Genomic DNA, 115,343 nt, shown 5'->3' with positions numbered 1-115,343 from the left:
CGAGCCGCACACGGGCCTCGGCGAAGTCGCGGAAGAGATACGAGGTCTGGAGGCGCAGGATGTTGTACATGCACTCCGTCGTCGGCTCGTTGCGTGTGGCCACGAGGAATGCCGGCTCATCGAACTCGTCGTCGTCGAAGCGGTTCCGGCCCCGCGTGAGCCCCTTCAAGCAGCGGATCGCCTGCCGGTAGGCGAGGTGATTCAGGATCGCCCCCTCGCTCCGGACCTGCCGGCAGAAGCCCAGGCCGTCGTCCAGCTCGGCCAGGATGTGGTCGAGCTCCAGCCCCGCGGTGAATGAGTAGATGACGATCATCGTGCAACCGTAGACGGCATTCTGGAACTCGCCGTACTGCAACCCCATCTCGAAGACCTGATGGGCTCCCGACGCACAGACGGACAGCGGCTCCAACCACGCGCGGACGAAGTTGTTGTACAGCTGAAAGGCCCGAATCTCCTGCAGCCGGTCCTCGAACTTCCGCGCGAGGTCCACCGCGAGGCGGCTGAAGCCCTCGGCGGCCCGGAGCTCGCCCATGCCCAGCAACAACTGCGCATAGACGGCGTACGGCATGATCGAGTCGCTGCAGTTGCCATGCTCCAGCGTGAAGCGGACCCCCTGCGCCGTGAGCAGCAAGAGGAGCTGACGGTCCACGAACCACGCGGGGAACACCATGGCGGAGACGAGCTTCATGTAGACCCGCGCCTCTGGCCGGGTCATGAGGGGCTGGTCCACGAAGGATCCGGGCGAGCGCCCCGCCAGGAGCACGTCGATGGCCTCCCGCTGCGCGGCGATCTGCTCGGCGAACCCATCCCTCGGCCGCTCGGTCCCGAAGAAGGTGCGCATGGCCTCCCATCCCCACTGGAGCGCCGCTTCGTATTCGCCCGTCACCGTGGCGCTCGAGATCCGCAGGGCATGAAGATCCGCGGCATCGGTCATCGACCCCACATGGCGAAGGGCCTCCGCCACCAGCTTGCGGCACAGGTCGTGCTCGCCCGTCAGCGACGCGCACTCCGCCGCGTCCCGATGAAGCAGGAACGAGAGCTCGTCGTACGCGGGCCCCGAGTCCCCTGGTAGCAGCGCGAGGCCACTGCGGAAGTACGCCAGCGCCGGCCCGTACGCCGCGGAGCGCCGCGCCCTCACCCCGGCCCGGTAGTTCAGCCGCGCCAGCTCGTCCCGCTCTCGCGTCCCCGCGAGCAGCTCGCTGCCGAGGTTGAGCTGATCCACGACATCGAACAGCTTCTCGTCCAGCCGTTCGTCGCGGAAGAGCTCCAGGAAACGGCTGCCAATCCGCAGATGGTGCTGCTTGCGCTGCTCCTCGGACAACAGCGCATAGGCGGCCTGCTGGACGCGATCGTGGATGAACCGGAAGGCCGGCTCCGCCCGCTGCGCGCGCTCGTCCTCGGGCACCAGCAGCCCCTCCCGGAGCACCTCGCCAAACCGCGACGCCATCTCGTCCACGGTCCTGCCCCAGGCCGCCGCCAGCGGCTGGAGCTCCACGCGCTTGCCAATGCACGCCGCGAGCTGCAGGAGCCGCTGGGCCTCATCCGACAGCCTCCGGATCGCCGCCGTCATCAGCTCGACCACGTTCTCGGAGATCTCCACCTGCTCGATCTGGTGCAACTCCCAGAGCCAGGTCCCCCGCGTTTCATCGAAGACGAGCAGCCCTCCGCGCTGAAGCGAGCGCAGGAGCTGCCGGACGAAGAAGGGGTTGCCCGCTGTCTTGTCCTGCACGAGCTCCACGAGAGGCCTCGCCCGCTCCGGCTCGCAGCGCAGCACATCCGCGAGCAGCGCGACGAGGGCCTCCGTCTCCAGTGGGCCGACTTCCAGCCTCGTGACGGCCGTGCCCATGCTCCGGATCTCCTCGAGGGTCCGCAGCAGGGGGTGCTTGGGACCGACCTCCCGCGTCCGGAACGCACCGAGCAGCAGCACGTGTCTGCTCTCGGGATCCGCGGCCAGCGCGCGCAGGACCCGGAGCGACGCCGCGTCCGTCCATTGCAGATCATCCAGGAAGAACACGAGCGGCCGCTCCGCGGCGACCGCCCGGATGAAGGCCTGGAGCGTGACGTGGAAGCGGTTCTCCGTCTCCACCGGGCCGAGCGCGGGAATCTCGGACAGCTCACCGAACACGTCCCGAAGCTCGGGGATCAGGTCGATCAACACGCGGCCATTCGCCTGAACCGCCTCCTTCAGCCGCAGGGACTCCTCCGCCCGGCGCTCCATGGGCTCAGCGAGCAGGGCGCGTGCGAGCGCACGAAGCGCCTCCACCACCGACGCGTACGGCATGTTCGCCGCGCGCAGATCGAACTTTCCCGAGACGAACCGGGCCTCCCCCTGCGCGGCCGCGTCCCGCACGGCTCCGACCAGGGCCGTCTTGCCGGAACCCGCCTCGCCCGCCACGAGCACCAGCTCCGTCCTGTTCGCCCGGACGCGGTCAAGGGCCGCCCCCAGCACGGCGAGCTCGCGGTCGCGTCCGTACAGCCGCTCCGGAAACGGCAGCTCCCGGGCGAGATCCAACCGCCCCAGCTCGAAGGGCTCGATGGTCCCGGTGGCGAGCCATTGCCTCCGCGCCTCCCGGAGATCGGCGGCGAGGGCCTCGGCGCTCTGGTATCGCCGCTCCGGCATCTTGGTGAGCAGCCTCTGCACGATGTCGGAGAGCACCTGGGGGACGCGCGGATTCGCGACCGACGCGGCCACCGGCATCTTCGCCAGGTGCGCATGCACCAGCTCGAGCGGATCCGTGGAGCGGAAGGGCGGCGCTCCCGTGAGCATCGCGTAGAACGTGGCGCCCAGCGAATAGAGGTCCGCCCGCCAATCCACGAGCCAGTTCATCCGCCCCGTCTGCTCCGGCGACGCCCACGCCAACGCGGCCACCTGCTCGGGCTCGAGGATCCGAGCGACACTCGCGAGCTCGGCCGCGTCGATGAAGTGCACCAGGGTCACCTTCCCGTTGGTCCCGAGCACCACATGCGACGGCGCGATCGCGCGGTGGACGACCCCCTGCGCGTGGATGCGCGCGCACACGTCCGCGAGCTGGAGGGCGATGTCGAAGAAGCTCTCGACCGGGAGCGGCCCCTCGGACAGGCGTTGCTCGAGGTCCTCGCACCCGGCGTCCTCGAGGACGAGGGTCGGCGCATCCTCCGGGCCCTCGAGAGCGATCGGCCGCTCCACGCCAGGCACGTCGAGCTTGCTCAGCACGGCATACTCGTTGTGCATCAATCGCGCCCAGCGAGGCACCGGAATCTTTCCGGAGAGGGACTTGAGCACCACCGAGCCCGTCTCGGTTGCCAGCCTGCGGAGCACGAAGCGCCGGCAGCGATGAATCTCGGAAGAGTCCCCTGGAGTCACACCGCCCCTCCCTCGAACACGATGGTCCTCCATCAAGGCAGAGTTCCTTTCAAAGATGGAGGCACCCCCAATAAACAGGCGGACGCCCGGGATGAGTCTAGGGCCGCCCGCTCTGCCTGGGAGGAAGCGGGGGTGAGGGTATTCTCCACGGCATGCGGACCCTGACCCTGCTTCTGCTCGCCTTGTGTACCACCCTCTCCTCGCGCGCCCATGCCTCGGGGGCCTTCGTCTCCGGCACCCGGCTGGAGGCCGTGGCGGAACCCGACTCCACGAAGGTCGTCTTCACCGTCGAGCCGGACACGGCCTACCCCGTCATCAAGAAGGGAGGCCCCGGACGAGCATGGTGCAAGCTCAAGGGGGCCACGGGCGAGGGCTGGGTGAAGTGCGACGGCACGGCGGAGCTCCCCGAGAAGCCACGCCTCAGTGGGGAGTTCCTCGCCTCGAGGGACCGCGCCCCCGAGTCCACGCCCCTGCCCGCCAACGCCCCCCAGGCCAGCGGCTGTCCGACGCGCTGCGACAATCCGCCCCTCTTCCGCCAGGCGCCGGCGCTCACGTCCGTGGACCGCGAGGTGCTCGGGATGTGCCCGGCGCGGCCGGACGCCTCGGTGAGCCGCGGCGACGTGCAGCGCTTCGTATCCGCGCACTACGACGACCCGCGCCTCCAGCGGGCCCTGTCCGCCGCGGGGCGCCCGGGCTCGCGCCAGGCCAACATCGAGTGGCTCACCGGCCTCTGGGTGAGCACGGGGCCTCGCAACGCCTTCACCCACGTCTTCTGCGGCGATGACTGGACCACCCGGAGCATCGGCGGACTGCACTACCTGCCGCGCTACGCGCAGCTCGAGGCCGAGGGGAAGCTCTGCTTCGACGGCCCGGCAGTCGGTGGCAAGGCGCTGCGGGGCTCGCAGTACGTCCTCCGCTATCGGGGCGTGGCTCCCTGGTCCTGTGCCGAGAAGAAGCTCGGCGGCTTCATGCGGGACGCGGATCCGGTGAACATGCTCGCCATCGGCACCCGCGCCTTCGCCCGCTGCTGCACACGCGATGGGGCCAAGAAGGAGGGCGGCGTGTACTCGGCGCCGGACCTCGGCGGCACCTCCTGGCGCATCTGGTGCGGCACGCGCAATGGCACCTACGGCATCGCCTCCCTCTTCCCCACCGACGAACGGCCCTCCTGTGGCGAGTAGAGGTAGGTGGTCTCCTACATGACGCGCCAAGGAGCCACCCGAGCGACCTGCTCCACGGTGCTCCAGGGTGGGATGTATCTGGACGACTTCTTGCGTCAACCGAACGGGTCGCCCGTTGTGGAACGGAGTCTTGCAGGTAGAGAATAAGCGAGTCGAAGCGCCCCCCTCTCCCCTCTCGGCTCATGACAAAATCCGTTTGCGTTTTCTGCGGCTCCGCGCCCGGTGTGTATGAAGAGCACATGGGCGCTGCTGTGTCGCTGGGCACGACCCTGGCCTCCCGGGGAATCCAGCTCGTCTATGGAGGAGCCCGGGCGGGACTGATGGGGGCGGTCGCGGACGCGGCGCTCGCCAAGGGGGGGCGGGTCGTCGGAGTCATGCCCCAGGCGCTGGAGCGCTACGAGGTCGCGCACCGGGGCCTCACCGAGCTCATCTGGACGGCGGATCTGCACGAGCGCAAGCGGAAGATGGCGGAGCGCTCCGATGCCTTCGTCGTCCTGCCGGGTGGCTTCGGAACCCTGGAGGAGGCGCTCGAGGTCATCAGTTGGAGGCAGATGCGCATCCACGACAAGCCCATCGTGCTGGTCGACACGCGAGGCTTCTTCCAGCCGCTCGTGGCGCTCACCGAGTCGGTGGTGAAGCACGGCTTCTCGTATGCGCGCGCCGACGCACTCTTCACCGTGGTGTCCCAGGTGGAGCAGATCCTCCCCGCGTTGGGGTTCGAGCCCACGCCGCGGGCGGTGGCGGAGTGACGAACATGAAAGACCTTGTCCCCCTGAAGTACCCCCAGCTCTTCCAAGGGGTGTTCGCCCGCAAGCGCGAGAGCTTCACGCCGCTCGTCGAGGAGGCCCGGAGGGTGCTCCACTCGCTGCCGATCCCCGGAGCGCTGCGGCCCTTCTACGACACGGTGGTGCGCGACAACCCGCAGCCGTCCTTCATGCTGCTGCCGCTGATGTTCCTGACCACGGCCGAGGCCTCGGGGGGTATCCAGGCCTCGCACCGCGAGTTCCTGCCCATCTTCATGCTCAGCATGGAGGCCTGCGCCATCCTGGACGACACGGTGGATCGCACCCCCATGCGCTCGGGGCGGCCCACCTTCCCGATGCGCTTCGGCGAGGCCAGCACCACGCCCTTCGTGAGCACGCTCATCGCGCTGGTCGCCCGGGAGGCGGCGCGCGTGGATCCGCGCCTGCTCGATGCCACGATGCGCCTCTTCGTGGAGCTGCACTCGCTCCAGCTCTGGGAGCGGCACCACATCTACCCCACCGAGGACCTGTTCGAGCGGTGGCTGGAAAACCGCTACCGGGAGAACACCGTCGGTGTCGCCTTCGGGCTCGACACGGCGCTGCTGCTCAACGGACGCGAGCCCTCGCCCCTCGCGGTGCAGGAGCCCTTCGGGCGGATCTTCCAGGACGTCGATGACATCGTGAACATCCTCGAGGACCGGGGCTCCGAGGGCGAGAACGATGATGTGCTGATGGGCGCCGTGACGAGGCCGTTGCTCCTGGCGCTCGAGCGGTATCCGTCCCTGCGCGGCGACCTGTCGGCCCTGTGGGAGACCTGCCGGGCGAAGGCAGCCGGCACCTCCGTGAGGGAGCTGCACCGGGTGACGGTGCACTCGCACGCGACGCTCGAGAAGCTGCTGCGCCCCATCCGCCAGGCCATCCTCGAGGTGGGCGTCCGCGGCACCGTCGCGCAGGTGCTCTCGGACTACCGCACCTGTGTCACCGCCGCTCCGCCGGAGATCCGCCCGGCGATCCAGGAGATGACCTCCACCTGGGTGGATCGCCTCAGGCGATGTAAGGGCATCGAGCTCGTCACCGAGGAGCAGATCCGGCACGCGCTCGATGGCGTGGCCCTGGTGGCCGCATGACGGGGGCCGTCATCTTCGACCGGGACGGCGTGCTCGCCGAGTTCGACCTCGACCGGACGCGCCAGGAGCTCGGGCCGCTGCTGCCCTTCGGACTCGAGCAGCTCGGAGGCCACCTGCGGAGCTGGGCCGCACGGGGACAGGCCGTCACCGACGCCGCGAGCGAGCGGGCCTTCTGGGACGCCTTCTGGGTGAACCTATGCGGAGAGCTGGGGCTGGGCGAGGAGGTGCGCAGCCAGTTGCTGCGCTTCAATCCCCGCCAGACGCTGCGCGCCTTCCCGGACGCGCGCCCGGCACTGGAACAGGCGCGGCGCCGCGGCTACCGGGTGGGAGTGCTGTCCAACTTCACCCTGCTCGACCTGCCCGGCTCGCTGGAGGCGCTGGGCCTGGGAGAGCTGGTCGACGCCGCCCTCTCGGCGGCCATGATTGGCACCGCCAAACCCGCGCCCGAGGCCTATCAGGCCATCACGCGTGCGCTCGGCGTGGCGCCCGAGGCGTGCCTGTTCATCGATGACCGGCCGGAGTGTGTCGAGGGCGCGCGGCGGGTGGGCATGCGCGCGTGGTTGCTCGACCGGCGGGGGAAGAACACGGGAGAAGGCCTGCTGCGCGGGCTCGGCGAGCTGTTCGCGGCCTGACCTTCCCCCGTCCCGCCTGGCCGTGCGCTCAGGCGGCGGCCTTGGCGTCGAGGATGGCGCTGAGCTGCTGGGAGAGCTGGGTGAGCCGGTTGGCCGTCTGCAGCGTCTGCGTGGAGCTGACCTCGGACTGCTGGGCCGTCTGAGCCACCTCGAGGATGGCGATGTTCACCTGCTCCACCGCCGTCGTCTGCTGCTGGGTGCTCATCTCGATCTCCCGCGCCACGTCCAGGTTGGCGCGCACCAGCTCCGCGATGCGCCGGAAGTTGCCGGCCACATCGGAGAACTGCTTCGCGCTGCTCTGCACCGCCTTGGAGCCGTCCTCGGTGGCCATGATGGTGGTGTTGGAGGCGGCGCGGATTTCGTCGATGAGGACGCGGATGTCCTTGGTGGCACCGCCCACGCGGTCCGCCAGCTTGCGGATCTCCTCGGCGACCACGGCGAAGCGCTTGCCGTTCTCGCCCGCGCCGGCGCTCTCGATGGTGGCGTTGATGGCGAGGATGTTCGTCTGCTCGGCCAGCTCGTTGATGATGTCCAGGATGCCGCCGATCTCCTGCGAGCGCTTACCCAGCTCCAGCATGTGGTTGACGATGGCGTCCACCTGACGGTTCACCGTGTCGATGGCATCCTGGGCGCGCTGCACCGTCTCGTTGCCCGTGCGCGCGGCACCGGCCGTATCATCCGCCACGCGCGCCACCTGCTGCGCGCTCGAGGCGATCTGCCGCGAGGTGGACAGCAGCTCCTTGACGGTGGTGGAGATCTCCGTGGTGGCCGAGGCCTGCTCGCGAGCGCCGGTCACCTGCTGGGAGGCGGCCGAATGGAGCTCGGTCGAGGAGCCCTGCACCTGCGCGATGGCGGTCTGGAGCTTGCGCTCCAGGTTCTTGCCAATGAGCATGGCGGTCAGGAGCACGAAGACCAGGATGCCGAGCCCATCAATCCAGAAGAACTGATTGAAGGCGCGCACATCCTCCTCCTGCTGCCCGTCGCGCGTGGCGAGCAGCGTCGCCTCCTGCTGCTGCATCTCCGCGATGGACTTGCGGATGGCGTCCATCAACTGCTTGCCTTCACCGGAGTTGATGGAGGCCAGGGCCGGCTCGAAGCCCTGGGTGCGACGCACCTCGATGGTGGTCCGCAGGCTGACCATCTTCTGGTCGACGAGCTCCTTGAGCACCTCCAGGCGACGCACCTGCTCGGGGTTGTCCGCGATGAACTCGCGCAGGGCGGCGAACTCCTTGGCCAGGGCCCCGGTGGCCTGGCGGTAGGGCTCGAGATAGGCGTCGTTGCCGGTGAGGATGTAGTCGCGTTGCCCCGACTCCGCGTCCTTGACGATGGTGAGAAACCGCTCGATCTCGCTGAGGGTCTTGTGGCTCCGCGACACGAGGGTCGACGCCTCCGCGAAGGCCTGGGTGCGCTGGCGGGTCAGGAAGATAAAGATCCCGATCAACGACGTCACCAGCAGGAAGCCCACGAAGAACTGCCGCCCCACTGTCCATCTCGAAAGCATCGTCTCGTCTCCTCGGCCGGGAGGAGGAGGCGCCACGGCACCACCCCCCGGAGTCCTGGAGTCTATGTCACTCGCCGGGCTTTCGGCGCGCCTCCGGAGGGCTCCCCCTGGCCCTCCTGACGCCTGCCCGGCCGGTGTACCCCCTCCCGCCCGGAGTGAAAGGGGGGCTACCTGCCGCCCACCGTGAGCACCGCCCCCTGGGAGTACGCCGTGAACTCGGGCGCGTACAGGGATTGGACGGTGGCGGGGCCCACCCGGAACGTGCCCGCCATGTTCGCTCGCAAACGGTAGCGGAACGTGTACTCGCCGGCCGGCAGCCACTCGAAGAAGAAGTTCGTCCCCGAGTCCCTCGGCTCCTCGTACCAGACGATGCCCAGGTCATACCGGTGCTGGGACTCCGTGCGCTCCGGCTCCAGGCCCGCCGCGCGGGGATCCCTCAGGTGGACGTACTCCGCCGCGTGCTTCGTCCTCAGGGACAGCTGCACCTCCACCTCGTCCCCGGCAGCCACCCGAGTCCCCGCCTCCAGGGGCCGCAGCACCGCCTCCGTCCCCACCTGCTCGCGCAGGAAGTAGCGGCGGGACACCTGGAAGAAGTCTCCCCGCTCCTCCTCCGGCAACCGCTCCGTGGAGAAGTGCCAGGTGGCCGAGGCGAACGCGAGCCCCTTGCCCCCCTTCTCCACCACCACCGAGCTGCCCGTCTCCGGCTTCACCTCCGGCCCCGGCACCACCACCCGGTTCCCCTTCCCCGTGTACACCTCGGGCTTGAAGACGAAGGCCGTCGTCTGGCCGCCCACCGTCACCTTGGCGTCCTCACGCACTCCCAGTGCGCCCTCGCGCTCCAGGTACTGAACCAGGGCGTACACCGCCTCCGCCGTGGCCCTCGTGGACTTCCAGTGGCCCAGCTTCCGGTCCAGCAGCAGCCACTGCGCGAGCCCGTGCCGCCGAGCGTCCTTGGGGTTGAGCTCCAGCAGCGTGCGCAGCGCGAAGGCGTGCGTCTCCGTGGTGTCGTTGTACCAGAGCCAGCTCCGGTCCTCCGGCGCCCAGTACGTGCCCAGCTCCTCGCTCGTCTTCGCCGAGTCCATCACGCTGTCGAAGACGAGCCGCGCGTCCTTGTCGCGCCCCGCCCGCTTCAGCGCCAGCGCCAGGTAGCCCTTGAGGTAGGGCGAGTGCTCCTTCCAGTGCTGGAAGCCGGCGTCGCGGATGCGCGCACGCTCCTCGGCGGTGAGCGCGTCGCCCAGGTAGCTGGCGTCCGGGAAGCTCGAGGCCACGTACTCGAGGAACGTGAGGAACTCCCACGACAGGCCCTTCACCTCCCCCTTCTTCAACGGTTCCAGGTACGCCGCGCGGAAGTACCGGGAGAGGTACTCCCACGCGGACCTCGTCATGCCGCGATCCACCTCCACTCCATGGTCCGCGGCGCGCGAGAGCCCGTGCAGGATGTAGAGCGTCATGTACGGCGACGGCGGGCCGCCCGCCCACCAGGGGAAGCCTCCGTCCGACGTCTGCGCCTGGCGCAGCTTCGCCAACGCCGAGTCACGCTCGGCCTTTGCCACGTCTGGATCCAACACCTTCGCCAGCGGGTACCCCTTGTCGCTCCCGCCTCCCGCCTCCTCCAGCCAGGGCGACTCCTCCAGCGCCATCTTCCGGTTGGGGTCCGCCGCGTCCCACGGGTCGAGCCGCGTGGTGCGCGCGCTCAGCGACTTCGCCAGCTTCGCCACCTCGGGATACTTGCGGGACAGGCTGGTGACGATGCCCGTGGACACGAAGCGGTTGAGCGTCTGCTCCGTGCACTCGTACGGGTAGTCCACCAGGTACGGCATCGCCGCCAGCACCGCGTGGAAGAGCTGCGCGTCCACCGTCACCACGAGCTGCTCGTTGCGCAGGCTCGGGTCGTCCCCACGCCGCATGTCCGGGAACTCCATCACCTTGCGCTCCCCACCGCGCAGCGCCACGAAGCGCGACTGCGTCAGGTGCATGCGGCCGGGCAGCACGGGCAGCGGGCGCAGCTCCCCATCACTGAAGTCCCCGGCCCTCGCGGTGACGCGGAAGGCCACCGGCCCCAGCTCCGCCGGAGTCACCAGCGGGAAGCGCACCGTCGTCCCCTTCCCCGCCTCCACCCGGAAGGGCTGGCTCGCCGCCTTCACCCCGAAGCGCGACAGCAGGCTCGCGTTCTTCTCCGGCTCCACGATGTCCAGCGCCAGCGTGCCCTCCAGCGTGGCCTCGCCCGCGTTGTTCACCACCACCTCCAGCACCGCGCTGTCGCCCTCGCGCAGGAAGCGCGGCACGTACGGGCGCACCATCAGCTCCTTCACGCTCCGGGTCTGGCGCTGCACCGAGCCGCCCTTCAGGTCCTTCGTCAGCGCGTGCACCCAGACGTTCCACGCCGTCACCGAGTCCGGCACGGTGAACTCCAGCACCGCCGAGCCGTCCGGCCCCGTGAGCAGCTGCGGCACCCAGAAGGCCGTCTCCGCGAAGTTGCCGCGCACCGCTTCCGGTGGCACCTCGGGACTCAGCCCGGCCCGCGCCGCCTTGGCCGGCACCTCGCGGGAGTCCTCGCTCACGACCTCCTGGTTGTCGTCGTATTGCCGGGCGCTGGGAGCAGGAGCCCCGGGCACTGGAGCCCGGGAGACCGCCATCGTCATGCGCCTCATGGACTCGAACGACCTCACCGTCAGGCCCCAGGGCATGCCTCGCACTCCCGGACCACCGAGGCTGTCCCCGTCCTCGAACATGAGCTCGTCCTGCCTCGGGCGGCTCCATTCCGGCACCGTCTGGAGGCGCTGGCCATAGAGCCACCGGGAAGAGGTCTCCCTCGGGCTGGCCCCCAGCGCCACCTCCCGCGCGCGCTGCGGGTACCAGGCCGACACACTCGGGGGTGAGTGCGGCGCGAAGAGATCCAACGACTGGTCATACATGTACGCGAGCAGCTCGGCGGCCCCCGCCGCCACCCGATCTCCCCGAGGCCCCTTCACCGTCACCCGCCACGTCTCCTTCGCGCCCGGACGCAGCCGATCCCGGAAGGTGGCGAACTCCAGGTGCAGCTCCTTGTCGTCGAAGGGCACGAACACCTGCTGCACGAACCGCAGCACCTGGTAGTCCCGCACCGCCACCAGCGTCACGGTGAAGCCACCGCGCAGGGCCTCGGTGATGGGGAGCTCCAGCACCGACGGATCCTTCCCCCCAGCCAGCACGCGCCGCTGCACGAGCGTGTCTCCCTGGAGGATGTCCAGGAACAGCGGCTGCCCCTCGAAGCCGGAGAAGGCCAGCACGCGCGCCGTCTCGCCCACCTTCACCGAGGTCCGCTCGACGCGCAGCATCGCCGGCACCGCGATCGGCGCACGCTCGCCCGACACCAGCACCTCGCGCGACGTGGTGAAGCGCTCTCCGAAGGCATCCTCCGTCTCGTAGTGCACGCGGTAGATACCAGGGCGCAGCTCGGGCAGCTTCACCCGCGCGAGCCCCTGGGTGTCATGCGTCACCGAGCCCCGGGCCAACTCCTCGCCATCCGCCCAGTCCCGGAAGCTCTCCTCGGAGGGGAGGCCTTCCTCCTGCCACCGGGGCCGCAGCGAGTCCCCCGGAGTGGTGATGCGGGCCTCCGCGCCCACGCTCTCCACGGAAGCCTTCGGAACGGGCAGCTCGTCGGGCATCCGTGGCCGCGCGGGCTGCTTCACCGCCACCAGCCGCCACCGGCCCGCCCCGGACAGCGGCACGCCATCGAGGTTCGAACGCAGCAGCCGGACCTCCGACGCCACGCCCTCGCGCAGGAAGCCCTCGTCCATGTCCACGCGCCCCTCCACCGCCACCAGACCAAGACGGAAGGCACGGCTCGCCGAGCGCGTCTCCCCGCCCTCGTCCAGCACGTCCGCCTCCACCCGGTAGCGCCAGGAGACATCGCGCGAGGAGGCAGCCCGCTCGTCCGCGTCCGGCGTGAAGATGAGCTGGAAACCGCCATCCTCGCCCAGCACCGAGGAGCCGCTGGCCACCACGCGAGTCGCCAGGGGGAATCCCCCGATGCGCGACCACCAGATGGGGAAGAGGGGCTCGCGGTGGACGCGCCAGCGCACGGTGCCGCGCGTCACCGGGAGCCCGAAATAGTAGCGCGCCTCGCCCCGGAAGGTGGCCGGGCGGTTGAGGCGCAGCGCCGCATCCGGGTCCTTCAGTGTCACCTCGAACGTCGGCCGCTTGTACTCCTCCACTCGCACGCTCGCGCTGCCCACCTCCCGCTCGCCCACGCTGGCCCGCACGAGCCACGAGCCGAGCAGCCGCCCCGCGGGCACGGTGAACTCTCCCACCACCGAGCCGAAGTCATTGGTCGACACCTCGCGCTTCTCGATGACCTGTCCATTCGCGTCCACCAGCGACACCCTCAACCGCTGCCGGGACTGCGTCTGGTAGCGCGCCTGCTCTCCATTCCCGCGGAAGGCCACCACCTTCCACAGCACCTTCTGCAGCGGGCGGTACACGCTGCGATCCGTGAAGACGAGCGCCTGCGTCCCCTCCTGCCGCGGCTCACGCCCGTAGTTGTAGAACCCATCCCTGCCGAGCAAGGCCTGCCGGCCGCGGCCCACGACGACGAAGGAATTGTCCCAACCCGGCGCCTCCGGGAATACCACCTCGCCCCGAGCATCCGTCTTCAGGGTCCGCAACACGCGGTTCACGTCGCCCATCCTCAACAGGCGCACCTCCACGCCCGGCGAGGGCTGACCCGACTCGCCCTCCACCACCCGCACCGCCAGGCGCCCCCGCTCGTCCATCCGGGTGACGAAGACCCAGGGGGTCACCGTCATCAGCGTCGCGGTCACCTGGTTGTCCGCCTCCCCGAAGTCCTCGCGCGTCGAGGCGACGATGAGATAGCTGCCCGTCTCCGTCAGTGGCGGCACCACGAAGGTGCGGTGCGAGCGCAGGTCCGACGTCGCCGGCAGGGTCTCGCCCCAGGCCGCCACGGGCCGCTCGCTCTCGATGCGGCGCCTCAACTCCTTGGTGGAGGACGAGTCCCCGTCGATGCCCAGGAGCTCATCGTAGAGGGCGCCTTTGGCGAGCCTCGACTCCACGTCATACGCGTAGGCGCGGAAGTACAGCCGCGACACGTTGCGATGCGTCACCTCGATGGAGCGCTTGCGGGGACCATCGGAGTGCATGCTGGAGACCGAGAACTCCGGGGCATCGAGCTCCGCCACCAGTTGTGCGCACCGCTTGCCCCCGAGACTCTCCGGGAAGGCCGCCACACACCCCTGTGCCCTCGCGCGGGCACGCACCGGCCGATCCTCGGAGCGCTCGAGCTCCGCCAGCCACCCCTGCCCCATCGCCCACCACGGCACCTTCCGGTAGCCCTCGAGGTACGCGTCCATGTGACGGAGGATGCGGGCCTTGTCCGCCTTCTCGTTGAAGGCCTGGCTCAGCCGCTCGCCGCGCACCAGGTGCGCCTCCAGTGCCGCCTCGCGTTGGCCCGAGGCCTGGTGCCATGCCTCCAGGTCTCCCAGGATGGCGGCCAGCTTGCGCAGCGGATGCACCGACGGGTCCACCAGATCCACCCGGGGCGAGCCCTCCAGCAGCTCGCTCAGGTCCAGGCGGTGCAGCTCATCCGCCTGACCCGGCCGCCACTGGAGCTGGTCCACGAACATGCCCACCCAGAGGTACGTCACCGCGTCGCGCAGCGTGTCGCGGATGCCCGGTGGGTAGTCGTTCGGCACGAGCACGCTCGAGAGCGCCCCCACCTTCTCCTTGCCCAACCGCTCCCGCTCCGCCCACACCTCCGCGAGCGCGCGCCGGGCCTCCGTGTAGATCTGCTCGGCCGTCCACCGCTTCAGGTCCACCGGCCCGCCGGAGACCACCTGCTCGCGCTGGCTCACCTCGTGGCGATAGCGCCCCGCGTACTCGAGGAGCGCGCTGGCGTAGTAGAGGTTGAGCGCGGTGCGCGGCAACAGGCCCTTCGGCCACGGTTGCTCCCGGAGAAAGAGCACCGCCGTCTCGTACCCATGGAGCCCGGTGCGCAACTGCACCACACGGATGAGCGCCCGGGCCCACTCGTCGTCGTTGCCCTGGGTGCGGGCTTGCGCGAGGCGCGCCTCGGTGCCCTGAACGGCGGCCTCAAACTTCTGCTCCCCCACCAGCGCGTCGATGTCCTTCCACGAGGGCACGGCTTGTTGCGCCCGAGCGGAGGGGACGGCGGACAGGAAGGCGATGAGTGTCAGGAGGGTGAAGAGCGGCCGGAATCCCGGAAGTGGCGACATGCGGACACTCTAGAGAGGCCGCCAGGACTTTCGAGACAAATGCAGCAGGCGAATCCGGCTTCGAGGCCCGCGCTCCTCCTGGGATTGGAAAACGGGTGCAGTCTTTCTCACGTCCCGGGAGAAGCGCGGGGTGTTGCACGGCGGGATGGCTCAGGGCTGGAGGTTCACGCTCGCCGGGCCACGCACTCCATTCCCGGGCTCGTGCGAGGAACGGAGGGCGCCCTCGGTCTCGAACTGGAAGAGCCGGGGGGCGGGATAACCCTCGCTGTCGAGCACTCCCGGAGAGGGAGCGCTCGGCAACAGCTCGAGGGCGAAGTCCTCCGACCAGATCTGGATGGGACCGGACTCGATGAGTCCACTCGGGGTCGCGCGCAGGTTGAAGTAGACATACGAGTACCTCGAGATGGAAGCAGCGACGTGGGCCAGGAGATCGGAATGAGGCCCCCCGAACTGGACGGTGAGGGGGCCGATGGCCTGCACATTCAAGTCCCTGGAGGTCCCCCGGTTGAGCGCGGACGACTCGAAGCCGATGACGAAGGGCACGCTCTTGCCCACCAGCTCATCCAAGACGCTCGGTCCATTCCCCGGGCTCTCACGAGCGGTGAACTGCAGGGTCCCGGCAATCCACCCCCCTTGATCCACCTTGAAGCCCACGTCCGCAGCGCCACTCCCGGCGATCTTGAAGAGGAAGCGCACATCGGACAGCTGATCCTTGGTCACGTAGAACGACAGGGGATTGGGAGACAGCAATTGGGCCGGCACGACCGTCCCGGGCGCATCCGTGCGCTCCAGGTGCCAGGAGCCCGCGAGCTCGATGGTATAGGCGCCGGCCATGAGCGCCGCGTGCACCGTGTCCGGCGACGTGTCCGTGATGGTCACCGTCTGCGGTCCAGTGATGTTGAACGTCGCGCCCACCAGGCGGTAGTCCCCGTACGGCCCTGGCGAGACCAGCGGAAGCCGTAGCGTGCCCTCCGCCCCCTGCCCCTGCGTCACTGGCACGGACTCTCCACCGCAAGCCACCACCAGAAGCGCGAGCACATACGCGCCGAAATTCCAAAGTCTCATGAACATTCCTTTCAGGGAGGGGTTGGTACCCGACAAAGGCCCAGGAAAATGGGCAAACCCCAGACAGATTCTCCCCCGAGTGTCTGACATCCACACGCCACGTTGGAGGGATTGAATCGGTGTCCCGGATGCAGTTCTCGGGGCATACTGCGCGCCATGTGTGGCCGCGTCACCATCCAGACCCCCGCCCTGGCGATCGCGCGTGAGCTCTCCCTCACCGGCGTGCGCACCGCGCTCGATCGCCCCCGCTACAACCTCGCCCCCACCCAGCTGATGCCCGTGGTCATCAACGACGGCGCGCACATGCTGGACGCCTACCGCTGGGGCCTCATCCCCTCCTGGGCGAAGGAAGCCTCCATCGGCAGCAAGCTCATCAACGCCCGCGGCGAGACGGTGGCGGAGAAGCCCAGCTTCCGCTCCGCGCTCAAGCGCCGGCGCTGTCTGGTGATCGTGGATGGCTGGTTCGAGTGGAAGCAGAGCACGAAGCCCAAGACGCCCTACCTCTTCCGCCGCAAGGACGGCCGGCCCATGACCTTCGCCGGGCTGTGGGAGGAGTGGACAGCCCCGGACACCGGCGAGGTGCTGCGCACCTGCACCGTCATCACCACCGGCCCCAACGCACTGATGGCCCCCATCCACGACCGGATGCCCGTCATCCTCTCGCCCGAGACCCGGGAGCTGTGGCTGAGTCCGCAGCCGCAGGAGGCCACGGTGTTGCAGCCCCTGCTGGTGCCCAATGAGAACGAGCCCCTGGAGGCCTGGGAGGTGGCCCGCGTGGTGAACTCACCGACGAACGACGTGCCGGCCTGCATCGAGCGCGTGGCGAGCCAGTCCACGCTCCTGGCCTGACACTCGAATCACCAGAGGACGCGCCCGGGCGACGGCCGGCCCGGGCTTCCGCTAGTCGCCAAAAATCTTCCGCAGGAAGCGCACCACCGAGCTCGTCGCGCGGGTGTCGTCGGGCCGGCCCTGGGTGTCGTCCTTGAGGGAGACGGGGGGCTTGTAGGCATCGGGGTCCACCGAGAAGACGCTGAACTCGTCGTCGCCCTCGAGCGCGTTGAGGGCCTTGCGTGACGCATTGCCGCGCTTGGATTTCGGGTCTGCTGGCATGGACCTACCTCGGCTCGTGAAGGACCTGGGGAACACCCCGGCATTGCGCGGTGCGGCAGTCTAGGCGGGCACAGGCCCGGAAGCCACGGGACCCTTGCGGCGCAGCCCAATCACGTACACCTCCATGCTGGCGCCGCGAGTGGCCTCGGGACGCACCAGCTTCACGTCCTCGAAGCTGGCGCGCACCTCGTTGCGGAACTCCTCGAACTCGCCGCCCATGAAGAGCTTGGCGACGAAGCCCGAGCCAGGACGGCCCCGGGTGACGGACACCTCGAGCGCCTTGCGGGCCAGCCGCAGACTGCGCGCCTCGTCGGTGGTGCGGATGCCGCTCGTCTTGGGCGCCATGTCCGAGATGACGGCGTCGAAGGGCCCGTCGTACAGCTCGCGCAGCTTCGCGTCGAAGTCGTCGGCGAGCACGTCCAGCACCACCGTCTTCACGTTCTGCTGGCTGAAGGGCCGGATGGCCACGATGTCCACCCCGATGACCCGGCCGCTGGGGCCCACCGTGTCGGCCAATATCTGCAGGAAGCCGCCTGGCGCCGCTCCCAGGTCCAGCACCGTGCCTCCCTTCTTCAGGAACGGGAAGCGCTTGAGAATCTCGTCCACCTTGAAGGCGGAACGGGCTCTCAACCCTTCTTGCTTGGCTTTCTTGAAATAGTGGTCTTTCGGACGGTAGGGCTTGCCCATGGCGAGAGCGGTCCCTACCATCCGCTACTGTCTTCGGGAAGCCGGAGCAGTGGCGGGTGTCTTGCATCCGCGAAACGGCGGTCCGGAGGGGTCATGCGACTGTCCAGCGTGACGACGGCGGTGTGCGTGTCGCTGCTATCCGCGGCGTGTGCCGTGGGGTGCTGGTACCGCGCGGATCTGCTGCGCTCGGAGGCGAACTGGCTGATGGAGCGCGGCAAGGCGCAGGCGAGCGAGTACGCGCAGAGCTTCAACGACGCGCTGGCCACCCAGCAGCTGGAGACGTTCGCGAAGCGCCGGGCGGTGATGGAGCGGGCCCAACTGTGGCAGCGAGGCCAGGAGGTGGGAGTGCTGTTCGCGGTGGCGGCCGCGGCGTGCGCGTGGATGCTGAGCCTGCTGCGCCGGCTGAACGGGGAGCTGGACGACGCGAGCGAGGAACTGGAAACGGCGAAGGCCGCCGAGCCGGTGTCCGTGCGTGCGGCCGTCCGTCCCTCGCGCTCCTAGAGGGCTCGCGCTCCGGGTAGCCCGCTGGTATGCACCGCTTCACCCCTGAGCGGGAGGTGGAGCATGCCGGGCTGCGCGCACTGCGGAGGGAAACTCGACATCGTGGGCAACCAGGTGGGGAGGCGCGACACGTGCCCCCACTGCGACGAAGACGTGCACTCGTGCCGCAACTGCCGCCACTTCGATGTGACGGTGGCCAAGCAGTGCAAGGAGCCCTTCGCGGAGGTGCCCTCGGACAAGGATGAGGCCAACTTCTGCGAGCTCTTCCAGGTGGGCGAGGGCGGCCTGCACACGAAGCAGCCCAAGGACGACCTGCTGTCCGCCGCGGAGGCGCTCTTCAAGAAGAAGTGACGGACGAGCGCCCTGCCCCGAGCGTGGAGAGCGGCCAGGAGCACCTCCCCGGGGTGCCGCTCCATCCAGATGTTCAGAAGGGAGCGGGAGCGGCGAGGCCGTACTGCTGAGCCATCGCGGCGCCGGAATGGAACACGCGCCAGGGAGCTCCCGCCCGTGGGGGTCGCATGGTGCAGCAACCACCCGGCGAGGGCCATCCGTCTTCCGCCGCTCGAAGCGCCCAGGAGATCCACCGCGGACGCCGGTTCATCGTGTCTCGTGTGTGGAGGGAAGCCGGCGTCTCCCTGGTGCTCAAGCAGGCCCGGCAGGGCCCCCTCGCCTCCAGCAGCCTCGCGATGCTCCACCACGAGCTCGAGCTGCTGCGCGAACTGGAGGCGCTGGGCATCGCGGGCGTGGTGAGACCCCGGGCCCTGGAGGATGCGGCAGGAGTCCCAGCGCTCGTCCTCGAGGATGCCGGGCCCCATGACCTCCGGGAGTGGTTGAGACGCAACCCCGTCGAGCCCGACACCTTCCTGGAGCTGGCCCTTCAACTGGTGGAGATCCTCGGCCACCTCCACCGGCGCCACGTCCTCCACCGGGACCTCAATCCCACCAACATCATCGTGTCGGCCGGGACGCGGCGCCTGACCCTCATCGACTTCGACCTCGCCACCCGCGTCTCCGGCACCGCCCCCACCTCGAGCATCCACGGCGAGCTCGAATCGGCGCTGCCCTACATCGCTCCCGAGCTCACGGGGCGCATGGACCGGCTCGTGGACCACCGCGCGGACCTCTACTCCCTGGGCGCCACCTTCTACGAGCTGCTCACCGGCCAGCCTCCCTTCACCTCCACCGACCCCGTCGAGCTCGTCCATTCCCACCTGGCGCGGCCTCCCCTCCCTCCCGCCCTCTCCAACCCCAAGGTCCCCGCCCTCCTCTCCGACCTCGTCCTCAAGCTGCTCTCCAAGATGCCCGAGGAGCGCTACCAGAGCGCCGACTCCCTCCTGGCTGACCTTCAAGAAGCCCGGAGGCGCATGCACGCCACGGGCACGCTCGAGTCCTTCGAGCTCGGCAAGCTCGACCAGGCGCGACAGCTCCCCATCTCGGAGCACCTCTACGGGCGCGAGCGCGAGCAGGCGCAGCTCGAGGCCACCCTGGAGCGTGTCCAGGCGGGCCCGAGCGAGACGGTGGTCGTCACCGGCACCGCGGGCATCGGCAAGTCCTCGCTCGTCCAGGCTCTGAGACCACGCCTCGAGCAAGGGGGCTGGTTTCTCTCTGGCAAGTTCGACCAGCTCCGGGGCAGCGTCCCCTATGCCCCATGGGTCGACGCCTTCCAGGGCCTCATCCGCGGATTGCTCCATGAACCCGCTGACGTCCAGGATCTGTGGCGGCGCCGGTTCCAGGAGGCACTGGGCACCCGCGGCCGCGTCCTCCTCGGCATCGTCCCGGACCTGGAACAGCTCATCGGCCCGCAGCCTCCCCTGCTGGCGGAGCTCGGGCCGAAAGACGCCGAGCAGCGTTTCCACTTCACCTTCCAGACGTTCATCCGGGCCCTCGCCTCACCCGAACACCCGCTCGTGCTCTTCCTGGACGACCTTCAATGGGCCGACCCCGCCTCGCTCGCGCTCTTCCAGAGCCTCGCCTCCGACGCGGACTCCCACCATGTGCTGCTCGTGGGCTCCTACCGTCCCGAGGAAGTCGCCTCGGAGCACCCCGTCGCGCGAGCCCTCACGGACCTCCAGAAGGCGGGCGCGTCCATTCACTCCATCGAGCTACATCCCCTGGAGCTCGGTGCCCTCACGGACCTCTGCGTCGACACCCTGCACCGCGACCCCGGGCACCTCCAGACCCTGGCCCAGCTCGTGCTGCACAAGACCGCGGGCAACCCCTTCTTCGTCACCCGCTTCCTGCGCTACCTCCACCACTCCGGCCTGCTGCGCTTCGACGCCGAACGAGGCTCGTGGGAGTGGGACCTCGCCGGGACTGCCCAGGTGGATGTCACCGAGAACGTGGTCGAGCTCATGCTCGCCACCATCCGCCAGCTTCCCAGCCGTACCCAGGACGTCCTCAAGGTCGCCGCCTGCCTGGGCAACCGCATCGAGCTCCCTCTCCTCGCCGCGCTGATGAACCTGCCCGTGGGCGACACGACCGCGGCGATCTGGAGCGCCATCCAGCAGGGGCTCCTCGTCTCCGACAGCAGGGCTCCCCCGCTCTCAGTCTCCGGCGAGCAGGCCGCCGGAGAACTCCCGAGACATGAGGCCGTCTACCGTTTCGCCCACGACCGCGTACAGCAGGCCGCGTACTCCCTGCTCCCCGAGCCCCAGAAGAAACGGCTCCACCTCGAAGCAGGACGCCTGCTCGAGGGAAGCTCCCAGCGCGAACCCGACGAGCGGCTCTTCGATGTGGTCGACCAGCTCGACCTGGGCGCGGAGCTGGTGACCGATGAAGCCGAGCGGCTGGAGCTGGCCCGGCTCAACTTCCGGGCCGGAAGCAGGGCCAAGGCCTCGTCCGCTTTCCGTTCCGCCATGGAATACCTGACGCGCGGGCTCGGATTCCTCCCAGAGGAAGCGTGGCGGGAGACCTACGCGCTGACCTTCCGCCTCCACCGAGAGGCGGCCGAGTGCGCCTACCTCGCCAGTGAGCAACAACTCGCCGAGAAGCTCATCGCCTCCGCGTTGCTCCACGCCGCGTCCCGCATCGAGAAGGCGGAGCTCTACAGCTTCCGGGTGCTCGCCTGCATGGCCAGACAGGCCTACTCGGAGGCACTCCAGTGGGGACGCGAGGGGCTGCGGTTGTTCGACATCGAGGTGCCGCAGAAGCAGGACATCCCCCGGGCCCTCGCGGACGAGCTCGCCGCGGTGAAACAGAACCTGCGGGGCCGCACGCTCCAGCAAATCCTCGACGCCCCCCGGATGGAGGATCCGGAACAGCTCGCCTGCACACGGCTCACCTCGGACCTCAGCACGGCGGTCTACTTCATCACCCCGGTCCTGTTCGCCCTCCTCAACATCCGCATCGTCAACCTCACGTTGAGACATGGCAACACGATCTACGCCGCTCCGGCGTATGCCACGTATGCGATGCTGCTGGGCGTGCGCGAGGGTGATTACGCGTCGGGTTACGCCTTCGGCCACCTGGCCGTGGAGCTCTTCCAGCGTCATCCCGACACCCGGCAGGAGAGCCGAACGCTCACCACGATCGCACTGCTCGTGAATCACTGGAGGGCGCCACTCCGAACCGATCTGCTCCTCTACCACCGGTCCGTCGCCGCCGCGCTCACGAGCGGCGATCTCCAGTTCGCCGGCTACGTGGCCCCGGTGAAGATGAGCACCCTGTTCTCGATGGGCACCGAGCTCCCCCACGTCCTCTCCGAAATCGAGAGCAACCTCACCTTCCTCCGAAAGTCAGGCCTCCTGGGGATGGCCAATTCGATCCTCGGCCTGCGCCAGGCCATCCGGTGCCTGCAGGACCGGACCCGCAAGCACGCCCGCTTCGACGACGACGAGTTCCATGAGGACACCTTCCTCGCCTTGAACCGCAGTCTCCTCCCAGCGCTCTGCCGATACAGGATCCTGCGCCTCCAGGTGTCCTACCTCCTGGGCGACATCGAGGACGCTGCGGAGATGTCCCGGGAGGCAGGCCCGCACCTCGAGAACATCCGGGGGCAGTTCTTCACCGTGGATCACAACTTCTACACGTCGCTGACCCTGGCGGCGTGCTGCGACAGGAGCACTCCCGAGCAGAGGGCCGGGCTCCTGGAACAGCTCGAGGCCCACCAGCGCCAGCTCGGCATCTGGGCCGACAACTGCCCGGAGAACTTCCGCCACAAGCACCAGCTCGTCAGCGCCGAGCTCGCCCGCATCGCGGGACACCACGTGGAAGCCCTGCGGCTCTACGACCTGGCCATCGAGGGTGCCCATCGCGAGGAGTTCCTCCAGGACGAGGCCCTCGCCAACGAGCTGGCCGGCCGCTACTACCGAGCCCTCGGCGGCAAGCGATTGTCCCATGGTTACCTGCGCGCCGCGCTCGACGGCTATGCCCGCTGGGGAGCCCAGGCCAAGGTCTCCGCCCTCGAGGAGGAGTTCCCTGACCTCGTCCCCGTTGAACCTTCCCTCTGGAAGGCCCCCTCCACTGCCCCGGAGGGTGCCGGGGTGGGTGGCTCCGCGCTCGACCTCCTCACCCTCCTCAAGGCCTCCGAGACCCTCGTGAGCGAGGTCGTCCTGGAGCGTCTGCTCGAGAAGCTCATGACCGTGTGTCTGGAGGCGGCGGGTGCCCAATGCGGCGCGCTCGTGCTCGAAGAAGAAGACACCCTCATGCTTCGAGCCGTGGGCGTCCTCTCCGAGCCCGTCTCCCTGGTTCACAGTCCCTTGAAGGACTCGAGCCAGGTCCCCATCTCCGTCATCGCGCACGCCTACCAGACGGGAGAGCCCCTCGTCCTCGCCGATACCTCCCGCCAGGGCGCCTTCGTCTCCGACCCCTACGTCGCCCGGCACGCGGTGAAGTCCACCCTCACCGTCCCCATCCAACGGCCCTCCAGGACCGTGGGCGTGCTCTACCTGGAGAACAACCTCGCCACCCGCGCCTTCACCCCCGAGCGCGTCCGCGTTCTCCGGCTCCTCTCCTCCCAGATCGCCATCTCCCTGGAGAACAGCCTCCTCTTCGAACGGCTGCGCATCGAGGTGGACGAGCGCACACGTGCCGAGCAGGCCGTGCGCTTCCTGGCCGAGTGGAGCCTGATGCTGGCCGAGTCCCTGGACTTCGAGACCACCCTGGCCAAGGTCACCCGCTCCGTCGTCCCCTACCTGGCCGACTGGTGCATCGTCGATGTGGTCGAGAAGGACGGCACCATCCGCCCCGTGACGGTGGCCCATGTCGAGCCCACGAAAGAGCAGCTCCTGCGTGAGCTCATCGAGAAATATCCCCCCACCTGGGACACAGCCGAAGGGCTCATCCAGGTGCTGCGGACGGGACAGCCCCTCCTCATCCCGGAGGTCGACGAGGAGGCCCTGCGAAAGAGAAACCCCGGCCGCGATGAATCCTTCTTCGACATCCTCCGCACCATCTCCATGCGGACAGGAATGATCGTGCCGCTGGCTGCCCGGGGAAAGACGCTCGGGGCCATCATCTTCGCGTCTTCGACCGCGGGCCGCCGCTACGGACAGGCCGAGCTGCACCTGGCCCAGGAGCTGGCTCGCCGCGCCGCCGTCAGCATCGACAACGCCCGGCTCTATGGTGACTCCCAGGCCGCCATCCAACTGCGCGACGACTTCCTCTCCGTCGCCGCTCATGAGCTCTACACCCCCATCACCTCCCTGCGCCTCTCCGTCCAGGGCCTCTTGCGCCGCTCCGGCTCCGAGATTCCAGAGTCCCTCACTCGCGGCATCCGCACCGCCGAGGCACAGACCCGCAGGCTCGCGAAGCTGATTGAAGAGCTACTCGATGTCACCCGCATCCAGGCCGGGCGCCTCCACCTCCACCTGGAGCAGGTCGACCTCTCCTCCGTCGTCCGCGACGTCGTCGAGCGCCTTCACGAGCCCATCTCCCGAGCCAACAGCCCCCTCTCGCTCCGTCTTCAGGACGGCGTCACCGGCCGTTGGGATCACACCCGGCTGGAGCAGGTCGTCACCAACCTGCTCTCCAACGCCCTCAAGTTCGCCGCGGGCAAACCCATCTCCGTCTCCCTCGAGCGCCACGCGGACACCGCTCGGCTGCGCGTCAGCGACCAGGGCATCGGCATCCCTCCGGACCGTCTTCCCCATGTCTTCGAGCGCTTCGAACGTGCCGTCTCCATCGAGCACTACGGCGGCCTGGGCCTGGGCCTCCACATCGTGCGCGAGATCGTCTCCGCGCTCGGCGGCTCGGTGCGTGCCGAGAGCCAGCCCGGTGAGGGGACCACCCTGACAGTAGAGCTGCCCTGCGCCGGGCCCCCCTCTTCCGAGCCAGAAGGCCGTGAGACCGAGGCCCACCTCCCCGCTCCTGCTTCATGAGGAGTTTCCGCTGTGGGTTCTTTTGAGGGGTCGCATGCCACAACTGCCGATCAGCATGGGCTGTCAGGGCGCTCAGGAGCTCCACCGCGGACGCCGGTTCATCGTGTCTCGCGTGTGGACGAGAGAGGGCGTCTCCCTGGTGCTCAAGCAGGCCCGGCAGGGCCCCCTCGCCTCCAGCAGCCTCGCGATGCTCCACCACGAATTCAGCCTGCTGCGGGAATTGGAGGCGCTGGGCGTCGTGGGCGTAGTGAGGCCCCGGGCCCTGGAGGACGTGGCAGGAGTCCCAGCGCTCGTCCTCGAGGACGCCGGGCCCCATGACCTCCAGGAGTGGCTGAAACACAACCCCGTCGAGCCCGACACCTTCCTGGAGCTGGCCCTTCAACTGGCGGAGATCCTCTGTCACCTCCACCGGCTCCGCGTCCTCCACCGGGACCTCAACCCCACCAACATCCTCGTGGCGGCCGGGACGCGGCGCCTGACCCTCATCGACTTCGACCTCGCCACCCGGGTTGCAGCGGCCTCCCCGACCTCGAGCATCCACGGAGAGCTCGAATCGGCGCTGCCCTACATCGCTCCGGAGCTCACCGGCCGCATGGACCGCTCCGTCGACTCCCGCGCGGACCTCTACTCCCTGGGCGCCACCTTCTACGAGCTGCTCACCGGCCAGCCTCCCTTCACCTCCACCGACCCCGTCGAGCTCGTCCACTCCCACCTGGCACGGCCTCCCCTCCCTCCTGCCCTCGCCAATCCCAAGGTTCCCTCCCTCCTCTCCGACCTCGTCCTCAAGCTGCTCGCCAAGATGCCCGAGGAGCGCTACCAGAGCGCCGACTCCCTCCTGGCTGACCTCCAGGAAGCCCAGAAGCGCAAGCAGGCCTCCGGTGTCATTGAAGCGTTCGAGCTGGGCCAGCTCGATGCGGCGCGACAGCTCCCCATTCCAGAGCGGCTCTACGGGCGCGAGCGCGAACTGGCGCAGCTCGAGGCCGCGCTAGAGCGGGTCCGGGCGGGCCCGAGCGAGACGGTGTTCGTCTCCGGCCCCGCGGGCATCGGCAAGTCCTCGCTCGTCCAGGCTCTGAGACCACGCCTCGGACACGCAGGCTGGTTCCTCTCCGGCAAGTTCGACCAGCTCCAGGGCAACGTCCCCTATGCCCCATGGGTCGACGCCTTCCAGGGCTTCATCCGTGGGTTGTTGAACGAACCGGCCGACGTCCAGGCCCTGTGGCGGCACCGGCTCCTGGGGGCTCTGGGCTCCCAGGGCCGCGTCCTTCTGGGCATCGCCCCCGAGTTGGAGAAGCTCACCGGTCCGCTGCCTCCCGTGCCCGAGCTCCGGCCGCAGGATGCCGAGAACCGTCTGCGCTTCATCTTCCGGACGTTCATCCGGGCCCTCGCCTCACCCGAGCACCCGCTCGTGCTCTTCCTGGACGATCTCCAGTGGGCCGACCCCGCCTCGCTCGCGCGCTTCCAGACCCTCGCTTCCGACCCGGACTCCCACCACGTGCTGCTCGTGGGCTCCTACCGTCCCGAGGAGGTCGGGCCACAGCATCCGGTCGCACAAACTCTCACGGCCCTCCAGAAGGCGGGAGCAGCCGTCCACACCATCGAGCTCCCTCCCCTGGAGCTCGGTGCCCTCACGGCACTCTGCGCCAACACCCTGGGCCGTGAACCCGGGCACCTCCAGCCCCTGGCGGAACTCGTGCTGAAGAAGACCGCCGGCAACCCCTTCTTCGTCACCCGATTCCTGCGCTACCTCCATCAATCCGGCCTGCTGCGCTTCGACGCCGAGCACGGCTCGTGGGAGTGGGACCTCGCCGGGATTGCCCAGGTGGGCATCACCGAGAACGTGGTCGAGCTCATGCTCGCCACCATCCGCCAGCTTCCCGAGCGGGCCCAGAGCGTCCTCAAGGTCGCCGCCTGCCTGGGCAATCGCATCGAGCTCCCACTCCTCGCCTCGCTGATGAACATGTCCGAGGGCAACACGGCCGCGGCGCTCTGGAGTGCCATCCAGCAGGGGCTCCTCGTCTCCGACAGCAGGGCGCCGCCGCTCTCACGCTCCGGCGAGCAGTCCGCCGGAGAGCACCCGAGGCACGAGACCCTCTACCGGTTCGCGCACGACCGCGTACAGCAGGCCGCGTACTCCCTGCTCCCCGAGCCCGAGAAGAAACGGCTCCACCTCGAGGCGGGACGCCTGCTCAAGACAACCTCCGAGCGTGAATCCGATGAGCGGCTCTTCGACGTGGTCGACCAGCTCGACCTGGGCGCGGAGCTGGTGACCGATGAAGCCGAACGGCTGGAGCTGGCCCAGCTCAACTTCCGGGCTGGAGTCAGGGCCAAGGCCTCGTCCGCCTTCCACTCCGCGCTGAAATACCTGACGCTCGGGCTCGGCTTCCTCCCACCGCGGGCATGGCGAGAGGCCTACGCACTGACCTTCCGCCTCCATCGCGAAGCGGCCGAGTGTGCCTACCTCACGGGCGACCAGGTGTCCGCCGAGGGGCTCACCTCCTCCACCCTGGCCCATGCCGCGTCCCGCCTCGAGAAGGCGGACCTCTATACCCTCCGGGTGCTCGCCTGCATGGCCAGACAGGCCTACCCGGAGGCGCTCCCGTGGGGACGCGAGGGGTTGCGGTTGTTCGGAATGGAGCTGCCAGAGAAGCAGGACGTGCCTCGGGCTCTCGCGGACGAGCTCGCCACGGTGAAGCAGAGCCTGCAGGCTCGCACGACCCGGCAGCTCCTCGACGCACCCCGGATGGAGGATCCGGAACAGCTCGCCTGTGCACGGCTCCTCTCGGAGCTCAGCGCGGCGGTCTACTTCTTCGACCTGCGCCTGTACACCCTCCTCAACGTCCGCGCCATCAACCTCACGTTGAGACATGGCAACACGATCTACGCCGCTCCGATGTATGCCACGTATGGGATGTTGCTGGGAATGCGCGAGGGTGACTACGTGTCTGGCTATGCCTTCGGCCACCTGGGTATCGAGCTGTGCCAGCGCTACCCCGATCCACGGCAGGAGTGGAGAACGCGCACCACCGTCGCGGTGAGCGTGAACCATTGGAGAGCACCGCTGCGCACCAGTGTGCCGCTCTACCGCCGGTGTTTCGCGGCCGCGCTCGAGAGCGGAGATGTCCACTCCGCCGGCTACTCGGTCCCAGTGATGGTGCATACCCTGTTCTCGATGGGCACCGCACTGTCCCAAGTGCTCTCCGAGGCCGAAACCAGCTTCGTCTTCCTCCGCAAGTCCAGCCTCACCGAAATGCATGCCCTGCTCCTGGGCCTGCGCCAGGCCATCCGGTGCCTGCAGGGCCGGACTCGCAAGAACGCCCGCTTCGACGATGACGAGTTCGACGAGAGCGTCTTCCTCGCATCAAACCTGAAGCTCCCCCTATCGCTCGGCAGGTACAAGCTCCTGCGCCTCCAGGTGTCCTATCTCCTGGGTGACATCGAAGAAGCCCAGGAGATGTCCCGGGAAGCAGGCCTCCTGCTCGAGTCCATCCGGGGGTATTTCTTCGTCGCGGATCACAACTTCTACACGTCGCTGACCCTGGCGGCATGCTGCGACAGGAGTCCCCCCGAGCACAGGGCCGGGCTCCTGGAACAGCTCGCCACCAACCAGCGCCAGCTCGGCATCTGGGCCGACAACTGCCCGGAGAACTTCCGCCACAAGCACCAGCTCATCAGCGCCGAGCTCGCCCGTCTCGAGGAGCGTCATGTGGAAGCCCTGCGGCTCTACGAGCTGGCCATCGAGGGCGCCCACCGAGAGGAGTTCCGTCAGGACGAAGCGCTCGCCAACGAGCTGGCCGGCCGCTACTACCGCGCCCTCGGGGGCAAGCGGCTGGCCCATGGTTACCTGCGCGCTGCCCTCGACGGCTATACCCACTGGGGCGCTCGAGCCAAGGTCTCCGCTCTCGAAGAGGAGTTCCCAGACCTCGTCCCCATCGAGCCCTCCTTCGGGGTGGCCGCGAACGGCAACCCGGAGCGTGCTGAGCCGACGAGCTCCGCGCTCGATCTCCTCACCCTGCTCAAGGCCTCCGAGACGCTCGTGAGCGAAGTCGTCCTGGAGCGTCTGTTCGAGAAGCTCATGACGGTGTGTCTGGAGGCCGCCGGAGCCCAGCGCGGCGCCCTCATGCTCGAGGAGAAGGGCACCCTCATGCTTCGTGCGGTGGGCTCCGTCTCCGAGCCCATCTCACTGGTACAAGCCCCTTTGAAGGACTCGAGCCAGGTCCCCATCTCCATCATCGAGCAGGCCCGCCGGTCGGGAGAGCCCCTCGTCCTCGCCGATGCCTCCCACCAGGGCGCCTTCGTCTCCGAGCCCTACGTCGTCCGGCACGCCGTGAAGTCCGCCCTCGCCGTTCCCATCCAACGGCCCTCCAGGACCGTCGGCGTTCTCTATCTCGAGAACAACCTCGCCACCCGCGCCTTCACCCCCGAGCGCGTCCGCGTTCTGCGCCTCCTCTCCTCCCAGATCGCCATCTCCCTGGAGAACAGCCTCTTCTTCGAGCAGCTACGCATCGAGGTGGACGAACGCACGCGTGCCGAGCAGGCCGTGCGCTTCCTGGCCGAATGGAGCCTGATGCTGGCCGAGTCCCTGGACTTCGAGACCACCCTGGCCAAGGTCGCCCGCTCGGTCGTCCCCTTCCTGGCCGACTGGTGCATCGTCGACGTGGTCGAGAAAGACGGCACCATCCGCCCGGTGGCGATGGCCCACGCCGAGCCCGCCAAGGAGAAGCTCCTGCGCGAGGCCATGGAGAAATATCCTCCCTCCTGGGACTCACCCGCGACACTCGCCCGCGTGCTTCGAACGGGACAACCCGCTCTCCTCTCCGACATCGACGAGTCGGTCGTGCGGCAGCTCAACCGCAGCCGCCAGGAAGGCTTTTTCGACCTCATGCGTACCATCATGGTCCGTACGGGCATGATGGTTCCGCTGGTCGCCCGGGGAAAGACGCTCGGGGCCATCATCTTCGCGTCTTCGACCGCGGGACGCCGCTACGGACAGGCAGAGCTGCACCTGGCCCAGGAGTTGGCTCGCCGCGCCGCCGTCAGCATCGACAACGCCCGGCTCTACGGCGACTCCCAGGCCGCCATCCAACTGCGCGACGACTTCCTCTCCGTCGCCGCTCATGAGCTCTACACCCCCATCACCTCCCTGCGCCTCTCCGTCCAGGGCCTCCTGCGCCGCTCTGGTTCCGAGCTTCCCGAGTCCCTCACTCGCGGCATCCGCAGCGCCGAAGCCCAGACCCGCAGGCTCGCCAAGCTGATTGAAGAGCTGCTCGATGTCACCCGCATCCAGGCCGGCCGCCTTCACCTCCACCTGGAGCAGGTCGACCTCGCCTCCGTCGTCCGCGACGTCGTCGAGCGCCTGCACGAGCCCATCTCCCGGGCCAACAGCCCCCTCTCGCTCCAGCTCCAGGACGGCGTCACCGGCCGCTGGGATCGCACCCGGCTGGAGCAGGTCGTCACCAACCTGCTCTCCAACGCCCTCAAGTTCGCCGCCGGCAAACCCATCTCCGTCTCCCTCGAGCGCCACGCGGACACCGCTCGGCTGCGCATCAGCGACCAGGGCATCGGCATCCCTCCGGACCGCTTGCCTCATGTCTTCGAGCGCTTCGAGCGCGCCGTCTCCGTCGAGCACTATGGCGGCCTGGGCCTGGGCCTCCACATCGTGCGCGAGCTCGTCTCCGCGCTCGGCGGCTCGGTGCGCGCCGAGAGCCAGCCCGGTGAGGGGACCACCCTGACAGTGGAGCTGCCCTGCGCCGGGCCCCCCTCCTCCGAGCCAGAAAACCGTGAGGCCGAGACCCGCCTCCCCGCTCCTGCTTCGTAAGAAGCCCCCGTCATGGGTTGTCCTGGGGGGGTCGCATGCATCAACTGCCGACCAACATGGGCTATCAGGACGCTCAGGAGTTCTACCGTGGACGCCGCTATGTCGTGTCTCGCACGCGGACGGGAGAAGGCGTCTCCCTGGTGCTCAAGCAGGCCCGGCAGGGCCCCCTCGTCTCCAGCAGCCTCGCGATGCTCCACCACGAGTTCGAGCTGCTCCAGGAGTTGGAGAAGCTGGGAGCCGCGGGCGTGGTGAAGCCGCTTGCCCTGGAGGACGTGGCGGGTGTCCCAGCGCTCGTCCTCGAGGACGCCGGGCCCCATCACCTCCGGGAGTGGTTGAGACACAACCCCCTGGAGCTCGACACCTTCCTGGAGCTGGCCCTCCAGCTCGCGGAGATCCTCGGCCACCTCCACCGGTGCCATGTCATCCACCGGGACCTCAACCCCACCAACATCATCGTGGCGGCCGGGAATGGACACCTGACCGTCATCGACTTCGACCTCGCCACCCAGGTCTCCGGGACCTCGCGGGCCCCGAGCATTCTCGGGGAGCTCGAGTTGACGCTGCCCTACATCGCTCCGGAGCTCACCGGGCGCATGGACCGCCCCGTCGACTCCCGCGCGGACCTCTACTCCCTGGGCGTCACCTTCTACGAGCTGCTCACCGGCCAGCCTCCCTTCACCTCCACCGACCCCGTCGAGCTCGTCCACTCCCATCTGGCCAAGCCGCCCCTCCCTCCCGCCCTCTCCAACCCCAAGGTTCCCTCCCTCCTCTCCGAGCTCGTCCTCAAGCTGCTCGCCAAGATGCCCGAGGAGCGTTACCAGAGCGCCGACTCCCTCCTGGCCGACCTCCAGGAAGCCCAGAAGCGCAAGCGGGCCTCCGGTACGCTCGAAGCGTTCGAGCTGGGCCGGCTCGATGCGGCGCGACAGCTCCCCATCCCGGAGCACCTCTACGGGCGCGAGCGCGAGCTGGCGCAGCTCGAGGCCGCACTGGAGCGGGTCCAGGCGGGCCCGAGCGAAACAGTGGTCGTCTCCGGCCCGGCGGGCATCGGCAAGTCCGCGCTCGTCCAGGCGCTTCGCCCACACCTCGGACACGCGGGCTGGTTCCTCTCCGGCAAGTTCGACCAGCTCCAACGCAACGTGCCCTATGCCCCGTGGGTGGATGCCTTCCAGGGTCTCGTCCACGGGATGCAGAACGAGCCCGCCCATGTCCGGTACATGTGGCGGCGCCGGTTCCAGGAAGCACTGGGCACCAACGGCCGGGTCCTCCTGGGGGTCGTCCCGGAGTTGGAGCAGCTCACCGGCGAGCAACCTCCCGTGCCCGAGCTCCGGCCCGCGGAGGCCGAGAGCCGTCTCCACCTCACCTTCCTGTCCTTCGTCCGGGCCCTCGCCACACCCGAGCATCCGCTCGTGCTCTTCCTGGATGACCTCCAGTGGGCGGACCCCGCCTCGCTCAAGCTCTTCCAGGGCCTCGCGTCCGACCCGGACTCGAGGCACGTGCTGCTCCTGGGCACCTCCCGGACCGACGAGACGGGAGCGGCCTTCCAGAAGGAAGGGGCGGCCGTGCGGTCCATCGAGATGTCTCCCCTGGACCTCGACGCCCTCACGGCGCTCTGCCACGACACCCTGCGCCGCGAGCCCGGACACCTCCAACCCCTGGCGAAGCTCGTCCTGAAGAAGACCGCGGGCAACCCCTTCTTCGTCACCCGCTTCCTGCGCTACCTCCACCACTCCGGCCTGTTGCGCTTCGACGTCGAGCGCGGCACGTGGGACTGGGACCTCGCCGCACTCGAGCAGGTGGGCGTCACCGAGAACGTGGTCGAGCTGATGGTCGGGACCATCCGCCGCCTTCCCGAGCGCACCCAGGATGTCCTGAAGGTCGCCGCCTGTCTGGGCAACCGGGTGGAGCTCCCACTGCTCTCCGCGTTGATGGGCATGCCCGTGGGTGACACGGCCGCGGCGCTCTGGAGCGCCATCCACGAAGGGCTCCTCATTCCCGGGGAAACGGGCTACCGGTTCGCGCATGACCGCGTGCAGCAGGCCGCGTACTCGCTGCTGCCCGAGGAGCAGAAGAAGCGGCTCCACCTCGAGGCCGGACGTTGGCTGCGCGGGACCTCCGAGCGCGAGTTCGACGAGCGGCTCTTCGAGGCGGTTGATCAGCTCGACCTGGGCGCGGACCTGGTGACGGACGGGACGGAGAGGCTGGAGCTGGCCTGCCTCAACTTCCAGGCGGGCGGCAAGGCCCGGGCGTCCGCGGCCTTCGGCTCCGCGCTGCGCTACCTCACCCGCGGCATCTCGCTCCTCCCAGCGGACGCATGGCACTCGGTCTACGCACTGGCCTTCCGCTTCCACCAAGAAGCGGCGGAGTGCGCCTATTTCATAGGCGAGCAGCAGCTCGCCGAGGAGCTCACCGCCTCCGCGCTGACCCATGCCGTGTCGCGCCGCGAGAAGGCGGACCTCTACACCCTCCGGATGCTGGCCTGCGTGGCCCGAGGGGGTTTCTCGGAAGCACTCCAGCGGGGACTCGAGGGCCTGCGGTTGTTCGGCATGGCGCTGCCGGAGAAGCAGGAGCTCCCTCAGGCCATCGAGGCCGAGCTCGCCATGGCAAAGGAGTACCGGGGAGATCGCTCACTCGACGAGCTCCTCCACGCCCCCCCAACGGAGGACCCGGACCTGCTCGCTTGCATGCGGCTCCTGTCGGAGCTCAGCACGGTGGCCTTCTTCACCCAGCCGGCCCTGTTCAACCTCATCAACCTTCGGGTCACCAACCTCACCTTGAGGCATGGCAACTCGATCTACGCCTCCTTCTCCTATGTCGTGTACGGCGCGATTCTCGGAACACGCCTGGGCGACTACGCGTCGGGTCATGCCCTCGGCCACCTCGGTGTGGAGCTGTGCCAGCGCTATCCGGATCCCCGGCAGACGAGCAAGACGCTCGTCACGTTCACGGCGAACGTGAACCATTGGAAGGCACCGCTGCGCACCAGCGTGCCGCTCCTGCGTCAGGCCTTCGCCGCCGCGCTCGCCAGCGGCGATCTCAACCAGGCCGGCTTCACGGCCCCCTTGCTGGTCTTCACCCTGCTCTCGCTGGGCACCCCGTTCTCCCAGCTGCTCAGCGAGATCGAGAGCGACCTCGCCTGCATCCGGAAGACCAGCTTGCGCTGGAGGCTCCAGCCGATCCTGGGCGTTCGCCAGGCCATCCGGTGCCTGCAAAACCGGACCCACGAGCGGGCCCGCTTCGATGACGACGAGTTCAACGAGGCCGCCTTCCTCGAGGCGAGCCCGGGCCTGCTCACGACCCCGTGCTTATATCGGATCATGCGGCTCCAGGCGTCCTACCTCCTGGGCGACATCGAGGATGCCCAGGAGATGTCCCGGATCGCGGAACCACTCCTCGAATCCATCCGGGGTTGCTTCTTCATGGCGGAGCACAACGTCTACACCTCGTTGACGCTGGCGGCGGCCTGCGACAGGTGCACGCCCTCGGAGAGGACCGGGCTCCTGGAGCACATCGCCGCCAACCAGCGCCAGCTCGGCCTCTGGGCCGAGCACTCCTCGGAGAACCTGCGTCACAAATACCAGCTCGTCAGCGCCGAGCTCGCCCGCCTCGAGGAGCGCCACGCGGAGGCCATGAGGCTCTACGACCTGGCCATCGAGGGCGCCCATCGCGAACAGTTCCTCCAGGATGAAGCGCTCGCCAACGAGCTGGCGGGCCGCTTCTTCCGTACCCTCGGCAGCAAGCGGCTGGCCCTCGTCTATCTGCGTGCCGCCCTCGAGTGCTATGCCCGCTGGGGAGCCCAGGCCAAGGTCTCCTCTCTCGAGGAGGAGTTCGCCAACCTCCTTCCCTCCTCGCCCACGCGGTGGGACGCCTCGGCCCTCGCCTCGGATGGCGCGGAATCAGCGGGCTCCGCGCTCGATCTCCGCACCATCCTCAAGTCCGCCGAGACGCTCGTGAGCGAGGTCGTGCTGGAGCGCCTCCTCGAGAAGCTCATGGGCGTGTGTCTGGAGGCAGCGGGCGCCCAGCGCGGAGCGCTCGTGCTCGAGGAGAAGGAGACGCTCATGCTTCGGGCGGTGGGCGCCGTCTCCGAGCCCGTCTCCCTGGTCCGTACCCCGTTGAAGGACTCGAGCCAGGTTCCCATCTCCCTCATCGAGCACGCCTGCCGCACGGGAGAACCCCTCGTTCTGGCCCATGCCATCCACCAGGGAGCGTTCGCCTCCGATCCCTACGTGAGCCGGCATGCCACCAAGTCAGCCCTCGCCGTTCCCATTCAACGGCCCTCCAAGACGGTGGGCGTGCTCTACCTGGAGAACAACCTCGCCACCCGCGCCTTCACCCCCGAGCGCGTCCGCGTGCTGCGGCTGCTCTCCTCCCAGATCGCCATCTCCCTGGAGAACAGTCTTCTCTTCGAGCGGCTGCGCATCGAGGTGGACGAGCGCACGCGAGCGGAGCAGGCCGTGCGCTTCCTGGCCGAGTGGAGCCTGACGCTGTCCGAGTCGTTGGACTTCGAGACGACCCTGACGCGGGTCACCCGCACCGTCCTGCCGTACCTGGCCGACTGGTGCACGGTCACCGTCGTCGAGAAGGACGGCCGCATGCGCCAGATGGCGATCGCCCATGTGGATCCGGCCAAGGAGAGACTCCTCCGCGAGATCTGCGAGACCTATCCCCCCACCTGGGAATCATCGGAGTCGCTCGCCTGGACCCTGCGGACGGGGCAACCGATTCTCATCCCCGTGCTCGACGACGCGGCCCTGGCGGAGGACGGCCGCCGTTTCGGTGCTCGCTACGTCGAGCTCATTCTCGCGATCTCGGTCCAGACGCTCATGCTCGTTCCGCTCGTGACCCGCGGGAAGACCTTCGGGGTCATCACCTTCGCGTCGTCGACCGCGGGCCGCCGTTACGGAGAGGCCGAGCTGCACCTGGCCCAGGAGCTGGCGCGCCGCGCCGCCGTCAGCATCGACAACGCCCGGCTCTTTGGCGACTCCCAGGCCGCCATCCAGCTGCGTGACGACTTCCTCTCCGTCGCCGCCCATGAGCTCTACACTCCCATCACCTCACTCCGGCTCTCCGTTCAGGGCCTGCTGCACCGCTGCGGCTCCGAGCTTCCCGAACCCGTCTCCCGCGGCATCCGCAGCGCCGAGGCCCAGACCCGCAAGCTCGCGAAGCTGATTGAAGAGCTGCTCGACGTCTCCCGCCTCCAGGCCGGCCGCCTCCACCTCCATCTGGAGCAGGTCGACCTCTCCTCCGTCGTCCAGGACGTCGTCGAGCGCATGCATGAGCCCATCTCCCAGGCCAACAGCCCCCTCTCGCTCCAGCTCCAGGACGGCGCGGCCGGCCGCTGGGACCGTACCCGGCTGGAGCAGGTCGTCACCAACCTGCTCTCCAATGCCCTCAAGTTCGCCGCCGGCAAACCCATCTCCATCTCCCTCGAACGCCACGCGGACACCGCTCGGCTGCGTGTCAGCGACCAGGGCATTGGCATCCCTCCGGACCGCCTACCCCATGTCTTCGGGCGCTTCGAGCGCGCTGTCTCCGTCGAGCACTATGGCGGCCTGGGCCTGGGCCTCCATATCGTGCGCGAGCTCGTCTCCGCGCTCGGCGGCTCCGTGCGCGCCGAGAGCCAACCCGGCGTGGGGACCACGGTCACCGTGGAGCTGCCCTACGCCGGGCCTCCCGCCATCGAGCCAGGACACCAGGAGCTCGAGGCCAGACTCGTCGCCCCGTTCAAGTAAGCCAGCCCCCTCCCCCCGAGGGCCGATATGACGCAACTGACGACCGACCAGCGCTATCCAGCTTCACAAGAGCTCAACCGTGGGCGCCGGTATGTCGTGTCCCGCGTGTGGACGAGAGAGGGCATCTCCCGGGTGCGCAAACAGGTCCGGCGGGGTCCTCTCGCTTCCAGCAGCGCCGCCTTGCTCCGCCACGAGTTCGAGCTGCTCTGGGAGTTGAAAGAGCGGGGCGTGCCCGGGGTGGTGAGACCCATCACACTGGAGGATGACGCCGAAACGCCCGCGCTCCTTCTCGAGGACGCTGGCCCGCACGACCTCCGGGAATGGTTGAAACGCCATCCCGTCGAGCCCGGCACCTTCCTGGAGCTGGCCCTCCAGCTCACGAAGATCCTCGACGAGCTCCACCGGAGCCACGTCCTCCACCGGGACCTCAACCCCTGCAACATCGTCGTGGCGGCCGGAACACAGCGCCTGACCGTCATCGACTTCGACCTCGCCACCCGGCTCTCCGGGAGCGCCCCTCCCGCGAGCACCCTCGGGGAGCTCGAATTGACGCTGCCCTACATCGCTCCCGAGCTCACGGGGCGCATGGACCGGCCCGTCGATCACCGCGCGGACCTCTACTCCCTGGGCGCCACCTTCTACGAGCTGCTCACCGGCCAGCCTCCCTTCACCTCCACCGACCCCGTCGAGCTCGTCCACTCCCACCTGGCTCGGCCTCCCCTGCCTCCCGTCCACGCCAACCCCAAGGTCCCGCAGCTCCTCTCCGACCTCATCCTCAAGCTGCTCTCCAAGATGCCCGAGGAGCGCTACCAGAGCGCCGACTCCCTCCTGGCCGACCTCCAGGAAGCCCGGAGGCAGCTGCGGACCTCCGGCACGCTCGAGCCCTTCGAGCTCGGCAAACTCGACCTGGCGCGGCAACTCCCCATTCCGGAACAGCTCTACGGACGCGAGCGCGAGACAGCACAACTCGAGGCGGCGCTGGAGCGGGTCCGGGCGGGTCCGAGCGAGACGGTGATCGTTTCTGGCCCGGCGGGCATCGGCAAGTCCGCGCTCGTCCAGGCATTTCGCCCACGCCTCGGAAACGCGAGCGGCTTCCTCTCCGGCAAGGCCGACCAGCTCCAACGCAACGTGCCCTATGCCCCGTGGGTGGATGCCTTCCAGGGCCTCGTCCGCGGGTGGCTCGAGGAACCCGCCCACGTCCGGGACCTGTGGCGGTGCCGGCTTCTGGATGCACTGGGCACCCATGGCCGCGTCCTCCTGGGTGTCGTCCCGGAGCTGGAGAAACTCACCGGTCTGCTGCCTCCCGTGCCCGAGCTCCGCCCGGCGGAGACCGAGAGCCGGTTCCTCCTCACCTTCCAGAAGTTCATCCAGGTCCTCGCCACCTCCGAGCACCCACTCGTGCTCTTCCTGGACGACCTCCAGTGGGCGGACCCCGCCTCGCTCAAGCTCTTCCAGAGCCTCGCGTCGGACCCGGACTCACGGCACGTGCTGCTCGTGGGTTCCTACCGTCCCGAGGAAGCTGGGATGGAGGTGGGAGCGGCCGTCCATTCCATCGAGATGGCCCCATTGAACCTCGATGAGCTCACGAAGCTCTGCGGCGAGACCCTGCGAGGTGAGCCCGGGCACGTCCAACCCCTGGCCCGGCTCATCCTGAAGAAGACCGCGGGCAACCCCTTCTTCGTCACCCGCTTCCTGCGCTACCTCCACCACTCTGGCCTGCTGCGCTTCGACGCCGAGCGCGGCACCTGGGACTGGGACCTCGCCGCACTCGAGCAGGTGAGCGCCACGGAGAACGTGGTCGAGCTGATGCTCGCCACCATCCGCCGCCTCCCCGAGCGCACCCAGAACCTCCTGAAGGTCGCGGCCTGCCTGGGCAACCGGGTGGAGCTCCCGCTGCTCTCCGCACTGGTGGAGATGCCCGAGGGCGATACGGCCGCGGCGCTCCGGAGCGCCCTCCAGGAGGGGCTCCTCGTCCTCGAGGTGGAGCAGAAGGCCACCTATCGCTTCGCCCACGACCGCGTCCAGCAGGCCGCGTACTCGCTCCTTCCGGAGGAGCAGAAGAAGCGGCTCCACCTCGCGGCGGGACGCCTGCTGCGGAGCGTCTCCGGCCTCGAGTCCGATGAGCGGCTCTTCGATGGAGTCGATCAGCTCAACCTGGGCGCGGAGCTGGTGACGGACGAGGCGGAGAGGCTGGAACTGGCCCGGCTCAACTGCCAGGCGGGCAGCAAGGCCAAGGCATCGGCGGCCTTCGGCTCCGCGCTGCGCTACCTCACCCGCGGCATCTCGCTCCTCCCCGGGGATGCGTGGCGCTCGAGCTACACACTGACCTTCCGCCTTCACCGCGAGGCCGCGGAGTGTGCGTACCTCGCCGTCGATCAACGGCTCGCCGAGGAGCTCATCTCCTCCGCGCTGTCCCACTCCACCTCCCGCTTCGAGAAGGCGGATCTCTACATCCTCCGGATTCTCGCGTGCCTGATGAGAGAGGCCTTCCCGGAGGCACTCCAGTGGGGACGCGAGGGGCTGCGGCTGTTCGGTGTCGAGCTGCCCGAGAAGCAGGACATGGCCCAGGCCCTCGAGACCGAGCTCGCCGCGGTGAAGGAGAACATGCGGGGCCGCACCACCGAGCAACTCCTGGAGACTCCCCCGTCCGAGGATCCGGAGCTGCTCGCCTGTCTGCGGCTCCTGTCGGAGGTCGGCCTGGCGGTCCTGTACATCAATCCCTTCCTGCTCACCGTCATCAACACCCACATCGTGAATCTGTCGTTGAAGCACGGCAACACGATCTACTCCCTCCAGTCGTATGCCATGTACGGGTCACTGCTCGGACAACGCCAGGGGGACTACGCGTCCGGCCACGCCTTCGGACGTCTGGGCGTGGAGCTATGCCGGCGCCTTCCGGATCCCCGCCAGGTGAGCAGGACGCTCCTCACGTTCACAACGAACCTGAACCACTGGAGGGCGCCGCTGCGCACCAGTGTGCCGCTCCTGCGTCAGGCGCTCGCCTCCGCGCTCGAGCTCGGAGATGTCCTGCTGGCCAGCTACCCCATCTCCACCCTGACGAACACCCTGTTCGCACTGGGCACCGGGTTCCCCCAGCTGCTCTCGGAGCTCGAGACCGACATCGCCTTCGTCCGGAAGGCCGGCTTGCGCTGGAGGATCCAGTCACTCCTCGGACTGCGACAGGCCATCCGCCGCCTGCAGGATCGCACTCGCGAGCGGGCCCGCCTCGACGATGACACGTTCAACGAGGAAGCCTTCCTCTCCGCGAACCAGAAGCTGCCCACGGTGCGCTGCATGTACAGGATCCAGCACCTCCAGGTGTCCTATCTCCTCGGGGATCTCGAGGGCGCCTGGGAGATGTCCCGGCATGCCAGCGAGCTCCTCGAGTTCCTCCCAGGGTGGTTCCTCATCGCCGAGCACAACTTCTACACCTCGTTGACCCTGGCGGCCCGCTACGACAGAGCGGCTCCCGCGCAGAAGGCCGAGCTCCTGGAACGGATCGCCGCCAACCAGCACCAGCTCGGCATCTGGGCCGACAACTGTCCGGAGAACTTCCGCCACAAGCACCAGCTCGTCAGCGCCGAGCTCGCCCGCATCGAGGGGCGCCACCTGGAGGCCATGAAGCTCTACGAGCAGGCCATCGCGGGAGCCCATCGCGAGGAGTTCCTCCAGGACGAGGCGCTCGCCAACGAGCGGGCGGGCCGCTACTTCTGCACCGCCGGTAGCAAGCGGCTGGCCGACGTCTACCTGCGCGCCGCGCTCGATGGCTACACCCGCTGGGGCGCCCAGGCCAAGGTCTCCGCGCTCGAGGAAGAGTTCCCTGACCTCATCCCCACCCCACCTACGGTCTGGGAAGTCACGGCTCCCATTTCGGGAGGGGCCGGAGCCGCGGGCTCCGCGCTCGATCTCCTCAGCATCCTCAAGGCCGCCGAGACACTCGTGAGCGAGGTCGTCCTGGAGCGTCTGCTCGAGAAGCTCATGGGCATGTGTCTGGAGACGGCCGGAGCCCAGCGCGGCGCGCTCGTGCTCGAGCAGGGAGACTCCCTCATGCTCCGCGCCCTGGGCTCCGTCTCCGAGCCTGTCGCCCTCGTCCACCTCCCCTTGAAGGACTCGAGCCAGGTCCCCGCCTCGGTCATCCAGCACGCATTCCGGTCGGGAGAGCCCATCGTCCTCGCCGACGCCGCTCACCAGGGAGGATTTGCTTCCGACCCCTACGTGGCCCGGCATGCCGTGAAGTCCGCCCTCGCCATCCCCATCCAGCGGCCCTCCAGGACCGTGGGTGTCCTCTACCTGGAGAACAACCTCGCCACCCGCGCCTTCACCCCCGAGCGCGTCCGCGTTCTCCGGCTCCTCTCCTCCCAGATCGCCATCTCCCTGGAGAACAGCCTCCTCTTCGAACGGCTGCGCATCGAGGTGGAGGAGCGCAAGCGAGCCGAACAGGCCGTGCGCTTCCTGGCCGAGTGGAGCCTGATGCTGGCCGAGTCCCTCGACTACGAGACCACCCTGGCCAAGGTCACCCGCTCCGTCGTCCCCTTCCTGGCCGACTGGTGCATCGTCGACGTGGTCGAGAAGAACGGCACCATCCGCCCGGTGACCGTGGCCCATGTCGAGCCAGCCAAGGAGAAGCTGCTGCACGAGCTCATGGAGAAATATCCCCCCTCCTGGGAGTCACCCGAGCCGCTCGCCCACGTGCTTCGGACGGGACAACCGGTGCTTCTCGCGGAGCTCGACGAGTCGGTCGTGCGGCAGCTCAACCGCAGCCGCCAGGAAGGCTTTTTCGACCTCCTGCGTACCATCACGATCCGCACGGGCATGATCGTGCCGCTCGTCGCCCGAACCAAGACGTTGGGAGCCATCACCTTCGCGTCGTCGACCGCGGGCCGCCGCTATGGAGAGGCAGAGCTGAACCTGGCCCAGGAGCTGGCTCGCCGCGCCGCCGTCAGCATCGACAACGCCCGGCTCTATGGTGACTCCCAGGCCGCCATCCAGCTGCGCGACGACTTCCTCTCCGTCGCCGCCCATGAGCTCTACACCCCCATCACCTCCTTGCGCCTCTCCGTCCAGGGCCTCTTGCGCCGCTCCGGCTCCGAGCTTCCCGAACCCGTCTCCCGCGGCATCCGCAGCGCCGAGGCCCAGACCCGCAGGCTCGCGAAGCTGATTGAAGAGCTGCTCGACGTCTCTCGCATCCAGGCCGGCCGCCTCCACCTCCATCTGGAGCAGGTCGACCTCTCCTCCGTCGTCCAGGACGTCGTCGAGCGCATGCACGAGCCCATCTCCCGGGCCAACAGTCCCCTCTCGCTCCAGCTCCAGGACGGCACGGCCGGCCGCTGGGACCGTACCCGGCTGGAACAGGTCGTCACCAACCTGCTCTCCAACGCCCTCAAGTTCGCCGCCGGCAAACCCATCTCCATCTCCCTCGAGCGCCACGCGAACACCGCGCGGCTCATGGTTCGCGATCAGGGGATTGGCATCGCGCCGGAGCGCCTGCCCCACGTCTTCGAGCGCTTCGAGCGCGCCGTCTCCGTCGATCACTATGGCGGCCTGGGCCTGGGCCTCCACATCGTGCGGGAGATCGTCTCCGCGCTCGGCGGCTCGGTGCGCGCCGAGAGCCAGCCTGGCGAGGGAACCACGCTCACGGTGGAGTTGCCATGCGCCGGCCCTGCCTCCACGGGGTCCGAAGGGCGAGAGGCCGAGGCCGGGCTCGCTACCCCGGTTTCGTAGCCAGCCCCCTCCCCCGAGGGCCATTGCCGCATCCGAGCGCCCCTCTCGGAGAGAGGAGGGCATCCGGCAACACTTCCGCCTGAAGCACTCCAGCCAAATGTTCAGCGGGGAGCGGGAGAGCAGCCGGAGCCGGGTGGAAAGCGCGCGTCGTGGAGCCTCCCGCCATGAGAATCGCATGACGCGACAGCACGACGAGAGCCATCAGGGGCCACAGGAGATCTACCGTGGACGCCGGTATGTCGTGTCCCGCGTGTGGACCGGAGAGGGCGAGTCCCTGGTGCGCAAGCAGGCTCGTCGGGGCCCCCTCGCTTCCAGCAGCGCCGCCATGCTCCACCATGAGTTCCAACTGCTGCGGGAGCTCGCGGAATGGAACGTGCCGGGAGTGGTGAGGCCCCTCGCGTTGGAGAACGTGGAGGAGGCTCCCGCTCTCGTCCTTCAGGACGCGGGCCCACACGATCTCCGGGAATGGCTGAGGCGCAACCCCTTGGAGCTCGACACCTTCCTGGCGCTGGCCCCCCAACTGGCGGAGATCCTCTGCCACCTCCACCGGCGCCATGTCATCCACCGGGACATCAACCCCACCAACATCATCGTGGCGGCCGGGACACAGCACCTGACCCTCATCGACTTCGATCTCGCCACCCGGGCCGCCGCCGTCTCCCCCACCGCGAGCATTCTCGGCGAGCTCGAGTTGACGCTGCCCTACATCGCTCCCGAGCAGACGGGACGCATGGACCACCCCGTCGACTCCCGCGCGGACCTCTACTCCCTGGGCGCCACCTTCTACGAGCTGCTCACCGGCCAGCCTCCCTTCACCTCCACCGATCCCGTCGAGCTCGTCCACGCCCATCTGGCCAGGCATCCCCTCCCTCCTGTCCTCTCCAATCCCAAGGTTCCCACCCTCCTCTCCAACCTCGTCCTCAAGCTGCTCGCCAAGATGCCCGAGGAGCGCTACCAGAGCGCCGACTCCCTCCTGGCCGACCTCCAGGAAGCCCGGAGGCGCATGCGCTCCACGGGCACACTCGAGTCCTTCGAGCTCGGCAGACTCGACCAGGCGCGACAGCTCCCCATCCCGGAGCACCTCTACGGGCGCGAGCACGAGCTGGCACAGCTCCGGGACGCCCTGGAGCGGGTCCGGACGGGCCCGAGCGAGACGGTGCTCGTCATCGGCCCCGCGGGCATCGGCAAGTCCGCGCTCGTCCATGCGCTGCGGCCACACGCCGGACATGAGGGTGGGTTCCTCTCCGGCAAGGTCGACCAGCTCCAGCGCAACGAGCCCTATGCCCCGTGGGTGGATGCCTTTCAGGAGCTCGTCCATGGGTGGCTGAGTGAACCCGCCCAGGTCGATGTCCCATGGAGGAGCCGGCTCCTGGAGGCGCTGGGCACCAACGGCCGTGTCCTCCTGGGCATCGTCCCGAACCTGGAGCAGCTCCTCGGCCCCCTGCCTCCCATGCCCGAGCTCCAGCCGGCGGACGCCGAGAACCGTCTCCACCGCACATTCCAGGCGTTCATCCGGGCCCTCGCCTCACCCGAGCACCCGCTCGTGCTCTTCCTGGATGACCTCCACTGGGCCGACCCCGCCTCGCTCAAGCTCTTCCAGAACCTCGCCTCCGATCCGGACTCCCGCCATGTGCTGCTCGTGGGCTCCTACCGGGCCGAAGAGGTCGGGCCGCAGCATCCGGTCACACGGACTCTCCTGGCGCTCCAGGAAGCGGGAGCGGCCGTCAGCTCTCTCCAACTGGAGCCATTGGACCTCGGGGCCCTCACGGCCCTCCTCTGCGACACCCTGCGCTGCGAGCCCGAGCACGTCCAACCCCTGACCGCGCTCGTGCTGAAGAAGACAGCGGGCAATCCGCTCTTCGTCACCCGCTTCCTGCGAGACCTCCACCACTCCGGCCTGTTGCACTTCGACGCCGACCCCGGCACGTGGCAGTGGGAGCTCGCCCGCATCGACCAGGTGGAGGTGACCGAGAACGTCGCCGAGTTGATGATCGCCACCATTCGCCGCCTTCCCGAGCGAACCCAGCACGTCCTGAAAGTCGCCGCCTGCCTGGGCAACCGGGTGGAGCTCCCGCTGCTCTCCGCACTGGTGGAGATGACCCTGGGCGACACGGCCGGAGCCCTCTGGGATGCCCTCCAGGAAGGGCTCCTCATCGCCGAGGAGAAGAGCCCCCGGCACCTGCACGCCTACCGCTTCGCGCACGACCGCGTCCAGCAGGCCGCGTACTCCCTGCTCTCCGATCTCCAGAAGAAGCGGCTTCACCTCCAGGCGGGACGCCACCTGCGGGCCTCCACCTCCCGCGAGCCCGACGAGCGGCTCTTCGACGTGGTCGACCAGCTGAACCGCGGCACGGAGCTGGTCACCGACGATACGGAGCGGCTGGAGCTGGCCCGGCTCAACCTGGAGGCGGGGTGGAGGGCGAAGACCTCGTCGGCGTTCCGCTCCGCACTGGGATACCTCACCCACGGCCTCGAGCTCCTGTCCGGGGAAGCGTGGCATTCGAGCTACGAGCTGGCCTTCCGCCTCCACCGGGAGGCAGCGGAGTGTGCGTACCTCGCGGGAGAGCATCAGCTCGCCGAGGATCTCCTCGCGCCCGCGCTGGCCCACGCCTCCTCTCGTGCCGAGAAGGCGGACCTCTATGCCTTCCGGCTGCTCGCGAGCCAGGCCCGGCGCGCCTTTCCGGAGGCACTCCAATGGGGCCGCGAGGGGTTGCGGTTGTTCGGCGTCGAGCTGCCGGAGATACCGGATGCCTCGCGAGTCCTCGCGAACGAGCTCGCCGAGGTGAAGGAGAACCTGCGCGGGCGCTCCGTCGAGACGCTCCTCGAGGCGCCCACCACGGAGGATCCGGAGGTGCTCACCATCATGCGGCTCCTGGCGGAGCTCGGCACGGTCACCTTCTTCCTGGACCCGGCCCTGTTCGCCTTCGTCAATGCCCGTGCCGTCAACCTCACCTTGAAACATGGCAATTCGATCTACGCCCCGCGGGCGTATGTCTCGTACGGGTGGGAGCTCGGGGTGCGCCTGGGCGACTACACCTCGGGCCAAGCCTTCGGGCGACTGGGTGTGGAGCTGTGCCAACGGTATGCGGAGCCCCGGCTGAGCAGCAGAACGCTCGCGGCCTTCACGGCGTCCGTGAACCATTGGAAGGCACCGCTGCGCACCAGCATGCCGTTCCTCCGTCAGGCATTCGAGTCCGCGCGCGCCAGCGGCGATCTCCACCTGGCCGGCTACACGTTCCCGGTCACGGTGAACACGCTGTTCGCGATGGGCACCGTCTTTCCCCAGCTGCTCGCCGAGGTCGAGACCCATCTCGCCTTCCTCCGGAGGTCCGGGCTCCTCTGGATGTCCCCTCCGCTCCTCAGCATTCGCCAGGCCATCCGGTGCCTGCAGGACCGGACGCGCGAGCGGGCCCACTTCGACGACGACGAGTTCAATGAGGCCTCCTTTCTGGCCTCCATCCAGATACTTCCCTCGACCCTCTGCACCTACACACTCCTGCGCCTCGAGGTGTCCTATCTCCTGGGCAACCCCGAGAAGGCCCGGGAGCTATCGCGGGACAAGGCGCTCCGGTTCGGGGCCGTCCAGGGATGGTTCTTCGTCGCCGAGCACTCCTTCTATACCGCGCTGACCCTGGCGGCGTGCTGCGACAGGAGCTCCCCCGAGGAGAAGGTCCGCCTGCTGGAAGAGCTCGCGGCCCACCAGCGCCAGCTCGGCATCTGGGCCGACAACTGTCCGGAGAACTTCCGCCACAAGCACCAGCTCGTCAGCGCCGAGCTCGCCCGTATCGAGGGACGCCACCTCGACGCCGTGAAGCTCTACGACCTGGCCGTGGAGGGTGCCCATCGCGAACAGTTCCTCCAGGACGAGGCGCTCGCCAACGAGCTGGCCGGCCGCTACTTCCGCACCATCGGCGGGAGGCGGCTGGCCCACGGCTACCTGCGCGCCGCGCTCGACAGCTATGCCCGCTGGGGCGCTCAGGCCAAGGTGTCGGCACTGGAGGAGGAGTTCCCCGACCTCGTTCCCACCCAACCTACGCGCTGGGAAGCCCCGCACCTCTCCTCGGCGGAGAGCGAGCCTGCGGGCTCCGCGCTCGACCTCCTCACCCTCCTCAAGGCCACCGAGACGCTGGTGAGCGAGGTGGTATTGGAGCGGCTCCTCTCGAAACTCATGGAGGTGTGTCTCGAGGCGGCGGGAGCGCAGCGGGCCGTGCTCGTGCTCGAGGAGAAGGACACGCTCCTGGTGCGAGCGGTGGGTGACGTCTCCGAGCCCGTCTCCCTGGTTCGCACCCCCTTGAAGGAGTCGAACCAGGTTCCCGTCACCGTGGTCGAGCATGCCGCCCGGTCGGGAGACACCCTCGTCCTCGCCGATGCCTCCCGCCAGGGCGCCTTCGTCTCCGACCCCTACGTGAGCCGGCATGCCACCAGGTCCGCCCTCGCCGTCCCCATCCAACGGCCCTCCAGGACCGTGGGCGTGCTCTACCTGGAGAACAACCTCGCCACCCGCGCCTTCACCCCCGAGCGCGTTCGCGTTCTCCGGCTCCTCTCCTCCCAGATCGCCATCTCCCTGGAGAACAGCCTGCTCTTCGAGCAGCTGCGCATCGAGGTGGATGAGCGTACGCGCGCCGAGCAGGCCGTGCGCTTCCTGGCCGAGTGGAGCCTGATGTTGGCCGAGTCCCTGGACTACGAGACCACGCTGGCCAAGGTCGTCCGCTCGGTCGTGCCCTACCTGGCCGACTGGTGCATCGTCGATGTGGTCGAGAAGAACAACACCATCCGCCCGGTGGCGTTCGCCCATGAGGAGCCGGTGAAGGAGCAACTCCTGCGCGAGTTCCTCGAGAAATACCCTCCCACCTGGAATCCATCCGAGCCCGTTGCCCACGTGCTGCGGACGGAGCAACCGCTTCTCTTCACGGAGATTGATGATGCGACCATGCGGCGCTCCAGCCCGGGTCGAGAGGAACGCTATTTCGAGCTCCTCCACGCCATCAACGTCCGCACGGGCATGGTCGTGCCGCTCATCGCTCGAGGAAAGACGCTCGGGGCCATCTTCTTCGCATCCTCGGCCGCGGGACGTCATTACGGAAAGGCGGAGCTGAATCTGGCCCAGGAGCTGGCACGCCGCGCCGCCGTCAGCATCGACAACGCACGGCTTTATGGTGATTCCCAGGCCGCCATCCAGCTGCGCAATGACTTCCTGTCCGTCGCCGCGCATGAGCTCTACACCCCCATCACCACGCTCCGGATCTCCGTTCAGGGCCTGCTGCGCCGCGGCGGCGCCGAGCTTCCGGAGCCCCTCCTCCGCGGCATCCGCAGCGCCGAGGCGCAGACCCGCAAGCTCGCGAAGCTGGTGGAGCAGTTGCTCGACGTCACCCGCATCCAGGCCGGACGCATGCACCTGCACCTGGAGCAGATCGAGCTCTCCTCCGTCGTCCGGGACGTCGTCGAGCGCATGCACGAGCCGCTCTCCCGGGCCAACAGCCCGCTCACGCTCCGTCTCCAGGAGGGAGTGGTGGGCCACTGGGACCGCACCCGACTGGAGCAGGTCGTCACCAACCTGCTCTCCAATGCCCTCAAGTTCGCCGAGGACAAACCCATCGACATCGCCCTCGAGTCCCTCGCGAGCACCGCACGGCTCACGGTTCGCGATCAGGGCATTGGCATCGCGCCGGATCGCTTGCCCCATATCTTCGAGCGCTTCGAGCGGGCTGTCTCGATCGAGCACTATGGCGGCCTCGGGCTGGGTCTCCACATCGTGAGGGAGATCGTCTCCGCGCTCGGCGGCTCGGTGCGCGCAGAGAGCAAGCAAGGAGAAGGCACGACCGTGACGGTGGAGCTGCCATGCGCCCCAGCGCTTGGGCCCGGAAGCCACGAGGCCCAGGCCCACGGCACGACGGAGGACGGTTCAACGTGACGAGACGTCCGAGCACGCCGCTTCCGTGCCGAGCACGTCCATGTCGTAGTGCACGGACAGCCCGCCCGAGGCCGCCAACCGTTGGATGAAGAGCGAGCCGTAGAGCTCGACACGCTCACTCAAGGCCATGTAGGCGAGCGGGGCGTAGAAATTGCCCGCGAGCGTGCTCGCCGTGGGCACCTCGATGGGGTCCGTGCCACCCACGTAGACGCGCAGGCGCGCGGGGTAGCGGACCGAGCCCAGAGAGAGCCGCTCCACCGCGGACAGCTTGCCCGCGATGAAGAGATCCAGCTCCGCGCCCTCGAGCAGTTCCACATCGAAGCGCTGACCCACGGCCACGTCCCCGCCCACGAACAACGCGGCCCGTCCACTCACGACGAGCCGCACCGACCCTGGGCCGGAGATGCGGCTCAGATAGAAGCGCCCGCAGGGCAGCTCCAGCGTGCGGTCGCCGGAGAAACCGTCCAGTGCCGTGGGCTCGAGCCCGATGGAGGCATCGTGGTTGGCCGTGACGTGGTTCGCCACATAGGCACCAATGTCCACGCGCTCGGTGGCGGCGCACGGGCACGGCGGCACGGGCGGCTCCACCGGCTCGCGCCGCAGCTCGGACACCTGGAGCGAACCGGACACGGTGAGGTCTCGCTCCGCCGGGAGCGACAGGATGCCGCCCACCGTCAGCGCGTCGAGGGAGATATCGCCCGAGACCTGCGCATTGCCTCGGACTGAGACGGAGGCCCGGCCCATGAGCGGGCCACCGTTGCGAAGCGACTCGGCGATGGACAAGGTCGAGGTGAGCTGGATGCCCGTGCTCGCCACCCAGAGCGAGCCGCCCACCTCCATGGGGCTGTTGACGGAGAGGCCTCCATTCGTCGCGATGGACGCGCCCGGTGCACCAGGCGACCAGGAACCCTGCGAGCTCCGGAAGGCATCGGTACCGAAGGGAGCACTGGCCTCCAATCCCTCACAGGAACAGAGGGCATGGGGGAACGTCCGCGCGGCCAGGTGCCCACTGCAGGACTCCTGTCCCGTCGCGCCGTCCACCACCAGCCAGGGCGGCCCCGGCCTCGCGCAGTACGCACTCCGCTCGTCGGCGGGCGTCCCACCATCCGGCGTCCCGGCGTCCGCATCCGAGGCATTGACCTCCGGCTCGTGCAGGGAAGCCACCGGGTCGGAAACGGAACAGCCCCCGCCCCCTCCTGCGAGCAGCGCGAGAAGAAGTCCGAGGGTCCATCTCATGTCACGGCCTTTTCGAGTCACTGGGGTGTGGAGGAAAGCTGCCGCAGCCGGCGCCGGGCCTGTTCGGCGAGCAGGGAGTCCGGGTGCGCCTCGAGGAACTCCTCCAGGGCCCGGGCCTCCTTCGCCCCGTCTCCGAGCGCCCGCCAGGCCTCGACCACCCCACCGCGGGCCTCCTCGCTCAAGGAGCCCCGTGGCTGCACCCGCAGTGCCTCCTGGAACTGGCGCAGGGCCCCTTTCGCGTCTCCGAGATGCTCCAGCCGCAGGCCGCCGGACGCCACGCGCGCGACGTAGGCCGACGTCGTCCTCGGGTAGGACTGGATGACGCGCAGGTAGAGCGCCTCCGCCGCCTGCCATCTGCCCTCGGCCCGGCGCTCGTTGGCCAGGCGCAGCAGATCCTCCGGCTCGGCGGCGGGGGCTGGCCGGGTCCGGCTCACGGGCTCCGGCGGAGCGGGAACCTCCTCCACCGGGGGAGCCACCTCCATCGAGGGAGCCACCGGCGCGACGGGCGCCGCAGGGAGGGGGGTGGACTCAGCGGGCACTGTCACCACGACCACCCGCGTGGGCTCCGCCTCCGGCTCGCGCATCCACCGCCGTACACCCGGCCAGATGCCAGCGGCCGCGGCCCCCGCGAGGGCCACGCACACGCCCGTCACCCACACGCCCTTGCGCCAGCTCCAACGCCTCGGCCTCGGGGCGTCCGAGGTCTCGAGCGTGGCCAGCGCTCCCTGGACGAGCTCCGAGGCTCGCTGCCGGGAGATGCGCCGGGCCGGACCCGCGCTCTCGTCCAGTGGACCGAGCAACTCGAAAAGCTCGTCGTGCTCGTCAATCCGCTCACTCATCCCTGTCCCCCCATCCTGCTCGAATTCCGCTCGTAGTGCTCCCGGAGGTTCGCCCGTCCCAGGCGGAGCCGGCTGCGCACCGTCTCGAAGGGAATGCCCAATGTCTCGGCCATCTCCGGCACGCTCAACTCCAGCACATGGTGGAGCACCAGGGCATGCCGCTGCTCCTCGGAGAGCCGATCCAACAACTTCACCATGTCGCGCCGGAAGACATAGTCGTCCAGGGTCGCATCCTCCGAGGGCACCACCACCAGCTCCACCGGCTCCTCGGACGTCTGGTCCCGGTCGGCGCGGACCTTCTTCAGCGCGGCGAAGGTGACCCGCACCACCACACGATCCGACCAGGACTTGAACGAACCTTCCCCACGCCACGTTGGCAACCCGCGCAGGATGGCGATCAGCGCCTCCTGGGCGATGTCGTCCACGTCCTGATCCCCGCGGATCAGATAGCGCACGAGGTTGCGCACGCGAGGCAGCAGTTCCGTCAAGAGCGACTCGGCCGCGTCCCGCCGTCCTTCGATGACAGCCCGGATGCGCAGCTCCTCGGGGGAAGCCGCTGCCAGGCGTTCTCTGCTGGTCGCCGTCATTTCCCCGATGGAGGAAGACGGGGGTGATTTCGGGTCACGGGATTTCATCGGGAGCCCAGCACCACGGACAGACTGAAGCGCGGTTGAACGACCCAGAGCCGGTTGCGGACGATGAACGTCCCGTCCCGGTGGTAACCAAGGGTGGGCACCCCTGCGAGGACATCCGCCCCCACGGAGGCCTCCAGGGCCATCGGTCCTCCTCGCCAGCGAGCGGACAGTTCCGGGGCCACATAGAGGGCCGGAATGAGACGGGACGGGGAGGCCTCGACTTCGGGCTGCAAGGGCTCCGTGCTCCGCAGGAAGCCCGCGACGCCCGCGCCCAGACCGACGCCCAGCCGGAACCGCGCCGAGGACACCAGGGCCGCATCCCCCGCCACACCGGCTGCATGTCTCGACAGGGTGACCCGGGTGTACGCGTCGGAGAGACGGGCCGGCAGACTCGCCAGCAACAGCACGCGCGCTCGCAGCCCACGGCCCTCCCACCCCACGGCCACCTGTGGCCCCTGTTGACCCCGCGGGCTATGCCCATCCACAGCGGCCTGCCACCCTACGCCCAGCTGCCATCCTTCTGTAGGCGCGGGAGGCTCGGGGGGCGGCACCACTACGGGAGGAGGTGGTGGAGTCACGACCGGCTCGACCCGGGGCTCCGGCACCACCGGCTCGCCGAGCTGGCTCCCGGCCTCGAGCGCCTTCAGCGCCGAGCGCACCACGAGGGCCGCGGCCTCGGCCGACGCGGAGCGGCCCAACGTCTCACGGCGCTCGTCCGATTGGATTCGCCGGACGAACAGGCGGCGGGTGGCCGGCTCCGCGAGGTGGAGGACGATGGCTTCCGGTTCTCGGTCGAACCAGAGCACCACCCGGGCCTGGAGGCTTTCCGCCAGTTCCACGGCGGTTCGCCACTGCTCCCCGTCGTTCCCACCCAGCGAGGGCCCCGGGCTCACCCGCAGCACGACGGGGAGATCACTGACCTGCCCGAGGATGCGGCTCGCCAGGTCCTCGTCACCCGGGGAAGAGGTGCGCACCACGGCAGCCCATGGCTCGGCATGAGCCACGCCGGCGGACCCCCATGCCACGAGGGAGCAAACAAGGAGGAACCGGATCACACCAGCCAGTGCTCTGCTCAAGGCGGGCGGCACGCTAACACGCCCGTGGAAACCACCGGAACAGGGCCCCCCTTGGAAGCATGAATCCTGCTGCATGCCCGGCCCATCCTGGAGCGTCTGTAGAGCTGTTGACGCGACGAGCCGAAGGCCCGGTACGGGCGACTCGGCGCCCTGGTAACCTCCAACGAAAATGCAGGCCCACAAGGCAGCACAGCTCGAGGGGATCATGCAATGAAGTCAGGAGTCCTGACGAAATTGTTCGTCCTGCTGATGGCTTTGGCAGTGGCCAGCACCGGATGCGCCCACACGCAACAGCCAGAGTCTCGAATCTATGTCGTCGCCGAGGACACGGAGGGAGTCGGCTCCGCGCTCGGAAGTGGCGGCGCGGGTGGCCACGACTGCGACCAGGAATTCAAGCTGTGCATGAAAAGATGCTGGGACAAACGCTACCCGTGACCTCACAACAAACCGCAGAGTGGTTGGTATCACGAACGCTGTGAGCAGGACTGCAACAAGGAATACAACGAGTGCGAAGAGGAAAAGGAGAAGGAGGAAGCGGAGAGACAGAGGAAATTGAAGTTCTCACGCATGGATGAAGCCATTGACTGGCTCAGGAATCACAAGACGGAGGTGGCGCTTGGAACTGTGGTCATCGTTGCTGGCGTTGCCTTCGTTCTCACAACGGGCGGTTCTGGCGCACTGATTCTGGCTCCCCTTGCTCTCTAGTCCGGATCCAAAAATGATATACAATCCTAATTTTGACGTCGACTCCGTTCTCGATGTTCTGCGCACCGTGAACGAGAAGCACCAGGAAGGAACACCAGAAGACGAAGCACTCCGAGTCGCTGCGGTGGCGCTGCTCTACGTCCGTGAGATCCAGAAGCTCGATGATTATCGGGAGTTCTTTCGGAAGTTCTACACCCCCGCCGTTGATTACATCGTCCCCTCCCAAACGTTTGCGACAAGAAAGGAGGCGGACGAATGGCTCGCCAGTGGAAAGGCCAGAGAGGGAGAGATCGTCAAGATCGCCGACGAGGGCTTCCGCGTCATCCCTCAGCGAAACGCCAAAGGGCTGAGATTCCGCCCAACACCCCTTCCTGAAGAGCTGATGAAGATGAAGCCGCCTGATTCGGAGTAGGCGCCGTGGCACTTCGCCTCTTTTCCCGATGAGGAGCTGTCAGGAGCGCCCGCCGGTCAGCGTCATGTCGCGCGCCAACCCCTCCATGAAAGTGGGCTCCGTTGATTCCTGCCGCTTCGCTCCGCCTCCAGCTGGGTCTGTCCCTCCTTCTCTGCGCGGTGGGACCCGCCCTGCCCGCCTACGCCGGCCCCGACACGTCCGAGTCCCTCTTCGCCGGCTGTACGGCGGGCCCGCTCGGGACCGATGGGTGGAGCTACGAGTGCCGCGACTTCAATGCCATCATCTCCGACCACCCGGGTATCTCCGCCGAGATCGTGTGGAAACACAGCCGCCGCACGTTCGAGGAACAAGCCGCCGGCCGGATGAAGTTCGAGGAATCGTCGGCGACGCTCGCGGGCCGGAAGGCCCGCATCCTGCGCGCGAGCGCGAAGGGTGTTCAGGACCCGGAGAAGTCGACGTTCGCGGTCCTGACGGTGGAAGGAAAGGGAGGGCGGCGAGTCCTCTGCAAGACCCGGACGGCACCGGAACAACAGGCGCTCTGTGAGCGGGTGTTGGAGAAGCTCGCGGGCAACAGCTGGCAGGCCGATCCCGAGGCAGGAGCCACCGTGACAAAATCGGCAGCCATACTCGCGGGCCGGGAGCTCTCCACGCCCGCCGGGTGCAAGCTCCAGGCGGGAGACGGCGACGGCCGGATCGAGTGCAGTGACGGCTCACGGCTCGACTGGATCCATCTCCCCGAGACCTCCGGACTGGAGGCGTTCGTGCGCAATGGCGTGAAGACGATCAAGGACGTCGCCCTGGTTGCGTACACGGAGTCACGCATCCCGTGCGCCATCGACGGCGTCAGGACGGAGTGCACGCACCTGCGTCTGCTCGAGCCCTCCAGTCGGCGTGACGTGTATTTCGTAGGCACCGAGGTACGCGGCATGGCGGTCTACATCTCATGCATCGCGGGCAACTCCTCGCGGCAGTTGCCCCATGCCTGCCAGCAGGTGCTGAGCTTCCGCTGAGCCCCTGACGAACGCTGACGGGTCCCACTACACCTCAATGAACTTGGTGCCGGTGATGCCCTCGCTTTCTATGGCTACTTTGACGCGCTCGGAGACGATCAAGGCCACCGTCCAGCCCCACGGGCGGAAGATATTGGAGTCTCCCACTTTTGTTGGATCGATCTTCAGGCCGGCGACGTTCTGGTAGTGACCTACTCTATCGGGCTCTCCGTGTCTGGGTTCCCAGAATGTAACCTCTTCGCACCGGGCCTCATCGACGCACTTGATAAGGCGCAGCGTGTTGAGAATAAAGTACGGCTCAGCCCGGCCTTCCACGCGCGCCGGGATGAACTGCACCTCATCTTGGATACCCAAACGTTCACATAGGGACACCAGACGCTGGCTGACGAAGGTTATTCCAGCCTCCGTCAGAGTGAAATCGAGCGCACGGCCAGGGCGAGACACAGGCAGGAATGGCTCGCCGTCCAGACACACAGGCATTCCTTGGCGGAATTCCCAGGGTATGATTCGTTCCCCCTGTGCGTTCAAAGGACTTCTGACGTACCAGCGTCCCGGAACGTACATATCATCCATCATGCGGAAATACTTGATTTCTGCGCTCATTGCTCTTTTGTAACGAGTTTATTGAGTCTCGATCCGGGCTTGCAGATGTCGCTCGCGAATGCGTCAAGCGCCGCAGTGAGCTTTGCCTTACACTCCGCTTTTGTTTTGCATGTCCCGATCACATCCTGCAGTCGGTCATAGATCTCTCGGTGGTACTCTTCGGGGTGAGGGCCTTTATGACCAATGACGAAAATCCTGTTTGCTGGGTCATTGAGACTCATCCCCGCGAGCTTGAAAAGCTCCTCAAACTGTGGAGTCCAGGGTCCGCCTCTCACTTCGGCTTTGCCATTCTTGTCGGTGGCAATGTGATGTTCTGGAGCATCACCCTTGCTGTTGTCCTCCCGGCATCCTCCCGTCGTCCGGGCCGCCTTGATGGCTGCCGTGGCCGCGGACGCCTCCGTGCCCAGCAGCGCCCCCATGAGCAGGACCGTCCCATTCGCCACTGAGGTCTCCGCGGTCGCCGCCTCCCCCACAACCACCGTCACTTGCACACCGGCCCCCTGCACGACCGGTGCCCCTTGCAGCGTGACATTTCTCGTCAGGGCGTACCGGGGTGTGCCGAGCCAGCCCCACAGCCCACCTCCACCCGGAGCCTTGGGCACCTCTGGCAGTTTCCCCGCAAGCCGCCCGATGGCTATCGTCACCAGGACTCTCAGCGCCATCGCACCTACCTTCGGGCCAAAGTTCCGGGCGGCCCTGTCCAACTGCTCGAAACTCTGTGCCGCCTCGGCCTCCTCGTACAACTGTTTGACCGCCATCGCCACGTTCAGGAGCTCCGTCGCCCCATAGGTCCACATGAGCCAGAGCGTGAGGGTCGCCACGAACCCCTTGCTCAGGAAAGGCTCAGGCGCCGCGAGCGCCACGAGGTACAAAGTCATGGAAGCAGCCATGGAGACGATGAAGACGGGGGAATTGAACAGCTCCATGGCCGCCTCGCGTGCGCCCTCTCCCATGTACTGAGGGGAGAGCCTCAGCGCCTGGAAGAAGCGGCTGTTTTCCAGGTTGTCTGGCAACGCAAGATCGAACCTCCCAGTCCCGTAGAGCGCTTCATGGTCCTTGCGAATTTTCTCCTGCCACTCTGGAGCGGCAGTGCTGACAGGTTGCGTCCCCACACTCGCCACCCTCGTCCCGCTGGGGTAGCGCGGTGGAGGCAGTGGCTCCTGTTTGCCGTATTCCGCTTCGAAGGCCGCGACAATGGCCCGCCCGTCCTCCCGGGTAAGCGGCGCCTGCTCCCGATCGGGCGGCAGTCGCTTGAAGGTGAGTTGGACCCCCTTACGCCCCCAGCCGCCGTCGTACTCGCGCACGTCGACAGGCTCGAGTGCTCGGCCAGGTGGGGCACCTCGGCCAACATCGGTATCAGAACCAGACACAAGATGGGGGTGACGAGCTGACGCATGACCGGCTCCTCCTGCCCCTTGGAGCACCCATGGGGCGTGAGCCGATGATTGTCCACCCAGTCCACTCGGGCTGACTAGAAGTCAGACATCTTGGTGATGATCTCCTTCATCACCTCGGACGTGCCGCCGCCGATGGTGATGAGCCGGATGTCTCGCCAGGCCCGCGCGATGTGCGTCTCCTCGATGTAGCCCATGCCTCCGAAGAACTGCTGGACGTCGTAGGCCACCTTCTGCGCCAGGTCTCCCGCGAACAGCTTCGCCATGGAGATCTCCCGCACCGCGTTCTCCTTCCGGTCGAAGACATCCACCGCGTAGTACGTCAGCCGCTTCGCCGCCTCGATGGCCGCCATGTGCTCCACCAGCTTGTGGCGCCACACCTGGAAGCCCAGCAGCGGTCTGCCGAACGCTTGCCGCTCCTTGCCGTACTGGAGCGCGTCCTCGATCATCCGCTCCATCCCCGCCACCGCGGACAGGGCTCCCACCAGGCGCTCGCCCTGGAAGTTCGTCATGATGTGGTAGAAGCCCTCGTTCTCCTCGCCCAGCACGTAGCGGCGTGGAATGCGGCAATCCTCGAAGAAGAGGATCGCCGTGTCCGAGGACAGGTTGCCCACCTTGTCGAGCTTCTTCGACACCGAGAAGCCCTTCACATCCGTGGGAAATGTCACCAGCGACACGCCCCCATACCCCGGCCCGCCCGTGCGCACCGCCAGCGTGATGAAGTCCGCCCGCGTGCCGTTGGTAATCCACATCTTCGAGCCGTTGATGACGTAGTCATCCCCGTCCACGCGCGCCGTCGTCTGGAGGCTCGCCACGTCCGAGCCGATCGCGGGCTCGCTCACGCCCAGCGCGGCGATCTTCTCGCCCGCCAGCGCCGGCGCGAGGAACTCGCGCTTCTGCTCATCCGTGCCAATTTCATTGATGATGGGCGTGGCCATTTGGGCTTGCACCAGCAGCCCCAGGTTCACGCCGGCGTTGCGGCTGCGCGTCAGCTCCTCGGTGAAGGCCGTCACGTACCAGTAGTCCAGCCCGCTGCCGCCGTACTTCGGATCGTGGCTGATACCGAAGAAGCCCAGCTCGCCACACTTGCGGAAGAGCTCCCGGGGAAAGATGCCTGCCCGGTCCCACTCCAGGGCATGGGGCGTCAGCTCCTTCTCCACGAATGCGCGCACCGTCTTGCGGAAGGCCTCATGCTCCTCAGTGAATGGGTTCAGCATGGTCGCTGGGCTCCTCGGGTGATTGATTGGGAAGTCAATAGTACAAGGGTACTCATCGAGGACAAGGACGACCCATGGCTTCTGTCACCCTCGCGCTGTTCGCGCTGCTGACCGCCACACCTGCAACACCGGCAGCCCGTCCCTCGGCCGAGGAGGTGCTCCGCGTGCAGTGCCGGACCTGGGCCGCGGACCCCAAGAACCCCTGGGCCCTCGCTCACGGCATCGCGCTCGACGGGCGCGCCTTCAAGGCCCGCGATGGCCGCCCCGCCGCGAACGTCATCCTGTCGGACTTCCTGCGCCGCGAGGGCACCGGCCCAGACATGGACCTCCGCTTCGACACCTTTGCCCCGGATGGCACTCCGGTGGAGCCCCACCCCAACCTCCTGGTGAAGACGCTGCTGCTCGCGGGCTACGCGCCCTCGCAGTCCTTCCAGGCGAGCGGGGGGCCGGTCACCCTCGGCGCGCTCGTGGAGGATCTGAAGCGTGACTTCCGCCGCGAGTCCGCGCTCTCGCCCCATGGCGCCTGGACGCTCGATGCGCTCTCCCAGGCCCTGCCTCCCGGCGCCACCTTCACCAACGGGGCCGGAGAGACGATCCACCTCGACGCGGTGATGGACGAGGCACTCGCCCTGCTCGAGCACGAGCAGGCGGAGCTGCTGGCCGGGATGAAGGCCGGGCTGCCGCAGGTGCCCAAGCGCAAGCAGGGCATCTACGCGCACCCCTGTGGCGGGCTGCACCTCTTCCAGGCCGTCGCCAGCCACGCGCGCCATGCCGCGGTGCGCAAGGCCTGGGGCGCTCGGCTCGACGCCCAGGTGGACGTCCTCTTCTACCGGCTGGGCTCCGAGTCCCGTCAGTACGACGCCGCCCTCACCTCGGCGCCTCCCGCGTACCGGCTGCCCGTGCTCGTACAGATGGTGAAGTTCTACGGCCACTTCCTCGAGACGCTCGGCCGCTACCGTGAGGAGACGGGTTGGAAACCCACTCCCGAGCAACGTCAGTCGGTGGAGCAGGCCCGCGCGCTGCTGGATGGCGCGGTGCGTCGGCTCGAAGCCGCGGGCGCCTACCGTGACATGGAGTCTCTCAAGGCCACGCAGTACCAGCTCTACCTGGACCTCATCGGCGACTCGTGCCACGCCGCGCACGGCTGGAGCTACTGGAGGAAGTACCTCGGAGGTTGATACAAGGGTCAACCATGTCCTCCCCCCTCCGCCTCCTGGCCACGTGCGTGGCCCTGGCCGGCCTCATGCTCGCCGGCTGCAAGAAGGAGAGCTGCCTCGGCAACGAAGAAGGATGCCGGGTCGCCAGCCCCTGCGAGAAGCTGAGCTACGCCTGTGAAGCCGCCTCGGGCTCGAAGCTCGAGGTGCGCACCCTCACCGCCACAGACAAGCGCGTCGGCAGCCACTCCACCGCCTCCGGACCCGACACCGTGCCCGGTGGCATCAACGCGATCGCCTCCCAGGGCGACATCCTCCTGGGCAACGATCGGGCGGTGGCCGTCATCGCCGGCATCGGCAACACGCACCTGCTCGATCCCAGTGGCGGCGCGCTGCTCGACCTGAGCGCCCGCGACAAGAACAACGACGGCCTCAACCAGGTGCTCCAGGTGGTGGGCATCCTCCCCGGGGACGCGGCGCGCTACACGTCGCTGGAGATCATCGACGAGCGCCCCAAGCGCGTGGCGGTGCAGCTCAACGGCACGCTCGACGGCAAGCCCGAGTTCCCCATCCACACCATCTACGAGATGCGCCCGTGCGAGCCCGGCATCCGCGTGCGCACGGAGATCCTCAACACCGCGGTGGATCCGCAGCTCTGGGCGCTCTCGGACGGCTTCTACTGGAGCGGCCGCGAGGCACTGCCCTTCACGCCGTCGAAGGGGTCCGGCTACGAGCACCCGTCCTTCAGCCTCACCAGCATCGACAGCGCCTTCAAGCAGTTCCCCTACCTGACGGCGGCGCTCGCCTCGGATCCGGGCGCCAGCTACGCCCACGTGGCCTGCGGAGAGACGAACCTGCTCGAGGGATTCCAGAGCGATCAGATCTCCTCCTCGGGCCTTGGGCGCACCGTGGTGCAGCCGCGCGACTACCTCGTCTTCGAGCGCTTCCTCGCCGTGTCCGATCGCGGGGACGTGGGCTCGGCTGCGGATCTCGCGCTGGAGCTGCGGCAGAAGCTCCACGGAGAGAAGTACGTGACGCTCACCGGTCTGGTGAACCACCGGGCGCCGCTCGGCGCGGGCCGGGAGACGAGCGTGATCATCAGCGAGGGAGACCTCGCCGCCGACCCGAGCACCCGCATCCCGTGGACCCAGGTGACGCCGGACCAGGAGGGCCGCTTCCAGGCCCGCGTGCCCGCCGGCCGCAACTACGTGGTGGAGCTGCACGCCTTCGGCCGCAAGGTGGCCGACCGGCAGCTCGACAACGTGGACGCGGACACGGACGTGGGCACGCTCACCGTGCCCGCGAGCAGCCGCCTCACGGTGAAGGTGGAGGACGCGGACAACGGCCAGGGCCTCACCGCCGAGGTCTTCGTCGTCCCCGTGGACGCCGTCACCCAGAAGGACACCGAGGGCTCGCTGCACGGCCGCTTCGGCACCTGCGCGCCGTGGCTGGGTCCGCCTCCGGGCCCCTCGCCCGCGTGCAACCGATTCCTCGTCGTCAACGGCACCGCCACCGTGGACGCCCCCAAGGGCCGCTTCCACCTCTACGCCTTCAAGGGCCCCTTCTGGACGCTCGCCCGTGAGACGGTGACGCTCGACGCCGCGGACACCACGTTCACCTTCAAGCTGCGCAAGCTGCCGCTCCAGCCCTCCGGCACCGTGGGCGCGGATCTGCACGTGCACGGCGGCGCCAGCTTCGACAGCTCCATCCCCGACGAGGACCGCGTGCTGTCCTTCGCCGCCACGGACCTGGACGTCATCGTCTCCACCGACCACGACGTCATCTACAACTACGATCAGATCGTCCGCAGCCTCTACCTGCAGGACAAGATGAGCACCGTGGTGGGCCTGGAGACCACCGGCCACATCCTCTGGATGAAGCGGCCCGGCTACGACATCCCGCTCGTGGTGGGCCACTACAACTTCTGGCCGCTCGAGTACGATCCGACGAAGCCGCGCAACGGCGCCCCGTCCGATGAGCGCGTCGAGCCCGGTGAGCTCTTCGACCGCGTGAAGGCCAGCGCCCCGCCGGCCCTGCGCGACCAGCTCATCGTGCAGCTCAACCACCCGTGGGCGGACACCGAGTTCGGCCGCGACCTGGGCTACCCGCGTGCGCTCGCCCTCAACACGCTCAAGAACCTGCCCTCGAAGGACGACGGCACCAACGCTGGCATGTACGTGCGCTCGCCCAAGGGCGGCTACGCCAACAACGGTCAGAACACCCAGGAGGTGATGAACGGCACGCAGAACGACCTGCTGCTGGCCTACCGCGCCTTCTGGTTCTACACGCTCGGCCAGGGCCAGTTCGCGACGGGCACCGCCAACAGCGACTCGCACAGCCTCACCGACAACACCGTGGGCGTGCCGCGCAACATCGTCTACGCGGACACCAAGGCCGGCCCCGAGTTCAACACTGCCCGCTTCAACGCCGCCCTGAAGGCTGGCTCCTCCTTCGGCACCAACGGCCCCGTCATCGAGGCCACCATCGACACCGCGAGCGGCGGCCCCCAGCGCTACGGGCTCTCCCCGCTGGTGCCGAAGGCCGACGCGAAGCTGCACCTCAAGGTCTCCGCCGCCCCCTGGGTGCCCGTGGACGAGGTGCGCATCATCGTCAATGGCCGCGTCGTGAAGACGCTCGAGGGCTCGGCGCTCTCGCACCCCGCGGATCCGTTCAGCACCGACGGGTCCGGGCTCATGCGCTACGAGGGCGACCTCGCGCTCGCCGATCTGCTCGACCGCACGGGCGACGCGTGGCTCGTGGTGGAGGCCGGCACCCGCCTGCCTCCCGCCGCGGACTTCGGCGGCCCGGCAGGGAATGGGCCGGATGGCATCCCCGACACCGGCGACAACAACGGAGACGGTGTGGTGGACCGCAACGACATCGAGAAGGACTCCGACTACGGCCCCATGCGCACCCCCGCCCCACCCACCAGCGAGGCGGATCCGCTGTTCCACTTCTCCCAGGTGGTCACCGGCGGCTACCCGATGGCCTTCACCAACCCCTTCCTCCTCGACCGGAACGGCAACGGCCACTTCGATGCCCCCGGCGTGGTTCCGTGATTCGAGGCAGCACCGTGAACATGTCCCGACTGCTCGTCGCGCTCGTCGCCCTGCTGCTCCTGCCCGCCGCCGCTCGCGCGGAGGGCGTTTGTGAGCAGTGGATTGCCCCGGCGCTCGCCGAGGGCCCCGTCACCTTCGGCTTCCAGTCCGCCGATGTCTCCACCGGCCGCCGCGCCTGCCCCCGCACCGAGGTGGGCCTGGGCGTCCAGGGCGGCGCCATCATCGAGACGCAGAACTTCTACGGCGCCGTCACCGCCGCCGGTCTGCTCTCGGGCAGCGTCGCCGTACGCCCGGACCTGGAGGTCTTCGCCACCCTGGAGGCCCTGCGCTTCCAGTACGTCCAGAACGCAACACTCACCGGGACGAACATGTCCCTGGGGCAGCTCACCCTCGGCGGCACCTATGTGGCGCTGACGAGCGGCTCGTTCGTCCTGTCCCCGAGCGTGCGGCTGGAGCTGCCCACCTCCTTCGCCAGCCCGAGGACGCGCACCGTGGGCGGTGAGATTGGCGCCGCCGCGCTCTACCGCTCCTCCGAGCGCTTCGAAGTGCACGGGTACGCGGGTGTGGACGCGTCCCTGGGCCTGGGTGCCTCGGCCTCGCTGCCCCGGGCCGGCTTCCTGGTGAACGTGGGCGCCGAATACGCGCTCTTCAGCGGCTTCGCCGCCGTGCTCGATGCCAACGTGCACTTCGGCCGCCGCGACGTGCTCGACTACGTGGCGCCGGCCGTCGGGCTGCGCTTCCGCGCGGGCGAGCACTTCGGCGCGGAGCTGGGCGCCAGCCTGCCCCTGCTCGGCGCCGAGCGCGCCCTGGCCATCGGCGGGCTGAAGCTCACCTGGCGGATGTGACGCCGTCCGGAGGTCAGGCCTCCCCCGGGAACCGGCCTGACCTCCATTTTTGATGCGGCGGGGGGTTGGAATTTTCTCACTTTCGCATATTGTTGCGAATGAAACTTTCCACCTATGCTGTCCACCTCCCGCCCACGCGCTCCCCTGGCCCGCTCGACGCTCCTCCACATGGGCGTGCGGATCGCGGTGATCATCGCGCTGAGCACCTTCTTCAGCTACCTCCACATCCTGCACACCCTGCGGGACGAGGCGCTCGTGCGCCTGAAGCAGCACGTGTCGGAGCGCAGCCAGCGGGAAGAAGCCATCTTCGTGCTGGCCGAGGACAACCACCGCGTCCTCAAGAAGGCCCTGGAGGACAGGCTCCACACCCTGCGGCAGGAGGACGTGAGCGCCCGCTTCGACCGCCTGTTCGTCCAGTTGCCCGACGGCACGGTGCGCAACCGCGCCGAGGGGTTCGATGGCACGAGGATGCCGGGCCTCTTCGTCCCCAGGGGACTGGCGCTCGACGCGGAGCTGCGCCGGAGGATCCTCGCCTCCTACGACGTGCTGGAGCAGTACGGGCCCGCCTTCCATACGCGCTTCAAGGACACGTTCATCACGCTGCCGGAGGGGCCCCTCATCCTCTACTGGCCGGAGCGCCCCACCTGGTGCCTGGAAGCGGACCCGGGGTTCTCGCTCCTCGAGCTCGAGTTCTTCCCCGACAGCCTCCCCCAGAACAATCCGGAGAGGAAGACGGCCTGGAGCGAGACGTACCTCGATCCGGGCACGCATATCCCCATGACCACGGTCTCCACGCCGTTGGACCTGGAGGGCCGGCATGTCGCGACGCTCGCCCACGACGTGCTCCTCGAGGAGATGGTGGCCCGGACGCTCAGCGATCGCCTGCCCGGCGCCTACAACGTGATCTTCCGCGACAATGGAGACCTCATCGCCCACCCCGAGCTGGCGACGAAAGAGGCCACCGGCGTCTATAACATCCTGGGCACCCCGAAGCGGCCCGGCACGGTGCCCGTGCAGCTGGGCTCCGAGAAGCAGCGCGCCCACCTGCGCGACCTCTTCGAGCGCGTGATGAACCACCCGCCAGAAGAGACCGTGCTGGAGTTCCCGGAGCACCAAGAGTACCTCGCCATGGACCGGCTGCACGGCCCCGGCTGGAGCTTCGTCACCGTGCTCCCGGAGAGCATGGTGACGACGCCCGCCTTCCTCGCCGCCCGCTACGTCCTGCTGCTCGGCGTCGTCTCGCTCCTGGTCGAGTTGTGGATCATGGCCTGGGTGCTGAGGCATCAGATCACCCGCCCGCTGACAGCCTTCACCCAGGCCACGGACCGGGTGGCCTCCGGTGACTTCCACGTCGAGCTGAACACCTCACGCAACGACGAGCTGGGACAACTGGCCCGCTCCTTCCGGTTCATGGCCGACGAGGTGCAGCGCCGCGAGGAGGCCCTGCGTCAGGCCAACGAGAGCCTCGAGCAACGGGTCGAGGAGCGCACCCGCGAGCTGGGAGAAGTCCACACGCAACTGGTGCAGACGGCCCGCCGCGCCGGCATGGCGGAGATCGCCACCAACGTGCTGCACAACGTGGGCAACGTGCTCAACAGCGTCTACACTTCCGCTCAGCTCGCCAAGGAGCGCGTGAGCGAGATGCGCCTGGAACACGTCAGCCGTGTGGCCCACATGCTCGAGGAGCAGCGCGCTGACGTCGGCACCTTCCTCACCCAGGACGCGCGCGGCCGCAACGTGATGCCCTTCCTGAGCTCGCTGGGACAGAACCTGGTGGACGACCGTCAGGAAGTCGTCTCGCTGCTCAACGACGTGGGGCGCTACACCGAGCACATCGGCGACATCGTCAAGGTCCAGCAGAGCTATGCCCGCACTCCCCGGGTGCACGAGCAGACCCAGCTCTCCGACCTGGTGGAGGACGCCCTGCGCATCAACTCGGCCGGCCTCACCCGTCATCAGGTGAGCATCGAGCGGCGCTTGGAGCTCCTGCCTCCCGTGCTCACCGACAAGCACAAGCTGCTGATGATCCTCGTCAACCTGGTCAGCAACGCCAAGTACGCCATGGATGACGTTCCCCCGGCCGAGCGGCGCCTGTCCGTGACGATGAAGCGCTCCGGCACGGATCGCGTTCGCATCGAGGTCCGTGACAACGGAATGGGCATCGCGCCGGAGCTGCTCACCCGCATCTTCCAGTATGGCTTCACCACCCGGGAGGACGGGCATGGCTTCGGCCTGCACTCCAGCGCCCTGGCGGCGCAAGAGCTGGGTGGCGCGTTGAGTGTCCACAGCGACGGGCCAGGACTCGGAGCCTCCTTCACACTGGAGCTCCCCTACTTCCCGATCCAGGAGGAAACATGAGCAACCCCGCGGACAAGAGACGAATCCTCGTCATCGATGACTCCGAGGCCATCCATACGGACTTCCGCCGGATCCTCAGCCCGCAGCAGCGCCAGAACAAGAACGACCTGGATCAACTGGAAGAGGCCCTCTTCGGCCCGGCGCCGTCTCAAGGCAACAGCGCCACCGAGCCGGAGTTCGAAGTGGACTCGGCCTACCAGGGGCAGGAAGGGCTCGTCCGGATCCAGGAGGCCCTGACGGCTGGCCGTCCCTATGAACTGATATTCCTCGACTACCGGATGCCGCCGGGCTGGAACGGCGCCGAGACGCTCAGGCGCATGCGGGCAGTGACGCCCACCCTGCGTGTGGTGCTCTGCTCGGCCTACTCCGACTATTCGTGGGCGGAGCTGAGCCACGAGTTCGGCGAGCGCCACTCGTTGAGGGAGCTGAGAAAGCCCTTCAACGGACAGGAGGTGCGCAAGCTCGCCCTCACCCTCACCGAACAGCACAGCGCATCTCGAGGGCTGGCGTAGATTTGGCGGCAGGCATCCCCGGCGACGAGCCGAGGGCCTGAGTGCCCTCGCCGTTCCGAGAGGAATTCCCGTGACCGATTCCGCGTCAAAGGGTCACAGTCAGAGCCTGACCCGCCATTCGATGCCGCCTCCGTCCAAACCTCCAGCGCCCCTGGCCCGGTCGACGCTCATCCACATGGGTGTGCGCATCGCGGTCATCATCGCGCTGACGACCCTCTTCAGCTACCTCCACATGTTCCAGACGCTGCGCCAGGAGGCGCTCGCGCAGCTGGAGCAGCACGTCTCGGAGCGCGGTCAACGCGAGCAGGCCATCTTCCTGCTGGCCCAGGACAACCACGCCGTCCTCACGAAGGCGCTGGAGGAGAGAATCCTGGCCCTGCGGAAGGAAGACGTCAGCGAGCGCTTCGATCGCCTGTTCGTCCGGCTTCCCGACGGCACGACCCGCAACCGGCTCGAGGGCTTCGACGGCACACGGATGCCCGGGGTCCTCGTCCCTCCGGACGTGAAGCTCGACATGGAGATGCGCCGCCGGATCCTCGCCGCCTACGACGTGACCTCGTGGTACGGGCCCGCCTTCCACGCCCGCTTCACGGATACCTACGTCACGCTGGCGGAGGGGCCGCTCATCGTCTTCTGGCCCGAGCGCCCTGACTGGGCCCAGAAGGCCGAGCCCACCTACCCGGCCATCACCTCCGAGTACTACGTCATCAGCCTGCCCGAGAATGACCCGGAACGGCGAACCGTCTGGTCCAACATCTATCAGGAGGAGACCTCCAGGCGCTGGTTGGTGGCGGCCTCCACTCCGTTGGACATGGACGGGCGCCACATCGGGACGGTCCATCACGACGTCGCGCTCGAGGAGTTGATGAGCCGCACCATCAACGACCACCTGCCGGGCGCGTACAACGTCATCGTCCGCGACGATGGGCAGTTCATCGCCCACCCGGAGCTGAAGAAGGGTCCCGCCAACGGCAACCCCGGGCAGCCGGATGGCGGCTCCATGCAGGAGTCCAACGCGGAGGGGCAACAGGCCCACCTGCGCGACATTTTCGAGCGGATGAAGAATCAACCGCTCGGCAGGAGCGCGATGGAGCTCCCGAAGCACCACGAGTACCTCGCCCGGACCCAGCTCAAGGGCCCCGGCTGGAATTTCATCACCGTGCTCCCCGAGAGCAGGGTGACGACGCCCGCCTTCCTCGCCGCCCGCTACGTCCTGCTGCTCGGCATCGTCTCGCTCCTGGTCGAGCTGGGAATCATGGCCTGGGTGCTGCGCCACCAGATCACCCACCCGCTATCAGCCTTCACCCAGGCCACGAGCCGGGTGGCCGCCGGTGACTTCCACGTCGAGCTGGACACCTCACGCAACGACGAGCTGGGACAGCTCGCCCGCTCCTTCCGGCACATGGCCGACGAGGTGCAGCGCCGTGAGGAGGCCCTACGACAGGCCAATGAAGGCCTCGAGCAACGGGTCGAGGAGCGCACCCGCGAGCTGAAGGAAGTCCACACGCAATTGGTGCAAACGGCCCGCCGCGCCGGCATGGCGGAGATCGCCACCAATGTTCTTCACAACGTGGGCAACGTGCTCAACAGCGTCTACACCTCCGCCCAGCTCGCCAAGGAGCGCATCGCGGGTATGCGCCTGGAGCACGTGAGCCGCGTCGTCAGCATGCTCCAGGAGCACCAGAACGACATCAGCACCTTCCTCACCCAGGATGCGCGCGGACGCAACGTGATGCCCTTCCTGAGCTCGCTGGGACAGAACCTGATGGAAGATCGTCAGGAGGTCGTCTCGCTGCTCAACGACGTGGGGCGCTACACCGAGCACATCGGCGACATCGTCAAGGTCCAGCAGAACTACGCCCGCACGCCCCGGATGCGCGAGCAGACCCAGCTCGCCGACCTGGTGGAGGACGCCCTGCGCATCAACTCGGCCGGCCTCGTCCGCCACCAGGTGAGCATCGAGCGGCACCTGGAGCCCCTGCCGCCCGTGCTCGCCGACAAGCACAAGCTGCTGATGATCCTCGTCAACCTGGTGAGCAACGCCAAATACGCCATGGATAACATTCCCCCGGCCGAGCGGCGCCTGTCCGTGAAGCTCGAGCGCACCGACTCCAACCAGGTCCACATCCATGTGCATGACAATGGAATGGGCATCGCGCCGGAGATGCTCACCCGCATCTTCCAGTATGGCTTCACTACCCGGGAGGACGGGCATGGCTTCGGCCTGCACTCCAGCGCCCTGGCAGCGCAGGAGATGGGTGGCTCACTGACGGTCCACAGCAATGGACCCGGCAGCGGAGCCACCTTCACTTTGGAATTCCCCTATCTTCCGGTCCAGGAGGTGGCATGAGCAGCGATGTATGCAGGAGACGGATCCTCGTCATTGATGACTCCGAGGCCATTCACACCGACTTCCGCCGGATCCTCAGCCCGGAACAGCGCCGCAGCAGGGGAGAGATCGATCTGCTGGAAGAGGCCCTCTTCGGCACGGCGCCAGCTCGGAGCACCACCTCCACCGAACCAGAGTTCTTGGTGGACTCGGCCTTTCAGGGACAGGAGGGGGTCGCCAAGATTCGCGCATCCGTGGAGGCCCACCAGCCCTATGAGCTGGTATTCCTCGACTACCGGATGCCGCCGGGCTGGAACGGCGCCGAGACACTCAGGCGCCTGCGAGAGGTCGCTCCCTCGCTGCGCGTGGTCCTCTGCTCGGCCTACTCCGACTACTCGTGGGGGGAGCTGGTCCGGGAGTTCAGCGATCTCCAATTGCTGAAGGAATTGAGGAAACCCTTCAACGGCCAGGAAGTGCGCAAGCTGGCACTTGCTCTCACCGGGTGCGAAGCCGTCCCGACGTGAGCCCCCGCACGCCATCTCCATGCCTCACACTTCGAGCCCCCGCGCCCCCCTGGCCCGTACGACGCTGGTCAAGGCGGGCCTGCGCATCGCGGTGGTCATCGCGCTGGCCACCCTCTTCAGCTACCTCCACATGTTCCACACGCTGCGCACCGCCGCGCTCACGCAGCTGGAGCAATACGTCACCGAGCGCAGCCAGCGTGAGCAGTCCATCTTCGTGCTGGCCGGGGACAACCACGTCATCCTCAGGAAGGCCCTGGAGGAGCGGATCCGGGCCCTGAAGCCAGAGGACGTGAGCGCCCGCTTCGAGCAGCTCTTCGTCCAGCTCCCCGATGGCACCGTGCGCAGCCGCGCCGAGGGTTTCGATGGCACACGAATGACGGGCGTCTACGTGCCCCGAGGCGTGAAGGTCGACGCCGATCTGCGCCGGAGGATCCTCGCCTCGTACGACGTGCTCAACCAGTACGGGCCCGCCTTTCATGCCCGCTTCACGGATACCTACATCACGCTGCCCGAGGGGCCCATCCTCGTCTACTGGCCGGAGAGCCCCAACTGGGCCCTGGAGGTCAAGCCGGAGCAGTCGTTCATCGACATGGACTACTTCCGCGGCAGCCGCCCCGAGAACAACCCGGAGCGGAAGTCGGCCTGGAGCCCGGTCTTCGTCGATCCGGTTGCCAAGAACACGATGTCCTCGGTCTCCACCCCGCTGGACATGGACGGCCGCCACGTCGCGACGCTCAGCCACGACATCCTGCTCGAGGAGATGGTGGCCCGCGCCCGTGATGACAGCATGCCCGGCGCCTACAACGTGATCTTCCGCGACGACGGGCAGCTCATCGCCCATCCCGAGCTGACAGGCATCACCGACGTCTACAACATCCAGGACGACCGGAAGCAGCCGGAGGGCGCGTCCCCCCGGGCAGGCTCCGAGGAACAGTGGGCCCACCTGCGGGACATCTTCGAGCGGGTGCGCCACCGGGACTCCGGGCAGAACCTGATGAAGATCCCAGAGCATGACGAGTACCTGGCCGTGGCGCGGCTCAAGGGCCCCGGCTGGAACTTCGTCACCGTGCTCCCCGAGAACGTCGTGTCCCGGCCCGCCATCCAGGCCGCCCGCTACATCCTGCTGCTCGGCGTGGTGTCGCTGCTGCTGGAGCTGGCCATCATGGCCTGGGTGCTGCGCCGCCAGATCGCCCGCCCGTTGGAGGCCTTCACGCAGGCCACGAGCCGGGTGGCCGCCGGTGACTTCCACGTCGAGCTGGACACCTCACGCAACGACGAGCTGGGACAGCTCGCCCGCTCCTTCCGGCACATGGCCAATGAGGTGCAACGGCGCGAGGAGTCCTTGCGTCAGGCCAATGAGAGGCTGGAGCAACGGGTCGAGGAGCGTACCCGTGAGCTGAAGGACATCCACATGCAACTGGTGCAAACGGCCCGCCGCGCCGGCATGGCGGAGATCGCCACCAATGTTCTTCACAACGTGGGCAACGTGCTCAACAGCGTCTATACCTCCGCCCAGCTCGCCAAGGAGCGCATCGCGGGCATGCGCCTGGAGCACGTGAGCCGCGTCGTCGGCATGCTCCAGGAGCACCAGAACGACATCAGCACATTCCTCACCCAGGACGAGCGCGGACGCAACGTGATGCCCTTCCTGAGCTCGCTGGGGCAGAACCTGGTGGACGAGCGCCAGGAGATCGTCTCACTGCTCAACGACGTGGGACGCTACACCGAGCACATCGGCGACATCGTCAAGGTCCAGCAGAACTACGCCCGCACGCCCCGGATGCGCGAGCAGACCCAGCTCGCCGACCTGGTGGAGGACGCCCTGCGCATCAACTCGGCCGGGCTCATCCGTCACCAGGTGCAGGTCGAGCGGAACCTGACTCCGCTGCCTCCCGTGCTCACCGACAAGCACAAGACGTTGATGATCCTCGTCAACCTGATCAGCAATGCCAAATACGCCATGGATGGCATTCCACCGGCCGAGCGGTGTTTGACCCTGAAGCTGGAGCGCTCCGGCACCGACCAGATTCGCATCGAAGTCCATGACAAGGGAATGGGCATCGCGCCGGAGATGCTCACCCGCATCTTCCAGTATGGCTTCACCACCCGGGAGGACGGGCATGGCTTCGGTCTGCACTCCAGCGCCCTGGCCGCCCAGGAGCTGGGTGGCTCGTTGAATGTCCACAGCGACGGACCTGGACTCGGGGCCACCTTCACACTGGAGGTTCCCTTCGTCCCGGCCCAGCAGCAGGCAGCGTCATGAGTCACCGGTGGGCCGGGTCCCGCTCACGTCCGCGTGAGAGCCAATAGCGCTCACGCTGGAAGGGATAGGTGGGCAGGGTGACCCGGCGCCGCGAGTACGGCGCGTCGAAGGCCGCCCAGTCCACCTCCACTCCCTTCACGTACAACGCTCCCAGCGTCCTCAGCAGCCGCTTCCACTCCGCCTCTCCTGGATGGAGGGTGATGCGCTCGGATCCGTCGGCCCTGGCCGTCTCCACTCGCACCAGCGGCACCTTGCCTACCGCCAGCCTCAGCCCCTCCTCCAGGCCGAGCACTCCCGACTCCACCGCCGCGACGTACTCGCCTACGCCCTGCCCCTGCACCGCTTGCGGCACCACTCCCCACGCCCTCCACATCCGCCCCAGCGCCCACTCCACCGCGAACACCGCCGCCCTTCCGTAGGCCTCTTCCTTCAACAGCGCGGACTCCGTGCCGTACAGCACCTGCACCAGCGGCTTCTCCAGCACTCCCTTCAGGGCTTCTCCGCACTTCTCCACTGCCTCTCGGAAGGCCGGCTGTGTTTCGTACAGCTCCCGGCCCGTGTCCGAGAACCGCTCCCCTTCCCCGCCAAAGACGAAGGCCACCGCTGGCACGGTGCCGCCCACGCTCCCCGCAACCCCTCCTTCCACCTCCCGTCCCGCCTCCATCGCCAGGAGCTTCTCGCGCACCTGTTGCGCATTGCCTCCCACCACCGCCAGCCGGTGCTCGAAGTGGGCGCGTCCCGCCGCCGCCGTGAAACACATATCTCCCAGCTCCAGATGGCTCGCCGCCAGGAACCGGGCATAGCGGCCCGCGTGGGCTCTCAACGCCTCCGCGCTCCGCGCCGACAGCACCAGCACGTGCTCCGGTCTCTCGAGCTCCCGCCTCACCTCCACTGGCGCTGGCGCCTCCTCCAACACCACGTGTGCCAGGGTTCCTGTTCGCCCGTACGAGGTCACCCCCGCGATGCGCCGCCCCTGTGTCGGCTCCCATGCCGTCAGCTCCACCGGCACCTTCACGCCCATCCCCTTCCAATCAATGTAGGGATTGGGCTTCTTCAAATGCAGATGCGCTGGCAACTGTTTGTTCCGCATCGCCAGCACCACCTTCATCATCCCCACGATTCCCGAGGCCGCCTCCGGGTAGCCGATGTTTGTCTTCACCGAGCCCATCCACAGCGACTCCCCACCCTTCCTCCCCTCCTTCAACACCGACCACATCGCCTCCACCTCGATGGGGTCCCCGATCGCCGTCCCCGTCCCGTGCGCCTCCAGGTAGCTCACCTCCGCGGGTGACACGCCCGCTCCCTGCATGGCCTGGCGGATGACGGTTTGCTGCGCCACCCCATTCGGCACCGTGAACGAGCTGCTCGGGCCATCGTGCCCCACCGCCGAGCCTCGGATGACCGCGAGGATGTTCGCCCCCCGCGCCCGCGCATCCGACAGCCGCTCGAGCACCAGCGCTCCACACGCCTCGGCGCGGCTATAGCCATCCGCGGAGGCATCGAAGGTCTTGCACCGTCCGTCCGGCGACAGCGCTCCGCTACAGGAGAGATAGATGCTCGCCTCCGGCGAGAGGAGCAGGTTCACCCCCGCCGCCAGGGCCATCGAGCACTCGCCATTGCGCAGACTCTGGCTGGCCAGATGCACCGCCACCAGGGATGACGAGCACGCCGTGTCCACCACCATGCTCGGACCCTGGAAGCCAAACAGATACGACAGCCTCCCGGAGATGGCGCAGTTCGCCCGCGCCCCGATGAAGTAGGGATCAATGCCTTGCGGGCCTCCCGCGTACAGCGCGAGCTGCCCGTAGTCATTGTTCATCACCCCCACGAAGACGCCTACCCGATCGCGCCTGGCACGCACCACCGCATGCCCCGCCCGCTCCAATGCCTCCCAGCCCACCTCCAGCACCAGCCGCTGCTGCGGATCCATGCTCTCCGCCTCCCGGGGCGAGATGCCGAAGAACCGCGCGTCGAACCGGTCCACGTCCTTCAGGAAGGCTCCCCGCCGCGTGAGGATCTTCCCCGGCGCCCGCGGATCCGGATCGTACAGGGACTCGGCGTCCCACCGGTCCGGAGGAACCTCGCTGGTGGCGTCCACCCCCTTCACCTGCAAGTCCCAGAAGTCCTCCGGGCTCTCCACGCCTCCAGGCAGACGGCACGCCATGCCAACAATGGCTATCGGCTCCCGGCGCGCCGCCTCCGCCTGCTCCAGCCGCGTCTCCAGCTTGCGGATCTTCACCAACTGCTGCTGGAGCAACTGGCGATAGTTGATCTCCTCGGACATCTCGGCCCCCTCACGAATCCTTGGCGAGATCCTCGGCCACCAGCCGCGCCAGCTCGGCGTCGGACAGGGTGTCGAGGTCCTTCTCCAGCGCTTCCTCGGGCTTTCGCTCCGGGACGGACGGCGCCGCCGGTGCCTCCCCGGCTTCGAGCTTCAGCACCTCGCCCAGCAGGTGTTGCACCAGGAAGTCGATGGTCGGGTGATCCAACGCCACCGTCGCGGGTACGGACACGCCGAGCCCCTTCTGCAACACATTGCGCAGCTCGATGGCCATCAGCGAATCCATCCCGAGCTCGGCGAAACCCTGACGCCAGTCGAGCCCCGTGACGTCCAGCCGGAGGATGCGCGCGACCTCCTCTTGGAGGCTCCGCGCCAGCACGCGAGGACGCTCGTGGGGCAGTGCCGCCCGGAGCTGCTCCGCGAGCAGGTGGCGCGGTTGCGAGGGAGCCGTGGACCCACGTGGGCCAGCGCTCGCGAGCGCCTCGAAGAAGGACGAGCGCCCGAGGGTCCCGAGCGTCTCCACGTATACCGGCCATTGCACGGACATGAGGGCCAGCTGCGGCCGGCCGCTCGCGAGCGCCTCGCCGAACAGCGCGAGCGCCTGCCGTGTCGGAAGCGGCCGGATGCCCCGGCGCTCCAGTGCACGCGCCACATGCCCATCCGGCGCGCCCACCATGCCCGTCTCCGCCCACGGTCCCCAGTCGAGCGACTGTGCCGCCAGTCCGCGAGCGCGCCGCTCGTGCGCGAGCGCGTCCAGGAAGGCATTCGCCGCGGCATAGTTGCCCTGGCCCGCCGAGCCGAGCGTCGCGGAGGCCGACGAGAAGAGGACGAAGAAGTCCAGCGGCCGGTCCAGGGTGAGCCGATGCAGGTTCCACGCCCCCGCCACCTTCGGAGCCATCACCCGCTCGAAGCGCTCGAGGTTCTGCTGCGGGAGCGCCCCGTCATCCAGCACACCCGCCGCGTGGACGAGGCCGCGCAACGGGGGCGAGCCCGTGTCGAGCCGCTGGAGGAGCCCGGCCACTTCCGCCTCGCGCGAGACGTCCACGGAGGCAACGGTGACGTGGGCTCCTGCCTTCTCGAGCGCCCGCACCGACTCGGACGCCGAGGCCGAAGGCGCACGGCGCCCCACCAGCACCAGGTGACGCGCGCCCTGCTCCACCATCCACCGCGCCACCTCCAGGCCCAGCCCTCCGAGCCCTCCCGTGATGAGATAGGTCGCATCCGCATGGAGCGGGATGGAGCTGCCTCGCGAGCCCGTGTCCTTGCGCAGCACCGGGTGCAGGCGCACGCCTCCGCGGAAGGCCACCTCCCGCTCGGGAGCGCTCGCGCCGCTTCCCAGCTCCGCGTACAGGAGCCGGATGCTGCCCTCGAGGTCCTCGGGGTCCAGGTCCACGCGGGTGGTGCGCAGCCCGGTGTGCTCCAGGTCGATCACCCGTCCGAGCCCCCACAGCGGCGCCTGCGCCAGCGCGAGCGCCGGGCGGGTCTCCTTCACGGCCTGGGCGCCCCGGGTGACGAGCCACACGGGGGGTGCGTCGCTCCGGCTCGCCAGTGCCTGCACGAGGTGCAGGGCACCTCCGCTCGCCTCCAGCGCGGCCCGCTGCACCGACTCCGCGGATGCGTCGTCCTCGGCCCGCTGGTCGAGTCCCCACAGGTAGACCACTCCCGCGCAGCCGCCCGGCCCGATGGACTCGCCCCACAGGCGCGTGAAGGCCTCCGGACGGCGGGCATCGAGGTCGTCCGGACGCACGCTGACCACGGAAGCCCCGTGCTCTTCCAGCATGCGCCCGAGCCGCTCGCCCACTCCCTGTGCGTCCATGAGCAGCACCCAGGGCTTCTTGTCCGCCACGGGTGTCGGGACGGGCCGTGCCTGGGTCTCGGGCCGCCAGGTGATCTCGTAGCGAGCCTCCTCCCGCCGCGCGTGCGTGCTGAGGCGCACGGCCTCGCGGCTCGCCATCCGCCCTCGGAAACCGAGCACCTCCGCCACCAGTCCCTGCTCGTCGTAGATGTGCAGGTCGCCCCCGATGGGCGCACCCACCTCGGCCCTCCCGCCTCCTTCGATGCGGCCATGGCACCACACCGTGCCTCGCGGCCTCCGGTGGACGGTGAACCGCGAGACGCTGAACGGAATGAGCAGTGCGTCGGCCTGCTTCGCCTGGAGATCCAGCGTCCAGCTCGCGAGCACCTGGAAGCACGAGTCCACGAAGCCGGGGTAGAGCGGGTAGTCCTCCAGCTTGTCCGGCAGCGGAGGCAGCCGCATCTCCCCGAGGAGCTCATCCCCGGCACGCGCGACCGAGTGGATCCACTGGTAACCCGAGCCCAGCGTGTAGCCCTGCTCGCGCATGGCCCGGTAGAGCTCGTCGCCCGAGCGGCGCTCGTGGCAGCGGGCCCGGAGCTCCTCGAGCGAGGCCCACGGCTTCGGCTGCTCCGTGGAACCTACGCGCACTCCGCCGCTGGCGTGCAGCACCCACGCCTCCGCGCCATCGGCATCGCCGAGCGACTTCACCTCGAATGCACTGCCCTGCTCCTGGGGCGAGAGGATGACCTGGAGCGTGCGCTCCTCGTCATCCGAGAGCACCAGCGCCTGGGGGAAGGCCAGGTCCTCCAGCGTGCACGCGGGTGAACCGTAGGCGTCCTCGATGACCGAGAGCACCAGCGACACGTGCGAGGACCCCGCCGCGACGAGCATGCCGAAGAGGCGATGGTCGTTGAGGTGCGCCGGCCGGGACGGGCCATAGGTCGTCTCGTACACGAGCGCATCGAGCGCCGGAGAGCGCAGCCGCCGGCCGAAGTGCGGCGTGATGCGCTGCTCATTCCGGGGCGCAAGGACCCCATGAGACGCCGTGCCACGCCACCAGTAGCGCTGCCGCTGGAAGGGATAGGTGGGCAGAGTGACCCGGCGCCGCGAGTACGGCGCGTCGAAGGCCGCCCAGTCCACCTCCACTCCCTTCACGTACAACGCTCCCAGCGTCCTCAGCAGCCGCTTCCACTCCGCCTCTCCTGGATGGAGGGTGATGCGCTCGGATCCGTCGGCCCTGGCCGTCTCCACTCGCACCAGCGGCACCTTGCCTACCGCCAGCCTCAGCCCCTCCTCCAGGCCGAGCACTCCCGACTCCACCGCCGCGACGTACTCGCCTACGCCCTGCCCCTGCACCGCTTGCGGCACCACTCCCCACGCCCTCCACATCCGCGCCAGTGCCCACTCCACCGCGAACACCGCCGCCCTTCCGTAGGCCTCTTCCTTCAACAACGCTGACCCGGTGCCGTACAGCACCTGCACCAACGGCTTCTCCAGCACTCCCTTCAGGGCTTCTCCGCACTTCTCCACTGCCTCTCGGAAGACGGGTTGTGTTTCGTACAGCTCCCGGCCCATGTCCGCGGAGCGCTCGGCATCATCGCCAAAGACGAAGGCCACCTTCAGCGCCTGGCCCGCGGCCCGCCCCGACACCACGCCCTCCACCTCACGGCCCGACTCCACCGCTGACAGAGCCTCCCGCACCTGCCGCGTGTTACCGCCCACCACCGCCAGCCGGTGCTCGAAGTGGGTGCGTCCCACCGCCGCCGTGAAGCACACGTCTCCCAGCTCCGCGCTCCCCTCCTCCAGGGCCCGCGCGTAGTGCTCCACCTGTGCGCGCAGGGCCTCCGCGCTCCGCGCCGACAGCACCAGCACGTGCTCCGGTCTGTCGGCTTCCCGCGTCCGCACGGGCGTCGGCGGCGCCTCCTCCAGCACCACGTGGGCGTTCGTCCCGCTGAATCCGAAGGAGCTCACCCCCGCGATGCGCCGCGCCTGCGTCGGCTCCCACGCCGTCAGCTCCACCGGCACCTTCACGCCCATCCCCTTCCAGTCGATGTGCGGATTGGGTTTCTTCAGGTGCAGGTGCGCCGGCAACTGCTTGTTCCGCATCGCCAGCACCACCTTCATGATCCCGGCCACGCCCGCCGCGGACTCCAGGTGGCCGATGTTCGTCTTCACCGAGCCCATCCACAGCGACTCCCCGCCCTTCCTCCCCTCCTTCAGCACCGACCACATCGCCTCCGCCTCGATGGGGTCTCCCAGCGACGTGCCCGTGCCGTGCGCCTCCAGGTAGCTCACCTCGGCGGGCGAAACTCCCGCGCGCTCGAGCGCCTGCTGGATGACGGCCTGCTGCGCCAGTCCGTTCGGCACCGTGAGCCCGCTGCTCGGCCCGTCCTGGTTCACCGCCGTGCCGCGAATGACCGCGAGGATGTCGTCCCCGTGCGCCTGGGCCTCCGACAGCCGCTTGAGCACCAGCACGCCGCAGCCCTCGGCTCGCGCGAAGCCATTCGCCGACGCATCGAAGGTCTTGCACCGCCCGTCCGGCGAGAGCATCCGCGCCTTGCTGACCGCCATCATCGGCTCGGGCGACAGGATGAGGTTCACCCCCGCCGCCAGCGCCATCGTGGACTCGCCCGATCGCAGGCTCTGGCAGGCCAGGTGCAACGCCGTCAGCGACGACGAGCACGCCGTGTCCACCGCCATGCTCGGGCCCTGCAGTCCGAGCGTGTACGAGAGACGTCCGGCCACCACGTTCAGCGAAGTGCCCGAGGCGAACCACGCATCCACGTCCTCCGGTCGTCCCTGGAGGATGACCCGCGCGTAGTCCGCCGTGGTGATGCCCACGAAGACGCCCGTGCGGGAGTTGCGCAGCGCCGTCACGTCCTGGCCGGCCCGCTCCAGCGCTTCCCAGGCCACCTCCAGCACCAGCCGCTGCTGCGGATCCATGCTCTCTGCCTCGCGCGGCGAGATGCCGAAGAACTGCGGCTCGAACCGGTCCACCTCCCGCAGGAAGCCTCCGGCGCGCGCGTACATCTTCCCCGGCGCCTCGGGGTCCGCGTCGTACCAGGCGTTCACGTCCCAGCGATCCGCCGGAATCTCCGAGATGGCGTCCGTCCCCTCGCGCAGCAGCTTCCAGAAGGCTTCCGGCGTGTCCGCTCCGCCCGGCAGCCGGCACGCCATGCCGACGATGGCGATGGGCTCGTCCGCCCGCACGTCGCTCCGGGTCTCGGGCGAGGCGGAGCGTGGAGCCTCCGCCTCGAGCAGCGAGGAGAGATGAGCCGTGAGGGCTCTCACGCTCGGGAAGTTGAACGCCAGGGTCGCGGGCAGAGACAGCCCCAGCGACTTCTCCAGGCGGACCTTCACCTCCACCGCCATGATGGAGTCGAGCCCCATCTCGTGGAAGCCACGCTCGGCCTCGAGCGCTTGACCGGATTGCAGGCCGAGGATGCCCGACACGGTCTCATGCACCAGGGTCTGGAGCGCCTCGCGCGAAACGGGAGCCCCCGGAGCCGGAGCCCGTGGGGGTTGCGATGCCGCCTCGGTGCGGAGCTGCTCCAGCAGGGGCCTCGAGCTTCGAGCCTCGAAGATGGGCCGGAAGCGTTCCCAGCGAACACTGGCCACCACGGACTGAGGTACGCGCGCTCCCACGAGCCGCTCCATCCAGTCCAGCGCGGCCGCCCGGTCGAGCGCATCCACCCCCACGCTCTCCAGCCAGCGCAGCTCCGCGTCGGAGGCCGCGCCCCGGCCACTCCAGAGTCCCCAGTCGATGCTCGACGCTGTCAGGCCCAGCGCATGCCGATGCGCCGCGAGCGCATCCAGGAAGGCATTGGCCGCGGCGTAGTGCCCCACTCCCGCCGAGCCCCACACCGCCGAGATGGACGAGAAGAGGACGAAGAAGTCCAGCAGGTCTTCCCGCGTCAGCTCGTGGAGGATCCAGGCGCCGTCCACCTTCGGAGCCAACACGCGGCCGAGCGTCTCCACGTCCAGCTCGCGCACCCGCGCACTCGAGGACACCACCGCCGCGTGGATGATGCCGCGCAGCGGGGGCATCGAGGCCCTCACCTGCTCGAGCAGCGCCGCCATCGCGTCGCGCTGGGCCACGTCCGCCTGGGCCAGCAACACCTGGGCGCCCGCCGCCTCGAGCTCTCGCACCACGGAGATCCGCTCGGCCTGCTCACCGCCCTGTGCAACCAGTGCGTCCCACTGCGAACGCGCAGGGAAGGCCCGGCGCGCGGTGAGCACGAGATGCCTCGCGCCCCGGCGCACCAACCAGCGCGCCACCTCGAGCCCGAGCGATCCCTGTCCGCCCGTAATGAGGTACGTGGCCCGAGCCTCCACCGGTACGGGCCGGAACTCTGGAGCCTCGCGCTCCACGAGACGCGCCACGTAGCGCTGGGCGCCACGCAGGGCCACCTGGTCCTCACCCTGTGCCGAGCACAGCTCGTCCCAGAGAGGCGCCGCACCGTCCTCGGAGCCCAGGTCGATCAACCCGCCCCAGTGGCCCGGGCTCTCCAGCGCCACGGTGCGCCCCAGGCCCCAGAGCGGAGCCTGGGCGGGCACGTTCTTCATCACGTCCGAGCCCACGGCCTGGGCACTCCGGGTGACCATCCACAGCCGTCCGCCCGAGTCCGCCGAGCCCTCCATGGCGCGCAGCACCGAGGCCACACCGATGCAGGCCTCGCGGATGGCCGCGCCTTCCACGCCGGTCACATCCAGGCCCCACAGGTACACCACGCCCGCGCAGCGCGTGCCCGCGGAGAAGCGCTCGCGCCACAGCCGCTCGAGGGCCGCGGCGTCTCCCGGCGACACCGCCAGTGCCTCCGGCCGGGGCGCGGTGCCCGCGTACACCTTCACGCAGGCCATTCCCCGCTCCTCGATGCGCGCGGCGAGCTGCTCGCCCACACCACCGCGATCGCACAGCAATAGCCACGTACCGCTGGCCGGTGCGGAGGAGGACGCCGTGCGCGCCGCGGGCTGCCACTCCAGCCCGTACAGCTCGCCCCGTGCACCATCGTTGGGAGAGAGCCCCGCCGGGGCGGACGGAACGGTCTTCGCGGCCGAGGGCGCTTCTGGGATGGCCCAGTAGCGCTGGCGCTGCCACGGGTAGCGCGGCAGCACCACCTTGCGGCGTGCCGGCTCGGGGTCCACCTTGCGCCAGTCCAGAGCGTGGCCTCGGACGAAGAGGCGGCCCAGGACCCCCAGCATCTGCTCGAGGTCGTCCTTGCCCTTGCGCAGCGAGGAGCTCCATTCGGGCCCCTGCCCCTCACCCAGGCACGCCTTGCCGAGCCCCAGCAGCGTGGTGTGCGGGCCCACCTCCACGAAGGTGTCGATGCCCAGCGCGCGCAGGGACTCCATGCCCTCCTGGAAGCGCACGGCCTCACGCGCGTGGCGGCGCCAGTAGCCGGGAGCGCCCAGCTCATTCGGCCCCACCGGCCGGCCCGTCACGTTGGAGATGAGCGGCACCTTCCCGGGTGCCCGCGCCATCCGCACCGCCTTCGCCTCCAGGGCGTCGAGCATCGGCTCCAACAGCGGCGAGTGGAAGGCATGCGAGACGTTGAGCTTGCGCGTCGCGATGCCCTGGGCCTCCAGCGCCGAGGTGATGCGCTCCACCGCCTCCGCCGCGCCGGACAGGGAGAGCTGACCCGGAGCGTTGTACGCGGCGATGGATGCGCGGTCCCGGAATGGCGAGAGCAGTGGCGCCACCTGAGCCTCACTGGCGAACACCGTGGCCATGACGCCTCCCGGAGGCAGCGCCTGCATGAGCCGCCCGCGCTCGGCGATGAGGTCCAGCGCGTCCTCCATCGAGAGGATGCCGGCCACGCACGCGGCGGCGAACTCGCCCACGCTGTGGCCCATCACCGCGTCCGGCACCACGCCCCACGAGCGCCACAACTCCGCCAGCGCATACTCCAGAGCGAACAACGCCGGCTGGCTGTATGCCGTCTGATCAATGGGCGAGGGCGTTCCGTCCTTCGGGTACAGCACCGCCAGCAGATCCATCCCCGGCTTCAGCCGAGCAGCGCACCGGTCCAGCGCGTCGCGGAAGACATCAGAGGTCTCGTACAGCCGCCGGCCCATGCCGGCGAACTGCGAGCCCTGCCCGGTGAAGAGGAAGGCCACCTTGGGTGGAGTGTGTCCCGCCTTCCCCTGGACCACCTGCTCCGGCTTCGCTCCCGAGGCGAACGCCGACAGGCTCGTGGCCAGGGCCTGCGTGGAGCCCCCGGCCACGGACAGCCGGTGCGGCATGCGCGTGCGGGAGGTGTTGGTGGTGAAGCACACGTCCGCCGCGTCCAGCTCCGGGTAGGCGGCGAGGTGCTCGGCCTGGCGGCGCGCCATGGCCACCAGGGCCTCCTCGCTCCGGGCCGAGAGCGTCAGCAGGTGCGCGGGGCGCGGAGCGGGTGTGCGCGCGGGCGCGGCCGGAAGCGGAGCCTCCTCCAGGATGACGTGCGCATTCGTTCCGCTCATGCCGAACGCGCTCACTCCCGCGATGCGCGGCACCGCCGAGCGCTTCCACGGCTGGAGCTCGGTGGGGATGAAGAACGGAGTGCCCTCCAGCCGGATGCGCGGGTTGAGCCGGCTGAAGTTCAGGTGCTTGGGAATGGCCTCGTGCTGGAGCGCCAGCACCACCTTCAGGAGGCCCGCGATGCCCGCCGCCGCCTCCAGGTGGCCCATGTTCGTCTTCACCGACCCGAGCGCGCACCGCGAGCCATCCGGCCGGGGCTTGCCCATCACCTCGACGAGCGCCTCGACCTCGATCGGATCTCCGAGCGGCGTGCCGGTGCCATGCGCCTCCACGTACCCGAGGGCCGAGGGCTCCACCTTCGCGCTCGCCAGCGCCTGCCGCAGCAGGGCCTGCTGCGCGAGCATGTTAGGTGCGGTGAGGCCCTGCGAGCGGCCATCCTGGTTGACGGCCGAGCCGCGGATGATCGCGAGGATCCGGTCCCCCTGCGCCTGCGCATCCGACAGCCGCTTGAGCACCACGAGGCCGCAGCCCTCACCCCGCACGAAGCCATTGGCCCGCGCGTCGAAGGCACTGCAGCGTCCGTTGGGGGAGAGCGCCTGCATGCGCACGAGCGTCTCCGTGACGGACGGATCCAGCACGAGGTTCACGCCACCCGCGAGCGCCACGTTGCACTCGCCATTGCGCAGGCTCTGGCTGGCCAGGTGCAGCGCCACCAGCGAGGACGAGCACGCCGTGTCCACCGCCAGGCTCGGCCCCTGCAACCCGAGCGTGTACGAGACGCGCCCGGGCGGGAAGCAGTGGCCGTTGCCGGTGCCGAAGTAGGCGTCGATGCGCTCGGGATCGGACGGCAGCAGCTTCGCGTAGTCGTCGCCGGTGAGCCCCACGAAGACGCCCGTGGGAGTGTCCACCAGACGCTCCGGGTCCTGCCCCGCGTGCTCCAGCGCCTCCCAGGCCACCTCCAGCAACAGGCGCTGGCGCGGATCCAGACTGGAGGCCTCGCGCGGGGAGATACCGAAGAACTCCGCGTCGAAGCCGCTCACGTCCTCCAGGTAGCCGGCCCAGCGCGGCGCGCCCGTGTCCGGCCCCACACGGCGAGAGGACGGCTCTCGGCGGACGGCATCCTTCCCAGCCGCCAGCAGCTCCCAGTACGCCTCCGGCGTGTCCGCGCCACCCGGGAAGCGGCACCCCATGCCGATGATGGCGATGGGTTCAGTGCGGGCCCGCTCGAGCGAGTCGATACGGGCCTGCATCTTCTGCATTGCCATCACCGCGCGTGCCAGGCGCTGCTTGAGCTCGTCCTTCACTTCATCGGTCACTTCGCGTCCTCCCAAGCCGCCAGCGCGTCATCCACCATTTCGAGCAGCTTCCCTTCAGGTAGATCCGCGAGCTGGTGAGGCTCGGACTCCGCGACAGGGGACTTGGCCACCACCAGGTGCGGTGGCTCCACGGGAGCGGGGGTCACCGCCTCGTGCTGCTTGGGCGCGAACCCGAGCTGATCCAACAGGTACGTCGCCAACGCCGTCAGGGAGGAGTGGGCCCACAGCAGCGTCACCGACAGCTTCAGGTCCAGCGTGGCCTCGATGCGGTTGCGCAGCTCCAGGCTCATCAGCGAGTCGAGCCCCAGGCCTCGGAACGGCTCATGCCGGCCCACGCGCGACGGATCGATCCGCAGCACCTGGGCGAGCCGCTCCCGCAGGTACCCCTCCAGCATGCCGAGCCGCTCGCCCGCCGAGGCCCGCCGCAGATCCAGCAGGACGTCGGACCGCCCTCGCTGCCCCTCGCTGCGCTCGGCGGCCAGCTCATCCCAGATGCGCAGCGAGGCCGCGCTCGGGAAGAACTCCAGCCACTGGCGGACATCGAGCGCCACCGCACCCACGTGCACCGCGCCCTCTCCCAGCAGGCGCTCGAGCAACGAGCTGCCCTGCTTCGGGGTGAAGCTCGCCATGCCCCGGTACGCCAGCCGCTCGCCGCGGTTGGAGTGGGCGGCGGCCAGGCCCACCTCGGAGAAGGGACCCCAGTTCACGCTCAGCGCCGGCAGGCCCTGCTGACGCCGGTAGTGTGCCAGCGCATCCATGGCCGCGTTCGCCGCCGCGTAGTTGCCCTGGCCCGGCAGCCCCAGCAGTCCGGACATGGACGAGTAGAGGACGAAGAAGTCCAGCGACTCGTCCCGGGTGAGCATGTGCAGGTTCCACGCGCCCTGGATCTTCGGCGCCATCACCGAGCGGAACCGCGCCGGCTCCTGCTGCTCCAGGATGCCGTCATCGAGCACGCCCGCGCAGTGCAGCACGCCCCGCAGCTGCGGCATGTCCCCCCCACGCGTGAGCGCGAGCACCTCGGACAGGCGCCGCGCATCCGCCACGTCCGCCCGCATCACCTCCACGCGAGCCCCCTCGGCCCGGAGCGACTCCAGCTCCGGCAACATGGCCGTGGGCACGGCGCTCCGGCCCAGCAGCAGCAGGTTGCGCGCGCCATGCCCCACCAGCCAGCGGGCCGCCTCGAGACCCAGGCCGCCGAGTCCACCCGTGATGAGGTACGTCGCGTCCGCACGCACCCGGAAGCCCGGCCGCGGCGGCGCGACGCGCAGCTCCGGATCCTCCAGGGTGACGACCAGCTTGCCCACGTGCTGTCCCTGCGCCATCTCGCGGAAGGCCTCGGACACCTGCGACACGGGGAAGGCGCGGTGACGCACGGGCTTGAGCGCGCCCGACGCCATCTGCTCCACCACCTCGCGCAGCAGCCGCGAGCACAACGCCGGCCGCTGCTCCCGCAGGCCCACCAGGTCGATGGCCGCGTAGATGAGGCGGCGGCGGAACTGGGACAGATCCAGCGCCCGGCCGTCGTGGATGTCGCGGTTGCCCACCTCCAGGAAGCGCCCGTCCGGAGCCAGCACTTCCATGCTCCGGGTGATCGCATCACCGGAGAGGGAGTTGAGCACCACGTCCACACCCTCGCCGCCCGTGACGCGCATCACCTCGTCCGCGAAGGCGAGCGTGCGCGAGTCCATCACGTGCTTGATGCCCAGCGAGCGCAGCAGCTCCCGCTTCTCCGGCGTGCCCGCGGTGGCGAGCACCTCTGCGCCCAGGAACTGAGCGATCTGCACCGCCGCGAGCCCGAGCCCACCCGCCGCGGAGTGGATGAGGATGCGCTCCCCCTTTTGCAGCCGAGCCAGGTGGCTCAGCGCGTACCAGGCCGTCATGAAGACGCTGGGGATGGAGCTGGCCTCCGCGGCGCTCAGGCGCTCGGGCCGGCGCACGGCGAAGCGGGCATCCGTGACGACGTGCGAGGCCATGGCGGACGGCGCGAAGGCCACCACCGCGTCTCCCACCGCGAGGTCCGTCACCCCCTCGCCCACGGCCACCACCCGGCCCGAGCAGTCCAGTCCGAGCGGCAGGCCCTCCAGCGGCACGCCAGGGGCACGGCCCGTGTTCTTCATCACGTAGAGGCCCATGGTCTTCATCACGTCGATGAAGTTGAGGGCCGAGGCCTCGACGGCGATCTCCACCTCGCCCGGGCCGGGCCGGCGCCGCTCGGCCATGCGCACCACCACGCCGCCGAAGGAGCCCGCGGGTGGCGTCTCCACCTGGAAGGCACGTCCCGCCGCGGGCAGGAGCGGCTCCATCACCATCTCCTTCGCGCCCGAGCGCCGGACGAGCCGTGCCGCGAAGCGAGCCCCCGCCCGCAGCGCCACCTGCTCGTCATCGGCTCGCGCGGCCAGCTCGCGGCCCAGCGCCTCCACGTCCACCAGGGGCGACGACGGATCGAGGTCCACGCACGTGCAACGCAGCTCCGGGTGCTCGTGCCCCACCGCGCGCCCGAGCCCCCAGAGCGACGCCTGGAGTGCTCCCGTCACGGGCGAGCCCAGCACCGGATAGGCGCCGCGCGTCACCAGCCACAGGCGCGGAGGATCCCTCCACCCCAGCCGCAGCACCTCCTGGACGATGCGCAGCGCGCCGCCACAGGCCCGCACCGCTTCATCGAGCGCCCGATCGCCGGGCACGTCTGGCGCCGGGAGATCCAACCCCCACAGGTACGCCACGCCCGCGCACGAGGCCGCCTCCGGGAAGCACTGCTGAAGCACCGTGTGCAGTTCCTCGCGCGAGCCGGGAGTCACCGCGTAATGGCGGGCGCCCAGCCGCCGCAGGCCCGTTCCCGCCTCCAGCCGGATGCACGAGCCGCCCCACGACTCCAGCATCTCCACGAGCGCGCTGCCCACGCCGGACGCATCCTGGAAGATGAGCCAGGGTGCCTCGGGCGAGCCGGGCTCGAACACCGCGGGGAGCCCCACCCGGCGCCAGGCGAGCTCGAAGAGAGAACGATCCTGCTCGTTGCGGGCGCGGCCATAGCGCGTCGGCAGCGCGGACAGCTCCAGGCCCTCCACCTCCGCGAGGGGCATGCCCTGAGCGTCGAGCAGGATGACATTCCCCTCGATCGGTGTGCCCTTGCGCCAGGACTCCTGGGGAGGCAGGCGCGCGTGAGCCCACCGGGGCGTACCCCGGCGCAGCACCTCGAAGCGGCGCACGCGGACGGGAACGAAGGTGGTGTCACCGGACGGCACCGCCTCCAGCAGCACTTGCAGCGCCGCGTCGAGCACCGCGGGATGGAACTCGCTCGAGGGCCCGAGCGACTCGGGCACTTCGAGATGGCCCACGGCCTCGCCGTCCCTGCGCCACACCTCCTTCAGCCCCCTGAAGGTGGAGCCGTACTGGAGTCCGCGCTGCTCCATGTCCTGGTAGTGCGCCTCGCCGATGCGAACCTCGGTGCACCGCCGTTGAACCTCGTCCACCAGGGAGAGGGGCAGCGAGCCGCGCCCGTTGGAGTCCGAGGCGCGCACGCGCCCGTTGGCGTGCACCGTCCACATCTCCGCGCTGCTGCCACCCGGCGTGGGGATGAAGCTGGACACCTTGAAGGAGATGGCGCCGGTGGAACCCACGTCCACCAGCAACTCGGCCATGCGCGTGCTGTCCCCGAGCAGCGCCAGCGCCTCGTCGATGCGCATGTCCTCGAGCGCCCACGGCCCGGGTCCGAGCGCGGACTGCACCGCCGTCATCACCCAGTCCAGGTACGCCGTGGTGGGGAGGAGGATGGTGCCCTGCACCCGGTGGTCCGCCAACCAGGGCAGGCTCTGCACGCCCACCTCCACGTCCCAGAAGAAGGCGCCGGGGCGCAGCGAGGAGCGGCGCACGGAGCCCAGCAGCGAGTGGCCGCGCTGCTCGCGAGTTACCTTGGGCTCGGGGCTTGTCGCGCCTGGCTGGAACCAGCAGACCTGACGCTGCCAGGGATAGTCCGGCAGACGCACCAATCGACCGCTCTCCGGGTGCAGCGCCTTCCATTCCACCTCACGGCCGGCGGCATAGAGGCCGCCGAGCGTCTCCAGCATCACCTCGCGCTCGGGCTGCTCGCGGCGCAGGGACGGCAGCACCGTGCCCTCCATGCGCAGGTGGGAGATGGTCTGCTCGATGGAGGGCAGCAGCACCGGGTGCGGGCTCACCTCCACGAAGAGCGAGTGCCCGTTGGTGGCCAGCCGCTCCACCACGGGGGCCAGCAGCACGGGCTCGCGCAGGTTGCGGACCCAGTAGGACGGCTCCAGGTCCGCGCCGTCCGTCACCTCGCCCGTCACGGTCGAGTACAGCGGCACCTCGCCGCGCCGGGGCGCGAGGCCCTCCAGCGCGCGGAGCAGATCCTCCCGCAGCGGCTCCATCTGCGGGCTGTGCGAGGCCACATCCACCTTCACCCGGCGGCAGAAGACCTGGCGCGCCTCCAGCTTCTCCAGCACCTGGGAGAGCGCGTGCGGCTCACCGGAGAGCACGGTGGAGCGGGGGCTGTTGCTGGCCGCCACGGACAGCCAGTCCTCCAGGCCGCGGATGGCGACGCGAGCCTCGTCCAGCGTCAGCTCCACCATCGCCATGCCACCCTGACCGCTCACGCGGCGCAGCAGCAGACTGCGGCGGCAGATGATGCGGGCCGCGTCCACCAGGTCCAACGCCCCGGCCACGTGCGCCGCCGCCACCTCGCCCATGCTGTGGCCCACCACCATGTCGGGGACCACGCCCCACGCGCGCCACAACCGCGCCAGCGCCACCTGGACGGAGAAGAGCGCGGGCTGCACCTGATCGATGCGCTCCATCCACCCCGGCTCGTCCGAGGTCAGCAGCTCCATCAGCGACCAGTCCACGAAGCGGCGCAGCGCCGCGTCACACTGCTCGAGCGCCGAGCGGAACACGGGCTCCTCGGCCATCAGCCGGCGCCCCATGCCAATCCACTGGGAGCCCTGGCCCGGGAAGACGAACACCACGGGCTGGTGCCGGCCATCGGCGTGGCGGGTGACGGACAGCCCCGAGCGGACCTCTCCGCGCAGGAAGGCCGTCAGACCATCACGGGCCTCGGCGGGAGTGCGGGCCAGCAGCGCCAGGCGGTAGTTCAGGTGGCTGCGGTGCACGGAGGCCGAGTAGCTGACGTCGTGCAGCGACAGCGGACGCGCCTCCAGACGCGCGAGCAGCGAACGCGCGGCCTCGGAGAGCGCCTCGGGCGTCTGGGCGGACAGGGGCAGCAGCTCCGCACGTCCCGGAGCGGGCACGGGCCGCTTCGAGGAGGGCAGCTCGACCACCGGAATTTCCGGCTGAGGCAGCGACTCCCAGCGCACCTGGACGCCCCGCGCGTGCAGGGCTCCGAGCGACTCCAGCAGGGCACCGCGGGCCTCGTCGCGCCGCAGCGAGCCCACCACCACGCCCGTCTTCCCGGCCTTGCGCAGTAGCTGCTCCACCGGACGGCACAGCACCGGGTGGGGGCTGAGCTCCACGAAACAGTCGGCGCCCTCGGACACCATCCGCTCCGCGGCCTGGGCGAAGCGCACCGGCTGGCGCAGGGTGCGGCAGCGCGCATCCCCCGTGCGCCCATCCGGCCCCAGCTCGCGCGCCACGGTGGACACCCAGCGCATGCCGCCCTCGCGCGCCCACAACCGCTCCTGGGCCGCCTCCAGCTCGTCGCGCAGCGGCTCCCACTGCCGCAGGCGGCTGGCGCGGTACACCTTCCAGACCGCGTCCGCGGCGTCCATCCCACCGGCGATGCACGCGGCGGCCACCTCGCCCACGCCGTGGCCCACCACCACCTCGGGCTCCACGCCCCAGGAGCGCCACAGCGCCGCGAGCCCCACCTGCACCGCGAGCGTCAGCGGCTCAGCGGCGTCCTCGTCCGACAGCACCCGCGAGTGCGGCTCCCGCATGGCCTCCACCAGGGACCAGCCGGCCAGCGGCATGAAGGTGGTGTCCAGCGCCTCCACCCGGGCGCGGAACACCGGCTCCGTGGCCAGCAGCTCGCGTCCCATGGCGGGCCACTGCGAGCCCTGGGGCGAGCACATGAAGGCCATGCGCGCCGGCTCACCGGGCTCTCCCGTGAAGAGACCGGAACGGCGCCGCCCCTGCCGGAAGGACTTCAGCAGCCCGGTCAGCTCCGCGCGAGTACGGAAGGTGAAGGCCGCGCGGTGGCCGCCCGTCCCCGCGTACGGGGCCCAGGTACGGCACAGGTCGCGCACGCACGCCGGAGACTCCTCGTGCAGCAGCAGTTCCTCGGCCTTCGCCGCCTGGGCGAGCAGCTCCTCCGCGGTGTCCGCCGCCAGAGGCAGCAGCTCCTCGCGCCCCACCGGCGACTCCTCCATCACCACGTGGGCGTTGGTGCCGCCCCAGCCGAACGCGCTCACGCCCGCCGTCGCGGGCTCGTCCTCGCTCGGCCACGGCGTCAGCCGCTGGGGCAGGTTCAGCCTCAGCTCGCCGAACGGAATACGGGGGCTGGCCTCGCCGTGCAGCATGTGCGGCGGCACCAGCCGGCGCGACAGGGAGAGCGCCACCTTGATGAGGCCGGCAATCCCCGCGGCGCCCTCCAGGTGCCCGATGTTGGCCTTCACCGAGCCGATCAGCAGCGGCCGATCAATGGCCCGTCCCTCGCCGAGCGCGGCGCCCAGCGCGCTCGCCTCGGTGGGGTCTCCCAGCGCGGTGCCCGTGCCGTGCGTCTCCACGTAGTGCACGCGGTTGGTGGGCACGCCGGCCCGCGCGTACGCCTCGCGCAGCAGCGCCGCCTGTCCGGGCACGCTGGGCGCGGTGAGCCCGTTGCCGGTGCCGTTGTTGTTCACCGCGCTGCCGCGAATGATGCAGTAGATGCGCGCGCCCGAGGCGAGCGCGGCCGACAGCGGCTGGAGCACCACCAGTCCCGCGCCCTCGCCACGGCCGAACCCATCCGCTCCCGCCGCGAACGCCTTGCTGCGGCCATCCGGCGACAGCCCGCCGAACTTCGACAGCAGCACGTTGGCCTCGGGCGAGAACATCAGGTTGACGCCCCCCACCAGCGCCAGCCGGGACTCCCCCGAGCGCAGGCTCTGGCAGGCCAGGTGCACCGCCACCAGCGACGAGGAGCACGCCGTGTCCACCGTGAGGCTCGGCCCCTTCAGTCCCAACACGTAGGACAAGCGGTTGGCCACGATGTTGAGGGATTGTCCCGTGGCGCTGTGCAGCGTCACCGCCGCGCGCTCGCTCAGGTGCCGGTCCGCGTAGTCATGCCAGATGGCGCCCATGAACACGCCCGTGCGCGAGCCCTTCAGGCCCGACGCCGGCACGCCCGCGTCCTCCAACGCCTCCCACATCACCTCCAGCATCAACCGCTGCTGCGGATCCATCTCCGCGGCCTCGCGCGGCGAGATGCCGAAGAAGAGCGGATCAAACCCGCTCACCCCTTCCAGGAAATATCCGTGGCGGGTGTTCATCTTCCCCGGGGCCTGGGGATCCGCGTCGTACCAGGTGCCGTTGTCCCAGCGATCCTCCGGCACCTCCTGGAGCAGATCCTTCCGCTCGCACAACAACCGCCAGAAGGCTTCCGCGTCGGGCGCTCCCGGAAAGCGACACGCCAGCCCCACCACGGCGATGGGTTCCGTCTCCCGGCCCCCCTGTGTGGCTCCGGCCTCGACGCTCCCCAGCTCCTGCTCCGCCTTGGTGGCTGAACCGGCGCCAGGCCCCAGCTGGCTCTCGCTTTCCGTCATGTGATGCCTTCCCTGTGTCCGTCAAAGGTCCACTGCGCCGTCGGCGAGTGTCAACCGCCCGACTGTCAATGAATTACGTCCCTCACGGGGTTCACGTGTTTTGGCGTGCCCGGCACGTTGCTTCCTCTCACGGATGCCATTCCCCCCGGGTTGCGTCCGGACGTCACTGGCAGAGAAATGCCACGCCCCGGCTCGGCAGCTCCCAAAATCGCATGTCTCTATTTGCGTGGGGAGCGGGTAAAGACAGACCCCCATCTTTTACGGGAGATCCGGGATTCCTGACGCCCCAGATCTCTCATCCCCGCCTGCCCGCCAATTCCTGGCAGAACTCAGTTGACCAGTCTTTCAATTTCTTCAGGGCTGAAGCCTGCCTCTGAAAGAATTTTACGTGAGTGCTGTCCCAGAGTGGGCGGGGAGTTCAGGGGTGTCTCGCCCATCCGCAGCGGCGTGAGGAGGTGGGTCACCTTCCTCCCACGTAGGGTGTCCTCGGACTCCACGAAGAGGCCGCGAGCGCGAAGCTGGGCATCCGCGAGCACCTCATCACCTTCGAGTACTGGATCGACACACACATCCGTACCCGCGAAGCGCTCCATCCAATAGGCGAGCGGGTGCTCGGCGAAGAGGCGAGACAACTCAGCCTTCACACGCTCGCCCGCATCCCCCGTGTCATACGCATCCGCGAGCAGCTCCGGCCGGCCGAGGACCTCGCACACGCCGGCGAAGAACTTGGGCTCCAGCGCGCCCACGGCCAGGTAGCGCTCGTCGCGGGTGCGGTACAATCCGTAGCAGGCATAGCCGCCGTTGAGGGCTTCACGGCCGCGCCGCAGGGGCTGGCCGAGCTCGCCCATGGCCAGACGCGCCGCCAGGTGCATGTGAAGGAAGGCCAGGGCGCCATCCGTCATGGACACATCCACGAAGCGGCCCTGTCCGGTGCGCTCGCGCTCGTGGAGCGCCGCGAGCACGCCCACCAGCGCGAAGAGGCTGCCGCCGCCAATGTCACCCAGTTGCACGCCGGGGAAGGCCGGCGCTCCATCCGCCCGCCCGCCGTAGCCGAGCACGCCCGCGCGAGCCGCGTAGTTGATGTCATGTCCCGCCTTCAGCCGGTCCGGCCCCGTCTGCCCATAGCCGGAGATGGCGCAGTAGATGAGCCGCGGGTTCTGCTCGTGCAGCACGCTCCAGCCCACGCCCAGCTTGTCCATGACGCCGGGGCGGAAGCTCTCCACCAGCACGTCGTAGCCGCGCACCAGCCGCTTGAGGGCGTCGCGTCCCTCGGGAGACTTGAGGTTGAGCACCAGCGAGCGCTTGTTGCGGTTGAGCCCGTAGAAGAGCGCGCTCTCGTCCTCGCGCAGGGGCGGCATCTGACGGATGTAGTCGCCACCTCCGGGGTCCTCGACCTTGTCCACCGTGGCGCCCAGGTCTGCGAGCACCAGCGTGGCGTAGGGGCCCGGCAGCAGGCGGGAGAGATCCAGGACCTTGAGTCCAGTCAGGGGGAGCGTGTTCATGGGGGTGGGGGCGGGGGGTGGACAAAAAAGAAGCGGCGCGGCCCCGGAGAGGGGCACACGCCGCTCGAGGAGCCACGCGCCCGAGGGCGCGGCTCCAGCGATTCTAGCCGAGCAACTTCGCCAACTTCATGGCGAGGCCCATGTCCATCGGCTTGAACTTGAGCTTGCCCTGCATGGCGGCCATCTGGGCGTTGAGCTGCTTGGCGCGGATCTTCACGAAGTCGTCGTTGCTGACGGTGACGGTCATCTTCGGGGTGCCCTCGGCGCCCTTCGTCACCCAGTTGGCCGACTTCGTACAGTCCAGCGTCCAGGTGCCACCGTTGTCACCGGTGATGGTGAAGTGGATGACCGAGTTGATGTCCTTGGCCAGCTCCGGCTTCTGCTGCAGCACGGTCGGGATGTCCTGCTCGAGAATCTCCTGCGCGGTCGCCATGACTCTCTCCTTTGAGGGATTGATTGATGAATCAACGCCGGTTGCGACCGTAATGATGGCGCCCGGGCCGGTCAAGCCATCAGAAGCACCTCAGCGCCCCGCACTGGCCTGGGCCTGACCCAACGAGCGCCGGACCATGTCCAGCAGATCATTGAGCTCGAAGGGCTTGGCCAGGTGACCCACCGCGCCGATGTCCGTGGCCTTGCTGCCCACATTGCGGTCCGCGCTCAGGACGATGAGGGGGATGTTGGCCACGGCGGGCTTCTGCCGCATCCGCTGGGCGAACTCCCACCCGTCCATGACGGGCATCATCAGGTCCAGGAGGATGAGCTGGGGGGGATCCGGCTCGAGCCGGTCCAAGGCTTCCTTGCCATTGCGTGCGCGGCGGATCTCGAAGCCCTCGGCCTCGAGAATCTCGGAGAGGGCCTCGAGGATGTCGGGATCGTCGTCGACCACGAGCACGACGTTGGATCCCGGGTGCTGAAGGTTGGCGGAAGACAGGTTCTTCTCCTGAGGTTGCACGCGCACTCGATTTTCTCTCAAGGGGCGGGAAGGTGCGGAAGAAATCAACCAGCTCGTAGGGCAACGAGGCAGGCTCGTTGCAAAATCGACAATGCCTGCCCACCGTTCTCCTAACCCATGGACGAGGAGGCGGCAGGCGTGAGGCACGAGGGGGAACAGCGGGATGCGTCCGGGGAAGAGATGCCCGGGTTCGCCCTCCTCTCGCGGCGGGGCCACTTGAGAGAGGTGGATGGACGGCTGCGCACCCACCTGGGGGTGGAGCGGCTCCCCGAGACCGTGGACTCGGTGACGCAGCTGCTGGAGGGGGTGGGCTTCCGCCGGAGACCGGGCTCGAACCTCTGGGAGCGCGAGGGGCGGCTGCTGCAGGCGGACGAGAGTCCACTGGAGGACGGGGCGCGCCTGGTGTGGACGAGGCCCGTGGTGGGAGACGAGGAGCTCATCCGCCGCCGGGTCCGCTATCTGGGTCTGGCTTCTCATGACTTGCGGGGCTCCCTCGCCAATGTGCGCTCCTACGCGGCCCTGCTGCTCAATGGCCGCATCCCGCTCGAGCCGAAGGCGAAACGCGGGTTGGAGACCATTCTTCGGAACACGGACAAGGCCCTCGCCTTTGCCCAGGACTTCTTCGACGCGAGCCGAGCCGACCTGGGCATGTTGGCGTGCGAGCGGGAGCGGCTGGCGCTCGAGCCCCTGCTCGCCCACGCGGTGGAGCACAACCTGGAGGCCGCGGGCACGGCGAGCGTGGCGCTGAGCCTGGAGCTGCCCAATGGCCCCCTGCCCGAGGTGGACGTGGATGGAGGCCGCGTGCAGCACGCCGTGGAGGCCTTCATCCGTCACCACCTGCTGCGCGCCCAGGCGGGGGAGCAGTTGCGTGTGCGCGTGCGGCCGGAGGGTGACCACCTCCGGGTCGAGGTGCGGCGCGACGGCGTGCCCCTGACACAAGAGGAGGCCGCCCTGGCCTTCTCGCGCGAGGAGCGCGCCTTCCAGGAGAAGAAGCTGGAGGATCCGCTGCGCCTGATGCTCGCCCGTCAGGAGGTGGAGGCGCTGGGCGGTTCGGTTGGCATGACAACGGATGCGGGGGGAACCACCCTGTACCTTACGATTCCCATCGCGCTCGCTTCCTCGGCGGGCATCCAGCTCTGAGGCCCCCTCTCGTCGTGCTGGCGACCCGCGCGCTCCGGGGCTATCCTGCCCCAGTCTTTTCCAAGGAGTGCGCGATGGGTCTGAAGATGTCGGAGATTCTGCTGATCATGGGGGTGCTGCTGCTCCTCTTCGGAGGCTCGCGCCTGCCGCAGCTCGGCTCCGCGCTGGGAAGCGCCATCCGCAACTTCAAGCGGGGCTTTGGCGGCGAGGACGCGCCCGCGGACGACAAGAAGCAGCCGGGTGCGCTCGCCAGCAACGGCACCGTGGAGAAGGACGTCAACGCCCGTAGCACCAGCCACCAGGGCTGAGTCCACGTCTCGAAGGCTCCCCCGCACCGCGCCCGAGCGGCCCTCCCTCAGCGGGAGTGGTAGCTCGGGCATTGTCGTTTCTCAATTCGCCTGGCCGTCGTGCTCGTAGAGGCCGTCGAGCACCGCCTTGAACTTCTGGCTGACGTGCTTGCGCTTCACCTTGAGGCTCGGCGTCAGCTCGCCCGACTCCTGGCTGAAGTCGGCCTTCATCACCGCGAAGCGCTTGAGCGTGCTGTAGGACGGAAGCTCCGCGTTCACCTTGTCGACGATCTCCTGCACGGCGGCCTGGAGCTCCGGCCGGCGGCACAGCTCCTCGTAGGAGCCGGGCACCACGCCCTTGCCGGCGAGCAGCTTGCGCGCGGGCTCCTCGGCCACGGTGATGAGCGCCACCAGGTACTTGCGCTGGTCGCCGTGGACCACCGCCTGGCTGATGAGCGGGAACGTCTTGAGCGAGTTCTCGATGTTCTGCGGCGCGACGTTCTTGCCGCCGGAGGTGACGATGATGTCCTTCTTGCGGTCGGTGATGCGGAGGTAGCTGTCCGCGTCCACCTCGCCGATGTCCCCGCTGTGGAACCAGCCATCGGCCTCAAGCACCTCGGCGGTGGCCTCGGGGCTCTGGTAGTAGCCCTTCATCACCCCCGGACCACGAATGAGGATCTCCCCGTCCTGGGCGATCTTCACCTCGGTGCCGGGCAGCGGCGGGCCCACGGTGCCGATCTTCACCTTCTCCGGCGGGTTGACGAAGGTGGCGGCCGACGTCTCGGTGAGGCCGTAGCCCTCCACCACCGTGTAGCCGAGCAGATCGAAGAACCAGGCGATCTTCTTGGACAGGGGCGCGCCGCCGGAGATGAACAGGCGCATGTTGCCGCCCAGCTTCGTGTCGAGCTTCGCGCGCACCTTGCTGAACACCAGCTTGCGCGCCAGCGCCATGCCCACCTGGGGAGGCGCGCGGCCCTGGTTCCTCGCCTCCACGTACTCATCGAAGAGCGCGAAGGCCCAGCGCACCAGGCGGCCCTTCACCCCCGGCTCGGCGGAGCCATCGGCCACCACCTTGCTGAAGACCTTCTCGAAGACGCGCGGCACCGCCGGGAGGATGGAGGGGCGTGTCTCCATCAGGTTCTCCATCAGCTTGTCCGTGGACTCGGCGAACACCATCCGGAAGCCCATGGCCAGCCAGGCGGCCTTCACCACCTGCCCGAAGGAGTGCGCCAGCGGCAGGAACATCATCACCGCATCGCCAGGCAGCATCAGCGAGCGGCTCTTCACCCCGAGGGCCTCGTAGGACCAGTTGCCATGGGTGAGCAGCACACCCTTCGGATCGCCCGTGGTGCCAGAGGTGTAGAGGATGCTGCAGACGTCCTCCGGGCCCATGGCGCGCACGCGCTCGTCGAAGGACTCCGGCCGGGCCGCGTGGGCCTCGCGCCCCCGGGCCATCAGGTCCGCGAGCGTCAGCTCTGCGTCGCCCATGGCCGGGCCCTCGAAGAGGACCACCTGGCGCACGCCGGGACACGCGGCGAGCTTCTGGCGCAGGCGGGTGGCACGCCCGGGTTGCTTGGGCGTCTGCGCGTCATGGTCCACGAAGACGAGCGAGGCCCCGGAGTGGTTGAGGATGTAGCGGACCTCGTCCGGCGTGTTGGACGCGTAGATGGGGACGGTGATGGCCTGCGCGGCGGAAATGGCCAGATCGCACACCACATACTGGAGGCTGGTGTCCGCGAAGACAGCCACGCGCTCCCCTGGCTTCACGCCCTGGGCGATGAGCCCGGCGGACAACACCTGGACGTCCTCGAGGATCCGGCCCCAGGTGACGTCCTCCCAGCGGCCTCCCGTCTTCCAGCTCGCCGCCACCTTCGTGGGTGACTGGGCCCGTTCGAGCAGGAGCGCGACCAGGTTGCGTGCGGAAGCGGAGGGAGTGGCCAGCTGGGTTTCCGCCCTCATTTGAGCTCCTCTTCGATGGCGGCCTGGACCTTCTTCGACCAACCCTGGACGCGTTGGCCCTCGGCCGGGTCATACCCCACGCTCCCCTGGGTCACCTTGAGGATGGCCTCGTGCGCCTTCTTCTCCTCGCCATCGGCGAGCAGCGTTTCGGCCAGATACAGCCAGGCACGCAGCGCCTCGGGATGCTTCGCGATGGCCTTCTGGTAGTGCTCGGCGGACTTCTTCAGGCTCCTCTTGGGCCAAGGTAGTTCATAGTAGTAACGCCCCTTGGCCAGCAGCGGTCCGCCGCGCTCGTACATCGGGTCGAGCTTCAGCGCGGCATCCAGGCGCTCGTTGTACTTGCTCTCCAGACCCTCGCCGAGCGCCGTGAGGATGCCCACCGCCTGCGAGTAGGCGCCGATGCCCAGGGCCGCGAAGTACTGGCCCTCGACGCGATCCGGCGCCACCTTCCGCGCCCGATCCGCCAGCTCCCACGTCTGCTTACCCAGGGACTTCTTCACCTGGGCGTCCGTGGCCCCATCCGCCTGCCAGTTGCGGAGCTGCGCCGCGCGCCACAGCACCTCGTAGTCCTCGGGGGAGGCCTCGACCGCCTTCTTCAGCGCCTCGTCCAGCTGCTTCACCGCGGCGGGGTCCGCGCGCCGGGCATAGAGGGCATCCCAGGCGGCCAGCTCCTCGGGGGTCGCGGCCAGCGCTGGCAGGGTCATCAGCAGGAAAACAGCAAGTAAAATCGAGCGCATACACGGCGTGTTAGCACGCGATTTCCGCGCCCAGCAACCGGGCCCCCAGACGACGAAGGCGGTACCCGCGGTGCGCCGTGCACCTCAGGTACCGCCCCGTTTGGTAGCGGACATGAATCGTGTTCCCGCGGTTACGCGGCGTCCGCCGAGGACAGGTCCTGCTGCTCCTCGTCCTGGTTGAAGGCCGCCAGGTAGCGCTCGAGGAAGTTCTTCGTCTTGAGCTCCACCTGCCGCACGCGCTCGCGCGACACGCCCCAGCGCTGGCCCAGCTCCTCCAGCGTGCGCGGCTTGTCCTGCGTGAGCCGCTCCTGGAGGATGTCCCAGCCCAGGTCGCCAATGCGCTTGCGCACCTTGGCCAGCGCCTCCTGAACCTCCTCGGCCTGCTCGCGGCCCAGGAAGACCTCCTGCGGCGACGGGCCTCCGTCCTCCAGCCGATCCAGGAAGGTCGTCTCGCCTTCCTCGTCGATGCTCGCGTCGAGCGAGAAGTCCGTCATGCTGCCGCGCTCGGCCTCGCCGCCGCGCACCTGGCTGCGGTTGTCCTTGAGGTAGCGGGTGATGTAGGCGCGGATCCACCACACCGCGTAGGTGGCGAAGCGCACGTTCTTCTTGGGATCGAAGTGCTCGATCGCCTTCATCAGACCCACATTGCCTTCCTGGATGAGATCGTCCAGCCGGGCTCCGCGGTTGGAGAATTTCTTCGCCACCGCCACCACGAAAGCCAGGTTGGACGTGGCGAGCGTCTGCCGCGCCGATTCATCACCCTTGCGAGCGCGCCGGGCCAGCTCGTACTCCTGCTCTCGGGTCAGCTGCGAATGATCCCCGAGATGACGCAGGTAGTGCGACAGGCCCTCGGCTCCATACTTCATCGTCCTGTTCGCCATGATTCGCGTCTCCGTTCCTTTAGTCGGACGCGCTCGCCCCCCGGTTCCGCGTCCACATCTCTAGGACGCACAACGGACCGAAGGGTTTCTCATTTCCGTTCCGGGGTATTTCTCCTGCTTACCCTGTCAACAAGCGGGCCGGGGTGTGTCACATCCGTAGGTGACAAATCCGGAGCCGGATTGAGGAACGACCTTCCGTCTCGAAGAGCACGCGTATCCGCGTAGGTCTAAGAACAGCGGGGCGCTGGAAAGATTTTCTCGGGATTCAGGAGTCCTGAAGGATCAAAGAAGCCCTTCAAGCGACGCTGGAGCTCCAGGACGGGCTCGGATTGTTCGAGCGCCAGATATTCCCGCTTGGCGTGTCCCACTCCATGCTCGCCCGTGATGGTGCCACCCATGGAGACGGTGAGCTCGAGCATGCGCTGGATGGCGGTCTCCACCAGGGCGCGCTGATGGGGGCCCTCATAAAGGATGTTGGCGTGCAGGTTGCCGTCCCCCGCATGGCCGTACGTCGCCACGGGCAGGCCGAGCTCCGCACCCATCTTCTTGAGTGCGAGGATGATGTCGGGAATACGGGACCGGGGTACCGCGATGTCCTCTGAAATCTTGTGAGGACGAAGGGTGCGTAACGCCCTGGAAACTTCCCGGCGGGCCGCCCAGAGCTTCTCGCGCTGGGACTCGTCCTGCGCCACCAGCACTTCCTTGGCGCCGTGCTGTTCGCAGATTTCCCCGAGCTGTGTGAGCTCCGCGAACAAGCCGTCTTCCACGTTGCCATCCACTTCGGCGATGACGGCCGAGCCAGCGCCCGGTGGGAAGTTGAACCCCCGACCATCCACGGCCTGGAGGGCCACGTCGTCGATGAGCTCCAACGTGCGCGGGAGGATGCCCGCCGCCAGCACGGCGGTGATGGCGCGCGCGGCGGTGTGCACCGAGTCGAAGACCACGAGCGCCGTCTTCACATACCGAGGTTTGGGGATGAGCTGCACGGTGATCTCCGTGGCCACCCCGAGCGTGCCCTCGGAGCCCACGAAGAGGCCGACGAGGTCGTAGCCCGCAACGCCCTTGATGGTGCGGCGACCCACGCGGAGCACCTGCCCGCTCGGCAGCACCCACTCCAGGCCGATGACGTAGTCGCGGGTGACGCCGTACTTGAGTGCGCGCGGACCGCCCGCGTTCTCCGCCACGTTGCCGCCCAGGGTGCAGAACTCCCACGAGTTCGGGTCCGGCGGATAGAAGAGGCCCTGTTCCTCCACGGCCTTCATCAACTCGCCCGTGATGACGCCCGGCTGCGCCACCGCGACGAGGTCCTCTCCGGACACGGAGAGGAGGCGGTTCATCCGCTCCAGGCTCACCGCCACCCCCCCGCGCAAGGCGAGCGAGCCGCCGCTCTTGCCACTGCGCGCCCCGCAGGGCGTGAAGGGCACACCGAGCGACTGGCAGGTGCGGAAGACGGCGGAGACCTGCTCGGTGCTCTCGGGGAACACCACGAGGTCCGGCGGGTAGACCCCCGAATCGGACTCGTCCTTGGAATAGTTCTGGAGGGTGGACTCGTCGCGACGCACCTGGCCGGGCGAGAGCACATCCACCAGCGCGGCGTGCGCGCGCTCCACGAGCGAGGGGTCGACTCGGGGAAAGGTCCGCTCCGCCGGCAGGCTCATCGTCTCGTCGCTCCCAGCCGGGCCCACAGCTCGCGGCGCAGCGCTCCGTCCTTGCGCAGCCTTCCTTCGTAGGCCTCCGCATGCGTGCGGGCGTCGCGCTGCCGGTCTCCCCGGATGCGCAGGCACGCCTGCTCCGCCTCGATGATGCAGGCGGTGGCGGGGCTCTTCAGCACCCGCGCCAGCGACGAGGCCACCTCGCGCGCCAGGTCCTCCTGAAGGATGAGCCGGTGCGCGAAACAGTCCACCAGCGCGCTCAGTCGGCCGAAGCCCACCACCCGCTTCGCTGGAACGTAGGCCACGTGCGCCCGGCCCTCGAAGGGCAGCAGGTGGTGCGGGCACATGGACTGGAAGCGCAGGTCCGTCACCACCACCAGCTCCCCGGACGAGTTCGCCGGTGCCGGGAACGTCTCCCCCAGCGCCTCCTCCGGCGTGCACCCATAGCCGTCGAGGAACTCCTCCGCCCAGGCCTCGGCCACGCGCTCCGGCGTCTCCGCGAGATTGGGGTCGCTGTTCAACGGAAGACCTGCCGCGCGCAGGAAGTCCTGGATGGCCGCGGCCATGGCCTCCCGGTCGGGCTTCACGCGGTCACGCACCACTCGGGGGTTTCCCACAGACGAAACTCCTTGCGTCCTTCGAGCCGAGCTACCTTAGAGGGCGCGCAACCTACCCGAAGCCGCCACCTGAATCTCGTCCCCGATGACACGTACCGTGAAGATGCGCACCCGCTCGCCGGGATTCGTCGGGCTGGCACCCGTGCGGACGTCGAAGGCCCAGGCGTGGAGGGGGCAATAGAGGAGGCACCCGTCCTGGTCCCCCTCCGACAGAGGACCACCCCGGTGCGGGCAGGCCTGCTGGAGCGCATACAGCCGTCCCTCCGCACGGACCAGCGCCACCCACTCCTCCCCTACCCTCACCACCGCCCGTCCCCGCTCGTCCAGGTCCGCCAGGCGCGCCACGGGAATGAAGAGATTGTCCGCTTGTCCGTTCATCGGCCGTTATCCAACGCCTCCCCGTGGACCCCTTGTCCCAGTGTGAATACGTTGGGAGGCCCGTCGTCGCACCCTTGACACCCCTCCAGGGGGCCAGTAGAGCAGATAATTACCGTCTTCCCGACTGATGAGATTCCGAGCCCACATCGCCGGACAACTGCTCGCCACGTGGCTGGTGGTGCTCTGGGTTGCCCAGCCGGTGCTCGGTATCGCCCACGCGCAGGAGCACGTCCACCGCTACTGCCCGACGCACCGCGCGTTCGAGGAGGCCTCGGCCAATGGGGCCACGGCACTCGCGATGCGGCTCCGGGACGCGAAGGCCATCGAGAAGCTGCCGGCCACCACCACCGGGACGCTCCGTCATGAGGAGTGCGCCTTCGTCTCGGTCAGCACGCGGGATGACGGGGCGCCGCGCTCCGAGGTCCCGTCCGTCGTCCAGGCCTGCCTCGAGGTGAGCCGTCCGGCCACCGCGCCGCCCCGTCCCCTCTCCTCGCTGTCCGTCCTCGATACCGCCCCCAAGGCCTCGCCTCCGGCGCGCGTCTAGCGCCGTCGAAGCGAAGTCATGGGTCGACGTCCGCCCTCCGCGGGACGTCTGGTTTCGAGGAGTCCTCTGTGTCCCCCACATCGCGCCGGCTCGCCGGCCTCGTTGTCTGTCTGTCGTTCTGCTTCTCCCTGTCCGCGTTGGCTCAGTCCTCGCCAGATGCGGGTTCCCCCTCCACCCCTCCCGACGCCGGCACTCCTCCCGAGGAGGACGCGGGCGTCTCGGCCGAGGACCTGAAAGCCATCGAGGAGGCGCTCGGCAAGGACACGGCCGCAGCCGCCGCATCAGGCGCCGCCGCCGGCACGCCGTCCGAGCCCACGTCCAGTTCCAGCGGGGTGACGATCAGCCCCTCGAACATCAACATCAAGGGGCTGGACCTGTCCTTCATCCTCGACGTGGCGGCGGCCGCCTTCTCCTCGAAGGAGCCCCTGCAGACGGGCGGCCATGACCCCACCAACAACGGCTTCAACTTCCAGCAGTTGGAGATGTCGGTCAACACGGCGGTGGACCCGTACTTCCGCTTCAACAGCAACATCGTCTTCAGCCAGTTCGGCGTCGAGGTGGAGGAGGCCTACGCCACCACCACCGCCCTGCCCGCCAACCTCCAGGTGCGCGCCGGCCAGTTCCTCACCCGCTTCGGCCGGCTCAACCCCACGCACCCGCACACGTGGGACTTCGTGGACCAGCCCTTCGCCATCGGCCGCATCTTCGGCAGCGAGGGCAACCGCGGGCTGGGCGTGGAGGGCTCCTGGCTGTCGCCCCTGCCCTGGTATCTGGAGGTGGTGGGCTCGGTCACCGATGCCACCGGCGAGGGCACCGCGCGCAGCTTCCTCGGCTCCGCGGGAGGCGGAGTCACTTCACCCTTCGACTTCCAGTTCACCGGAGCGGTGAAGCAGTTCTTCCCCCTGTCGGATGACCTGTCGCTGCTGTGGGGCCTGTCGGCCGCCAACGGCCCCAACCCCACCGGCTACCACAACCGCACCGACGTGTTCGGCACGGACGTGTACCTCAAATACCGGCCCGTCAAGGGAGGCAGCACCACGCTGGTGACCCTCCAGGCCGAGCTCTTCTACCGGCGCCGGCAGGTGCCCCAGGACGTGCTGTCCGACTTCGACGGGTACGGCCAGATCCTCTGGCGCTTCTCCCAGCGCTGGGCCGCCGCCGGCCGCTACGAGTTCGGCACTCCCGCTCACAACCGCAACGGCGCCGTCGCGAATGATCCGCTCGACCCCGAGTGGACCGCCAACCGCCAGCGCCTCTCCGCCAACGTCACCTTCTGGCCCACCGAGTTCTCCCGCCTGCGCCTGCAGGGTGCAACCGACCTCGCCGGCTGGCGCGACCACCCGGACTATTCGGTCTTCCTCGCACTCGAAGTGGTGATGGGCGCTCACGGTGCCCATTCCTTCTGAACCCTTTCGCTCCGGAGTCTTCCATGAGCCCCTTTCGATTCCTCGCGGCCCTGAGCGCCGCCCTCTGTGTCCTCCTCGCCCTCCCCGCCCACGCCGACCTGAAGGTGGTCGCCTCCGTGCCGGACCTCGCCGCGATCGCCAAGGCCGTGGGCGGCGAGCATGTCCAGGTCACCTCGCTGTCCGTGCCCACGCAGGATCCCCACTTCGTGGACGCCAAGCCCAACCTGGCCCTCGACCTCAACCGCGCGGACCTGCTGCTCGCCATCGGCATGGAGCTGGAGATCGGCTGGCTGCCCACGCTCCAGAACGGCGCCCGCAACAACCGCATCCTCTCCGGCAGCCCCGGGTTCCTCGACGTGTCCCAGTTCGTGAACAAGCTGGAGGCCCCCACCACGCCGGTGGACCGCAGCCACGGCGATGTGCACCCGGGCGGCAACCCGCACTTCCTCTATGACCCGCGAGCGGGCCTGGCCGTGGCCAAGGGCATCGCCGACCGGATGATCTCCCTGGATGCGAAGAACGCGGACGCCTACCGCGCCAACCTGGCGAAGTTCACCGACGAGTTGCAGAAGGCCATGCCCGGCTGGCAGCAGCGTCTGGCCGGGATGAAGGGCACGCCCGTCGTCGCCTACCACAAGACGACCGCGTACCTGTCCGATTGGCTGGGCTTCGACACCATCGCCTACCTCGAGCCCAAGCCCGGCATCCCGCCCAACCCCGCCCACGTGGCCCAGGTGCTCGGGCTGGCGCGCCAGAAGAAGGCCCGGATGCTCCTCCAGGAGGACTACTACCCGTCCTCCACCGGCACCCAGTTGTCCAAACTCATCCCCGCCCCGCTCGTCATCCTCCCCGGTGGCACCGACTTCCGCGCCGGGCAGACCTACCCCCAGCACATCGAGGACATCGTGACGCGCCTCGAGAACGGCCTGAAGGGCAAGGGGACCTGAGCATGCGCAACTCCCTCCTCTTCATGTTGGGACTGACGCTCGGCGGTTGTGCGTGGGACGCCGGCCAGGGTTTCGCGGTGGTGGAGCCCACCGTGCGTGTCGCGTACGAGCCGCTCTCCGACCGCGCCGTGGATGACGGCTACCAGCGGCTGAGCTCGGACTATCAGGTGCACGTGGACTCGGCCTCGATGCGGCTGTCCGACATCGAGCTGCTCTCCAGTTCGGGCGGCACGGGCGGGACCTTCGACCCGGCCAATCCACCCGCGGGCTACTCGCTGTGCCACGGTGGCCACTGCCACCGCGACGACGGGGCGCTCATCCCCTACGAGCAGGTGGCCGCGGAGCTGGGCGGGGGTGGCGGCTCCAGCGCGGTGGTGACCTTCCCCGTGGGCGAGCCCCTGAACCTGCTCGCCCCGGAGACGCGCCCGGTGGCCTGCGAGCCCGACTGCGCACTGCCCGAGGCCCAGGTGTCCCAGGGTCGCTGGAGTGTCGGCTCGCTGCACATCGAGGGCACCGTGCGCGACGGCCGCGCCACGCCACGCCTCCCGGGCGAGCACCGCTTCAAGCTGGACCTCGCGGCCGCGGACAGCGATGCGCCGGTGGCGGTGCTCGACGGCGCGGTGAACCTGCCCTCGGATCGTTCGCACCCGCCCCAGACGAAGCTGGACCTGGATCTGGTGCTCACGGCCGCCCTCTTCGATCCCCTCGACTGGAGCACGCTGAAGCAGGACTCGGACGGAGTGGTGGACTTCAACGACGCGGCCAACGCCGAGGCCCGCAAGGTGCTGCTCGAGCGGCTGGCCCGTTTCACTCCCACCTCGGAGGTGACCCGTGGGAAGTAGTGAGCACGCCCCGACGCCCGAGGGCGCACCCGTCAACCATCCGCACCAGGAAGATCTGCTCCTGTGCTGCGAGAACCTGGTCATCGGCTACCAGGGCCAACCGCTGCTGCCCCCCATCAACCTCCAGGTGCGCCGCGGCACGTTCCTGGCCGTCATCGGCCGCAACGGCTCGGGCAAGAGCACCTGGTTCAAGACCCTGCTGGGCCTGCTGCCCCCGGTGTCCGGCCGCGTGTTCCGAACCGGCGAGCACGTGAAGAGCGCGTACGTGCCACAGACGTCCGGCATCGACGGGCTGCTCCCGGTGCGCGCGCGAGAGCTGGTGCGCTGGGGGCGGCTGTCCGGGTGGAACTTCCTGCGGCCCTTCTTCTCACGCGAGGACCGCCATGCCGTGGAGGCGGCGCTGGAGTCCGCGGGCGCCGTCCCCATCGCCCACCGGCCCTACCGCGAGCTGTCCGAGGGCCAGAAACAGCGAGCCCTGCTCGCGCGGGTGCTGGCCACCCAGGCGGACCTGGTGCTGCTGGACGAGCCCACCGCCGCCATGGACGCCGTGGCCGAGCGCGAGACCATGAAACGCCTGGCCGAGCTGGCACGCGCGAAGAGCCTCGCGGTGGTGGTGGTGAGCCACGACCTGCGCGTGGCCGCCGAGTTCGCCGACCAGCTCCTCTTCGTGGACAAGGAAACCCCGGCCGTGGTCATGGGGGACGCGAACACGGTTTTCTGCCATCCGGCCTTCCGTCACCAGTACGGTGACGACTACTGCCCCAGCCATTCCCCGTCAGGACATCCCCGTGGACCCGCAGCTGGTTGAGACCACCTCCTCCTGGGCACAATTCTGGGACGCCTTCGAGCTGTTCCGGGACCCCATCCTCTGCGCCCTCATCGCCGGAGGCGTGCTGGGATTCCTCAGCGTGTACGTGGTGCTGCGGCGCATGGTGTTCGTCAGCGCCGCGGTGACGCAATCGGCCGGCCTCGGCGTCGCGCTGGCCTTCTTCGCGGAGATCCACCTGGGCCTGCACGTGGCGCCCACCGTGGGCGCGGTGGGCATGGCGCTCCTGGCCACGCTGCTGTTGATGATGGACCCGTCCCGGCTGCGGCTCACCCGAGAGAGCATGCTCGGACTGGCCTATGCGCTCACCGGCGGCGCGGCCGTGCTGGTGGGTGACCGCATCTCCCAGGAGGCCCACGACGTCGAGGCCATCCTCTTCGGCACCGCGGTGCTGGTGGAGCGCTCCCAGCTCATCACCGTGGCCGCGGCGGGGGCCGTCATCCTCCTCATCCACTTGTGGTGGTTCCGCGGCCTCACCTTCGCCAGCTTCGACCGCACCGGGGCCCTGGTGCAGGGACTGCCGGTGCAGGTGCTCGACGCGGTGCTGATGATCTCCATCGGGTTGATGGTGGGCGTGTCGGCGCGGGCCCTCGGCGCACTGCCGGTGTTCGCCTTCTCCACTCTGTCCGCGATCGGCGCGCTGATGCTCGACCTGCGGCTGCCCTGGACTTTCCTGCTGGCCACCTTCCTGGGTGCCGTGGCTGGACTGGGTGGCTACCTCTTCGCCTATTTCTACAACTTTCCCGTGGGTGCCTCGCAGACGGTCCTCTCGGGGGCGTTGGTCCTGCTGGCGCTCGCCGCGCGTGGCGTGAAGCAGCTCGTCTCACGCGGCGCGGCGCGCTGATTCGGCGCTCGGGTTGCACCTCGCGCAGTACACTCCGGTGTCCCCACCACCGGAGTCCTGATGGTTGCTTCACGCTCGTGGCTGTCGTGTCGTGTTCCCCGTGTGTTGATGTCGTGCCTCGTCCTGGGAATGGTGGGCTGTGCTCGAGGAACACGCCCCACTTCGGAGGACGCCTCGGCATCCAGTGACGCCGACGGGAGCACGCCCCGGTACGAGCACGTCTATCTCTTCCCACTCGAGCACTCGATGGCCGCGGCGCAGCAGCTCCTGCAGGAGCGCGGCTTCACCTTCGAGCCCATGGAGAGCGAGAAGAATGAGACGCGCCTGCTGTCGTCGTGGGACACGCCATCGACGGGAGTGAGCCGAAACGGCAAGCTCACACGCTACTTGATGGTCGGGCTCCAGGTTGCGCCCAAGCAGTCCGTGGTCCGCATCTTCCGGCTGTCGCGCGCCATGGTCGGCAACGACGTCGAGATCGCCACCCTGAACGACAAGATGAAGCTGGAGGCCCAGGAGCAGAACGCCGATCCCATCCGCAACAAGGGCCTGAGCTTCCAGACGGAGCGCGTCGCCGAGACACGAGGGGTGATGAACGGCATCCGGGCCACGGACCTCGAGAATGAGCTCACCCTGCGCCTGGAGTCCGGGGCCTCCATCGAGCTGGTGGCCGGCAACATCAAGTCCGAGGACAAGAAGCCCGCGCGCCGGGGCGAGGACTTCTACCTCCAGCGCTGGAAGCAGCAGCCCGAGGGCAATGCCCCCGTGGCGAGCGCACGCTGCGGGACCGAGGTGCGCGGCCTGCGCAAGCTGCTCCGTCCCGGCCAGACGCTGCTCATTGGAGAGCAGCTCGGCTCCGAGCAGCTCCCGGCCATTGTGGGCGACATGGTGTGTCAGGCCGCCGAGTCGGGACACATCGTCACGCTCGGCCTCTCCATCCCCCGCCTGGAACAGGAGCGGCTCGACCGCTACCTCACGAGCGCTGGCGGCCCCGCCGATCAGGACGAGCTGCTCGATGGTGACTTCTGGCGCAGGCCCTACCAGGACGGCCGCAGCAGCCGCGCGGTGATGGACCTCATCGACCGGGTGCGGGCGCTCCGAGCCTCGGGGCTGATCATCCACCTGGTGGCCTACGACACGGACCTTCTCAAGGGCAACGAGCGCGATGCCGCCTTCGCCGACGTCTGGATGAAGCGCCGAGCGGCGAGACCCGAGGAGGTCTTCATCGTGGTCTCCGGCAACGCCCACGTGAACGTCAGCCGTGGCTCGCAGTGGGACTCCGGCTACGAGCCCATGGGCTGGCACATGCTGAAGGCCGATCCCACGCTCAAGGCCCTGGACATGAGCTTCGCCCAGGGCACGCGGTGGGCCTGTGACCTGAACGCCGAGAGCAACCTCGACTGCCGCGTCTACGGCTCCACCCCGAGCCAGCTGGTCGCCAAGGTCAAGGGGCTGAGCCCGCACATCGAGCTGTTCGAGGGAGGCGTCTCCCTCGAGGGCTACCACGGACTGCTCTACGTGGGCGAACTGAGCGCCTCGCCCCCGGCAACGGCCCCGAATGCGATTCCCGTCAGGTCCCAGGACACGACCCCGTCCTCGCCCACGGCGCCTCCGAGGCCGCCTGCCCGCCTCAACCGCTAACGGACCGCGGCGGAGACCTTCTTGAACTCGGGTGTGCCCGCGCACCCGAGCAGGTCGAACAGCGCGGCCTCCACCGTGACGATGTGGGCGCCCGCATCGCGGCACATCTCCAGGCCCACGCGCCGATCCTCCGCGTAGCGCGACATCACCGCGTCCGCGCAGAGGAGCGGCGTGAAGCCCTTCTCGGTCAGGTCGCGCACCGTCTGGAAGACACAGACGTGCGTCTCCATGCCCACGAGGAGCACCTGCTTGCGCTCGCCGAGCCTCGCGGCCACGTCCGGCACACAGGCGCTGAACTCCACCTTCTCCACGGCGGAGTAGCTGCCCAGCCGCATCTTCACCAGCGAGTGCGTGGGCCCCAGTCCCTTGGGGTACTGCTCGGTGACGATGATGGGCAGCTCGAGCGCCTTCGCGCCCTCGATGACCGCGTTGGTGCGGTTGATCATCCGGTCGAGCGCATCGCGCTCCATGGCGGCGCACAGGCGCTCCTGGATGTCGATGACGAGGAGCGCGGTCTGGTCTCTCTTGAGGCGGAAGGTGGGCATGGGGCGGATTGTCCGGAGCCGCGCTCTCGCGTCAAGCGCGCCGCGCGGGAGATTGACGCTCCCCCAACGCGTGCCCACCCTGGAAAGCATGAAAGGACACGCCCGCAACCTGATGACCGCACCGGTGAAGTCCATCTCCCCGGAGACTCCGCTCTCCGAGATCGCCCTGCTGCTCGCCGAGGAGCGCATCGGCGGCGTGCCGGTAACGGATGCCGAGGAGCGGGTACTGGGCATGCTCAGCGAGGCCGACCTCATGAACGCCCTGCTGGCGGGCCGCCCGCTGAGCACCCGAGCGGACGAGGTGATGACCTCGCCCGTTCACACGGTGGACGAGTTCGATCTCACCGACGAGGTGGTGGCGCTCTTCCGCAAGTACCGCATCCACCACCTGCCCGTGGTGCGCCGGGAGAAACTCCTGGGGATGATCACTCCCTTGGACGTCATCCGCTTCCTGGCTCGGGACATCGCCGAGCCCTCTCACGTGGGCTGAGAGGCAAGACAGCCGGGGGCTCCTGCGGTATGCGGAAGCACGATGAGCGACCCCCTGCGACTGGATGACTGGGGTGGCACCGGCCCGGTGCTGCACCTCGCGCACGCCAATGGATTCCCCCCGGGCACCTACCGCAAGCTCATCGAGCGCCTGAAGCAGCGCTACCACGTCTTCACCCTCCGCGGCCGCTGCCTGGTGCCGGGGACGGATCCGCTGTCGATGCGGGACTGGGACGACATGGCCGAGGACCTGGCCCGAGCCCTGCGTGCGCACGGGCTGGAAGGGGTGCTCGGCGTGGGCCACAGCATGGGCGGCGTGGCCACCCTGCTCGCTTCCGCGAAGGACCCGGGTCTCTTCCGGGCCGTGGTGGCGCTGGACCCGGTGCTGTTCTCGGGCTCGCGGGCCCTGTTGATCCAGGCGATGGACCTGTTCGGGCTGCGGCACCGGATTCCACCCGCGAACCTGGCCCGTCGCCGCCGCGACCACTGGGGCTCCCGCGAGGAGGCCGCCACGAGCTACCGCAAGAAGGCCCTCTTCCAGCACTTCGATCCCGAGTGCTTCCAGGACTACATCACCCACGGCCTCACCGAGGCCCCCAGCGGCGGTTTCCAGCTCACCATCCCCAAGGCCTGGGAGGCGCGCATCTTCGAGACGTCCCCCCACGGCGTCTGGCGCAAGCTGCGCACGGTCGCGGTGCCGGCGCTCGTGCTGCGCGGGAGCGACTCGGACACGCTCACCCCGGAGGCCCTGGAACGCGTCCGGCGAACCCTCCCCGGAGTCCGCGCCGAGGAGCAACCCGGTACCCACCTCTTCCCGCTGGAACACCCAGAGGAGTGCGCGCAGAGGCTCTTCTCCTTCCTCGACACGCCGGGCGAGCGGCCGTCGGCCTCCGAGCAAGCCCCGGCGCGCCATCGGGCCTGAGGCGGCACTCAGTAGGAGAGGCTCTCCACGGCCCGGAGCTCGATGACATTCGAGGGGCGCGGAGTCTCCACGCCGAGCCCTCCACGGCCCGCGAGGAAGAGCCGCGCACGCCGGAGCTCCGGCAGTTGTGGATCCGCGTCGAGCCAGCACTCCAGGAAGGAGACGAAGGCCGGAGCCGCCTCGGCGAAGGAGCCCCGGGCGATGTGCACCTCGGCCAGGAGGAACCAGGCATGGCCGCAACCGGGCCGCTCCCTCACGAGCGCCTCGGCCAGCTCCAGCGCCTTGTCCTCGCGGCCGGAGCGCAGCCGCACGCGGGCCAACGTCTCACGGGCCGGGCGCGAAAAGGCGGCGGGCCCCACCGAGCGCAGCCGGCGCTCCAGGCGCAGGGCCTTGATGAGCGTGGCCTCGGCGCGGGCGAAGTCACCGTGACGCGCCTCCAGTGCACCCCGCAGCTCGCAGGCCGCCAGCTCCACCACCCGGGCGACATCGCGAGGACAGAGCAGGCGGTTGTCCCCCTTGCGCTCCTCGGCCAGCGGCGGGTGCAGCGCGTCGAGCTCGTCACATACCCGCTCCGCCTCCACGAGCTTTCCCCCATCCAGGGCTCGCAACCCCCGCGCGTAGGTCTCGATCCCCGTGAGCAGCGCCCGCTCGGCCGCACGAGCCTTGGGCCCCAGCTCCACGCGCAGCTCCGACGCCGCGCGCCAGTAGCCGAAGCGCACGTGCAGGTGGGAGAGCGTAGCGGCCGCGAACACGAGCGCCTGGCCCACGTGCGGCACCACCGTCTCCACGCGAGCGCGCAGGCGGCGTGCCCAACCCTGGGCCTCGCCATACCGTCCCGCGTCGGCGCAGGCCTGGACGAGCAGGCGCAACGCGAGCCCCGCCACGGGCGCGGCGGACTCGGGCAGGGACTCCTGGGCGAGCCACAGGTCATCCGCGGCCACCGCCGCCTCGAGCACCTCGCGCGCCTCGCGAGCGTGGCCGGTGCGCAGCAGCAGCCGGCCGGAGCCGAGCAGCGCCGTCCCCGCCCGAGGCGCCAGCAACCGCAGGCGACGCGCACTCTCCAGCGCCGCTTCCGGACGCGCACTCTCCACCATCACCTGCACCCACGCATGGTGGACGCCCTCGTGGTGCGGGTGCGTGCGCAACAGCTCGCGCAGGAGCGCCTGCGCGTAGGGCTGACCCTGACCGGGGCGCCCATCCGGCTCGTAGCCATCCGCGAGGAAACCGGCGAGCAGCAGGCGCGCCTCGGCGTCCTCGGGGTGGCGGTCGATGAGGGCCTCCATCTCGCGCACGAAGCCGTGACGGCCATTGGCGGGACCCTTGTCGGCCAGGAAGGTGGCCGCGACGATGTAGCGCTGCTCGGCGTCCGTCACCCCCTCGCTGAGGGCGAGCGCCTTGTTGATGGCCTCCGCCCGGGCCGTCGCATGGCGAGCCCCGGCACCGCGTGTCACGGCCAGTCCCCAGTACGCCATGGCGAGCCCCGGATCCTGCCGCGCGGCCTCCGCGAAGGCCCGCCGCGCCTCGGCGCCCCAGCCGAGGTGCAACAGACGCAGGCCCTGGTCGAAATACGACTGGGCCAGCGGCACCCGGGTGCTCACCTTCAGGTGCGCGCGACCCAGGCCCTCGCGCAGCGGAGGCGTGGACAGCTCCAGGTCCGGGACTTCATCCCAGGGACCGATGGGGAAGACGGAAGGATCTTCGGCTCGAAGGTGTCGCGCCAGCATGGTGACCTCACTCACGCCCCGGCCAGCGGGGCAAACGATTCGTTGACGACCTGCCGCTCCAGCGCCTCGATGCGCCCGGCCAACTGCCTCCACGCCATCGCCAGCCGCTCCACGGGCACCGGCGAGGCCTTCCTGCTCCGGGCCGCGACGCACTCGTGGCGCCAACCCGCGCCCATGAGCGCCACTACCCACTCCTCGTACCCGGCCAGCCAGCCGGCCAGGCCCACCACCGCGGCGCGTGCGGCGGAGCACTCGCGCGGGGTGAGGGGATCGCGCCGGGCACCCAGACCCGCCGCCTCGAAGACGGGCCAGGCCACGCGCCCCTCCTCCACGAGAGATGGGGCGAAGCCATCGCGAGGCACGTACACGCACTCGCCACACACCCGGCACAGCGCCCCGAAGCCCCACAGCGTGAGGGCTCCTCCCCCGGGCAACGCACCCGAGTAGGCGCTGGTGCCCTTCCGCCCCGCCGGAATGCGCTCGCGGGTGAAACCACGGCGCATCAGCAGGTTGTCCGCATGGGACACATCGCGGCCGATGCACCACATGGAGATATCGAACAACCGTTCGCCCTCACGCCGCACGTCCGGAGGGAGCGCCTGGAGAAGGGAGGAGCCCATCACGTGCCTCCTCAGCTCGCCTTGGCCGCCGCGCCCTTGCGGGCCGGCACCTCGCCGAACAGCGCCTTGAAGTCCGCCGCCGGGCCACCCTTCTTGCCCAGCGCGGCGTTCACCGCGCGCACCAGCTTGCCGCGCACCTTCGGAGACAGCGGCTGGTCCTCCAGGGCGGCGTTCACCTGCTGCACGCTCACGCCCCGACCGCTCTTCGGCTTGCCAATGCCCAGCTCCGCATACGGCTTGCCCTGCTTCTCCTTGTCGCGCCGCTTGTCGGAGCGCTGCTTCGCCAGCTTGCGATCGTCCTCGGAGCGGGCCTCGAGCTGGCTGGACAGCCGCACCAGGGTCTCGGGATTCACCTGCTTGTCGTTCAGGAACTGCTTGAAGGTACCCATCGTCGTCTCGTGTGGAAGGGGTGGGAAGGAAGTGGAGCGGGTGGGCTCAGTGCTCGTGCCCGGCCCCCGACTCCTCGATGACGAGCGAGACCGTGCTCTGGCTGGTGGGCCCGAGCGTCAGCGAGTACGTGCCCACCTGGAGCGGAGCCACGTGGCGGCCCTTGATCTCCGCGCACTCCTTCGAGCTCGTCGCGGACGCCTCGAAAGCCACCTCCTGCCCGGAGGAGCTGGTGACCTTCAGGGGCACGTCGGCGCCGAGGAAGAAGACGTAGTCGGTGGCCTCGCTGACCGAGAACGACACCGAGCCCACGTTGCCCCCGCTGCCCGCCGGCAACGTGATGTCGTAGCGCTTGTGGTCATTGCTCACGGCGGATCCGCCGCTCGTCGAGGTGCTCGCCGTCACGGGAACGCTGGGGCCCTCCGTGAGGTGCTCACAACCCTCGACATCGGCCTCATTGGACTCGCCGCAACCCACGAGCAGCGCGCTCGACAGCAGACAGGCGGACAACAACTTCTTCATCATGGTGTGACTCCAGTGTGGACTGCGTTGAGGGTGCTGCGATGTCCCCACGCTCCCGCCCCGAGAACGGCGGGGACGCCCGGAACGTGAGGGAAGGCGAGCGCGCGGACGCACCGATGGCGTGCACCTCGACGCGCGCACGGATGCCAGGAATCAAGGCTCCGGATGCGTGCACGGACTGCGCGCTCCGGGCCTCAAGAGAGGCGCGGAAACGCGTCCGGACGCACGAAGGGAACCTCCTCCGTGGACAACGAGCGCTGTCGATGCGCGAAGCGCGCGGGATGAACGAACACGCACCTCTCCCGCGAGGAGAGGAATGACGTGCTCAGCTCAGACGCGCGGGGGTGAAGACTTGGGAGCCAGATGGAGCCATGCCACCGGCGGCTCCACGGCCACACTGTCCGTCTCCAGCACCCGCTCCAGCAGGACCGGCGCTTCCGATGGCAGCATCACTCCGGCCGGTGGCTGCACCACGCGGCGGAGGAAGACATGGGCACAGTGCGCATCCGCACCGTGCACGGAAACCCTGGCATCCGTGCGGGTGATGCGCTCGTCCGCGAAGGACTCACGCACCTGCGCGGAGGATTCCCCCTGCTCGACCCCGGCCTCGTGCACCAGGTCGCCGTGCTCGAGGCACGTGCTGTGCTGCACCAGGAAGAAGTGCGCGGCGCTCCCCAGGTACGCCAGCACGCACAGCAGCACCAGCGGCAGCGCCAGCAGGCGGGGCCGTCGGGACAGCGTGGGCTCTGAGCGGAGGGAGCGGCTCACGGGTGACAAGGTTTCGGGGGGAATACAGTTGCTTCCGCTTTTTGTACGCGAGGGCGCGCGCACATGCAAGCAGTTGCATGGCGGCGCCCCCTGGTGACGCGTTGAATCAGACAGCGTACCCCATGGCACCCGCCTTCACCGGAGCGTCCGGGTCGAGCATCACATTGACACACGCCACGGTGCCGCTGGCCAGGGCGCGCTCGAGCGCGGGGCGGATCTGCGCGGGCTCGGTGACGAACTCGCCATGGCCGCCGAAGGCCTCCACCACCTTGTCGTAACGGGTGGGAGCCAGGAGCGTGCCCGGCGACTTGTCCTCGCCGAACATCTGCACCTGCGGGAGGCGGATCTGCCCCCACGCGGCGTCGTTGCCCACCACGGCCACCATGGGCAGCTTGAAGCGCACGGCCGTCTCGAAGTCCATGCCATTCAAGCCGAACGAGCCATCGCCCTGGATGATCCAGTGCGTACGCTCCGGGTGCAGCACCTTGGAGGCGAGGGCGAACGGCGCACCCACCCCGAGACACCCGAGCGGGCCTGGATCCAACCACCGGCCCGGCTGGCGGAGCTCGATGACCTTGGCCGCCATGGCGACCCAGTTGCCACCGTCGGCGATGAACACCGGATCCTGCCCGGGCCCGTTGGCCACCTCCGACATCTCCCGGGCCAGGCGGTAGTGGTGGATGGGCACGCTGTCATCCTTCGTCCACTGCTCCAGGTCGCGCAGCTTCTTCTGCTCGCGCTCGCGCAGCCGCGAGATGAACGCCTCCCGCTTCCCCTTGGGCGCCGCGTCCGCGAAGGCGGTGAGCGCGCTGTAGCTATCCGCGATGATGCCCACGTCCACCGCACGATTGCGCCCCACCTCGACCGGATCGATGTCCACCTGGACAATCTTCGACTCGGCGCTGAAGGTGGGCTCGGCGCCGTAGTTGAGCCGGAAGTCGAAGGGCGTGCCGATGACGAACACCAGGTCCGCTCCGCTCAGCGCGTCCTTGCGCGTGTGCTGGAAGAAGAGCGGGTGGTTCGCCGGCAGACAGCCGCGGCCCGCGCCATTGAGGTACACGGGCACCTGCGCGGTCTCCGCGAAGCGCCGCAGCGCGTCCCACGCCCCGTCCCAGTACACCGACGAGCCGGCGATGATGGCGGGGCGCTCGGCAGTCTTCAGCAGCGCCATCGCCTCGTCCACCTTGCGGGGATCCGGCGCCTGCCGCGCATCCGTGCGGTAGCTCCGGGGCATCTGCAGCGAGTCCTCGTCCACGCCGTTGCAGAGCACGTCCCAGGCGAGCTCGAGGAACACCGGCCCCGGCCGCCCGGAGAGCGCCACCCGGAAGGCCTTGGCCAGATACGCCGGCACCAGGTCCGGCGTGGGGACGCGATCCGACCACTTGGAGATGCGGTGGAAGAGGTCCACCTGCTCCATCTCCTGGAGCGAGCCCCGGCTCTGGTTGAAGATGGGAGCCGCGCCCCCCAGCAGAATCATGGGCGAGCTGGCCGCGTAGGCGTTGGCCACGCCGGTGAGCGCGTCCGTCACGCCCGGGCCGGCCGTCACCACGGCCACCCCGACTCCACGGGTCACCCGGGCATAGGCATCCGCCGCGTGGGCGGCCGCCTGTTCGTGGCGGGTGTCGATGATCTGGATGCCCTCCTCCACGCAGCCCGCGTAGATGGGGGCCACATGCAGCCCCGAGAGGGTGAAGATGTGCCGGACGCCCTCCTTCTTCAGCATCCGTCCGACGAGCTGACCTCCGGTGAGCATGCCCATGCGGTGCTGCCTCCCTGTGTTCGGAACCTCGGAAGTCTGGCCATCATCTCCGAATCGAGCCTCCCTGGAAGCCCCTGGACGGCCGTCCGTCCACTGGAGCGGCGCGGGGGGGCCCGCCCCGTTATGTCGAAGGCACTCCCCGGACGCCCCTCGGGCGGAGTAGGAAGGGCGCCCGAGCAAAGAAGGATCCCCCCAGTGCAAGAACTCCTGGAAGTGCTGCGACGTCAGGCGGTCCATTTCGGACCCGAGCTGGCGCGCACCGCATACGCGCGAGGCCTGGCCGTCACCCAGAAGGACGGCTCCACCCGGCCCATCCCCGTCACCGCCACCCCCGTCATCCTCGACGCCGCGGAGATCCGCCGCCGCGCGGCCCTCTCCGCCCAACTGGCCTCGGCCACGGTGAAGATGACGCATGCGGTGCTCTCCGGAGAGAAGCGCGAGCTGTTGCTCGGCGGCCTCTCTCCGCTCGAGCGCGAGCTCACCGAACGTACGTTCGAAAACGTGACGAGGCTGGCCACCACACGGGTGGACTACTTCGTGGACTCGCGGCCGCGCGCCCTGGAGCTCAACGCCACCATTCCAGCCATGCAGGGCTACTCGGACATCGCCGCGCGCACCTTCATCGAGGTGGTAGCCCGGCACTTCCGCTACCCCGAGAAGGCGCTCTACGCGGTCATCGCCGCCAATGGCAGCAACGCGCTCGCCCTCTACCGGGCCCTGCTGGATGGCTACGCCGCCGAGCGCGACGGCAAGATGCCGGAGACGATCGCCCTGCTCTGCCGCCGCAACGACGCGCAGATCACCGAGCAGCGCTACCTGTGCGAGCGCTTCCGGGAGTTCGGCGCGGACGCGGACGTCGTCCACCCGGACGAGGTCTCCGGCGACGAGCACTTCGAGGTGCGAGGCAAGCGGTACGATCTGGTGTACCGGCACCTCTTCGTGCGGCGGCTGGAGGAGACGCCGGCGCCGTGGGTGGCGGACTTCTTCGGGACGGTGCCGGGCCGCAAGGCGGTGCTGCTCAATCCGCCGGCCTCGCCCGTGGAGGTGAAGACGACCTTCGCCCTGCTCTCCCAGTCGCTCGTGGAGCCCGAGCTCGCCAACCTGGCGGGC

At 68.9% G+C, this 115,343-nt stretch carries 67 protein-coding genes (2 of these 67 cut by a window edge); 35 read left to right on the top strand and 32 right to left on the bottom strand.

All coding sequences use genetic code 11. From position 1 onward, the window contains the following. Positions 1 to 3,343: the 5' portion of an AAA family ATPase gene (locus DAT35_RS40100; RefSeq protein ID WP_158502099.1), read on the bottom strand. It extends 2,354 nt beyond the left edge of the window; 3,343 of the gene's 5,697 nt are visible here — the first part of the coding sequence; the start codon lies at positions 3,341 to 3,343; the stop codon falls past the left edge of the window. A 152-nt stretch (positions 3,344 to 3,495) separates the two neighbouring features. On the opposite strand from DAT35_RS40100, the gene DAT35_RS40095 reads away from it, so the two are divergent. From DAT35_RS40095 to DAT35_RS40080, 4 genes are all read left to right on the top strand, one after another. Further along, positions 3,496 to 4,524, top strand: coding sequence for an EndoU domain-containing protein (locus DAT35_RS40095; protein WP_108074572.1), 1,029 nt, complete (start codon positions 3,496 to 3,498; stop codon positions 4,522 to 4,524). A gap of 182 nt (positions 4,525 to 4,706) precedes the next feature. After that, positions 4,707 to 5,273, top strand: coding sequence for a TIGR00730 family Rossman fold protein (locus DAT35_RS40090; protein ID WP_108074571.1), 567 nt, complete (start codon positions 4,707 to 4,709; stop codon positions 5,271 to 5,273). 5 nt (positions 5,274 to 5,278) lie between these two features. Then, entirely contained in the window at positions 5,279 to 6,394 is a 1,116-nt protein-coding gene (locus DAT35_RS40085) for a polyprenyl synthetase family protein (RefSeq protein ID WP_108074570.1), read from the top strand. Then, entirely contained in the window at positions 6,391 to 7,026 is a 636-nt protein-coding gene (locus DAT35_RS40080) for an HAD family hydrolase (protein WP_108074569.1), read from the top strand. Before DAT35_RS40085 ends, DAT35_RS40080 begins: the two co-directional genes overlap by 4 nt. 28 nt (positions 7,027 to 7,054) lie before the next feature. On the opposite strand, the gene DAT35_RS40075 is transcribed toward DAT35_RS40080, so the two are convergent. The 3 genes from DAT35_RS40075 to DAT35_RS40065 all read right to left on the bottom strand — a co-directional run bounded on the left by DAT35_RS40075 (position 7,055) and on the right by DAT35_RS40065 (position 15,822). Further along, a complete protein-coding gene (locus DAT35_RS40075) occupies positions 7,055 to 8,527 on the bottom strand; it encodes a CHASE3 domain-containing protein (RefSeq protein ID WP_108074568.1) in 1,473 nt (490 codons plus the stop codon). A 167-nt stretch (positions 8,528 to 8,694) separates the two neighbouring features. Next, positions 8,695 to 14,757, bottom strand: a complete 6,063-nt coding sequence (locus tag DAT35_RS40070; RefSeq protein ID WP_108074567.1) for an alpha-2-macroglobulin — start codon at positions 14,755 to 14,757, stop codon at positions 8,695 to 8,697. 150 nt (positions 14,758 to 14,907) lie between these two features. Then, a complete protein-coding gene (locus DAT35_RS40065) occupies positions 14,908 to 15,822 on the bottom strand; it encodes a hypothetical protein (RefSeq protein ID WP_146210085.1) in 915 nt (304 codons plus the stop codon). A 156-nt stretch (positions 15,823 to 15,978) separates the two neighbouring features. Between DAT35_RS40065 and DAT35_RS40060 the strand changes: the two genes are divergently transcribed. After that, positions 15,979 to 16,671, top strand: coding sequence for an SOS response-associated peptidase (locus tag DAT35_RS40060; protein WP_108074565.1), 693 nt, complete (start codon positions 15,979 to 15,981; stop codon positions 16,669 to 16,671). A 51-nt stretch (positions 16,672 to 16,722) separates the two neighbouring features. Here the strand turns inward: DAT35_RS40060 and DAT35_RS40055 are convergent, their stop codons facing one another. Beyond that, on the bottom strand, positions 16,723 to 16,932 hold the full coding sequence (locus DAT35_RS40055; protein ID WP_108074564.1) for a hypothetical protein: 210 nt from the start codon (positions 16,930 to 16,932) through the stop codon (positions 16,723 to 16,725). Between the two features lie 60 nt (positions 16,933 to 16,992). Continuing rightward, complete coding sequence (locus tag DAT35_RS40050) at positions 16,993 to 17,640, bottom strand: RlmE family RNA methyltransferase (RefSeq protein ID WP_108074563.1); 648 nt, start codon at positions 17,638 to 17,640, stop codon at positions 16,993 to 16,995. A 72-nt stretch (positions 17,641 to 17,712) separates the two neighbouring features. Between DAT35_RS40050 and DAT35_RS40045 the strand changes: the two genes are divergently transcribed. From DAT35_RS40045 to DAT35_RS40015, 7 genes are all read left to right on the top strand, one after another. Beyond that, positions 17,713 to 18,120, top strand: a complete 408-nt coding sequence (locus DAT35_RS40045; protein ID WP_108074562.1) for a hypothetical protein — start codon at positions 17,713 to 17,715, stop codon at positions 18,118 to 18,120. Between the two features lie 63 nt (positions 18,121 to 18,183). Further along, positions 18,184 to 18,471 (top strand): hypothetical protein, encoded by a 288-nt coding sequence (locus DAT35_RS40040; RefSeq protein ID WP_108074561.1) that lies wholly within the window; start codon positions 18,184 to 18,186, stop codon positions 18,469 to 18,471. 167 nt (positions 18,472 to 18,638) lie between these two features. Continuing rightward, positions 18,639 to 24,437, top strand: a complete 5,799-nt coding sequence (locus DAT35_RS40035; protein WP_108074560.1) for an ATP-binding sensor histidine kinase — start codon at positions 18,639 to 18,641, stop codon at positions 24,435 to 24,437. Between the two features lie 34 nt (positions 24,438 to 24,471). After that, positions 24,472 to 30,252 (top strand): AAA family ATPase, encoded by a 5,781-nt coding sequence (locus DAT35_RS40030; protein ID WP_108074559.1) that lies wholly within the window; start codon positions 24,472 to 24,474, stop codon positions 30,250 to 30,252. Positions 30,253 to 30,308: 56 nt separating this feature from the next. Beyond that, positions 30,309 to 35,981 carry an ATP-binding sensor histidine kinase gene (locus tag DAT35_RS40025; RefSeq protein WP_158502098.1) on the top strand — a complete coding sequence of 1,891 codons (5,673 nt, stop codon included), beginning with the start codon at positions 30,309 to 30,311 and terminating at the stop codon, positions 35,979 to 35,981. A gap of 27 nt (positions 35,982 to 36,008) precedes the next feature. Continuing rightward, complete coding sequence (locus DAT35_RS40020; protein WP_108074557.1) at positions 36,009 to 41,702, top strand: ATP-binding sensor histidine kinase; 5,694 nt, start codon at positions 36,009 to 36,011, stop codon at positions 41,700 to 41,702. Between the two features lie 175 nt (positions 41,703 to 41,877). Next, entirely contained in the window at positions 41,878 to 47,613 is a 5,736-nt protein-coding gene (locus DAT35_RS40015; protein ID WP_158502097.1) for an AAA family ATPase, read from the top strand. Here DAT35_RS40015 and DAT35_RS40010 read toward each other — a convergent pair. The 4 genes from DAT35_RS40010 to DAT35_RS39995 are packed head-to-tail and all read right to left on the bottom strand — an operon-like array spanning position 47,605 to position 51,297. Further along, the gene (locus DAT35_RS40010; RefSeq protein WP_158502096.1) at positions 47,605 to 48,849 is read right to left on the bottom strand and encodes a hypothetical protein; all 1,245 of its coding nucleotides are present in this window, start codon (positions 48,847 to 48,849) and stop codon (positions 47,605 to 47,607) included. The two genes, DAT35_RS40015 and DAT35_RS40010, sit on opposite strands and share 9 nt — an antisense overlap. 17 nt (positions 48,850 to 48,866) lie before the next feature. Further along, a complete protein-coding gene (locus tag DAT35_RS40005; RefSeq protein WP_108074554.1) occupies positions 48,867 to 49,688 on the bottom strand; it encodes a tol-pal system YbgF family protein in 822 nt (273 codons plus the stop codon). Beyond that, the gene (locus DAT35_RS40000) at positions 49,685 to 50,275 is read right to left on the bottom strand and encodes an RNA polymerase sigma factor (RefSeq protein ID WP_108074553.1); all 591 of its coding nucleotides are present in this window, start codon (positions 50,273 to 50,275) and stop codon (positions 49,685 to 49,687) included. Before DAT35_RS40000 ends, DAT35_RS40005 begins: the two co-directional genes overlap by 4 nt. 44 nt (positions 50,276 to 50,319) lie before the next feature. Then, positions 50,320 to 51,297 carry a hypothetical protein gene (locus DAT35_RS39995; protein WP_146210083.1) on the bottom strand — a complete coding sequence of 326 codons (978 nt, stop codon included), beginning with the start codon at positions 51,295 to 51,297 and terminating at the stop codon, positions 50,320 to 50,322. Positions 51,298 to 51,609: 312 nt separating this feature from the next. On the opposite strand from DAT35_RS39995, the gene DAT35_RS39990 reads away from it, so the two are divergent. The 3 genes from DAT35_RS39990 to DAT35_RS39980 all read left to right on the top strand — a co-directional run bounded on the left by DAT35_RS39990 (position 51,610) and on the right by DAT35_RS39980 (position 53,526). Next, the gene (locus DAT35_RS39990; RefSeq protein WP_108074551.1) at positions 51,610 to 51,834 is read left to right on the top strand and encodes a hypothetical protein; all 225 of its coding nucleotides are present in this window, start codon (positions 51,610 to 51,612) and stop codon (positions 51,832 to 51,834) included. Between the two features lie 283 nt (positions 51,835 to 52,117). Then, the gene (locus DAT35_RS39985) at positions 52,118 to 52,516 is read left to right on the top strand and encodes a hypothetical protein (RefSeq protein ID WP_108074550.1); all 399 of its coding nucleotides are present in this window, start codon (positions 52,118 to 52,120) and stop codon (positions 52,514 to 52,516) included. Positions 52,517 to 52,617: 101 nt separating this feature from the next. Further along, positions 52,618 to 53,526 carry a hypothetical protein gene (locus tag DAT35_RS39980; RefSeq protein WP_108074549.1) on the top strand — a complete coding sequence of 303 codons (909 nt, stop codon included), beginning with the start codon at positions 52,618 to 52,620 and terminating at the stop codon, positions 53,524 to 53,526. 27 nt (positions 53,527 to 53,553) lie between these two features. Here DAT35_RS39980 and DAT35_RS39975 read toward each other — a convergent pair whose 3' ends face one another. The 3 genes from DAT35_RS39975 to DAT35_RS39965 all read right to left on the bottom strand — a co-directional run bounded on the left by DAT35_RS39975 (position 53,554) and on the right by DAT35_RS39965 (position 56,740). Continuing rightward, on the bottom strand, positions 53,554 to 54,129 hold the full coding sequence (locus DAT35_RS39975; protein ID WP_233262000.1) for an imm11 family protein: 576 nt from the start codon (positions 54,127 to 54,129) through the stop codon (positions 53,554 to 53,556). After that, positions 54,126 to 55,433, bottom strand: coding sequence for an AHH domain-containing protein (locus DAT35_RS39970; RefSeq protein ID WP_108074548.1), 1,308 nt, complete (start codon positions 55,431 to 55,433; stop codon positions 54,126 to 54,128). Before DAT35_RS39970 ends, DAT35_RS39975 begins: the two co-directional genes overlap by 4 nt. Positions 55,434 to 55,600: 167 nt before the next feature. After that, complete coding sequence (locus DAT35_RS39965) at positions 55,601 to 56,740, bottom strand: acyl-CoA dehydrogenase family protein (RefSeq protein WP_108074547.1); 1,140 nt, start codon at positions 56,738 to 56,740, stop codon at positions 55,601 to 55,603. A 74-nt stretch (positions 56,741 to 56,814) separates the two neighbouring features. On the opposite strand from DAT35_RS39965, the gene DAT35_RS39960 reads away from it, so the two are divergent. From DAT35_RS39960 to DAT35_RS39925, 8 genes are all read left to right on the top strand, one after another. Further along, complete coding sequence (locus DAT35_RS39960) at positions 56,815 to 57,918, top strand: hypothetical protein (RefSeq protein WP_108074546.1); 1,104 nt, start codon at positions 56,815 to 56,817, stop codon at positions 57,916 to 57,918. 14 nt (positions 57,919 to 57,932) lie between these two features. Continuing rightward, positions 57,933 to 60,953, top strand: coding sequence for a CehA/McbA family metallohydrolase (locus tag DAT35_RS39955; RefSeq protein WP_108074545.1), 3,021 nt, complete (start codon positions 57,933 to 57,935; stop codon positions 60,951 to 60,953). 14 nt (positions 60,954 to 60,967) lie between these two features. Further along, positions 60,968 to 61,798 carry a hypothetical protein gene (locus DAT35_RS39950; protein ID WP_108074544.1) on the top strand — a complete coding sequence of 277 codons (831 nt, stop codon included), beginning with the start codon at positions 60,968 to 60,970 and terminating at the stop codon, positions 61,796 to 61,798. A 114-nt stretch (positions 61,799 to 61,912) separates the two neighbouring features. Further along, on the top strand, positions 61,913 to 64,156 hold the full coding sequence (locus tag DAT35_RS39945) for an ATP-binding protein (RefSeq protein WP_233261999.1): 2,244 nt from the start codon (positions 61,913 to 61,915) through the stop codon (positions 64,154 to 64,156). Continuing rightward, positions 64,153 to 64,668, top strand: coding sequence for a response regulator (locus DAT35_RS39940; protein ID WP_108074543.1), 516 nt, complete (start codon positions 64,153 to 64,155; stop codon positions 64,666 to 64,668). Before DAT35_RS39945 ends, DAT35_RS39940 begins: the two co-directional genes overlap by 4 nt. Before the next feature lie 175 nt (positions 64,669 to 64,843). Next, positions 64,844 to 67,018, top strand: a complete 2,175-nt coding sequence (locus DAT35_RS39935) for an ATP-binding protein (protein ID WP_108074542.1) — start codon at positions 64,844 to 64,846, stop codon at positions 67,016 to 67,018. Next, positions 67,015 to 67,521, top strand: a complete 507-nt coding sequence (locus DAT35_RS39930) for a response regulator (RefSeq protein ID WP_108074541.1) — start codon at positions 67,015 to 67,017, stop codon at positions 67,519 to 67,521. The genes DAT35_RS39935 and DAT35_RS39930 overlap by 4 nt, the downstream gene beginning before the upstream one ends. Before the next feature lie 19 nt (positions 67,522 to 67,540). Beyond that, positions 67,541 to 69,784, top strand: coding sequence for a sensor histidine kinase (locus tag DAT35_RS39925; protein WP_108074540.1), 2,244 nt, complete (start codon positions 67,541 to 67,543; stop codon positions 69,782 to 69,784). Between the two features lies 1 nt (position 69,785). On the opposite strand, the gene DAT35_RS39920 is transcribed toward DAT35_RS39925, so the two are convergent. The 6 genes from DAT35_RS39920 to DAT35_RS39895 all read right to left on the bottom strand — a co-directional run bounded on the left by DAT35_RS39920 (position 69,786) and on the right by DAT35_RS39895 (position 91,739). Further along, entirely contained in the window at positions 69,786 to 72,068 is a 2,283-nt protein-coding gene (locus DAT35_RS39920; protein WP_108074539.1) for a type I polyketide synthase, read from the bottom strand. A 10-nt stretch (positions 72,069 to 72,078) separates the two neighbouring features. After that, positions 72,079 to 81,636, bottom strand: a complete 9,558-nt coding sequence (locus DAT35_RS39915; protein ID WP_108074538.1) for a type I polyketide synthase — start codon at positions 81,634 to 81,636, stop codon at positions 72,079 to 72,081. Next, entirely contained in the window at positions 81,633 to 89,342 is a 7,710-nt protein-coding gene (locus tag DAT35_RS39910) for a type I polyketide synthase (protein ID WP_108074537.1), read from the bottom strand. Before DAT35_RS39910 ends, DAT35_RS39915 begins: the two co-directional genes overlap by 4 nt. Positions 89,343 to 89,671: 329 nt before the next feature. After that, positions 89,672 to 90,844, bottom strand: a complete 1,173-nt coding sequence (locus DAT35_RS39905) for a CaiB/BaiF CoA-transferase family protein (protein ID WP_108074536.1) — start codon at positions 90,842 to 90,844, stop codon at positions 89,672 to 89,674. Positions 90,845 to 90,947: 103 nt separating this feature from the next. Continuing rightward, positions 90,948 to 91,277 carry an SCP2 sterol-binding domain-containing protein gene (locus DAT35_RS39900; protein WP_108074535.1) on the bottom strand — a complete coding sequence of 110 codons (330 nt, stop codon included), beginning with the start codon at positions 91,275 to 91,277 and terminating at the stop codon, positions 90,948 to 90,950. Between the two features lie 90 nt (positions 91,278 to 91,367). After that, positions 91,368 to 91,739 (bottom strand): response regulator, encoded by a 372-nt coding sequence (locus DAT35_RS39895; protein ID WP_199243141.1) that lies wholly within the window; start codon positions 91,737 to 91,739, stop codon positions 91,368 to 91,370. A gap of 198 nt (positions 91,740 to 91,937) precedes the next feature. Between DAT35_RS39895 and DAT35_RS39890 the strand changes: the two genes are divergently transcribed. Together DAT35_RS39890 and DAT35_RS39885 are read left to right on the top strand one after the other, a co-directional pair. Beyond that, a complete protein-coding gene (locus tag DAT35_RS39890) occupies positions 91,938 to 92,939 on the top strand; it encodes a sensor histidine kinase KdpD (protein ID WP_233261998.1) in 1,002 nt (333 codons plus the stop codon). Positions 92,940 to 93,013: 74 nt separating this feature from the next. Beyond that, positions 93,014 to 93,247 (top strand): twin-arginine translocase TatA/TatE family subunit, encoded by a 234-nt coding sequence (locus tag DAT35_RS39885; RefSeq protein WP_108074534.1) that lies wholly within the window; start codon positions 93,014 to 93,016, stop codon positions 93,245 to 93,247. An 81-nt stretch (positions 93,248 to 93,328) separates the two neighbouring features. Here DAT35_RS39885 and DAT35_RS39880 read toward each other — a convergent pair whose 3' ends face one another. The 6 genes from DAT35_RS39880 to DAT35_RS39855 all read right to left on the bottom strand — a co-directional run bounded on the left by DAT35_RS39880 (position 93,329) and on the right by DAT35_RS39855 (position 99,450). Then, positions 93,329 to 95,185 carry a long-chain fatty acid--CoA ligase gene (locus DAT35_RS39880; RefSeq protein ID WP_108074533.1) on the bottom strand — a complete coding sequence of 619 codons (1,857 nt, stop codon included), beginning with the start codon at positions 95,183 to 95,185 and terminating at the stop codon, positions 93,329 to 93,331. After that, a complete protein-coding gene (locus tag DAT35_RS39875; protein ID WP_108074532.1) occupies positions 95,182 to 95,922 on the bottom strand; it encodes a hypothetical protein in 741 nt (246 codons plus the stop codon). The genes DAT35_RS39880 and DAT35_RS39875 overlap by 4 nt, the downstream gene beginning before the upstream one ends. Before the next feature lie 131 nt (positions 95,923 to 96,053). Then, entirely contained in the window at positions 96,054 to 96,803 is a 750-nt protein-coding gene (locus DAT35_RS39870; RefSeq protein ID WP_108074531.1) for an RNA polymerase sigma factor RpoD/SigA, read from the bottom strand. Between the two features lie 227 nt (positions 96,804 to 97,030). After that, positions 97,031 to 98,461, bottom strand: a complete 1,431-nt coding sequence (locus DAT35_RS39865) for an FAD-binding oxidoreductase (protein ID WP_108074680.1) — start codon at positions 98,459 to 98,461, stop codon at positions 97,031 to 97,033. Next, entirely contained in the window at positions 98,458 to 99,021 is a 564-nt protein-coding gene (gene folE / locus DAT35_RS39860) for a GTP cyclohydrolase I (RefSeq protein WP_369946316.1), read from the bottom strand. Before folE ends, DAT35_RS39865 begins: the two co-directional genes overlap by 4 nt. An 87-nt stretch (positions 99,022 to 99,108) precedes the next feature. Beyond that, complete coding sequence (locus tag DAT35_RS39855) at positions 99,109 to 99,450, bottom strand: Rieske 2Fe-2S domain-containing protein (RefSeq protein WP_108074529.1); 342 nt, start codon at positions 99,448 to 99,450, stop codon at positions 99,109 to 99,111. A 127-nt stretch (positions 99,451 to 99,577) separates the two neighbouring features. Between DAT35_RS39855 and DAT35_RS39850 the strand changes: the two genes are divergently transcribed. The 7 genes from DAT35_RS39850 to DAT35_RS39820 all read left to right on the top strand — a co-directional run bounded on the left by DAT35_RS39850 (position 99,578) and on the right by DAT35_RS39820 (position 106,497). Next, positions 99,578 to 99,994 carry a hypothetical protein gene (locus DAT35_RS39850; protein WP_108074528.1) on the top strand — a complete coding sequence of 139 codons (417 nt, stop codon included), beginning with the start codon at positions 99,578 to 99,580 and terminating at the stop codon, positions 99,992 to 99,994. A 68-nt stretch (positions 99,995 to 100,062) separates the two neighbouring features. After that, positions 100,063 to 101,400: a zinc-regulated TonB-dependent outer membrane receptor gene (locus DAT35_RS39845; RefSeq protein WP_108074527.1), complete on the top strand. Its 1,338-nt coding sequence runs from the start codon at positions 100,063 to 100,065 to the stop codon at positions 101,398 to 101,400. A gap of 23 nt (positions 101,401 to 101,423) precedes the next feature. Further along, a complete protein-coding gene (locus tag DAT35_RS39840) occupies positions 101,424 to 102,347 on the top strand; it encodes a metal ABC transporter substrate-binding protein (protein WP_108074526.1) in 924 nt (307 codons plus the stop codon). 2 nt (positions 102,348 to 102,349) lie between these two features. Continuing rightward, positions 102,350 to 103,189: a hypothetical protein gene (locus DAT35_RS39835; RefSeq protein WP_108074525.1), complete on the top strand. Its 840-nt coding sequence runs from the start codon at positions 102,350 to 102,352 to the stop codon at positions 103,187 to 103,189. After that, the gene (locus DAT35_RS39830; protein WP_108074524.1) at positions 103,179 to 103,997 is read left to right on the top strand and encodes a metal ABC transporter ATP-binding protein; all 819 of its coding nucleotides are present in this window, start codon (positions 103,179 to 103,181) and stop codon (positions 103,995 to 103,997) included. Before DAT35_RS39835 ends, DAT35_RS39830 begins: the two co-directional genes overlap by 11 nt. Then, positions 103,978 to 104,859: a metal ABC transporter permease gene (locus DAT35_RS39825; RefSeq protein WP_108074523.1), complete on the top strand. Its 882-nt coding sequence runs from the start codon at positions 103,978 to 103,980 to the stop codon at positions 104,857 to 104,859. The genes DAT35_RS39830 and DAT35_RS39825 overlap by 20 nt, the downstream gene beginning before the upstream one ends. Positions 104,860 to 104,967: 108 nt before the next feature. Further along, on the top strand, positions 104,968 to 106,497 hold the full coding sequence (locus DAT35_RS39820; RefSeq protein WP_146210082.1) for a hypothetical protein: 1,530 nt from the start codon (positions 104,968 to 104,970) through the stop codon (positions 106,495 to 106,497). On the opposite strand, the gene DAT35_RS39815 is transcribed toward DAT35_RS39820, so the two are convergent. After that, complete coding sequence (locus DAT35_RS39815; RefSeq protein WP_108074521.1) at positions 106,494 to 107,042, bottom strand: isochorismatase family protein; 549 nt, start codon at positions 107,040 to 107,042, stop codon at positions 106,494 to 106,496. The two genes, DAT35_RS39820 and DAT35_RS39815, sit on opposite strands and share 4 nt — an antisense overlap. Positions 107,043 to 107,130: 88 nt before the next feature. Between DAT35_RS39815 and DAT35_RS39810 the strand changes: the two genes are divergently transcribed. Then, entirely contained in the window at positions 107,131 to 107,532 is a 402-nt protein-coding gene (locus DAT35_RS39810; RefSeq protein WP_158502095.1) for a cyclic nucleotide-binding/CBS domain-containing protein, read from the top strand. 42 nt (positions 107,533 to 107,574) lie between these two features. Further along, the gene (locus DAT35_RS39805; protein ID WP_108074519.1) at positions 107,575 to 108,453 is read left to right on the top strand and encodes an alpha/beta fold hydrolase; all 879 of its coding nucleotides are present in this window, start codon (positions 107,575 to 107,577) and stop codon (positions 108,451 to 108,453) included. Between the two features lie 8 nt (positions 108,454 to 108,461). Here DAT35_RS39805 and DAT35_RS39800 read toward each other — a convergent pair whose 3' ends face one another. The 6 genes from DAT35_RS39800 to DAT35_RS39775 all read right to left on the bottom strand — a co-directional run bounded on the left by DAT35_RS39800 (position 108,462) and on the right by DAT35_RS39775 (position 114,233). Further along, entirely contained in the window at positions 108,462 to 110,177 is a 1,716-nt protein-coding gene (locus DAT35_RS39800; protein ID WP_108074679.1) for a tetratricopeptide repeat protein, read from the bottom strand. Positions 110,178 to 110,188: 11 nt separating this feature from the next. Further along, positions 110,189 to 110,797, bottom strand: a complete 609-nt coding sequence (locus DAT35_RS39795) for a hypothetical protein (protein WP_108074518.1) — start codon at positions 110,795 to 110,797, stop codon at positions 110,189 to 110,191. 11 nt (positions 110,798 to 110,808) lie between these two features. Then, positions 110,809 to 111,186: a hypothetical protein gene (locus tag DAT35_RS39790; protein ID WP_108074517.1), complete on the bottom strand. Its 378-nt coding sequence runs from the start codon at positions 111,184 to 111,186 to the stop codon at positions 110,809 to 110,811. Between the two features lie 46 nt (positions 111,187 to 111,232). Then, entirely contained in the window at positions 111,233 to 111,709 is a 477-nt protein-coding gene (locus DAT35_RS39785) for a hypothetical protein (protein WP_108074516.1), read from the bottom strand. Between the two features lie 327 nt (positions 111,710 to 112,036). Beyond that, entirely contained in the window at positions 112,037 to 112,474 is a 438-nt protein-coding gene (locus tag DAT35_RS39780) for a hypothetical protein (RefSeq protein WP_108074515.1), read from the bottom strand. Between the two features lie 106 nt (positions 112,475 to 112,580). Next, positions 112,581 to 114,233, bottom strand: coding sequence for a thiamine pyrophosphate-binding protein (locus DAT35_RS39775; RefSeq protein ID WP_108074514.1), 1,653 nt, complete (start codon positions 114,231 to 114,233; stop codon positions 112,581 to 112,583). A 195-nt stretch (positions 114,234 to 114,428) separates the two neighbouring features. Between DAT35_RS39775 and DAT35_RS39770 the strand changes: the two genes are divergently transcribed. Further along, positions 114,429 to 115,343: the 5' portion of a hypothetical protein gene (locus tag DAT35_RS39770; RefSeq protein WP_108074513.1), read on the top strand. Its footprint extends 552 nt past the window's final position; the window shows 915 of its 1,467 coding nt (coding positions 1-915); it begins with the start codon at positions 114,429 to 114,431; its stop codon lies beyond the right edge, outside the window.

The organism is Vitiosangium sp. GDMCC 1.1324 (assembly GCF_003044305.1).
Classification (GTDB): Bacteria; Myxococcota; Myxococcia; order Myxococcales; family Myxococcaceae; genus Archangium.
The sequence above is the reverse complement of the archived record's forward strand: the minus strand, read 5'-3'. Positions and strand labels throughout refer to the sequence as shown.

What these genes read in the sequence shown, in the direction of transcription:
- DAT35_RS39810 (WP_158502095.1), top strand. Translation starts at nt 107,131, where the DNA reads ATGAAAGGACACGCCCGCAACCTGATGACCGCACCGGTGAAGTCCATC.
- DAT35_RS40055 (WP_108074564.1), bottom strand. Translation starts at nt 16,932, where the DNA reads ATGCCAGCAGACCCGAAATCCAAGCGCGGCAATGCGTCACGCAAGGCC.
- DAT35_RS39990 (WP_108074551.1), top strand. Translation starts at nt 51,610, where the DNA reads ATGAAGTCAGGAGTCCTGACGAAATTGTTCGTCCTGCTGATGGCTTTG.
- DAT35_RS39870 (WP_108074531.1), bottom strand. Translation starts at nt 96,803, where the DNA reads ATGGCGAACAGGACGATGAAGTATGGAGCCGAGGGCCTGTCGCACTAC.
- DAT35_RS40095 (WP_108074572.1), top strand. Translation starts at nt 3,496, where the DNA reads ATGCGGACCCTGACCCTGCTTCTGCTCGCCTTGTGTACCACCCTCTCC.
- DAT35_RS39880 (WP_108074533.1), bottom strand. Translation starts at nt 95,185, where the DNA reads ATGAGGGCGGAAACCCAGCTGGCCACTCCCTCCGCTTCCGCACGCAAC.
- DAT35_RS39955 (WP_108074545.1), top strand. Translation starts at nt 57,933, where the DNA reads ATGTCCTCCCCCCTCCGCCTCCTGGCCACGTGCGTGGCCCTGGCCGGC.
- DAT35_RS40010 (WP_158502096.1), bottom strand. Translation starts at nt 48,849, where the DNA reads ATGAGATGGACCCTCGGACTTCTTCTCGCGCTGCTCGCAGGAGGGGGC.
- DAT35_RS40015 (WP_158502097.1), top strand. Translation starts at nt 41,878, where the DNA reads ATGACGCGACAGCACGACGAGAGCCATCAGGGGCCACAGGAGATCTAC.
- DAT35_RS39840 (WP_108074526.1), top strand. Translation starts at nt 101,424, where the DNA reads ATGAGCCCCTTTCGATTCCTCGCGGCCCTGAGCGCCGCCCTCTGTGTC.
- DAT35_RS39975 (WP_233262000.1), bottom strand. Translation starts at nt 54,129, where the DNA reads ATGAGCGCAGAAATCAAGTATTTCCGCATGATGGATGATATGTACGTT.
- DAT35_RS40040 (WP_108074561.1), top strand. Translation starts at nt 18,184, where the DNA reads ATGCCGGGCTGCGCGCACTGCGGAGGGAAACTCGACATCGTGGGCAAC.
- DAT35_RS39945 (WP_233261999.1), top strand. Translation starts at nt 61,913, where the DNA reads ATGCTGTCCACCTCCCGCCCACGCGCTCCCCTGGCCCGCTCGACGCTC.
- DAT35_RS40060 (WP_108074565.1), top strand. Translation starts at nt 15,979, where the DNA reads ATGTGTGGCCGCGTCACCATCCAGACCCCCGCCCTGGCGATCGCGCGT.
- DAT35_RS39960 (WP_108074546.1), top strand. Translation starts at nt 56,815, where the DNA reads ATGGCTTCTGTCACCCTCGCGCTGTTCGCGCTGCTGACCGCCACACCT.
- DAT35_RS39920 (WP_108074539.1), bottom strand. Translation starts at nt 72,068, where the DNA reads ATGTCCGAGGAGATCAACTATCGCCAGTTGCTCCAGCAGCAGTTGGTG.
- folE (WP_369946316.1), bottom strand. Translation starts at nt 99,021, where the DNA reads ATGGCCGCGGCCATCCAGGACTTCCTGCGCGCGGCAGGTCTTCCGTTG.
- DAT35_RS40080 (WP_108074569.1), top strand. Translation starts at nt 6,391, where the DNA reads ATGACGGGGGCCGTCATCTTCGACCGGGACGGCGTGCTCGCCGAGTTC.
- DAT35_RS39940 (WP_108074543.1), top strand. Translation starts at nt 64,153, where the DNA reads ATGAGCAACCCCGCGGACAAGAGACGAATCCTCGTCATCGATGACTCC.
- DAT35_RS40075 (WP_108074568.1), bottom strand. Translation starts at nt 8,527, where the DNA reads ATGCTTTCGAGATGGACAGTGGGGCGGCAGTTCTTCGTGGGCTTCCTG.
- DAT35_RS40000 (WP_108074553.1), bottom strand. Translation starts at nt 50,275, where the DNA reads ATGACGGCGACCAGCAGAGAACGCCTGGCAGCGGCTTCCCCCGAGGAG.
- DAT35_RS40090 (WP_108074571.1), top strand. Translation starts at nt 4,707, where the DNA reads ATGACAAAATCCGTTTGCGTTTTCTGCGGCTCCGCGCCCGGTGTGTAT.
- DAT35_RS40085 (WP_108074570.1), top strand. Translation starts at nt 5,279, where the DNA reads ATGAAAGACCTTGTCCCCCTGAAGTACCCCCAGCTCTTCCAAGGGGTG.
- DAT35_RS39850 (WP_108074528.1), top strand. Translation starts at nt 99,578, where the DNA reads ATGAGATTCCGAGCCCACATCGCCGGACAACTGCTCGCCACGTGGCTG.
- DAT35_RS39795 (WP_108074518.1), bottom strand. Translation starts at nt 110,797, where the DNA reads ATGGGCTCCTCCCTTCTCCAGGCGCTCCCTCCGGACGTGCGGCGTGAG.
- DAT35_RS40070 (WP_108074567.1), bottom strand. Translation starts at nt 14,757, where the DNA reads ATGTCGCCACTTCCGGGATTCCGGCCGCTCTTCACCCTCCTGACACTC.
- DAT35_RS39985 (WP_108074550.1), top strand. Translation starts at nt 52,118, where the DNA reads ATGATATACAATCCTAATTTTGACGTCGACTCCGTTCTCGATGTTCTG.
- DAT35_RS39925 (WP_108074540.1), top strand. Translation starts at nt 67,541, where the DNA reads ATGCCTCACACTTCGAGCCCCCGCGCCCCCCTGGCCCGTACGACGCTG.
- DAT35_RS39815 (WP_108074521.1), bottom strand. Translation starts at nt 107,042, where the DNA reads ATGCCCACCTTCCGCCTCAAGAGAGACCAGACCGCGCTCCTCGTCATC.
- DAT35_RS39835 (WP_108074525.1), top strand. Translation starts at nt 102,350, where the DNA reads ATGCGCAACTCCCTCCTCTTCATGTTGGGACTGACGCTCGGCGGTTGT.
- DAT35_RS40020 (WP_108074557.1), top strand. Translation starts at nt 36,009, where the DNA reads ATGACGCAACTGACGACCGACCAGCGCTATCCAGCTTCACAAGAGCTC.
- DAT35_RS39790 (WP_108074517.1), bottom strand. Translation starts at nt 111,186, where the DNA reads ATGGGTACCTTCAAGCAGTTCCTGAACGACAAGCAGGTGAATCCCGAG.
- DAT35_RS39775 (WP_108074514.1), bottom strand. Translation starts at nt 114,233, where the DNA reads ATGGGCATGCTCACCGGAGGTCAGCTCGTCGGACGGATGCTGAAGAAG.
- DAT35_RS39965 (WP_108074547.1), bottom strand. Translation starts at nt 56,740, where the DNA reads ATGCTGAACCCATTCACTGAGGAGCATGAGGCCTTCCGCAAGACGGTG.
- DAT35_RS40025 (WP_158502098.1), top strand. Translation starts at nt 30,309, where the DNA reads ATGGGCTATCAGGACGCTCAGGAGTTCTACCGTGGACGCCGCTATGTC.
- DAT35_RS40065 (WP_146210085.1), bottom strand. Translation starts at nt 15,822, where the DNA reads ATGAGACTTTGGAATTTCGGCGCGTATGTGCTCGCGCTTCTGGTGGTG.
- DAT35_RS40030 (WP_108074559.1), top strand. Translation starts at nt 24,472, where the DNA reads ATGCCACAACTGCCGATCAGCATGGGCTGTCAGGGCGCTCAGGAGCTC.
- DAT35_RS40050 (WP_108074563.1), bottom strand. Translation starts at nt 17,640, where the DNA reads ATGGTAGGGACCGCTCTCGCCATGGGCAAGCCCTACCGTCCGAAAGAC.
- DAT35_RS39805 (WP_108074519.1), top strand. Translation starts at nt 107,575, where the DNA reads ATGAGCGACCCCCTGCGACTGGATGACTGGGGTGGCACCGGCCCGGTG.
- DAT35_RS39900 (WP_108074535.1), bottom strand. Translation starts at nt 91,277, where the DNA reads ATGGCGACCGCGCAGGAGATTCTCGAGCAGGACATCCCGACCGTGCTG.
- DAT35_RS40035 (WP_108074560.1), top strand. Translation starts at nt 18,639, where the DNA reads ATGGTGCAGCAACCACCCGGCGAGGGCCATCCGTCTTCCGCCGCTCGA.
- DAT35_RS39930 (WP_108074541.1), top strand. Translation starts at nt 67,015, where the DNA reads ATGAGCAGCGATGTATGCAGGAGACGGATCCTCGTCATTGATGACTCC.
- DAT35_RS40045 (WP_108074562.1), top strand. Translation starts at nt 17,713, where the DNA reads ATGCGACTGTCCAGCGTGACGACGGCGGTGTGCGTGTCGCTGCTATCC.
- DAT35_RS39820 (WP_146210082.1), top strand. Translation starts at nt 104,968, where the DNA reads ATGTCGTGCCTCGTCCTGGGAATGGTGGGCTGTGCTCGAGGAACACGC.
- DAT35_RS39875 (WP_108074532.1), bottom strand. Translation starts at nt 95,922, where the DNA reads ATGCGCTCGATTTTACTTGCTGTTTTCCTGCTGATGACCCTGCCAGCG.
- DAT35_RS39800 (WP_108074679.1), bottom strand. Translation starts at nt 110,177, where the DNA reads ATGCTGGCGCGACACCTTCGAGCCGAAGATCCTTCCGTCTTCCCCATC.
- DAT35_RS39885 (WP_108074534.1), top strand. Translation starts at nt 93,014, where the DNA reads ATGGGTCTGAAGATGTCGGAGATTCTGCTGATCATGGGGGTGCTGCTG.
- DAT35_RS39910 (WP_108074537.1), bottom strand. Translation starts at nt 89,342, where the DNA reads ATGACGGAAAGCGAGAGCCAGCTGGGGCCTGGCGCCGGTTCAGCCACC.
- DAT35_RS39855 (WP_108074529.1), bottom strand. Translation starts at nt 99,450, where the DNA reads ATGAACGGACAAGCGGACAATCTCTTCATTCCCGTGGCGCGCCTGGCG.
- DAT35_RS39935 (WP_108074542.1), top strand. Translation starts at nt 64,844, where the DNA reads ATGGGTGTGCGCATCGCGGTCATCATCGCGCTGACGACCCTCTTCAGC.
- DAT35_RS39785 (WP_108074516.1), bottom strand. Translation starts at nt 111,709, where the DNA reads ATGATGAAGAAGTTGTTGTCCGCCTGTCTGCTGTCGAGCGCGCTGCTC.
- DAT35_RS39905 (WP_108074536.1), bottom strand. Translation starts at nt 90,844, where the DNA reads ATGAACACGCTCCCCCTGACTGGACTCAAGGTCCTGGATCTCTCCCGC.
- DAT35_RS40005 (WP_108074554.1), bottom strand. Translation starts at nt 49,688, where the DNA reads ATGAGTGAGCGGATTGACGAGCACGACGAGCTTTTCGAGTTGCTCGGT.
- DAT35_RS39865 (WP_108074680.1), bottom strand. Translation starts at nt 98,461, where the DNA reads ATGAGCCTGCCGGCGGAGCGGACCTTTCCCCGAGTCGACCCCTCGCTC.